89 protein-coding genes and 3 tRNA genes are annotated in these 102,841 nt (G+C 63.6%); 59 read left to right on the plus strand and 33 right to left on the minus strand.

The annotated features are described in order from the left end of the window. From PEP31012_RS21115 to PEP31012_RS21165, 11 genes are all read left to right on the plus strand, one after another. Window positions 1-491, plus strand: a 491-nt coding sequence (locus PEP31012_RS21115; RefSeq protein WP_281355534.1) for a DNA polymerase III subunit gamma/tau C-terminal domain-containing protein, incomplete at its 5' end; no start/stop codon positions are given. 159 nt (window positions 492-650) lie between these two features. Continuing rightward, window positions 651-977: a YbaB/EbfC family nucleoid-associated protein gene (locus PEP31012_RS21120; RefSeq protein ID WP_010807314.1), complete on the plus strand. Its 327-nt coding sequence runs from the start codon at window positions 651-653 to the stop codon at window positions 975-977. A gap of 35 nt (window positions 978-1,012) precedes the next feature. Further along, on the plus strand, window positions 1,013-1,609 hold the full coding sequence (recR, locus tag PEP31012_RS21125) for a recombination mediator RecR (protein WP_150591237.1): 597 nt from the start codon (window positions 1,013-1,015) through the stop codon (window positions 1,607-1,609). A gap of 250 nt (window positions 1,610-1,859) precedes the next feature. Next, window positions 1,860-3,218, plus strand: coding sequence for a sigma-54 dependent transcriptional regulator (locus PEP31012_RS21130; RefSeq protein ID WP_150591238.1), 1,359 nt, complete (start codon window positions 1,860-1,862; stop codon window positions 3,216-3,218). Between the two features lie 753 nt (window positions 3,219-3,971). Continuing rightward, complete coding sequence (locus tag PEP31012_RS21135) at window positions 3,972-4,547, plus strand: hypothetical protein (protein ID WP_150591239.1); 576 nt, start codon at window positions 3,972-3,974, stop codon at window positions 4,545-4,547. A 5-nt stretch (window positions 4,548-4,552) separates the two neighbouring features. After that, window positions 4,553-5,065, plus strand: a complete 513-nt coding sequence (locus PEP31012_RS21140; protein WP_150591240.1) for a hypothetical protein — start codon at window positions 4,553-4,555, stop codon at window positions 5,063-5,065. Further along, window positions 5,062-5,712: a hypothetical protein gene (locus PEP31012_RS21145; RefSeq protein WP_150591241.1), complete on the plus strand. Its 651-nt coding sequence runs from the start codon at window positions 5,062-5,064 to the stop codon at window positions 5,710-5,712. Before PEP31012_RS21140 ends, PEP31012_RS21145 begins: the two co-directional genes overlap by 4 nt. A gap of 30 nt (window positions 5,713-5,742) precedes the next feature. Beyond that, entirely contained in the window at window positions 5,743-7,128 is a 1,386-nt protein-coding gene (locus tag PEP31012_RS21150) for a hypothetical protein (RefSeq protein WP_150591242.1), read from the plus strand. A gap of 52 nt (window positions 7,129-7,180) precedes the next feature. Beyond that, window positions 7,181-7,891, plus strand: a complete 711-nt coding sequence (locus PEP31012_RS21155; RefSeq protein ID WP_246171416.1) for a C39 family peptidase — start codon at window positions 7,181-7,183, stop codon at window positions 7,889-7,891. Window positions 7,892-7,903: 12 nt separating this feature from the next. Beyond that, window positions 7,904-8,665: a hypothetical protein gene (locus PEP31012_RS21160; RefSeq protein ID WP_150591243.1), complete on the plus strand. Its 762-nt coding sequence runs from the start codon at window positions 7,904-7,906 to the stop codon at window positions 8,663-8,665. A 348-nt stretch (window positions 8,666-9,013) separates the two neighbouring features. Further along, window positions 9,014-10,345 carry a hypothetical protein gene (locus PEP31012_RS21165; protein WP_174978349.1) on the plus strand — a complete coding sequence of 444 codons (1,332 nt, stop codon included), beginning with the start codon at window positions 9,014-9,016 and terminating at the stop codon, window positions 10,343-10,345. A gap of 131 nt (window positions 10,346-10,476) precedes the next feature. Here PEP31012_RS21165 and PEP31012_RS21170 read toward each other — a convergent pair whose 3' ends face one another. Then, window positions 10,477-10,932: a hypothetical protein gene (locus PEP31012_RS21170; RefSeq protein WP_150591245.1), complete on the minus strand. Its 456-nt coding sequence runs from the start codon at window positions 10,930-10,932 to the stop codon at window positions 10,477-10,479. A gap of 375 nt (window positions 10,933-11,307) precedes the next feature. Between PEP31012_RS21170 and PEP31012_RS21175 the strand changes: the two genes are divergently transcribed. The 11 genes from PEP31012_RS21175 (at window position 11,308) to rlmD (ending at window position 23,382) form a co-directional block, all read left to right on the plus strand. Beyond that, window positions 11,308-12,048 carry a helix-turn-helix transcriptional regulator gene (locus PEP31012_RS21175; protein ID WP_150591246.1) on the plus strand — a complete coding sequence of 247 codons (741 nt, stop codon included), beginning with the start codon at window positions 11,308-11,310 and terminating at the stop codon, window positions 12,046-12,048. Between the two features lie 356 nt (window positions 12,049-12,404). Beyond that, a complete protein-coding gene (locus PEP31012_RS21180; RefSeq protein ID WP_150591311.1) occupies window positions 12,405-13,607 on the plus strand; it encodes a CaiB/BaiF CoA transferase family protein in 1,203 nt (400 codons plus the stop codon). Between the two features lie 104 nt (window positions 13,608-13,711). Continuing rightward, window positions 13,712-14,743 (plus strand): ABC transporter substrate-binding protein, encoded by a 1,032-nt coding sequence (locus tag PEP31012_RS21185; RefSeq protein ID WP_150591247.1) that lies wholly within the window; start codon window positions 13,712-13,714, stop codon window positions 14,741-14,743. Continuing rightward, complete coding sequence (locus tag PEP31012_RS21190; protein ID WP_150591312.1) at window positions 14,743-15,555, plus strand: ABC transporter ATP-binding protein; 813 nt, start codon at window positions 14,743-14,745, stop codon at window positions 15,553-15,555. Before PEP31012_RS21185 ends, PEP31012_RS21190 begins: the two co-directional genes overlap by 1 nt. Window positions 15,556-15,708: 153 nt before the next feature. After that, window positions 15,709-16,527, plus strand: coding sequence for an ABC transporter permease (locus PEP31012_RS21195; RefSeq protein ID WP_150591248.1), 819 nt, complete (start codon window positions 15,709-15,711; stop codon window positions 16,525-16,527). Between the two features lie 161 nt (window positions 16,528-16,688). Beyond that, complete coding sequence (surE, locus tag PEP31012_RS21200) at window positions 16,689-17,450, plus strand: 5'/3'-nucleotidase SurE (protein ID WP_150591249.1); 762 nt, start codon at window positions 16,689-16,691, stop codon at window positions 17,448-17,450. Beyond that, on the plus strand, window positions 17,447-18,628 hold the full coding sequence (locus PEP31012_RS21205; protein WP_150591250.1) for a protein-L-isoaspartate(D-aspartate) O-methyltransferase: 1,182 nt from the start codon (window positions 17,447-17,449) through the stop codon (window positions 18,626-18,628). Before surE ends, PEP31012_RS21205 begins: the two co-directional genes overlap by 4 nt. An 85-nt stretch (window positions 18,629-18,713) precedes the next feature. After that, window positions 18,714-19,478 carry a peptidoglycan DD-metalloendopeptidase family protein gene (locus tag PEP31012_RS21210; protein ID WP_246171421.1) on the plus strand — a complete coding sequence of 255 codons (765 nt, stop codon included), beginning with the start codon at window positions 18,714-18,716 and terminating at the stop codon, window positions 19,476-19,478. A gap of 15 nt (window positions 19,479-19,493) precedes the next feature. After that, window positions 19,494-20,579 carry an RNA polymerase sigma factor RpoS gene (gene rpoS / locus PEP31012_RS21215; RefSeq protein ID WP_150591252.1) on the plus strand — a complete coding sequence of 362 codons (1,086 nt, stop codon included), beginning with the start codon at window positions 19,494-19,496 and terminating at the stop codon, window positions 20,577-20,579. Window positions 20,580-20,696: 117 nt separating this feature from the next. Next, window positions 20,697-21,473 carry a 3'-5' exonuclease gene (locus tag PEP31012_RS21220; RefSeq protein WP_150591253.1) on the plus strand — a complete coding sequence of 259 codons (777 nt, stop codon included), beginning with the start codon at window positions 20,697-20,699 and terminating at the stop codon, window positions 21,471-21,473. 370 nt (window positions 21,474-21,843) lie between these two features. Further along, the gene (gene rlmD, locus PEP31012_RS21230) at window positions 21,844-23,382 is read left to right on the plus strand and encodes a 23S rRNA (uracil(1939)-C(5))-methyltransferase RlmD (protein ID WP_425494982.1); all 1,539 of its coding nucleotides are present in this window, start codon (window positions 21,844-21,846) and stop codon (window positions 23,380-23,382) included. A gap of 289 nt (window positions 23,383-23,671) precedes the next feature. Here the strand turns inward: rlmD and PEP31012_RS21235 are convergent, their stop codons facing one another. Further along, complete coding sequence (locus tag PEP31012_RS21235; protein WP_425494983.1) at window positions 23,672-24,337, minus strand: Bax inhibitor-1/YccA family protein; 666 nt, start codon at window positions 24,335-24,337, stop codon at window positions 23,672-23,674. Window positions 24,338-24,779: 442 nt separating this feature from the next. On the opposite strand from PEP31012_RS21235, the gene ndk reads away from it, so the two are divergent. The 16 genes from ndk to PEP31012_RS21315 all read left to right on the plus strand — a co-directional run bounded on the left by ndk (window position 24,780) and on the right by PEP31012_RS21315 (window position 41,317). Further along, complete coding sequence (gene ndk / locus PEP31012_RS21240; protein WP_017231638.1) at window positions 24,780-25,205, plus strand: nucleoside-diphosphate kinase; 426 nt, start codon at window positions 24,780-24,782, stop codon at window positions 25,203-25,205. A 59-nt stretch (window positions 25,206-25,264) separates the two neighbouring features. Then, complete coding sequence (rlmN, locus tag PEP31012_RS21245; RefSeq protein ID WP_150591256.1) at window positions 25,265-26,386, plus strand: dual-specificity RNA methyltransferase RlmN; 1,122 nt, start codon at window positions 25,265-25,267, stop codon at window positions 26,384-26,386. A 261-nt stretch (window positions 26,387-26,647) separates the two neighbouring features. Next, window positions 26,648-27,700, plus strand: coding sequence for a helix-turn-helix domain-containing protein (locus PEP31012_RS21250; protein WP_174978350.1), 1,053 nt, complete (start codon window positions 26,648-26,650; stop codon window positions 27,698-27,700). 18 nt (window positions 27,701-27,718) lie between these two features. Beyond that, window positions 27,719-28,999: a flavodoxin-dependent (E)-4-hydroxy-3-methylbut-2-enyl-diphosphate synthase gene (ispG, locus tag PEP31012_RS21255; RefSeq protein WP_150591258.1), complete on the plus strand. Its 1,281-nt coding sequence runs from the start codon at window positions 27,719-27,721 to the stop codon at window positions 28,997-28,999. A 21-nt stretch (window positions 29,000-29,020) separates the two neighbouring features. Further along, the gene (hisS, locus tag PEP31012_RS21260) at window positions 29,021-30,397 is read left to right on the plus strand and encodes a histidine--tRNA ligase (RefSeq protein ID WP_150591259.1); all 1,377 of its coding nucleotides are present in this window, start codon (window positions 29,021-29,023) and stop codon (window positions 30,395-30,397) included. Between the two features lie 33 nt (window positions 30,398-30,430). Further along, on the plus strand, window positions 30,431-31,060 hold the full coding sequence (locus PEP31012_RS21265; RefSeq protein WP_150591260.1) for a tetratricopeptide repeat protein: 630 nt from the start codon (window positions 30,431-30,433) through the stop codon (window positions 31,058-31,060). A 104-nt stretch (window positions 31,061-31,164) separates the two neighbouring features. After that, window positions 31,165-32,343 carry an outer membrane protein assembly factor BamB gene (bamB, locus tag PEP31012_RS21270; RefSeq protein WP_174978351.1) on the plus strand — a complete coding sequence of 393 codons (1,179 nt, stop codon included), beginning with the start codon at window positions 31,165-31,167 and terminating at the stop codon, window positions 32,341-32,343. A gap of 78 nt (window positions 32,344-32,421) precedes the next feature. After that, window positions 32,422-33,759, plus strand: coding sequence for a ribosome biogenesis GTPase Der (der, locus tag PEP31012_RS21275; protein WP_150591262.1), 1,338 nt, complete (start codon window positions 32,422-32,424; stop codon window positions 33,757-33,759). A 126-nt stretch (window positions 33,760-33,885) separates the two neighbouring features. Beyond that, a complete protein-coding gene (hfq, locus tag PEP31012_RS21280; RefSeq protein ID WP_010807283.1) occupies window positions 33,886-34,122 on the plus strand; it encodes an RNA chaperone Hfq in 237 nt (78 codons plus the stop codon). 99 nt (window positions 34,123-34,221) lie between these two features. Next, entirely contained in the window at window positions 34,222-35,391 is a 1,170-nt protein-coding gene (hflX, locus tag PEP31012_RS21285) for a GTPase HflX (protein WP_150591263.1), read from the plus strand. A 220-nt stretch (window positions 35,392-35,611) separates the two neighbouring features. Next, window positions 35,612-36,964, plus strand: a complete 1,353-nt coding sequence (gene hflK / locus PEP31012_RS21290) for an FtsH protease activity modulator HflK (RefSeq protein ID WP_150591264.1) — start codon at window positions 35,612-35,614, stop codon at window positions 36,962-36,964. Window positions 36,965-36,976: 12 nt separating this feature from the next. Then, the gene (gene hflC / locus PEP31012_RS21295) at window positions 36,977-37,876 is read left to right on the plus strand and encodes a protease modulator HflC (RefSeq protein ID WP_150591265.1); all 900 of its coding nucleotides are present in this window, start codon (window positions 36,977-36,979) and stop codon (window positions 37,874-37,876) included. A gap of 71 nt (window positions 37,877-37,947) precedes the next feature. Next, on the plus strand, window positions 37,948-38,139 hold the full coding sequence (locus tag PEP31012_RS21300; protein WP_017231568.1) for a DUF2065 domain-containing protein: 192 nt from the start codon (window positions 37,948-37,950) through the stop codon (window positions 38,137-38,139). A gap of 38 nt (window positions 38,140-38,177) precedes the next feature. After that, window positions 38,178-39,338, plus strand: coding sequence for an ATP phosphoribosyltransferase regulatory subunit (locus PEP31012_RS21305; protein ID WP_150591266.1), 1,161 nt, complete (start codon window positions 38,178-38,180; stop codon window positions 39,336-39,338). Between the two features lie 74 nt (window positions 39,339-39,412). Next, window positions 39,413-40,753: an adenylosuccinate synthase gene (locus PEP31012_RS21310; RefSeq protein WP_150591267.1), complete on the plus strand. Its 1,341-nt coding sequence runs from the start codon at window positions 39,413-39,415 to the stop codon at window positions 40,751-40,753. 27 nt (window positions 40,754-40,780) lie between these two features. Continuing rightward, complete coding sequence (locus PEP31012_RS21315; protein WP_150591268.1) at window positions 40,781-41,317, plus strand: phosphoribosyltransferase; 537 nt, start codon at window positions 40,781-40,783, stop codon at window positions 41,315-41,317. Window positions 41,318-41,585: 268 nt separating this feature from the next. On the opposite strand, the gene PEP31012_RS21320 is transcribed toward PEP31012_RS21315, so the two are convergent. From PEP31012_RS21320 to PEP31012_RS21335, 4 genes are all read right to left on the minus strand, one after another. Further along, a complete protein-coding gene (locus PEP31012_RS21320; RefSeq protein ID WP_150591269.1) occupies window positions 41,586-43,664 on the minus strand; it encodes a M3 family metallopeptidase in 2,079 nt (692 codons plus the stop codon). Between the two features lie 256 nt (window positions 43,665-43,920). After that, on the minus strand, window positions 43,921-44,775 hold the full coding sequence (gene folD, locus PEP31012_RS21325) for a bifunctional methylenetetrahydrofolate dehydrogenase/methenyltetrahydrofolate cyclohydrolase FolD (RefSeq protein ID WP_150591270.1): 855 nt from the start codon (window positions 44,773-44,775) through the stop codon (window positions 43,921-43,923). A 481-nt stretch (window positions 44,776-45,256) separates the two neighbouring features. Then, window positions 45,257-45,901, minus strand: a complete 645-nt coding sequence (locus tag PEP31012_RS21330) for a response regulator transcription factor (protein WP_150591314.1) — start codon at window positions 45,899-45,901, stop codon at window positions 45,257-45,259. Next, a complete protein-coding gene (locus PEP31012_RS21335; RefSeq protein ID WP_246171417.1) occupies window positions 45,898-48,381 on the minus strand; it encodes a PAS domain-containing sensor histidine kinase in 2,484 nt (827 codons plus the stop codon). The genes PEP31012_RS21330 and PEP31012_RS21335 overlap by 4 nt, the downstream gene beginning before the upstream one ends. A 342-nt stretch (window positions 48,382-48,723) precedes the next feature. On the opposite strand from PEP31012_RS21335, the gene aceE reads away from it, so the two are divergent. From aceE to lpdA, 4 genes are all read left to right on the plus strand, one after another. Next, the gene (aceE, locus tag PEP31012_RS21340; protein ID WP_150591271.1) at window positions 48,724-51,411 is read left to right on the plus strand and encodes a pyruvate dehydrogenase (acetyl-transferring), homodimeric type; all 2,688 of its coding nucleotides are present in this window, start codon (window positions 48,724-48,726) and stop codon (window positions 51,409-51,411) included. A gap of 98 nt (window positions 51,412-51,509) precedes the next feature. Next, window positions 51,510-53,189, plus strand: coding sequence for a dihydrolipoyllysine-residue acetyltransferase (gene aceF / locus PEP31012_RS21345; protein ID WP_150591272.1), 1,680 nt, complete (start codon window positions 51,510-51,512; stop codon window positions 53,187-53,189). Between the two features lie 79 nt (window positions 53,190-53,268). Further along, window positions 53,269-53,850, plus strand: coding sequence for an Ntn hydrolase family protein (locus PEP31012_RS21350; RefSeq protein ID WP_150591273.1), 582 nt, complete (start codon window positions 53,269-53,271; stop codon window positions 53,848-53,850). 20 nt (window positions 53,851-53,870) lie between these two features. Beyond that, on the plus strand, window positions 53,871-55,646 hold the full coding sequence (gene lpdA / locus PEP31012_RS21355; protein WP_150591274.1) for a dihydrolipoyl dehydrogenase: 1,776 nt from the start codon (window positions 53,871-53,873) through the stop codon (window positions 55,644-55,646). A 234-nt stretch (window positions 55,647-55,880) separates the two neighbouring features. Here lpdA and PEP31012_RS21360 read toward each other — a convergent pair whose 3' ends face one another. Next, a complete protein-coding gene (locus tag PEP31012_RS21360) occupies window positions 55,881-56,444 on the minus strand; it encodes a phasin family protein (protein ID WP_150591275.1) in 564 nt (187 codons plus the stop codon). 485 nt (window positions 56,445-56,929) lie between these two features. On the opposite strand from PEP31012_RS21360, the gene PEP31012_RS21365 reads away from it, so the two are divergent. From PEP31012_RS21365 to pbpG, 4 genes are all read left to right on the plus strand, one after another. Then, window positions 56,930-57,871 carry a histone deacetylase family protein gene (locus PEP31012_RS21365; protein WP_150591276.1) on the plus strand — a complete coding sequence of 314 codons (942 nt, stop codon included), beginning with the start codon at window positions 56,930-56,932 and terminating at the stop codon, window positions 57,869-57,871. A gap of 92 nt (window positions 57,872-57,963) precedes the next feature. Further along, the gene (locus PEP31012_RS21370; protein ID WP_150591316.1) at window positions 57,964-58,932 is read left to right on the plus strand and encodes a DMT family transporter; all 969 of its coding nucleotides are present in this window, start codon (window positions 57,964-57,966) and stop codon (window positions 58,930-58,932) included. A 44-nt stretch (window positions 58,933-58,976) separates the two neighbouring features. Continuing rightward, the gene (locus tag PEP31012_RS21375) at window positions 58,977-59,834 is read left to right on the plus strand and encodes a nitroreductase (protein WP_246171418.1); all 858 of its coding nucleotides are present in this window, start codon (window positions 58,977-58,979) and stop codon (window positions 59,832-59,834) included. A 188-nt stretch (window positions 59,835-60,022) separates the two neighbouring features. Beyond that, window positions 60,023-61,279 carry a D-alanyl-D-alanine endopeptidase gene (pbpG, locus tag PEP31012_RS21380; protein WP_150591277.1) on the plus strand — a complete coding sequence of 419 codons (1,257 nt, stop codon included), beginning with the start codon at window positions 60,023-60,025 and terminating at the stop codon, window positions 61,277-61,279. Window positions 61,280-61,528: 249 nt separating this feature from the next. On the opposite strand, the gene PEP31012_RS21385 is transcribed toward pbpG, so the two are convergent. Then, window positions 61,529-62,356, minus strand: coding sequence for an IclR family transcriptional regulator (locus PEP31012_RS21385; RefSeq protein WP_150591278.1), 828 nt, complete (start codon window positions 62,354-62,356; stop codon window positions 61,529-61,531). Window positions 62,357-62,911: 555 nt separating this feature from the next. On the opposite strand from PEP31012_RS21385, the gene PEP31012_RS21390 reads away from it, so the two are divergent. From PEP31012_RS21390 to PEP31012_RS21400, 3 genes are all read left to right on the plus strand, one after another. After that, window positions 62,912-64,237 (plus strand): hypothetical protein, encoded by a 1,326-nt coding sequence (locus tag PEP31012_RS21390; RefSeq protein WP_150591279.1) that lies wholly within the window; start codon window positions 62,912-62,914, stop codon window positions 64,235-64,237. A 90-nt stretch (window positions 64,238-64,327) separates the two neighbouring features. Further along, complete coding sequence (locus PEP31012_RS21395) at window positions 64,328-65,053, plus strand: (Fe-S)-binding protein (protein WP_150591280.1); 726 nt, start codon at window positions 64,328-64,330, stop codon at window positions 65,051-65,053. An 88-nt stretch (window positions 65,054-65,141) separates the two neighbouring features. Then, entirely contained in the window at window positions 65,142-66,551 is a 1,410-nt protein-coding gene (locus PEP31012_RS21400; RefSeq protein ID WP_150591281.1) for a lactate utilization protein B, read from the plus strand. Window positions 66,552-66,668: 117 nt separating this feature from the next. Here PEP31012_RS21400 and PEP31012_RS21405 read toward each other — a convergent pair whose 3' ends face one another. From PEP31012_RS21405 to PEP31012_RS21430, 6 genes are all read right to left on the minus strand, one after another. Continuing rightward, window positions 66,669-67,328, minus strand: coding sequence for an amino acid ABC transporter permease (locus tag PEP31012_RS21405; protein ID WP_150591282.1), 660 nt, complete (start codon window positions 67,326-67,328; stop codon window positions 66,669-66,671). Window positions 67,329-67,441: 113 nt separating this feature from the next. Then, a complete protein-coding gene (locus tag PEP31012_RS21410) occupies window positions 67,442-68,239 on the minus strand; it encodes a transporter substrate-binding domain-containing protein (protein WP_150591283.1) in 798 nt (265 codons plus the stop codon). 50 nt (window positions 68,240-68,289) lie between these two features. Then, entirely contained in the window at window positions 68,290-69,318 is a 1,029-nt protein-coding gene (locus tag PEP31012_RS21415) for a quinone-dependent dihydroorotate dehydrogenase (protein WP_150591284.1), read from the minus strand. Between the two features lie 207 nt (window positions 69,319-69,525). Next, on the minus strand, window positions 69,526-70,302 hold the full coding sequence (locus tag PEP31012_RS21420) for an arginyltransferase (protein WP_150591285.1): 777 nt from the start codon (window positions 70,300-70,302) through the stop codon (window positions 69,526-69,528). Beyond that, window positions 70,299-71,063 carry a leucyl/phenylalanyl-tRNA--protein transferase gene (gene aat / locus PEP31012_RS21425; RefSeq protein WP_150591286.1) on the minus strand — a complete coding sequence of 255 codons (765 nt, stop codon included), beginning with the start codon at window positions 71,061-71,063 and terminating at the stop codon, window positions 70,299-70,301. The genes PEP31012_RS21420 and aat overlap by 4 nt, the downstream gene beginning before the upstream one ends. Before the next feature lie 59 nt (window positions 71,064-71,122). Continuing rightward, window positions 71,123-71,740: an NUDIX hydrolase gene (locus PEP31012_RS21430; RefSeq protein ID WP_246171422.1), complete on the minus strand. Its 618-nt coding sequence runs from the start codon at window positions 71,738-71,740 to the stop codon at window positions 71,123-71,125. Window positions 71,741-71,940: 200 nt separating this feature from the next. On the opposite strand from PEP31012_RS21430, the gene PEP31012_RS21435 reads away from it, so the two are divergent. Beyond that, window positions 71,941-72,017 (plus strand) — tRNA-Met (locus tag PEP31012_RS21435). A gap of 237 nt (window positions 72,018-72,254) precedes the next feature. Here the strand turns inward: PEP31012_RS21435 and PEP31012_RS21440 are convergent. Beyond that, window positions 72,255-73,139, minus strand: coding sequence for an EamA family transporter (locus PEP31012_RS21440; protein ID WP_150591288.1), 885 nt, complete (start codon window positions 73,137-73,139; stop codon window positions 72,255-72,257). A 265-nt stretch (window positions 73,140-73,404) separates the two neighbouring features. Between PEP31012_RS21440 and dusA the strand changes: the two genes are divergently transcribed. Then, window positions 73,405-74,418 (plus strand): tRNA dihydrouridine(20/20a) synthase DusA, encoded by a 1,014-nt coding sequence (gene dusA / locus PEP31012_RS21445; protein ID WP_150591289.1) that lies wholly within the window; start codon window positions 73,405-73,407, stop codon window positions 74,416-74,418. 188 nt (window positions 74,419-74,606) lie between these two features. Then, window positions 74,607-74,682: transfer RNA gene (locus tag PEP31012_RS21450), tRNA-His, on the plus strand. 79 nt (window positions 74,683-74,761) lie between these two features. Here the strand turns inward: PEP31012_RS21450 and PEP31012_RS21455 are convergent. Beyond that, window positions 74,762-75,928 (minus strand): GGDEF domain-containing protein, encoded by a 1,167-nt coding sequence (locus PEP31012_RS21455; RefSeq protein WP_246171419.1) that lies wholly within the window; start codon window positions 75,926-75,928, stop codon window positions 74,762-74,764. Window positions 75,929-76,576: 648 nt separating this feature from the next. Here PEP31012_RS21455 and PEP31012_RS21460 point away from each other — a divergent pair. Next, a complete protein-coding gene (locus PEP31012_RS21460) occupies window positions 76,577-76,825 on the plus strand; it encodes a hypothetical protein (RefSeq protein WP_150591291.1) in 249 nt (82 codons plus the stop codon). 152 nt (window positions 76,826-76,977) lie between these two features. On the opposite strand, the gene PEP31012_RS21465 is transcribed toward PEP31012_RS21460, so the two are convergent. From PEP31012_RS21465 to PEP31012_RS23765, 5 genes are all read right to left on the minus strand, one after another. Next, window positions 76,978-78,681, minus strand: coding sequence for an MBL fold metallo-hydrolase (locus PEP31012_RS21465; RefSeq protein ID WP_150591292.1), 1,704 nt, complete (start codon window positions 78,679-78,681; stop codon window positions 76,978-76,980). A gap of 39 nt (window positions 78,682-78,720) precedes the next feature. Further along, window positions 78,721-79,725: an alpha/beta fold hydrolase gene (locus PEP31012_RS21470; RefSeq protein WP_150591293.1), complete on the minus strand. Its 1,005-nt coding sequence runs from the start codon at window positions 79,723-79,725 to the stop codon at window positions 78,721-78,723. 115 nt (window positions 79,726-79,840) lie between these two features. Beyond that, entirely contained in the window at window positions 79,841-81,415 is a 1,575-nt protein-coding gene (locus PEP31012_RS21475; protein ID WP_174978352.1) for a flavin-containing monooxygenase, read from the minus strand. Window positions 81,416-81,449: 34 nt separating this feature from the next. Continuing rightward, the gene (locus PEP31012_RS21480; RefSeq protein ID WP_150591295.1) at window positions 81,450-82,346 is read right to left on the minus strand and encodes an SDR family NAD(P)-dependent oxidoreductase; all 897 of its coding nucleotides are present in this window, start codon (window positions 82,344-82,346) and stop codon (window positions 81,450-81,452) included. Between the two features lie 59 nt (window positions 82,347-82,405). After that, complete coding sequence (locus PEP31012_RS23765) at window positions 82,406-82,636, minus strand: hypothetical protein (RefSeq protein ID WP_174978353.1); 231 nt, start codon at window positions 82,634-82,636, stop codon at window positions 82,406-82,408. Window positions 82,637-82,713: 77 nt separating this feature from the next. Between PEP31012_RS23765 and PEP31012_RS21490 the strand changes: the two genes are divergently transcribed. Together PEP31012_RS21490 and purT are read left to right on the plus strand one after the other, a co-directional pair. After that, a complete protein-coding gene (locus PEP31012_RS21490) occupies window positions 82,714-83,298 on the plus strand; it encodes a TetR/AcrR family transcriptional regulator (protein WP_150591296.1) in 585 nt (194 codons plus the stop codon). Window positions 83,299-83,395: 97 nt separating this feature from the next. Further along, window positions 83,396-84,598, plus strand: coding sequence for a formate-dependent phosphoribosylglycinamide formyltransferase (gene purT / locus PEP31012_RS21495; protein WP_150591297.1), 1,203 nt, complete (start codon window positions 83,396-83,398; stop codon window positions 84,596-84,598). Window positions 84,599-84,915: 317 nt separating this feature from the next. Here the strand turns inward: purT and PEP31012_RS21500 are convergent, their stop codons facing one another. Further along, window positions 84,916-85,119 (minus strand): cold-shock protein, encoded by a 204-nt coding sequence (locus PEP31012_RS21500; RefSeq protein WP_010807210.1) that lies wholly within the window; start codon window positions 85,117-85,119, stop codon window positions 84,916-84,918. Between the two features lie 1,052 nt (window positions 85,120-86,171). Here PEP31012_RS21500 and PEP31012_RS21505 point away from each other — a divergent pair. Then, a complete protein-coding gene (locus PEP31012_RS21505; protein ID WP_246171420.1) occupies window positions 86,172-87,254 on the plus strand; it encodes a GGDEF domain-containing protein in 1,083 nt (360 codons plus the stop codon). Between the two features lie 71 nt (window positions 87,255-87,325). Here PEP31012_RS21505 and PEP31012_RS21510 read toward each other — a convergent pair whose 3' ends face one another. The 5 genes from PEP31012_RS21510 to PEP31012_RS21530 all read right to left on the minus strand — a co-directional run bounded on the left by PEP31012_RS21510 (window position 87,326) and on the right by PEP31012_RS21530 (window position 90,539). Beyond that, entirely contained in the window at window positions 87,326-88,273 is a 948-nt protein-coding gene (locus PEP31012_RS21510; RefSeq protein ID WP_150591298.1) for an AEC family transporter, read from the minus strand. A 2-nt stretch (window positions 88,274-88,275) separates the two neighbouring features. After that, complete coding sequence (locus PEP31012_RS21515; RefSeq protein ID WP_150591299.1) at window positions 88,276-89,037, minus strand: GntR family transcriptional regulator; 762 nt, start codon at window positions 89,035-89,037, stop codon at window positions 88,276-88,278. Between the two features lie 229 nt (window positions 89,038-89,266). Further along, complete coding sequence (locus tag PEP31012_RS21520; protein ID WP_150591300.1) at window positions 89,267-89,560, minus strand: hypothetical protein; 294 nt, start codon at window positions 89,558-89,560, stop codon at window positions 89,267-89,269. Between the two features lie 471 nt (window positions 89,561-90,031). Then, the gene (locus PEP31012_RS21525; RefSeq protein WP_130025690.1) at window positions 90,032-90,220 is read right to left on the minus strand and encodes a hypothetical protein; all 189 of its coding nucleotides are present in this window, start codon (window positions 90,218-90,220) and stop codon (window positions 90,032-90,034) included. A 112-nt stretch (window positions 90,221-90,332) separates the two neighbouring features. Next, window positions 90,333-90,539 (minus strand): hypothetical protein, encoded by a 207-nt coding sequence (locus PEP31012_RS21530; protein WP_150591301.1) that lies wholly within the window; start codon window positions 90,537-90,539, stop codon window positions 90,333-90,335. A 972-nt stretch (window positions 90,540-91,511) separates the two neighbouring features. Here PEP31012_RS21530 and PEP31012_RS21535 point away from each other — a divergent pair. Together PEP31012_RS21535 and fghA are read left to right on the plus strand one after the other, a co-directional pair. Continuing rightward, window positions 91,512-94,475 (plus strand): autotransporter family protein, encoded by a 2,964-nt coding sequence (locus PEP31012_RS21535; protein WP_174978354.1) that lies wholly within the window; start codon window positions 91,512-91,514, stop codon window positions 94,473-94,475. Between the two features lie 202 nt (window positions 94,476-94,677). Next, entirely contained in the window at window positions 94,678-95,532 is an 855-nt protein-coding gene (fghA, locus tag PEP31012_RS21540) for an S-formylglutathione hydrolase (RefSeq protein WP_150591303.1), read from the plus strand. Window positions 95,533-95,745: 213 nt separating this feature from the next. Here the strand turns inward: fghA and fusA are convergent, their stop codons facing one another. From fusA to PEP31012_RS21560, 4 genes are all read right to left on the minus strand, one after another. Further along, window positions 95,746-97,842, minus strand: coding sequence for an elongation factor G (gene fusA / locus PEP31012_RS21545; RefSeq protein WP_150591304.1), 2,097 nt, complete (start codon window positions 97,840-97,842; stop codon window positions 95,746-95,748). Window positions 97,843-98,060: 218 nt separating this feature from the next. Continuing rightward, on the minus strand, window positions 98,061-99,707 hold the full coding sequence (locus PEP31012_RS21550) for a methyl-accepting chemotaxis protein (protein ID WP_150591305.1): 1,647 nt from the start codon (window positions 99,705-99,707) through the stop codon (window positions 98,061-98,063). A 322-nt stretch (window positions 99,708-100,029) separates the two neighbouring features. Further along, window positions 100,030-101,190 (minus strand): VPS10 domain-containing protein, encoded by a 1,161-nt coding sequence (locus PEP31012_RS21555; protein ID WP_150591306.1) that lies wholly within the window; start codon window positions 101,188-101,190, stop codon window positions 100,030-100,032. An 80-nt stretch (window positions 101,191-101,270) separates the two neighbouring features. After that, window positions 101,271-101,540, minus strand: a complete 270-nt coding sequence (locus PEP31012_RS21560) for a MoaD/ThiS family protein (protein WP_150591307.1) — start codon at window positions 101,538-101,540, stop codon at window positions 101,271-101,273. A 371-nt stretch (window positions 101,541-101,911) separates the two neighbouring features. Between PEP31012_RS21560 and PEP31012_RS21565 the strand changes: the two genes are divergently transcribed. Beyond that, a complete protein-coding gene (locus PEP31012_RS21565; RefSeq protein ID WP_150591308.1) occupies window positions 101,912-102,274 on the plus strand; it encodes a hypothetical protein in 363 nt (120 codons plus the stop codon). A gap of 27 nt (window positions 102,275-102,301) precedes the next feature. Here PEP31012_RS21565 and PEP31012_RS21570 read toward each other — a convergent pair whose 3' ends face one another. Together PEP31012_RS21570 and PEP31012_RS21575 are read right to left on the minus strand one after the other, a co-directional pair. Further along, complete coding sequence (locus PEP31012_RS21570) at window positions 102,302-102,445, minus strand: glycine zipper 2TM domain-containing protein (protein WP_425494984.1); 144 nt, start codon at window positions 102,443-102,445, stop codon at window positions 102,302-102,304. A gap of 319 nt (window positions 102,446-102,764) precedes the next feature. After that, window positions 102,765-102,840: transfer RNA gene (locus PEP31012_RS21575), tRNA-Lys, on the minus strand. Between the last annotated feature and the right edge of the window lies 1 nt (window position 102,841).

The following is a 102,841-nucleotide window of genomic DNA, read 5'->3' on the forward strand; positions in this document are numbered from 1 at the left end:
CGGACGAGGCGCCGGCCGGTGCCGATCCGGAGCCCGAGCCTGCCGGACCGGGGGCGGCGGCGCCCGCGGCCCCGCCGCGTGCCTGCGTCTACCGTGAAGCCGATGGGGTCGCACCCGTCTTTAGCGGCGAATGGCCGGTGTTGGCCGCCGAACTCCCGGCACGCGGTCTTGCCCAGCAACTAGCGTTTCAAAGCGAGTTGACCGAGGTCGCGGGTCGCGCGCTGCATTTGCGCGTGCCACTGCGTCAGTTGGCCGATGCGGCCACCACCGACAAGCTGCGTCAGACGCTGACCGAGCACTTCGGCACCGAGGTGCAATTGCACGTCGAGCTGGGGCCGGTGGGTACGACGGCGGCGTCGCTCGCGGCGCAAGCAGCGGCGGCGCGTCAACAGGCGGCCGAACAGGCGATCGCGAGCGATCCGCTCGTGCGCGAATTGATCGACGAATTCGACGCCCAGATTCTGCCTGGCAGCGTTCGGCCGTTACAATAAGGCAGTCCGTTGTCGCGAATCGGCGCCGGGTTTCGAGTGAAATCCCCAAACACGCGTTACATTGGCTGCGAGACGCCACGACATGCCACGACGCGCTGCGCGTACCGTATTCGAAGTGCTACATACGACATACCTCATTCGATTTACTCAGGAGTCAACATGCTGAAAGGAAACATCGCGGGTCTGATGAAACAGGCCCAGCAAATGCAGGAAAACATGAAGAAGGCGCAGGAGCAGTTGGCCCAGATCGAAGTCGAGGGTCAGTCAGGGGCCGGTCTGGTCAAGGTGGTGATGACGTGCAAGAACGACGTGCGTCGCGTGACCATTGATCCGAGCCTGCTGGCCGATGACAAGGACATGCTCGAAGACCTCGTGGCGGCGGCGTTCAACGATGCCGTGCGCAAGGCCGAAGCCACCGCGCAGGAAAAGATGGGCGGCCTGACCGCCGGTCTGCCGCTGCCGCCGGGTTTCAAGATGCCGTTCTGAGCGGTTCTCCGCCTGCTTCCAGAGAAAGACGACGCATGCCCCAGCTCTCGAGCCTGCAGGAACTCGCCGATGCCCTGCGCGCGTTGCCGGGTGTCGGTCCGAAGTCCGCGCAGCGCATGGCTTACCATCTGCTGCAACGCGACCGCAAAGGCGCCGTGCGGCTGGGCGAGGCGCTGGTGCAGGCCGCCGAGCAGATTCGCCACTGCGCGCGCTGCAATACGTTTACCGAAGTCGAGATTTGCGAGACGTGTCTCGATCCCGAGCGCGACACGAGCCTGCTGTGCGTGGTGGAAACGCCTGCCGACCAGAACATGCTCGAGCAGACGATGACGTTCAAGGGCCTGTATTTCGTGCTCATGGGGCATCTCTCGCCGCTCGACGGCGTGGGCCCCGGCGAGATTCATTTCGAGCAGCTGATTCGCCGCGCCACGGACGGTGTGGTCAAGGAAGTGGTGCTCGCCACCAACTTCACCAACGAAGGCGAGGCCACCGCTCACTATCTCGGACAGATGCTCAAGGCGCGCGGTTTGCGTGTAAGCCGGCTGGCCCGGGGCGTGCCCGTCGGAGGCGAGCTGGAGTATGTGGATGCCGGCACCATCGCGCGTGCCGTGCTCGACAGACATACGCTCTGAGCATGACGCGCGGGTGTCGCTGTGCAGCGATGCGCGTAGGTACTGCTCCTCTCATCCAATCGGATTAGCTGTTATTCGGTATTTCTGCGCTCATCCCGGTCTTCTAGACTGAACCTGCCGACTTGATAACCCACCAGTACGGGGAACCAACAAGAGCTTTCAAGCGGCGCGGGGCCGAATACCTGTCGCGTGGAACCGGTCGATGACCCAATAACTGCGCACGGGCACTGCTTAGGCAGGGAGTTAAGGTATGGCTAACGATACCGGGCGCACCCTGATTTATGCTTCCCGAAAGCACAACGACGCGTTGCTGTCGTTCTTCGGTGAGCACGGCTGGCAAGTTCTGCCGGCCAAGAGCGCCAGCGACGTCAGTCGCATTCTGAATCCGGGGACCACCAGCGCAGCACTCATCGACCTGGCGAGCGGTTATAGCGACCGCGACATGGGCGCATTCGAGTCCTGCATGCAACCCGCCACGGTCGGCTGGGTGGCGGCGACAAATCCGGAACAACTCACGACGAAATCGATCCGGCGGTTGATTCGCGACTACTGCTTCGATTACGTCAACGTTCCTTGTACCAATGACCAGCTCGCGCACTCGATCGGTCATGCCTGGGGGATGGCATCGCTCTCGGAGGTGCCCATCATCACACCGCAAGTCGGCGGCGATCAGGAGATGGTCGGCACGTGCGAGGCGATGCAGCAGCTCTTTCGCACCATCCGCAAAGTCGCCAACACCGACGCGCCGGTATTCATCTCGGGCGAGTCGGGCACGGGCAAGGAACTGAGCGCGGTGGCGATCCACGAGCGCTCCCCGCGCGCCAAGGGGCCGTTCGTTGCGATCAATTGCGGTGCGATTCCGCCGCACCTGATGCAATCCGAACTATTCGGCTACGAGCGCGGCGCCTTCACTGGGGCCAATGCCCGCAAGATCGGCCGGGTCGAGGCCGCCAACGGCGGCACGCTGCTGCTCGACGAAATCGGCGACCTGCCGATCGAGAGCCAGGCGAGCCTGTTGCGCTTTCTGCAGCAAGGCGCGATCGAGCGTCTCGGCGGTCACGAGGTCATTCCGGTCAATGTGCGTATCATTTCGGCGACACACGTCGATTTGGAGGAGGCCGTCAAAGAAGGGCGTTTCCGCATGGACCTGTTTCACCGTCTGTGCGTGCTGCGTGTCGACGAGCCACCGCTGCGCGCGCGTGGACAGGATATCGAGATCCTCGCCCACCACATCCTGCAGCGCTTCAAGGGCGACAATCATCGCAAGATCCGCGGCTTCACTCAGTGTGCCGTGCAGGCGATGTACGAATACCACTGGCCGGGCAATGTGCGCGAACTGATCAATCGCGTGCGCCGCGCCATTGTGATGGCCGACGGCCGCATGATCTCGGCCAAGGATCTCGACTTGCTGCCGTGGGTGCCGACCCTAGTGCGCACGCTCGAGGAAATTCGCGCGGAGGCCGAACGAACGGCCATCGAGCAGGCATTGCTGCGCCACTGTCACCGGCTGACGGACGTGGCCGCAGAGTTGGGCATTTCGCGCATTACCCTGTACCGCCTCATGTGCCGGTACGGAATGCGTGGTGACGAATCGGGCGTGCCGGCCTGATATCTTCTGGCGAAGAGAGGGCGGCCGTCCTGTGATGAGCAGGGCGGTCGTTTCTTTTTGGGATCCTGAAGATTGCCGCATCGAGCGGCCTGAATGTGTCGCCCGAGGCAGTGTTTTTCCCTGTTGACCTCGCGTTCTGCGACTTCTGCCATCGCCAATAACGACGGGCCATTTCGGCAATCCGTCTCGAACATCCCACGAACGTTTTCCATACGCATTGCGTTGTCTCGTGCGTCGAGGAAACGCGTCGCGCAGTGTCACGCGAGGGGGCCGGCGATGCCTCACCCTCTGCGTATCCTTATCGTGGCGACGCTGCGCCCGCGTGCCGATGCCGTGCGTTTCGGCGGTACCCAAAATAGGCGCGGCCGGTCGCCGCGCGAACCGATCAAAGATGAAACATCCACGGCAACGAACGGCGTCGCGGCTCGCGCGGCCATACGTGACGAGGCTGTGTCGTTATGTCGCAGCAGGGCCAAACTGTCGCCATTCTGTCACCGGGAACCCTTGCCACCCGGACCTCTATGGCAAGCGTCGTTGGCGACGCCGATATCGTTCGCAGTTCGGAATGTTTGTCGAATACGTCGGTGATGTGACATCGGCCGCCTGGCGTAGCTCACGTATCAATGCTGAAACGTTTTCGTACGCAAGCCTGGGGGCGTGCCTGGGTCGGAAAAAATAATTTCAACGTTTTCAATCACTTAAATCGGGTGGCATGGAAGTCGCTTTATTGTCCCGGGCAAGGAGGGCACAGCGATGCGAATTCTCACCACCGACATTCAGTACCGAGTACGACAAGGCGCAGGCGCGCTGGCCGCTGCCGTCGCCGTGACTTTCGGTCTGTGCGCCGCACCGGCGCAAGCCCACGAATTCTCGCGCTCGCCGCTTATGCATGTGGCGATGCTGACCGGCTCGATGGTGCCGACGTCGTTCTCGACGACGCTGCCGGCGATGCGGGTCTCCGACGCGGATGTCGCCATGGTGGCACCGATTTCGGATCTGATGCCGGTGGCCGCTCGCACGACGGAGGATGACGCGTCGGCCGCCCCCAGTACCAGCGAAGCCACGCCCGATGTCGCCAGCAACCAGGACATTGGTGTGACCGGCGTGCCCCTTGCGGCAGCCCGTATCGATGACGAACAACTTGGCAGCCAGCGTGGCCGCAATCTGCAAGGCGGCGCGATGGTTCAGTCGCCCGGAATGGTGCTCGCCAACGGCGTGACGTTGTGGGACGAACTGCCCGGCGCCGTGACGCCGATGCCGCGTCCGCAACAACTGTCGAGCGGCGTGAACAACGTCCAGGTGACGCGTGTGACCTACTCCACGCGGTGAACGACATGACCCAACGCTCCATGGCGCATGCCGGCAGTGTCCTCGCCACGATGATCGTGGCGCTGACGCCGGCGCTGCTCCCCGGCCGCGCGCACGCCGAACCGGCGACGCCCGGGGACCTGGTGATCGAACGCAACATTGGCCCGGAAGTCGCTTATCGCGGCTTGCCTCGTGAGCAGAACCCGATCGGCATCGCCGTCCCGGCGTTCCCGACGGGGCCGTTCAACACCGCCATGGGAGCCGTGAATCAGGTCATGGACAGTGAATTGACGGGGCGCGCCTCGGTCGGTCTCGTCACGGGCGCCGTGCAATCCGGCATCGATCCGGTGATGGGCGTGCTCGTGGGCAATGCCCGCGGTGGCAACGCGCTCAACACCTCGAACGGCGTCGGCGGCGGCTTCAGCGCCGGGGTTGGCGGTGGCGGGGGGATCGGCAGCATCGGCACGCTCGTGCCGTCCGTGATCAATTCGGCCCTGTCTCCGCTCACGAGCATCGGTGCTGCAGGAGCGGCGAAATGAGCGCGCATCGCATCTCGCTCGGCGCCCGTCGCGCCATCGCTTTGGCAGCAGCCACTGCGCTGAGCGCTGTCGCCGGGGTGTCATCGGCACAGGACGTCTGGATCGTGAACGGCGAACTCGCCGGCACGCACGCCACCATCGATAACGGTGTGGCCGTGGGCGCCGTCGGGGCGATCGGCGTCAATCAGGCGGCCGGCGTGAACAACGCCCAGGCCAACAGCGCAGTGATCGCCAATGGCGGCAGCGTGAGCGTCGGCGCGTCGAGCACGAATCAACAGGCGCTCGTCACCACGACGACCGGCGCGGCCAGCGCCGCAATTCAAGGCAACGCATTTTCGGGCACCTCGGGGGTGACGCAAGTCAACCAGTCGAGCGGTGCCGGCAATCTTCAACGCAACGCCACGGTCATTGTGACGGGCGATGCGGCTGGAGTGGCGAGCGTATCGGATACGGCACTATCCGCTGCGATCGCTAAGGGTGGCCCGGCTGGGCACGACAACCTCAACGATCTGTTCCGCACGGCGTCGATTTCCGGTGACGCCTTCCGCGGTGCGAACGGTGTGGTCCAAGTGAACCAGTCGGCTGGGATAGGCAATGTAACCGCAAATGTTTTTGTGCTCCGTCCCCCGGCGGGCACATCTTTTTAACTGGGTAACTCTCTCGTCAAGGAGATGGTCATGAAAACGAAAGCAATTGCAGCGGCCGCACTGCTGGTAGCAACGGGTTCCGCCATGGCGTACCCGTCTCATCACCAGCAATACAGCTTCTCGTTCATCGGCAACGAAACCAACGTGCTGAATCTGGTCGGCATTTTCGGTCTGATCGGTATTCGCGGCTGCGTCACGGTGGATAACACCGGCAACGCTGTCGTGCAGAGCAATCAGAGTGTCGACGCGCACCATGTGTACCTCAGGGGCCCGCTGCTTGGCAGCTATGTGACGGGCGACGTGACGTATGGCGTGCATTCGCATACCACGACGGTCTCGAACCAGGGGAGTGCTTACCTGCTCGCCGGTTCGACCACCAAGTCGTTTGACAATACGACGTCGTGGGTGAATGCCGAGGCCAATGGTCACCTGAACACCAGCCATTCCTTCCAGGCCGGTGCCGGGTATATCGCAGGCCAGTCCAGCTCCGGCTCGGGTGGCTTCATCGCCGGCGGTGGGTATCAGTATTCGAACATTGCCGGTGGCGGAGGCATCATCGGTGGCGGCTTCATTCCGCTGCCGCCGTTCGGTGGCGCCGTATATGGCGGCTACCTCGCGGGCAACTTCGGCGCGGGCCAAGGCTCGGTCTGGGGTGGCTATGCGTATGGTCAGCAGTCGCAGGAAGCAGGTGGCTTCCTCGCGGCAGGCTTCCTGAACACGCAGAAGAGTTTCGACGCAGGGTTCCACGGCTTGTTCAACTATGGCCAGGCTTCGGTCCATAGCGAATCGATCGCCGCAGGGGCACTGTGGGGCTTCTCCGACACGTACATGAAGTCGACCACGTGGGTTCACGGCGCCATCACGTACCACATCAACACGGCGCAGCTCCAGACGATGGGGGCCACGCTGGGCAATGGGGCACTGGCTAACGCCAACGGCAACATCGGTGTGAACGTGGCGGCGGGTGCCGACAACGCGCAGGCCAACAACGTCGCGATCGCTTCGCTCAACGCCCAGCCGGTGTATGCCTCGGCACAGGTGTTCGCGAACCAGTCGTCGAGGGGCTCGGCCAGCATCTCGCAGTTCTATGTCAACGCCAGCGTGGGGGATAACGCCCTCGCCGGTGCGACTGGCAATGTGGGTGTGAACGTGGCCGCCGGTGTGGGCAACGTGCAGCAGAACGGCCTGGCCGCCGCAGTCTCGCAAAGCGGCTTTGGTTGGTACAAGGGTGGTGCGGCTAACTCGACGGCGCAAACCGATCAGTCGGCCTCGATGCACGCTTCGGGCGACTTCATCGCCAATGCTGCGCTGGGTAACGGCGCCCTTGCCTGGGCCAGCGGCAACATCGGTGTGAACGTGGCTTCGGGTATCGGCAACGTGCAGAACAACAGCCTTGCCGTCTCGGCAATCAAGTGAGGTACCGAACCGGTCCGGGGCGTCCCGGACCGGTTTTTTCATGAGGTGTGACATGAATGATGCGCGTCGTGCCGCAGTGAGGATCGCTACGGTTTGCGCTCTGGCGTGCGCAAGCGTGGCCGGGCACGCGCAGTATGCATCGGTGAACCTGGAATCTTCGACCGGTGTACCGGCGGTCAAGAAGATGCGCTCGTTCAAGTCGATGCACTACGTGAATCTGGTCCAGCAGGAATACGACTTCAGCTGTGGGTCCGCAGCCTTGGCAACACTGCTGCGATATGGCTACGGGATCAATATTCCCGAGCCGGAAATGATCCAGCGAATGATGGCGTTCTCCAACCCGGAAACGGTCATCAAGAACGGCTTCTCGATGCTCGACATGAAGAAATTCGTGGAGACGCTGGGGCTCGAGGGGCGAGGATTCAAAGTTGACGTGAACGCGCTGTACGACTTGAGGATTCCGGTCATCGCGCTGATCGACGTCAATGGCTATCAACACTTTGTGGTCATCAAGGCAGCGAAGGACGGGCGTGTGTTCGTGTCCGATCCGGCGCTAGGCAATCGCATTATCGAGCAGGCCGATTTTGCCAAGCAATGGAACGGCTTGGTATTGGCGGTCGTCGGCAAGCCGTTTATGGAGGATTCACCGCTGCTCAAAGGAAACGAATCCCTGGCGGTCAAGTTGCGCGACAGCGCCTTGGCAACCGGGACGTCACCGACCCCGATGGTGGACTTCGGCATCATCCGGGCGGATCTGTTTTGAGACAAGACCATCATGAACCGATATGTCCCGATGCTGGCCATTCCGCTGCTTGCGAGTGCCGTGCCGGCGTTCGCATCGAGCGTGGTGCCCGAGAGCTGGACGCCTGTGAGCGATGAAGTGCTCGCGCATGCGACCGGCAAGTACGCACAACAGAACATGATCACGGGCTTTCAGCTCGTCATGCAGTCGCAATGGCAGATGCCGACAGGTGCAAGCCTGATGGCCACCGGCGTGCTGGGTGTCAATCAAAACGGGGGCGGCTTCCAGGTCCAGACGGGCGCCGCGACCGGCATCATCCCCGGTCTGGTCAACGCGACCGGGCCCCTGACGCAGTCCGTCGCGGGCGCGGCGAGCGTGCTCATCAATGGCGTCGCCCAGATCACGCAGGTGGCCGGCGACGCGAACAACGCCCTGAATAAAGCCATCATCCAGTTCGGTCCTGGGGTTTCCATCGCCTCGCTGGTGCCGGTCGGCGGGCAGGGCGCGAACAATTCACAGACCACGGTAGGCAATCTGAGCGCCAGCGTGGCCATTACGTCGGCCGGCATGCAGATCACGCTCAACACGCCGAACGGTAATCTCGGCCAGAGCATAGGCGGCGGGGCCGGCGCGGCGATGAACCAGATCATGCAGGTCGTGCAGGTGGCCGGGAACGCCCAGCAGGTGATGAACACAATGCAATTGAATCTGCAGACGAGTCCGCTCACGACGGCCGGATTGCATCAGGCCGGCATTCAGAGCGCGTTGGCCAACATCGCCGCCATTCGCCGATGAGGGTCGACGATCGTCGATCTGTGTACTACTGTCGACGAAGGCAAGGGCAAGTGAAGTGACGGCGGCGCGCTGCAATGCATGCGCAGGGCGACGCCGGGAGCCGCGTCCGGCAGCGTCGTAACCGTTGACCGGACGCCATGATAACGAGAAGTGGGGCGTCGCCGCGAATCGCTTGCGGCGCACAAGAAGGTGATGTCGGCAGAGCCCGGGCATTGCACGTCCACCCAGATCGGACCGGGTTTCGCACGCATTACCCCGCAGTCGAGCAGCAAGGACAACCGTTGTTGGCAATACGTGTTTGTTGGATTGCGCGCGGGCGCCTGTCCGCACTTTTACCCGGGGGGGATCATGAACACTCATCGCTTTTTTCCCGTTGCCGCTATTCCGTTGGGGGTACTGCTTTTCACGCTATCGGCCCAGGCTCAGGAGCATACGAACCCATCGCCGGACGACCGTCTCCAAATGTTGATGGACATGGTCGACCGGCAGCAGCGGGAAATTTCTTCTCTGAAACAGCGCCTCACGGACATCGAGATGGCGCAACGCGGGCGCGGTCTGACCGCGTGGGACACCGCGCAAATCGCGCAGGTCTCACCCGGTGACGGGTCGGCCGCCGGTTCGGCGGGCACCCCTGGCGGCGGTGCCGCCGGCGCGAAGGGACCGTCGTCGGCCACGCCGATCGGCGAGACGCAGCAGATGCAGAAGAGTACGAGCGAATCGCAGCGCACGCCGGCCGAAGAGGCCGTCGTGCAGGCGCAGCATGCGCCGCTGTTCGACCACAAGCTGACCATCGATACCGGGATCAGTTACAGCTACTACGATCGGCGGCAACTCGTGTTGAGCGGCTTCCTCGCCCTGGACGCCATCTTTCTCGGTCAGTTGAATCTGGGGGAGACGAAAGCCAATGTATGGACCTTCGACGTCAACACACGCTACGGGATCAATGACCGGCTGAGCGTGGCGTTCGACGTGCCGTATCTCTACCGAAATTCGGACTTCATCTCGGGTGGGGTCGGTGGTGCGGCGTCGTCGATCAGCGACATCAGCAAGAATTCGGCGAACATCGGCGACGTGAATGCGTCGCTGTACTACCAGCTCGTCAAGGAAAATGCGAACTGGCCCGACATCGTGGCGTCGTTGCGCGTGACCGCGCCGACCGGTACGTCACCGTTCGGCATCAAGCTCGGCACGCCCGACCCGTCGAACAATAACCTGACGACACCATCGCGCCTGCCGACCGGCAATGGCATCTGGGCATTTACTGCCGGGCTGTCGTTTCTGCGCACCTACGATCCGATCGTGCTGTTCGCCAACCTGGCGTACACGTACAACGTTGCCCGCACGTTCGACGACATTTCGACCATCGAAGGCACGACGCAGCCCGCAAAGGTCAAGCTTGGCGACATCATCCAGGTGGGCGCGGGGATGGCGTTGGCGCTCAATGACAAGACAGCGCTGTCGATCTCCTACTCGACGGCGATCTCGCGTGCGACAAAAACGGCTACGCCGGGGGGGGCTTACACCACGGTGGCGGGTAGCTCGACGAACGCGGCATCGCTCAATTTCGGCATCAACTATGCGATCAACAAGCATTGGACGGTGAATGGTTACGTCAATGCGGGCATGTCTCCGGATGCCCCGAACTACGTGATCGGTCTGCGCTTCCCATACACGTTCTGACGCGGGACGCGCAGCGTAGCTGAGCAAGCGGGGGGCAGGAAAGTAAACTGCGCGTCGCCAGCCATGGGGACGCGCAGAGACTCAGGGCAATGAAGGACTTGGGGATAGCGAGGGGGCGGCGCGGCCGGCGGTCAGCGTGACAGGCGGGTCGGAATACGCCCAACCCCCGCGTTGACGGACAGCGTGGTCGGCTGCATTCCCGAGGCCAGCGCAGGGGGCGAAACGTGCGACATCTGCGGCATTCGCGACGTGGTGGCGGTCATGTGCGGCGCGTCCGGCAAGGCCATCGATACCTGCGTGGGCGTGGGCAGTGGCGTGGGGGGGACGACTTCGTCCCACAGGCGCACATTGTTGGCCGTTGCCAACGCCGCGTGAAGCGGCACGACAGCGCCAGCCCCGGTGCCGGGAAGATTGGCGACGATGCTTTGTCGCAGGTTCACCGCGCGAGTGCTGGCAAGCAAGGCGTCGTTCACCCCAACCGGAACGCCGCCGAGGGCGGTGGTCTCGGCTTGCGCGGTCATGGCAAAGCAGGCGACCATCAGGCAGCCTGCGGCGACACACGTCGTCTTGACGGTAAAGTTTTTCATGGCGTGCCCCCCGGCCTCCAGCGGCTGTACTCTCAGCACGCTTGTATTTTATGGCGCGTTTCGAGAAAAGGAAGGGAAAAAAGTAATAGCGGAATGTCAGAAAATTGAGTAAATAAGTTACGCAGATTGCGGTTTGTCGTCCAGAGGCTGCAAAAAGCGGTGTTCGCGAGGTTCAGACCTGTCGCCATGCGGGTTTCGTGCATGAACTGTGCTGAAAGCGAGGTGACGCCTGATGTTTGTCTGATGACGAAGGCTGGAGGGTTTCTTCGGTTTTCATCCCGACCGAGATATGTGTCGTGCATGCGACAGGCGGGGCAGGAACGTGCGCATCGGACTTGAATTGAAGCGGGGCGGCGGCCCGGGGGGCTGACCGGAATGACGGGGGAAGCCATGCGCGTGCTGGTCGTGGGTGAGGCTGCCAGTTGGCTTAGCGGCTTGCAGGTCGCGTTGCAGATCGACGCGAACGCGACGCCGTCGGTCTTGCGTCACGTCGATGATGTGACAGCGCAGGACTGGCTCTGGTTGCGCGAGCTGCCGTCGCGTCGCGCGCTCGTGCTTGCCGAATCGATCGCCCGTACCCCGGCCATCGACGGTTTGTGCGCCGTCGCCGCCGAGTGTGCACCGCCCGTGCCCGTGGTCGTCATCGGGGATGCGGGTTTTCCCGATGAAATGATTCGCTGGCTGCAGGCTGGCGCGGCGGCATGTCTGCCTTGGCCAAGCTCGGTCGCCCGTACCCGCGCCGCTTTCGATCTCGCGTTCGCGGGCGGTCGCTTCGTGCCGGAAGAAGCCCTCTCGGCGTTGCTCGTCCTTTGGCGCCAGGAGGCGTTGGGCGAAGCACTACCGCTTTCCCGGCTGCCGGTGTTCCCGTTGGGTGGCGACAAGGCGACCCAACTGGCCGAGTCGGCGCTGCTCGGCATCTCCGCACGGCAGTACGAAATTCTGGCACTCCTATCGCGCGGTTTATCCATCAAAACCATCTGCCAGCAACTGGAGATTTCCGAGGGAACCGCCAAGACCCACGTATCTGCCCTGTACCGGCGGCTCGGCGCTCGCAATCGTGGCGAGGCGATCTACATCGCGGCGCAGCGTGGTGCGCGTCATCTGTTCGAGACCTGACGGACCATCACCCGCGCACCGGTCGGTCGGATTTCAACACCATTGCACTCGGAACGTTCCGGGAATTGCTGCACGATGGTTGGCCGATCGCGGGCTGTCGAATTACTATACGAACTTCGTTTGCCACCCATTGCGACAGGCGCGGCCGATGGCGGCGCCTCGACGTCGACGGCGATGCCTGTCGACGAGGCACAGGAGTCTACGCGTTGTCCAAGTCGTCCAGTTCGTCCCACCCGTCCCAGTCGTCACCGTTGTCACCGTTATCTCAACCGGCCGAATCTGCATTGCCACAAGGCGCCACCGCGGCATCGACTGCCGCCCCGTCCACCGCTTCGCCGGGGAGTGGCGCCGCAGGCCTGCCGGCGCGAGGTGCGCTCGCCGGCGTGAAGGTGCTCGAACTCGGCACGCTCATCGCGGGCCCGTTTGCCGCGCGCCTGCTCGGGGAATTCGGCGCCGAGGTGATCAAGATCGAAGACCCGCAGCACGGCGATCCATTGCGCAAGTGGCGCAAGCTGCATCCTGACGCGGGGGGCACGTCGCTCTGGTGGGCCGTACAGGCGCGTAACAAGAAGTCAGTGACGATCAACCTCAAGTCTGCCGAGGGGCAGGCGATCGTGCGCAAGCTCGCCGCGCAGGCGGACATCGTGGTCGAGAATTTCCGCCCGGGGCTGCTCGAGCGATTCGGACTGGGATACGAGCAACTCTCGGCCGACAATCCAGGGCTCGTGATGGTGCGTCTGTCGGGATACGGGCAGACCGGGCCGTATCGCGACCGGCCGGGCTTCGGCGCGATTGCCGAATCGATGGGCGGACTGCGCCACATCACCGGGTATCCCGACCTGCCGCCGCCACGCATCGGCATTTCCATCGGCGACTCCATCGCGGCGTTGCACGGCGTGATCGGCGCGATGATGGCGCTGCATCACCGCAATGTGAACGGTGGGCGAGGGCAGGTGGTCGACGTTGCGCTGTACGAGGCGGTATTCAACCTCATGGAGAGCGTCGTGCCCGAGTACAGCGTGGCCGGGATGGTGCGCGAGCGCACGGGGGCGTCGCTGCCGGGCATCGTGCCGTCGAACACCTATGCGTGCGCCGACGGCATGATCGTGGTGGGCGGCAATAGCGATCCGATCTTCAAGCGGCTGATGCATGCCATCGGCCGGCCCGATCTGGCGGAAGATCCTGCGCTCGCACACAACGACGGCCGCGTGCCGCGCACGCAGGAAATCGACGAGGCGATCGGCCACTGGACGCGCGCGCGTTCGATCGACGACGCGTTGGCCGTGCTGCAAGGGGCCGACGTGCCGGCCAGCCGCATCTATACCGTGGCCGACATGTTCCAGGATCCGCAGTTCATGGCGCGAGAGATGATCCAGCGCCACACGTTGCCGGACGGCACGCCGATCGATTTGCCCAACATCACGCCCAAGCTTTCGCAAACGCCGGGACACACACAATGGCTCGGCCCGGCACTTGGCGAGCACACCGAAGAGGTGCTCGGGCAACTGGGTTATGATGCCGAGCACATCAAGACACTGCGCGAGAACGGTGTCATTTGAACTGATCCGATCTCGCACAGCACCGCGGGGCGTGGCACCGTCCGCGGCTCGTGAACCCGCACGTCACACCAAGAAAAAACGTTGCAACCACGGAGACAAGCACCATGCAAAGACGTCAGTTCGTTACGGCACTCGCCGCCACCGGTTTGATCGGCGCAGGTATTCGGCCCGGGTTCGCCCAGGGCAAACTCGAGAAGACCAAGGTCGCGATCGCGGTCGGTGGCAAGAACCTGTTTTACTACCTGCCGCTCACGATTGCCGAACGCCTGAATTATTTCAAGGACGAAGGTCTCGACGTCGAAATCTCGGATTTCGCTGGCGGCTCGAAGGCGCTGCAAGCGCTCGTGGGCGGTAGCGCCGATGTCGTGTCGGGCGCTTACGAACATACGATCCTGTTGCAGGCAAAACACCAGTTCATCCGTGCGTTCGTGTTGCAGGGGCGCGCGCCGCAGATCGTCTTCGGTGTGTCGAACAAAACGATGCCGAATTACAAGTCGCTGGCGGACTTGCGCGGCAAGAAGATCGGTGTGACGGCACCCGGGTCGTCCACCAACATCATGGCGAACTTTGTGCTGGCCAAGGGCGGCGTCAAGCCCAACGAGGTGGCGTTCGTGGGCGTTGGTGCGTCGTCCGGCGCGCTCGCCGCGATTCGCTCCGGCAACATCGACGCCATCGTCAACCTCGATCCGGTGATCACCATGCTCGAGCGCGACAAGGAGATCCGCGTGATCTCGGACACGCGCACGCTCAAGGAGACGGTGTCGGTGTTCGGCGGCCATATGCCGGCGGGATGTCTGTACACGAACGAATCGTTCATTCAAAAGAATCCGAACACGACGCAGGCGCTCACCAATGCCATGGTGCGGGCGTTGCGCTGGCTTCAGACGGCCGGGCCGGCGGACATCATCAAGACAGTGCCCGATGCCTATCTGCTGGGCGACCGCGCGCTGTACCTGGATGCCTGGGGCCGCGTGAAGGAAGCCATTTCCCCGGATGGCCTGATTCCCGCGGACGGCCCGGCCACGGCGCTGCGCACGTTGCAGGCGTTTGACGAAACGGTCAAGGGCAAGCCGATCGATCTGTCGAAGACGTTCACGAACGAATTCACGAAGAAGGCCGACGCCAAGTACAAATGATGACAGCGCCGGCTCTGAGTTTCGACAGCATTACGTGTACGTTCGTCGCGCGAGACGACCGTTCGACGCGTTACACGGCCGTGGCCGATACCTCGCTCGACATTGCGCCGGGCGAGTTTGTCTCGGTCGTCGGCCCGACCGGTTGCGGCAAGTCGACGTTGCTCAACGTCGCTGCCGGGTTGCTGGCGCCGTCGTCGGGCACCGTCAAGGTGTTCGGCGAGACGCTCAAGGGCATCAACTCGCGCGCCGGCTATATGTTTCAGGCCGAGGCGCTGATGCCCTGGCGCAACGCGATCGACAACGTGACCGCCGGGCTCGAGTTCCGAGGCGTCCCCGCCGAGGACGCGACGGCGCGCGGGCACGAGTGGCTCAAGCGCGTGGGACTGGGCGGGTTCGGCGATCGCTACCCGCACCAGCTCTCGGGCGGCATGCGCAAGCGCGTTGCGATGGCGCAGACCCTGATTCTCGATCCGGACATCATTCTGATGGACGAGCCGTTTTCGGCACTCGATATCCAGACGCGTCAGCTCATGGAGAACGAGTTGCTCGAGCTGTGGGCGGCCAAACGCCGGGCGGTGCTGTTCATCACGCACGACCTGGACGAGGCCATTGCGCTGTCGGACCGTGTCGTGGTGCTGGCGGCAGGGCCGGGCACGCACCCCATCGGGGAGTTCCGCATCGATCTGCCGCGTCCGCGCGACGTGGCGGAAATTCGCAATCATGCGCGCTTCACCGAGCTGCACGCCCAGATCTGGGACGTGCTGCGCGAGGAGGTGCTCAAGGGCTACGCGCAACAGTTGAAAGCAGTCTGAAACGTCATGTGGCAAATCGCAGGCTTTCTGATCGACGGGTGCGGCTGGGGGCAATGGCTGGACTGGTTGGACGGCTTCGATTTGCCGGATGGCTTTGGCTTGTTCGATTGGCTTGTCTGATCGCTCGTCTGATCTTCCCGGAATTCGTTCGTCATGCGTAATCGTTCGATCATGCGGCACTTGCGTTTGTGGCAGTGGCTGCTGCTGGTAGTGGCTTTTCTCGTCTGGTACGTTCTCACGAGCCCGACGCTGCTGCCCGCGTTCTACTTCGATAGCCCCGACAAGGCGGCCTTCTTCTTCGGTGAGCCGCAGAAGGTGTTGCTCCAGATCTGGCAGTGGTTCGCCAGCGGGGAGATCTATCTGCATCTCGGCGTCACGTTGCTCGAGACGGTGCTCGCCTTTGCCATCGGCACCGTGTTCGGGTTGGCGGTGGGGCTGTGGCTGGCGCTCTCGCCGAGCGCCGGCGCGTTGTTCGATCCGTACATCAAGGCGGCCAACTCGATGCCTCGCGTGATTCTCGCGCCGATCTTCGGCGTGTGGTTCGGGCTTGGCATCTGGTCGAAAGTCGCGCTGGGCGTGACGCTGGTGTTCTTCATCGTGTTCTTCAACGTGTATCAGGGCGTAAAGGAAGTGAGCCCGGTCGTGCTGGCGAACGCCCGCATGCTGGGGGCGAATCAGCGCCAGTTGCTGCGTCGTGTGTATCTGCCGAGCGCCACGAGCTGGGTGTTCTCCAGCCTGCACAACTCGGTCGGGCTCGCGTTCGTCGGGGCGGTGGTTGGGGAGTACCTGGGGTCGGCGCGCGGCGTCGGCTACCTGATCCTGCAAGCGGAAGGCACGTTCGACATCAACGCCGTCATTGCCGGGGTGCTGATCCTGACCGCGTTTGCCCTGGTACTCGATGGACTCGTCGGTGTGGTCGAGCGACGATTGCTCGTCTGGCAACCGCAGGCCGGCGAGACCGAGAAGATGTGACGTGCGCTCGCCGGTGGTGTTGACCCCGGCGAGCGTGACGGAACCGCGGCAGATTTGTGGCGGATCCGTGGCTGTTTTGTGGCTATCTATTCGTCGCAACCACGGGCGTGATGCTGTGATGGCGTCATATCCGGGCACCTTTCCTCGGTTACAATTGCCGCATGCGAATCCTGCTCAGCAACGACGATGGTTATCAGGCGCCCGGCCTGGCCGCGCTTTATGAAGCGCTGGCACCGCTTGGCGACATTACCGTGGTGGCGCCCGAACAGAACTGTAGCGGTGCGTCCAATTCCCTGACCTTGCAACGGCCGCTTTCGGTGTTCAAGGGCGGCAATGGCTTCACGTTCATCAACGGCACGCCGACCGACTGCGTTCACGTGGCGCTGACCGGACTGCTCGACGAACGCCCCGATATCGTTGTCTCCGGCATCAACAACGGCCAGAACATGGGCGAAGACACGTTGTATTCCGGGACCGTGGCGGCGGCCACCGAGGGGTTTCTCTTCGGCATTCCTTCGTTCGCGTTCTCGCAAGTCCATAAAGGTTGGGATCATCTCGACAGCGCGGCGCGCGTGGCGCGCGAAGTCGTCGAGCGCTATATGGAGCGCCCGCTCGGGGCGCCGTTCCTGTTGAACGTCAATATCCCCAACGTACCTTACGATCGCCTCAAGGGCGCGCTGGCGACACGACTTGGGAAGCGACACCAATCGCAGCCGGTGATCCGTCAGGAAAATCCGCGCGGCGAGACGATTTACTGGATCGGGCCGGCGGGCGACGCACGCGACAGCAGCGAAGGCACCGATTTTCACGCCGTGGCGCACGATTACGTCTCGGTCACCCCCTTGCAACTGGATCTCACGCACACCGCACGACTTGGCGTCGTGCACGACTGGCTGGCCAGCGCAGGGGTGACCCAACGATGACGACACCGCCAAAGCGTTTTCCTCTCCCCCTGGCCGATGTGATGGCCCGCCGGCAACGCAAGGCGCCGGCACTCGACAAGGCGTCGCGGGCGAGTCCCGCGGGCGCACCGCCCGCCGCGATGACGCGTGCTGCGGCGTCCACGAGTCAGGGCAACGGGAAGGCGCCGACAGGCGGTAATCCTTCGCCCAATACGAATGCACACACCGCGCTGCGGGCTGCCGCGACGCCAATGGCAGGCGCGTCGGCGCGGCCCGGTGGCGCACAAACACCGCACGCGGTCGTGCCGAAGGGGCTTGCACGGCCCGCATTCTCACCCCACGCACAGCCAGCGCCACATGCCGTAAAAAGTGCGCCGCGACCCACCGTCAAGGTGACGGGGCCGGGTCATGCCCAGCCAAGCGCGGCGGCAGGCGCAATCGGCAAGCTCGGCGCGGTCGGTGCCAAGGGTGCGACGCGCGGCGCCACGCCCACTCGGGTTTCGGCTGGCGCGACCGGGCGGGCGAGTGCCTCGGCGCTCGGGCATTCGCCGGATGGCATCGGACTGACCTCGGCACGGGTGCGCACGCGAATGGCTGAACGCGTGGCAGCGTCGGGCGTCAAACACCCGGGCGTGCTGGCGGCGCTGGCGAGCGTGCCGCGTCACGGATTCGTCGACGCCGCGCTCGCCAATCAGGCTTATGAAGACGCCGCGCTGCCGATCGGCCATGGGCAGACGATTTCCAAACCATCGGTCGTCGGGCGGATGATCGAGTTGCTGCTTGCCGGCGGGCGTCCGCTCGAGAAGGTGCTGGAAATCGGCACTGGCTGCGGCTATCAGGCGGCGGTGCTGTCGTGTGTGGCGCGCGACGTCTATTCGATCGAACGCGTTCGTCCGTTGCATGAGCGTGCCAAGGCCAACTTGCGACCGTTGCGGGTGCCGAATATCCGCCTGCACTACGGTGACGGGCGGCTGGGGCTGCCTGCGGTCGCGCCGTTCGACGGCATCGTGATCGCCGCCGCCGGGCTGGAAATTCCGGACGCGCTGATCGATCAACTCGCCGTTGGCGCACGCCTCGTCGCGCCGGTGGGCGGCGAGCAGCAGATTTTGACCCTCATCGAGCGCATCGGTGCGCGCCAGTGGCGCGAGACGCAGCTTGATAGGGTGTTATTCGTCCCCTTAAAATCGGGCATCATCTAAGCCCGACGGGCCTATTCTGCGGAGGATTTGAGTGAATTTGCGAGCGGGTTTCCAACAACGCGTCGCCAGTGTCCTGTTGCTGAGCATGCTGGCAGCGTGCGCATCGCGACAAGTCGGGGCGCCGGTCGTCGACCGTACCGTGGGCGGCGTGGCGACCGACAGTGGTGCGCCAGGCGCAGCGCCTGTCATTGACAATACGCCAGTGCCGGCGGGGTATTACCGCGTCAAGCCCGGTGATCGCCTCTATCGCATCGCGCTGGAGAACGGTCAGAACTATCGCGACATCGCGCGCTGGAACAATATCCAGAACCCGGATCAGATCGAGGTCGGTCAGGTGCTGCGGGTGAAGCCGCCAGCCGGCGACACCGGCACGCCGTTGCCGGCGCCGCTCGCCAGCAACAATCCGGCATCGGTGCCGCCGGCGGTCGTGACGCCGCCGGCCAGCGCATCGGCATCGGTCGCGCCGTCCGCCGTGTCGAGCGGCGCGTTGCAACTCTCGTGGCCGGCCAAGGGCAGTGTCGTGGGGCGCTTCGACGATTCGAAGAACAAGGGCCTGAACATTGGCGGGACCCTCGGCGAGCCTGTCTATGCGGCGGGCGCGGGCAAGGTCGTGTATTCGGGCGCCGGTCTGCGCGGTTATGGCAACCTCGTCATCATCAAACACGACGCGACCTTCTTGACGGCGTATGCGCACAACCGCACACTGTTGGTCAAGGAAGGCGACTCCGTCACGCGGGGTCAGAAAATTGCCGAAATGGGCAACTCGGATGCCGATCGTGTCATGCTGCACTTCGAGGTACGTCGCGACGGCAAGCCTGTGGATCCGATGAAGTATTTGCCGCCTCAATAAACTAGGCAGGGTCGAATGCTCAAGAGAAAGCGTCGCACTTCGCAAGAGGAAGACCTCGCTGCCCCGGAGCCCGATCAGGACGTCGACGATCGGCAATCCCGGCAGGACGAGGACGTGGACGACGCTTTCGGCGAGCGCGAGGCGGAGGACGACGACGCGTCGTCGTCCGACGCTGCCGAAGAAGGCGCAGCGAGCCGCAAGCGCAAACCTGCCGAGGCCGAAGACTTCGGCACGGTGCTGCAGGCCGAACTCACGGCCGATACCGTTCAGCACTACCTCAACCGTATCAGTGTCAAGCCGCTGCTCACGCCCGCGGAAGAGTTCGATTACTCCACGCGTGCCCAGGCAGGCGAGTTTGCGGCTCGTCAGGTCATGATCGAGCGCAATCTGCGCCTCGTCGTGAGCATCGCCAAGGGTTATCTCAATCGCGGCGTGCCACTGCTCGATCTGATCGAGGAGGGCAATCTCGGACTGATGCATGCGATCGAAAAGTTCGACCCCGGGCGCGGGTTCCGTTTCTCGACCTATGCCACGTGGTGGATTCGCCAGAGTATCGAGCGCGCCATCATGAATCAGGCGCGCACCGTGCGCTTGCCGGTGCATGTGATTCGCGAACTCAATCAGGTGCTGCGCGCGAAGCGTCATCTCGAAAAGAGTGCGGCGTATGTCGATAGTGGCGAGCAGCGCGAAGCGAGTATCGAAGACATCGCCGATTTGACCGGCAAGACGCCCGAGGAGATCACTGACATTCTCGCGCTCAACGAGCATGTGGCATCGCTCGACGCGCCGCTGGAAATCGATCCTGGCAGCAGCCTGCTGGACCTGCTCTCGGACGATCACAGCGAGGCCCCCGAACAGGAGGTGCAGCATCGGGAGCTGGAAGACCTCATGCGCCTGTGGCTCTCTCGCCTGTCGACCAAGCATCGCTACGTGATCGAGCGCCGGTTCGGACTCAACCGTGTGGAGCCGGCCACGCTCGAAGAACTGGCTGACGAGATGGGGCTCACCCGCGAGCGCGTGCGTCAGATCCAGCAAGAGGCACTCGTCAAACTCAAGCGCTATTTCGCGTCCAACGGGGTACGCAAGGACGCTGTGCTCTGATTGGCGTTCACAATGACGACCGCCGCCGGGCGCCGTTGCGCGCGTCGCTCGCGGTGGCATTCCACGGCGTCGTCGTCGCATGGCGGCGCACCCTGATTTTCACTTCAGAATTTCACCATGTCATCTCCAGTCCTCGTCTTCGACATTGAAACGATCCCCGACGTCGACGGCCTGCGCAAGCTTGAACCGGCGTATGCCGGACTGTCCGACGACGCCGTGGCCGACGCCGCCTTTGCCGCTCGCCGGGAAAAGGTGGGGCACGATTTTCTCCCGCTGCACTTGCAGCGCGTGGCAGCGATCTCGTGCGTGTTTCGCGATCGGGACGGCTTTCGCGTGAAGTCTCTGGGGACGCTAGACGACGGCGAGGGGGCACTCGTCTCCGGCTTCTATCGCACGATCGAAAAGTACGCACCGCAACTCGTGTCGTGGAATGGTGGTGGCTTCGATCTGCCCGTGCTGCATTACCGCGCGATGATTCACGGCATCGCCGCGCCGCGCTATTGGGACATGGGCGAAGACGATCGCGAGTTCAAGTGGAACAACTACATTAGCCGATATCACCATCGCCATCTGGATCTGATGGATCTGCTGGCGATGTATCAGGCCCGCGCCAATGCGCCGCTCGACGATCTGGCCAAGCTGTGTGGTTTTCCCGGCAAGCTGGGCATGGACGGCAGCAAGGTCTGGGAAGCGTTTCGCGCCGGCAAGCTGGAGGAGATTCGCAATTATTGCGAGACGGACGTGGTGAACACGTATCTCGTCTACTGCCGTTACCAATTGATGCGAGGCGGTTTGCGTCAGGCCGAGTACGAGCAGGAGATCGAATTCGTACGGCGCTCGCTGGAAGCGGAGGCGGCGCCGCACTGGAAGGAATATCTCGCCGCCTGGGCGTGATCGATCGCCCGCGTGGTTGGCAGGCGGGTCGGGGGGGCGCTGGGTGATGTGGGTGGAGCGGGTGAAGCGGATGAAGCGGGTGAAGCGGGTGAAGCGGGTGAAGCGGGTGAAGCGGATGAAGCGGGTGATGTGAGTGATGTGGCTGATGTACGCGGTGTGAGGGGGAGGGGTGGTGTGAGCGGTATGAGTCGTACGCGTGATGTGAGTGATGTGGCTGATGCAAGTGGTGTGAGGGATAGGAGTGGTACGGGTGGTATGGGTGGTATGGGTGGTATGGGTGGTTTGGGGAGGCTGTGCGGACGAGCGGTGCATCAGTGGCGAGCGAATCGATTAAAATGCTCGGTTTGCTGTCGCACATGAGAACAACGACGTGACCCGCTCCTCCCGAAATTCCTCGCGTGGCCGGCCTGCTGCCGAGCCCGGCATCATCGACATCGAATCGCTCGACATGGAGGCGCGCGGCGTTGGCCGCACCGCGCCCGAGGGCGAACCGGGCACGCCGGACTTCAAGCCCGGCAAGGTGATCTTCGTCGAAGGCGCGCTGCCGGGCGAACGTGTCACCTATCTCAGCTATCGCCGCAAACCCAAGTTCGAGCAGGCCGAAGCCGTCGACGTGCTGCGTGCGAGCCCGATGCGTGCCAAGCCGCAGTGCCCGCACTTCGGCAAATGCGGTGGGTGCTCGATGCAGCATCTCGAACCGCGGGCGCAAATCGCCATCAAGCAGCGTGTGCTCGAAGACAATTTGGCGCGTCTGGGCAAGGTCAAGGCGGAAGCCATCCTGCGGCCCATTCAGGGGCCGGACTGGGGCTATCGTTTCCGTGCTCGACTGACCGTGCGCTACGTGCCGAAAAAAGGCGGCGTGCTCATCGGATTCCATGAGCGCAGGAGCAGCTATGTGGCCGACATGGACTCGTGCGAAGTGCTGCCGCGCCACGTCTCCGATATGCTCGTGCCGCTGCGCCGTCTGGTCGAGTCGCTGTCCATTCGCGAGCGCCTGCCGCAGATCGAGCTGGCCATCGGCGCCGACGTGACGGCGCTCGTGCTCCGTATTCTTGAACCCCTCACACCGGCGGACGAAGACATCTTGCGCGCCTTCGCGGACGCGAATCGCGTGCAGTTCTGGGTTCAGCCGAAGGGGCCGGACACGGCGGTACCGTTTTATCCGCTCGATCCGGAGTTGCATTACACCCTGCCGGAATATCAGATCCGGATGCCGTTCAAGCCGACGGACTTTACGCAGGTCAACCATCAGATCAACCGCGTGCTGGTGCATCGCGCGTTGCGCTTGCTGGCGCCGGCGTCGCATGAGCGCGTGCTCGATCTGTTCTGCGGTCTGGGTAACTTCACGCTGCCACTGGCGCGTCGCGCCGGCACCGTCATGGGAATCGAGGGCAGCACAGCGCTCACAGAGCGCGCGCTCGCCAATGCGCAGCGTAACGGCGTGGCCGAACGCACGGAATTTGCATGCCGGAACCTGTTCGACATCACGCCCGAGGATATTCGGGCGTTGGGCGCGTTCGACCGCTATCTGATCGATCCGCCGCGCGAAGGGGCGCTGGCGGTATCGAAGGCGCTCGCCGAATTGGCGCAGCAGGGCTACGAGGGCCTGCCCAAGCGCATCGTCTACGTGTCCTGCAGCCCGGCGACGCTGGCGCGTGACGCGGGCGTGCTCGTGCACGAGGCGGGCTATCGCCTGACGTTGGCAGGGGTGGTGAATATGTTCCCGCACACGTCGCACGTCGAGTCGATGGCCGTGTTCGAGCATGAGAGCATCGGTCAGCCGTGGGTGCCGAGCGTGCGGATATCGGCGTCGGACGCGCCGGCCGATCCGCTCGATGGGGTGGATGCGGGCGTTGAAGCGATTGCCGGCGCCACCGGGGGTGACGGCGTGATTCACGACGAAGCTTGATTGCGTGTGACTGTCGAGCATTGGCCGCCACAGCCGTGAAACCGTGGTAGTCGATGGATTTGCGTGGGCAAAATCACGGGCCTGCGTGCCCCGTCCCGTCAGCGCATCCGCATCGGGCGAGCACGCTCGCAAGGGCGTGAAACGGGCGCGTCGCACGGGCACTGCGCGTGTGACATCGCTCGGGCGCATCGCAAAAGCGCGTCGAGCAAAGAAAAAGCCAGCCCCGAGGGACTGGCTTTTTCGCATCCGGGGCGTCGCGCGGGTATGCCCGCGCCGCCGGTCGGTCGCGTCAGTTGCGATTGCCGCCCAGCACGCCGAGGATGGCGAGCAGGTTGGTGAAGATGTTGTACAGGTCGAGGTAAATCGCGAGCGTTGCGGTGACGTAGTTCGTCTCGCCGCCGTTCACCACGCGCTGCACGTCGAACAGGATGTACGCGGAGAAGATGGCGATGGCGATCACCGAGACCGTCAACATCAGGGCCGGCAGTTGCAGCCAGATATTGGCGACGGAGGCCAGCAGGATCACGATCACGCCCATGAACAGCCACTTGCCCAGTCCGCTGAAGTCACGCTTGCTGACTGTAGCGACCGTTGCCATGACGCCAAAGATCGCGGCCGTGCCGCCGAACGCCAGCATGATGAGCGAGGCGCCGTTCGAGAATCCCAGCACGAAGCTCAGCAAACGCGTGAGCATCAGGCCCATGAAGAACGTAAAGCCCAGCAGCAACGCAACCCCGACGCCGCTGTTCTTGAAGCGCTCGATCGCAAACATGAAGCCGAACGCGATCGCGAGGAACGCGATCATGCTGACCATCGGGCTGCCCGCAAACAGGGCGAAGCCGTAGTTCAAGCCCAGCCAGGCACCTGCAATCGTCGGCAGCATCGACAGCGCGAGCAGCCAGTACGTATTGCGCAGCACCTTGTTGCGCATCTGTACGGTCGTGACGTCGCGCATCCCGCCGTAGCCGAAACGTTGGAAATCCTGGTTCATTTCTTGTGTTCTCCGTGGTCATTGTGCCCGCCGGCGGGGCCGGCAAGCGCCGCTTTGACGCTTACGACGACCGGCTTGTCGCCGGTCGATCCCCCGCAGCCGTCTGTCCGGCTCGTCGTGAAGTCACAGCATACCGAAAGATGGCGGGGAAAGCGCTCGGACGATGCTGAAAATGTCAGGGCGAATGCCTGAATTTCAATCCGCTGCACCGTTGTCAGAGCCTCCCATGTGGGGAAGGTACCCGAATCCCGCGCCGAACTCGACTTCGCGAAAAGCCGGATCGTCCCGGCCGTCCTGCGTTTGAGCGGTATGTGCGCTGTAGGTTCCATCCCCAACACAATAGCCTTCGTGCTACAATCACGGGTTCATGTTGATTGTATAACTGCTTAATTTTTTGGAGTTTTTCATGGCAGTCGAACGCACTTTGTCGATTATCAAGCCCGATGCCGTTGCCAAGAACGTGATCGGCCAGATCTATAGCCGCTTCGAGAACGCGGGCCTGAAGATCGCTGCTGCCAAGCTGGTGCACCTGTCGCGCGCCGAAGCCGAGCAGTTCTACGCCGTGCACAAGGAGCGTCCGTTCTTCAAGGATCTGGTCGACTTCATGGTCTCGGGCCCGGTCATGATCCAGGTGCTCGAAGGCGAAAACGCCGTGGCGAAGCATCGCGACCTGATGGGCGCGACCGATCCGAAGAAGGCTGAGAAGGGTACGATTCGCGCCGACTTCGCCGACAGCATCGACGCGAACGCCGTGCACGGCTCGGACGCCGCTGAAACGGCTGCCGTGGAGGTGTCGTTCTTCTTCCCGGGCATGAACGTCTACGCGCGCTGATCCGCGTCTAGCCGCTCAATGGCAGGAAGTTACCGAAGGGATGTTGACGGACCAGGGTCATGACCAACCTTACGAATCTGCTTGATTACGATCCGGACGGTCTGGCCGCCTATTGCGGCTCGCTCGGCGAGAAGCCGTTCCGTGCCCGCCAGCTCCAGCGCTGGATCCACCAGATGGGCGCCGCCGATTTCGACGGCATGACCGATCTGGCCAAGTCGCTGCGCGAGAAGTTGCACACGCGTGCGATGATCGCCGCGCCCGATGTCATCACCGACCACCTGTCGGCGGATGGCACGCGCAAGTGGCTGCTGGACGTGGGCAACGGCAATGCCGTCGAGACCGTCTACATCCCTGAGGAAACGCGTGGCACGCTTTGCGTCTCGTCGCAGGCGGGCTGCGCCGTCAACTGTCGGTTCTGTTCGACCGGCAAGCAGGGTTTCTCGCGCAATCTGTCGCTGGGCGAAATCATCGGTCAGTTGTGGATGGCCGAATTTGCCTTGCGCCGCGATCTCGGTCGCGAGGGCAAGAACGAGCGCGTCATCACCAACGTGGTGATGATGGGCATGGGCGAGCCGTTGCTCAACTTCGAGAACGTCGTAGGGGCGATGCGCCTGATGCTTGACGACAACGCTTACGGGCTGTCGCGTCGTCGTGTCACGTTGTCTACCTCGGGTGTCGTGCCGATGATGGATCGGCTGGGCCAGGAATTGCCCGTGGCGCTCGCGGTGTCGCTGCATGCGCCGAACGATGCGCTGCGCGATGTCCTCGTCCCGCTCAACAAGAAATATCCGCTACGCGAGCTGATGGGCGCGTGCGAACGTTACCTGGAAGTGGCGCCGCGCGATTTCATCACGTTCGAGTACTGCATGCTCGACGGTGTGAACGACACCGAGGCGCATGCGCGCGAGCTGGTCGCGCTGACGCGCGACGTGCCGTGCAAATTCAATCTGATCCCGTTCAATCCGTTTCCCGAGTCGGGCCTGTTGCGCTCGAAGGACCCGCAGATCAAGCGCTTTGCGCAAATTCTGCTAGACGCGGGCCTCGTGACGACCGTGCGCAAGACGCGCGGCGATGACATCGACGCCGCTTGTGGTCAACTCGCCGGCGAGGTGCAGGATCGCACGCGACTTGCACAGCGCGGCAAATTCGGGAAAATCGCGGTCGAGGTGCGTACCGTATGACGTTGCGCATGGGCGGGCGCGGACCGTGGCGAGGGCCGTCGGCCCGGCGCGTGTCATGCCGCCCGTCGGATCAGTCTCGCACGACAGCATTCCTTGCGCAGGGCGCCTTACGTGTCCTGCGCGATTCCTTCAGTTCCTTGCAGAATCCTTCGATGCGCCGCGCAGATCCTAACGCCGTGCGCACGGTGGGTGATGGGGGGGAATTGGGCTCAGCATATCCTCAGCCGCTGCGGGCGGCTGCTTACGAACGGGGGCGTATCGATGGATAACCAGAATCAGGCGGAAGCCGGCGGGCAAGCCGAGGCTCAGGGCCAAGGCGGGTCACAGGGCTCGGCCGCCGGATGGGCTGAGCTGGGTGCGCAGGTGGGTGCGCAACTGGCCGCATTGCGCGAGAAGCGCGGCATGTCGATCGAAGACGTGTCGGCACGTCTGAAAATCTCGGTGCAGAAGCTCAAGCGCCTCGAAACCGGCGAGTGGGAAGCCCTGCCGGAAATCCCGTTTATTCTGGGGGTTGTGCGTAGTTACGCACGCATGCTCGGGGCTGATCCGGAACCGATGGTCGAGCCGCTGCGCAGTTTCGGCCGCGCCGCTGCCGTGGACGTGCCGCAGGCGCCGGTGGGCCAGCCCAGCATCCCGAAGAGCCCGGTTCGTTTTCGCTCGCCGGTCGCGGCCTCGCAAGCCAAATGGCCGTGGGCCTTGGTCGCCCTGGTGGTGATCGCGGGCGCCGCATGGTACTTCGGCAACGCCCACAAGTCGGGCCGTGGAGCGGTTGAGCCGGCGGAACTGGCCAGCGCGGCGTCGGCGGCGGGTGCGGAGCCTGCCAGCCAGCCGGTCGTGGCCGACGCCAACGGCACGCCACCGGGGGCGGAGGGGGCGAACAACGCGAACAACGCGAACAACGGTAATACGGAAAGCACGGTCAATAGCGCTTCGGCCAGTGCTGCAGCGGCGGGCCCGGGCTTGATCGCTGCGGCGGACCCGACGCATGTGGTGGCCGGGCTGACCGGCGCGAGTTCGGCGACGGCAACGGTCGCATCGACGCCAGCGTCTGCTGCCAGTGTCGGTGTGCCTGGGACGGGCAAGATTGCGTTGCGTCTGAAAGCCGACAGTTGGGTCGAAGTGCGTTCGAAGGAAGGCAAGGTGCTGTTCTCCCAACTGATGCGCGCGGGGACTGCGCAGGAAATCACGGGCGATGCGCCGCTCAAGATCGTTGTGGGCAACGTGGCGGGCGTCGAATCGCTGGAATTCAACGGTCAACCGGTCGAGATCAAGTCCCGCAATGCGGGTAATGTGGCGCGCTTGACGCTGCAGTGAGACCGAAAGAGGGTAATCATGGCTTCTGTAGAATGCATGCCGATCATCGGTGGTCCGGCACCCCGTCGTCAGTCTCGTAAGGTCGCCATTCGCTGGGGCGGCCAGCTCGTGACGGTCGGTGGCGATTCGCCGATCCGCGTGCAATCGATGACCAACACCGATACCGCAGATGCGATCGGTACGGCCATTCAGGTCAAGGAACTGGCACAGGCGGGCTCCGAACTGGTGCGCATCACGGTGAACACGCCGGAAGCGGCCGCCGCGGTGCCGGCGATTCGCGAGCAACTCGACCGCATGGGCGTGGCGGTGCCGCTCGTGGGCGACTTCCATTACAACGGCCACAAGCTGCTCGCCGACTATCCGGCGTGCGCCGAGGCGCTGTCGAAATACCGTATCAATCCGGGCAACGTCGGGCAGGGCGCCAAGCGCGACACGCAGTTCTCGCAGATGATCGAAATGGCGATCCAGTACGACAAACCGGTGCGTATCGGCGTGAACTGGGGCAGCCTGGACCAGTCGTTGCTCGCGCGCATCATGGACGAGAACGCCGCGCGCGCCCAGCCCTGGGACGCCCAAAGCGTGATGTACGAAGCGCTCATCACATCGGCCCTGGAGTCGGCGGCATTGGCGCAACGCGTGGGCCTGCCGGCCGACAAGATCCTGCTGTCGTGCAAGGTAAGCGCGGTGCAGGACCTGATCGCCGTGTATCGCGAATTGGCCAAGCGGTGCGACTACGCGCTGCATTTGGGATTGACCGAAGCCGGCATGGGCTCGAAGGGTATTGTGGCGTCGACCGCGGCGCTGTCGGTGCTGCTGCAGGAAGGGATTGGCGATACGATCCGCATCTCGCTGACTCCCGAACCGGGCGGTGCACGTACCGCGGAAGTCGTCGTGGCGCAGGAAATCCTGCAGACGATGGGCCTGCGCGCGTTCGCGCCGATGGTTATCGCCTGCCCGGGTTGCGGCCGCACGACGAGCACGGTGTTCCAGGAGCTGGCCTCCCGAATTCAGACATATCTGCGTGAACAAATGCCGGTATGGAAGGCTCAATATCCCGGCGTCGAAAACATGAACGTCGCGGTGATGGGTTGCATCGTGAACGGTCCGGGGGAATCGAAGCACGCGAACATCGGCATCAGCTTGCCGGGTTCCGGAGAATCGCCGGCCGCACCGGTCTTTGTCGATGGCGAGAAGGTGCGCACGCTGCGCGGCGATCATATCGCCGAAGAGTTCCAGCAGATCGTCGACGAGTACGTGAAGACCCGCTACGCACAGGCCGAAGGAGCGGTCGCCGCCTAAGCCGGCAGGACACAAGAGAATATGACTGACGCAAAGAAGAAGCGCCCCGCCAAACTGGCCGGGGTCAAAGGCATGAACGATATCCTCCCGCAGGACGAAGCCCTGTGGGAGTTTTTCGAGGAATCGGTGCGCGCTATGCTGCGCGCCTACGGCTATCAGCAGATCCGCACGCCGATCCTCGAGCACACGCAGTTGTTCACGCGCGGTATCGGTGAAGTGACCGACATTGTCGAGAAGGAGATGTACAGCTTCACCGATTCGCTCAATGGCGAGCAGCTTACGATGCGCCCTGAGGGCACGGCCGCGGCGGTTCGCGCAACGCTCGAACACAACCTGCTTTACAGCGGTCCGAAGCGTCTGTGGTACTTCGGGCCGATGTTCCGGCACGAGAAGCCGCAGCGCGGGCGCTATCGCCAGTTCCACCAGGTGGGCGTCGAAGCGCTGGGGCTTGCTGGCCCGGATGCGGATGTCGAAATCATCCTGATGTGCCAGCGCCTGTGGGACGATCTCGGCTTGACTGGTATTCACTTGCAGCTGAACTCGCTCGGGCAGGGCGAAGAGCGTGCGCGTCATCGCGCCGATCTGATCGCCTATCTCGAGAAGCACGTCGACCTGCTCGATGAAGACGGCAAGCGCCGTCTCTACACGAACCCGTTGCGCGTGCTCGATACGAAGAACCCGGCGATGCAGGCGATGGTCGAAGGGGCACCGAAGCTCATCGATTACCTCGGCGAGGACTCGATCAAGCACTTCGAAGGCGTGCAGTCGCTGCTCAAGGCGAACAACATCCCGTTCACGATCAATCCGCGTCTGGTGCGCGGCCTGGATTACTACAACCTGACCGTATTCGAGTGGGTGACCGACAAGCTCGGCGCGCAAGGCACGGTTGCCGGTGGCGGTCGTTACGATCCGCTGGTCGAGCAACTGGGGGGCGATGCTACGCCCGCATGCGGCTGGGCGATGGGCGTTGAGCGCATTCTCGAATTGCTCCGCGAAGACGACCTCGTGCCGCAGGCTGAGGGCGCCGACGTCTATGTCGTGCACCAGGGCGAGACGGCCGTTGCGCCGGCCTTGATCGCGGCCGAGCGGATGCGCGACGCCGGGTTGAACGTCGTGTTCCATTGCAGCCCGGACGGCAAGAGCAGCAGCTTCAAGTCGCAGATGAAGCGAGCGGACGCGAGCGGCGCGAACTTCGCCGTCATCGTCGGCGAGAACGAAGTGGCGTCGGGCACCGTCGTGGTCAAGCATCTGCGTGCGGCTGATCCGGCGAACAACCAGACGAGCGTGGCGTTCGACGCCCTCGCAGAGCACCTGATCGACGCCATCGTCGCCAGCGCCGACGAAAGCGTGAACGAAAGCCTGGCCGACGACGGCACGGCGAACAAGACGCTTCATTAAACCCAAGACGCCAGACACGGAGAACCCCGGCGAATGAGCAGCTATCACGAGGAACAGGAACAGATCGAGAACGTAAAGGCCTGGTGGAAGGACTACGGCAACTACGTTATCTGGATGCTGGTCGTCATCATGCTGGCCTATGGTGGCTGGAACTTGTGGCGCTATTACGATCGCAAGCAGACGGTCGAGGCCGGGGTGCTTTACGGCGAGTTGGAGACCGCGATCGACGCCAAGGACCGCGCGAAGGTGGCACGTATCGCGTCGGACATGGAAAGCAAGTTCAGCGGCACGCCGTACGCCCAGATGACGGCGCTGCTCGCGGCCAAGTCGCTCGCCGATGCCGGCGATGCGGCGCTCGCCAAGGCACAACTGCAATGGGCCGTGTCGAATGCGAAGGACGACGAGTACAAGCAACTTGCCAAGCTGCGTCTGGCCGGTGTGCTGCTCGACGAGAAGGCGTACGACGAGGCGCTCAAGCTGCTCGACAACCCGCCGGCGCCGTATGCCGCGCTGTTCGCCGATCGCCGTGGCGACGTGCTGGTCGCGCAGAGCAAGGTGGCCGATGCACGGGCCGCGTACAAGCTGGCACTCGACAAGCTCGGCAAGCAAGATGCGGGCATGCGCCAGTTCGTGCAATTCAAGCTCGACGCGCTGGGGGCCTGACGCGCGTCGGCAATCCGTTGACAAGTATTACCCTCCCATAACGCATAACCGGGTACATGATGATCCTTAACGACTTCCGTCGATCGATGCCGCAAACGATGGCCATGTCACAGTCCGTGCCGTCCGATTCGCCGCGCCGTGGCATTTTCAAGCGCGCCGGCAGCGCCGTGCTGATGCTGGCTGTGCTGGGTACGCTGGGAGGGTGCGGACTCTTTGGCAGCAAGCCGGCGCATGAGCCGACACCGCTCACGACGTTCAAGCAGGCCTTGAATGTCAAACAGATCTGGACAGCGAGCGTCGGTAAGTCCGGGGCCTATAGCTTCGCACCGGTCTCGGTAGGTAATGCTGTCTTCGCGGCGGGCGCCAACGGCAGCATCGTGCGCGTGGATGCGGACACGGGGGCGACCACTTGGTCGGCCAAGGCGGACATGAACATCACCGCCGGTCCGGGCAGCGATGGCGAGACCACCGTCGTCGCTACGCACAAGGGAGACGTGATCGCGTTCGATCACGACGGCAAGCCGTCCTGGAAGGCCAACGCCGGTAGCGAAGTGCTCACAGCGCCGCTGGTCGGCCGGGGGCTGGTCGTCGTGCGTGCGATCAACAACCGCGTGACGGCGTTTGATGCGGGCACCGGTTCGGTGCGCTGGTCTTACTCGCAGCCGACGTCGACGCTCACGCTGCGCACCGGCAGCGGCATGACGTTCGTGGGCGACCGCGCGGTCGTGAGTGGCTTCCCCGGCGGCAAGCTGGTGGCGCTCGATGCCACCACCGGCAACCCGCTTTGGGTCACGCCGTTGTCGTACCCGAAGGGCGTGACCGAAGTGGAGCGTGTGAATGACGTCACGGGCACGCCGGTCGTCTTCGGCCGCCAGGTGTGCGGAGCGACGTTCCAGGGCCGCGTCGGATGCGCCGATGTGCAGACCGGCAATGGCCTTTGGGCCCGCGAGTTTTCGTCGCCGAATGGGGTGACGCAGGATGAGCGCGTGGTGGCAGCGGTCAATACCGACGGCGCCGTCTACGCTTTCAACGCCGCCGATGGCAGTACACTGTGGCACAACGACAAGCTCAAGTACCGCGACTTGTCGGCGCCGCTGGCGCTCGGGCGCGTGGTGGTCGTGGGCGACAAGCAGGGCTATTTGCATTTCCTGTCGCGTGACAACGGCGAACTCCTCGCCCGCGTCAAACTCAGTGGTGCGATCAGCGCGCAACCGGTGCTCGCCGGTCAGACGCTGGTCGTGCAAACGCGCGACGGCAACATCTACGGCTTCCGTCCGGAATAACCGGTTACCGGCAGCACCCGGGCATTTTCCGGGAACGGCCGGCAGCGCGCCGGCCGTCTTCGTTTTTAGGGCTTATTCATGAAACCCGTGATCGCGCTCGTAGGGCGCCCCAACGTCGGCAAATCGACGCTATTCAACCGTTTGACCCGCTCGCGCGACGCGCTCGTCGCCGACATGCCCGGGCTCACGCGCGACCGTCACTACGGCGAGGGGCGCGTTGGCGAGCATCCGTATCTGGTGATCGACACCGGTGGCTTCGAACCCGTGGCCAAGGACGGCATTTTCCACGAAATGGCCAAGCAGACGCGCCAGGCCGTGGTCGAGGCCGACGTGGTGATCTATATCGTGGACGGGCGTCAGGGCCTGACGCCGCAGGACCAGATCATTGCCGACTACCTGCGCAAGACGGGGCGCAAGATCATGCTCGTGGTCAACAAGGCCGAAGGCATGAAGTACAGCGCGGTCGCGAACGACTTCTACGAACTTGGCCTCGGCGATCCGCTGGCGATCTCGGCGGCGCACGGCGACGGCGTGAAGGAAGTCATCGACGAAGCCATCGCGCCGTTCTACGCCAATCAGGACGAGAACGAGGACAGCACGCGCGACGACGGGCGGGTGAAGATCGCGATCGTCGGACGTCCGAACGTCGGCAAGTCGACGCTGGTCAATACGCTGCTCGGCGAAGAGCGCGTGATCGCGTTCGACATGCCGGGTACCACGCGCGATTCGATCCACATCGAATTCGAGCGTCAGGGGCGCAACTATACGTTGATCGATACGGCCGGGCTGCGTCGCCGCGGCAAGGTGTTCGAAGCGGTCGAGAAGTTTTCGGTGGTGAAAACACTGCAATCGATTGCCGACGCGAACGTCGTGATCCTTATGCTCGATGCCCGTCAGGACATCTCCGACCAGGACGCACACATTGCCGGCTTCATCGTCGAGTCGGGACGTGCGGTGGTTGTGGGCGTGAACAAGTGGGACGGCCTGGACGAGTACACCCGCGAGCAGACCAAGCAGGAGCTTGAGCGAAAACTCAAATTCCTTGGCTTTGCGAACTTCCACTTCATCTCGGCGACGAAGGCCACAGGCATTGGCCCGTTGATGCGCTCGGTGGACGAGGCGTACGCGGCGGCCATGACAAAGTTGCCGACGCCGAAGCTCACACGTGCCCTCAACGAGGCAGTGGAGCACCAGCAGCCGCGGCGTTCCGGGTTCTCGCGTCCGAAGCTGCGCTACGCGCATCAAGGGGGCTCGAATCCGCCGATCATCGTCATTCACGGGAATAGTCTCGATGGTGTGACCGACAGCTATCGCCGCTATCTGGAGAACCGTTTCCGGGAAACTTTTAAGTTGAAGGGCACTCCATTACGCATAGAGTTCCGCAACAGCGCGAACCCTTACGCCAAGGGCGAGTGAAAGCCAAACCCGGGCGGGGTTTTGCTGGCGACGCTAGCAAAATCGGCTATAGTGTGGAGGTCAGGGTGGGAAGCGCGCACACGCCCTGACTTACGGTCATCTGCTAAAAATACAACGGAGTTATATATGAGCAACAAAGGGCAACTTCTACAAGACCCGTTTCTGAACGCCTTGCGTAAGGAGCATGTTCCCGTCTCGATCTATCTGGTCAACGGTATCAAGCTGCAGGGAAACATCGAGTCGTTCGACCAGTATGTTGTCCTGCTGCGCAACACGGTCACCCAAATGGTTTACAAGCATGCCATTTCGACGGTCGTGCCTGCGCGTCCGGTGAATTTCCATCCGGAAGCCGAGCAGTCCTGATTCAGGCTCGCCCGACCGGGAGTCTCTCCGGCCGGGCGAATTTCTCTTCCCCATCGCCCGCTCTTGTCCAACAGTCCCAATACCCATCCCCAGCGTAGCTTGACCGTCAACGCCGCGCTCGTCGGCATCGATTTCGGCAAACTCGATTTCGAAGCCAGCCTCCAAGAACTCGACCTTCTGACGCAATCCGCGGGCGCCACGCCTGTCGTGACCATTACCGGCCGTCGCCGCAGCCCGGATGCGAAACTGTTCATCGGCAGCGGCAAAGCCGAAGAGTTGCGTGCTGCGATCCATGAGTACGACGTCGAGCTGGTCATTTTCAATCATGCCCTGACACCCGGTCAGCAGCGTAACCTCGAACACCTGCTGCAGCGTCGCGTGGTCGATCGCACCAGCCTGATCCTCGATATCTTTGCCCAACGCGCCAAGAGTCATGAGGGCAAGCTGCAGGTCGAACTTGCGCAGTTGCAGTACCTGTCCACGCGCCTCGTGCGCGCCTGGACTCACCTGGAACGTCAGAAGGGCGGTATCGGTCTGCGTGGTCCCGGTGAGACGCAGTTGGAAACCGACCGTCGCTTGCTCGGCGAGCGCGTGAAGTCGCTCACGTTCCGGCTCGAGAAGCTCCGGCGCCAGCACGACACGCAACGACGTGCGCGTCAGCGCAGCGGCACCATGTCGATCTCGCTCGTGGGCTACACGAACGCGGGCAAATCCACGCTGTTCAACGCGATGACGAAAGCCAATGCTTACGCCGCGAATCAGCTGTTTGCCACGCTCGATACTACGTCGCGTCGCCTATATCTTGGCGAAGTCGGGAACATCGTGCTGTCCGATACTGTCGGATTCATCCGCGAGTTGCCGCACCAGTTGGTGGCGGCATTCCGGGCGACGCTTGAGGAGACGGTGCACGCCGACATGCTGTTGCATGTGGTGGACGCCTCGAGTCAGGTGCGTCAGGAGCAGATGGCCGAGGTCAACGCCGTTTTGGCGGAGATCGATGCGGCGGACATCCCGCAGATTCTGGTCTGGAACAAGATCGACGCGGTGCCGGAACTGGCCGCACAAGGTCCGAGGATCGAGCGGGATGAAGCCGGGCGTATCACGCGCGTCTTTTTGAGCGCACGCACCGGCCAAGGCCTCGACTTGCTGCGTGAGGCCATCAGCGAGGCGGTTGTGGCCGGCACGGCTGGGTTACAATCGCAGCAAGAAGCGCCCGATGTCCGGCTCATCGACCGTTGGGACGATGCGCCGCGCGCAGAAGACAGATAACACGAGACGTCGCACTGTGACGGACGGGTTGCCACGGGGATGACCGGCAACACCGGCCAACGCGGGCGACGAACTGGCAAGAGACTAGACGGAGGCCGGGCAAGGCCGCCGATCGGCACACCAGATTCGGGAACCACGCGCGAACCGGCAGCATGCGCACTCCGAAGTGGGGCGCGCCGGTCGCAACGCCAAGACCGCTTCAGTCACCACGCTTCTACCTATGCTTCCAAGAGCTTTGATGCGACGAGTTGGCTTGATTTTCTCCCTGAACGACCCGCGCTGGGGGCGGGACGGCGGCGGCGATACGCCGTCCGGTAATCAGGAGCCGAACCGCCCCGATCGTGCGAACACGCCGAATTCGCAGGATCAGAAGGAGCCGCCTCGCGGACCACAAGGTCCGCAGCAGGATGACCCGCCCGATCTCGACGAGCTGTGGCGCGATTTCAATCGGCGTCTTAACAGTATCTTCGGCCGCAAGGGCGGCGGGAGCGGTAACGGCGGCTCGAATAATCTTTCCGGCGGCTCGCGTGGCTCTGGCATCGGCGTTGGCGTCGTCGTCGCGCTGGCGTTCCTGATCTGGCTGGCCACTGGCGTCTTCATCGTCCAGGAAGGGCAGGTCGGCGTCGTCACGCAATTCGGCAAGTACAAGTACACGACAACCTCGGGTATCCAGTGGCGTCTGCCGTACCCGTTCCAGTCGGTCGAGGTCGTCAATATGTCGCAGATTCGTTCGGTCGAAATCGGCCGTTCGAACACGATCCGCGATACCGACCTGAAGGACTCGTCGATGCTCACGGGCGATGAAAACATCATCGACGTGCGCTTTGCCGTGCAATACCGCATCAAGGATGCGACTGAGTTCCTCTTCAATAACGTGGACGCCGAATCGTCGGTGAACCTGGCCGCGCAAACGGCGGTGCGCGAGATTGTCGGCAAGAGCAACATGGACTTCGTGCTCTACGCCGGGCGTGAAGAGATCGCCAACGAACTCGTCACGTCGATCCAACGCATTCTCGACAGCTACAAGACCGGCATCCTGGTCACGAGCGTGACGATGCAGAGCGTGCAGCCGCCCGAACAGGTGCAGGCCGCCTTCGACGACGCCGTGAAGGCAGGGCAGGATCTGGAGCGCGCGAAGAACGAAGCGCAGGCCTATGCCAATGACGTGATTCCGCGCGCCAAGGGAACCGCGTCGCGCTTGACGGAAGAGGCGGCCGGGTACAAGGCGCGCGTCGTGTCGCAGGCACAGGGCGATGCCGATCGCTTCAAGTCGGTGCAGGAAGCCTATGCCAAGGCGCCGGCCGTCATTCGCGAGCGCATGTATCTCGACACGATGCAGCAAATCTACTCGCGTACCACGAAGGTCATGGTGGATTCGAAGAACAACAGCCTGTTGTATCTGCCGTTGGACAAGATCATGGAGCGTTCGCGTGGCGACGTGTCGGCCCCCGCACCGGCCTCTGGCGCGGGCACGGGCAAGGCTGGGGGTGCACCCGGCGCCGACGACAACAGCGATGTTGACCATGATCGATCGCGCGCGGCACTGCGCAACCGCGACCGCGATTCACGCTAAGGGGATAAGCGCATGAACCGTATTGGAACCGTTATTGTCGCGCTGATCGTGTTGTTGATCGTGCTTGCCTCGACCATGTTCGTGGTGGATCAGCGCCGTTATGCCGTGGTGTTTTCGCTGGGCGAGATCAAGGACGTCTACAGCGAGCCCGGCCTGAAATTCAAGTTGCCGCCGCCGCTCCAGACCGTGCTGTATCTGGACAAGCGCATCATGACCATCGACAACCCCGAGCCGGAGCGTTTCATCACGGCCGAGAAAAAGAACCTGATCGTCGATTCGTACGTGAAATGGCGCATTATCGATCCGCGCAAGTTCTACGTGAGCTTCAAGGGGGATAGCCGCCTCGCGCAGGATCGCCTGACGCAGCAGATTCGCTCGGCGTTGCAGGAAGCGTTCACCAAACGCACCGTGACAGAAGTTGTGTCGTCGCAGCGCGATCAGGTGATGCAGTGGGTCAAGCAGAAGGTCGGCGAAGACGCCGCGCAAGTCGGCATCGAGATCGTCGACGTGCGCATGCGCCGCGTCGACCTGGCCGCGGGCATCAGCGATTCGGTCTATAGCCGGATGGCGGCCGAGCGCAAGCGCGTGGCGAACGAGTTGCGTTCGACCGGTGCGGCCGAGGCCGAGCAGATTCGCGCCGATGCCGACCGCCAGCGCGACGTGGTGGTGGCCGAAGCCTATGCCAAGGCACAGCAGGTCAAGGGGGAGGGCGATGCCACGGCTGCCGGTATCTACGCGCAGGCGTTTGGCCGTGATCCGCAGTTTGCCCAGTTCTATCAGAGCCTTGAAGCGTACAAGGCGACCTTCCGCGACAAGCGCGACGTGATCATCGCCGATCCGAACAGCGATTTCTTCCGATTCATGCGCAGTGCCGGCGGTGCTGGCGCGCCGGCCGGAAAAGCGGGAAAATAGCGCTCTTGACATCCGAGTAGCAGCCACCGCCCGCGTCAATCGCGGGCGGTGGCATTTTGGCCGAGTCCCCTGTGAGCACCAGCACAATCCTTCTCGCTTTGGCCCTCATGCTGATCGTCGAGGGAATGTTTCCGTTTGTCGCGCCAGACCGGTGGCGGCAAAGTTTTCGTAAAATAACGGAAATGCCGTCCGGCCAGATTCGTTTCTTCGGTTTGGCCGCCGTCTCGCTGGGGCTGATTCTGATGCTGCTGGCCGACCACTAAAAGGCGCTTTCACGCGCCGCCTGAATACCGAAATACCCATGCCGAACTGGCTACTCCCTGAAAATATCGCCGACGTGCTGCCGTCCGAGGCGCGCAAGATTGAAGATCTGCGCCGGCTCATGCTCGATCGTTTCCGTACCTACGGCTACGAACTCGTGATGCCGCCGATGCTCGAGTACGTCGAGTCGCTGCTGACCGGCACCGGTCACGACCTCGATCTGCGTACGTTCAAGCTCGTCGACCAGCTCTCTGGACGTACCATGGGTCTGCGCGCAGACATCACGCCGCAGATCGCCCGTATCGACGCCCATTTGCTCAATCGAAAGGGGGTGACGCGTCTGTGCTACGCGGGGAGTGTGCTGTTCACGCGTCCGCGTAACCTGCTGGCGACGCGCGAGCCGTTCCAGATCGGTGCCGAAATCTTTGGGCACAGCGGGCTGGAAGCCGATCTCGAGATCCAGGAGCTGCTGCTGTATTGCCTGCAACTGGCCGGTTTGAAGAAGATTCGTATCGATTTGTGCCACGCGGGCGTGCTAGAAGCGCTGATCGACGGCGTGCCGGCCGCCGAGGCAGTCGAGAGCGAGCTGTTCGGGGCGCTGGCCACCAAGGACGTGCCGCAGCTCGACGCGTTGACGCGCGACCTTCCGGCGAACCTGCGCGACGCGCTGCTCGCGCTGACCACCCTGTATGGCGAGCCAGCCGAGACACTGGCGCGTGCCCGAAAGGCATTGCCGGACCTGCCCGGCGTCAAGGCGGCACTCGACGATCTGGCCTATCTGGCCGCGGCGCAGGGCAAGGACGGCCAAGCTGTCCTGTCGATTGACCTGGCCGATTTGCGCGGCTATCAGTACCACAGCGGCGTGATGTTCGCGGCCTATGTCGATGGCATCCCGAATGCAATTGCACGCGGTGGGCGTTACGACAAGGTAGGGCAGGCGTTCGGTCGAGACCGTCCGGCAACGGGCTTTTCGTTGGATTTGCGTGAGTTGGCGGCAATTTCGCCGATCGAAGCGCGGAGTAACGCAATTTTGGCGCCAGCCGACGACGTGCCGGGGTTGCGCGCCAAGATCGACAGCCTGCGCAACGCCGGCGAAGTCGTCATCCGTATGCTGCCGGGCCACGACCAGGACTTCGAGGAGTTCACGGGCGACCGCGTTCTCGTCGAAAAAGATGGCCAGTGGGTTGTGACACCCCGGTGACCATCGCTGAAAAAAGCGGCACTAGCCTACGCCAACACGGGTAGAATACGTTTTTAACCAAACCAACTATTGTTATGTCCGGCAATGCTTTGAATCAGGGACGCAACGTCGTCGTTATCGGAACTCAATGGGGCGACGAAGGTAAGGGTAAGGTCGTCGACTGGCTGACCGATCACGCGCAAGGCGTGGTCCGTTTTCAAGGAGGCCACAATGCCGGACATACGCTCATCATCGGTGGCAAGAAGACGATTCTGCGCCTGATCCCCTCGGGCATCATGCACAAGGACGTCACCTGCTACATCGGCAACGGCGTGGTGCTCTCGCCCGAAGCGCTGTTCAAGGAAATCGAAGAACTGGAAAGTGCCGGCCTGAATGTGTGCGGCCGTCTGCGCATCTCCGAAGCCTGTACCCTGATTCTGCCGTACCACGTTGCCATCGATCAGGCGCGCGAAGCCCGTCGCGGCGCCAGCAAGATCGGCACGACCGGTCGCGGTATCGGCCCGGCATATGAAGACAAGGTTGGCCGCCGCGCGCTGCGCGTGCAGGATCTCTTCGATCCGGAGATGTTCGCCGAACGTCTGCGTGAAAATCTCGATTATCACAACTTCGTCCTGACCCAATATCTGGGCGCGAAGGCCGTCGACTTCCAGGAAACGCTGGACACGATGCTGAGCTACGCCGCCCGTCTGCAGCCGATGATTGCCGACGTCTCGCAAATGCTCTACGCGGCCAACCGCGAAGGTCAGAAGCTGCTGTTCGAAGGCGCGCAAGGCACGCTGCTTGACATCGATCACGGCACGTATCCGTTCGTGACCAGCAGCAATTGCGTCGCAGGCGCTGCGTCGGCAGGTGCCGGCGTCGGTCCGCAGCAACTGCACTACGTGCTGGGCATCACCAAGGCGTATTGCACGCGCGTCGGCGCGGGCCCGTTCCCGAGCGAACTTTACGATGCGGACAACCCCGCCCGTCAGGAAGCCATTGGCCTGCAACTGGCCACGGTCGGCAAGGAGTTTGGCTCGGTGACGGGGCGTCCGCGCCGTACGGGCTGGATGGATGCCGCCGCACTCAAGCGTTCGATTCAGATCAACGGCGTGACGGGCCTGTGCATGACGAAGCTGGACGTGCTCGACGGCCTTGAAACCGTGCGTCTGTGTGTCGGTTACAAGATCGGCGACAAGACGCTCGACATCCTGCCCCGTGGCGCGGTGGACGTGGCGCGCTGCGAGCCGGTGTACGAAGACTTCCCCGGCTGGACGCAGAGCACCGTGGGTGTGACGTCGTGGGACCAATTGCCGGTTCAGGCCCAGAACTACCTGAAGCGCATTGAAGAGGTGAGCGGTATTCCGATCGATATGGTGTCGACCGGCCCGGATCGCGACGAAACGATCCTGTTGCGTCATCCCTTCAAGCACTGAAATACGCAAGCGTTGGCAAAGCACACCATGAATCTGCCCCAGAACGACGATAAGAACCTTTGGGTCTCGTGGGACGAGTATCACCGGCTCATCGAGCGCCTGGCGCTCAAGGTCTACGAGTCCAACTGGAAATTCGACAAGATCCTGTGTCTGGCCCGTGGTGGTTTGCGTGTGGGCGATCAACTCGCACGCATCTATGACGTGCCGCTCGCGATTCTGGCGACCAGTTCGTATCGCGAAGCCGAAGGCACCGTTCGCGGCGACCTCGATATCGCGCAATTCATCACCATCACACGCGGCGAACTGGAAGGGCGAGTGCTGCTGGTCGACGATCTGGTCGATTCGGGCGTGACACTCGAGCGCGTTGGAAAGCACCTCAAAGAGCGTTTCCCGAAGGTGACCGACGTGCGCTCGGCAGTGCTGTGGCACAAGGCGTGTTCGAAGGTGGCGCCCGATTACGCAGTCGATTTCCTACCGACAAATCCGTGGATTCACCAGCCGTTCGAAGAGTACGACACGCTGCGTCCCCACAACTTGTCTGCGTGGATCAAGCGCGGAACCTGAGCGGTTCCGCACCGGCTGGATGTGTCGCGAGGCGGCGTCCGGCAGGGGAAAGCTCCGACAATCAGGCGGTGGCATCGCAAGATGCGCCGCCTGTTTTGTTTTGGCGTGCGTCTTTGATGCGTAGGCGCCTGATGGTGGCGTGACGGCACGACGGCACCACCCCGCGGTGGTCCAACGCCTGGGGTGACGGATGGCGTGGATCCTGCGTCACGATGAACAACGGGCGCACAGAGGCGCCCGTTGTTCATCGCTGACGTCGGTCAGGACGTCAGCTTGCCGACATCCCACTGTGACGCAGTAACGCATCGACTTCCGGTGCACGACCGCGGAACGCAATGAACGACGCCATCGCTTCGCGACTGCCGCCCACCGCGAGAATTTCGTCGCGATAGCGGGCGCCCGTGGCCGTGTCCAGGATCGAGCCGCTGACTTGCGCCGCTTCCTCGAATGCCGCGTACGCGTCCGCGGACAGCACTTCGGCCCACTTGTAGCTGTAATAGCCAGCGGCGTAGCCGCCCGCGAAGATATGGCTGAATGTGTTCGGCCAACGCGAGAAGTCTGGCTGAGGTGTGACGTGCAATCGATTGTTGATGCGTTGGGAAAGCGCCAGTACCGACTCCTTGCCGTGCGGGTCGAAATCGTAATGCAGATGCATGTCGAAGTCGGAGAAGACCAACTGGCGCAGCATCATCAGACCGCTCTGGAAATTGCGGGCGGCCAACATCTTTTCGAACAGGGCGCGCGGCAGCGGGGCACCGGTCTCCACGTGTGCCGTCATGTGCTCGAGTACGTCCCATTCCCAGCAGAAGTTCTCCATGAACTGGGACGGCAACTCGACGGCATCCCACTCGACGCCATTGATGCCCGCGACGCCGGCATCTTCCACTTGCGTGAGCATGTGATGCAGGCCATGGCCGAATTCATGGAACAGCGTGATGACGTCGTCATGCGGCAGCAGCGCGGGCTTGTCGCCGACGGGGGCGGGGAAGTTGCACACAAGGTATGCCACCGGCGTTTGCAGCGTGCCGTTGTGCAGGCGCTTGCGCGTGCGGGCACTGTCCATCCAGGCGCCGCCGCGCTTGCCTTCGCGCGCAAACAAATCCATATAGAACTGCGCCACCAGTTCGCCATCGCGCTCGATGCGGAAAAAGCGCACGTCCGGATGCCAGGTTTCGGCATCTTGCGGGCGAATCGTCACGCCGAACAACGTGCCGGCCACGCGGAACAGGCCGTCAAGCACCTTGGGCAACGGGAAATATTGGCGGACTTCCGATTCCGAGAAATCGTAGCGTTGCTGGCGCAGCTTCTCCGATGCGTAAGCCGTGTCCCACGGTTGCAGCGTGTCGATACCAAGCGAGGCGGCGGCGAACGCTTGCAGTTCGGCCCAGTCTTGCTCGGCGTACGGTCGCGCACGATGCGCGAGGTCTTCGAGAAACGCGAGGACTTGCGCCGGCGATTCCGCCATCTTGGGTTCGAGCGACACCTCGGCGTAGTTCTTGAAGCCGAGCATCTGTGCTTCCTCGCGACGCAGCGCGAGTTGCTCGACAACGATCTCGGTGTTGTCCCAGTCAGGCTCGCCGTCGCCAAATTGTGGGCCGAGTTCCGACGCACGGGTGACGTTGGCGCGATACAACTGTTCGCGAAGCGCGCGGTTGTCGGCGTACTGCAGCACCGGGAAGTAGGACGGAAAGTGCAGCGTGAATTTCCAGCCGTCGAGGCCGTCGCGCTCGGCAGCGGCGCGGGCCGCGGCCTTGTCGTCGTCGGGCAGGCCGGCGAGTGTCGGCTCGTCGGTCACGACAACCGAGAACTTGTTGGTGGCGTCGAGCACATGATCCGAGAAGCGTTTGGCGAGGCTGGCCTGGGCTTCCTGGATCTCGGCGAATCGCGGTTTCTGGTCTTCGGGGAGTTCGGCGCCGCCCAGACGGAAGCCGCGCATCTCGTTATCGAGGATCTTCTTGCGCGCCGGCGAAAGATCGGCGAATTCTTGACCGGCCGCAATCGCCTTGTACTTTTCGAACAGCGCCAGGTTCTGACCGACGCTCGCGGAGAATTCGGTCACGCGCGGTAGGTTGTCGCCGTAGGCCGCACGAAGCGCGGGGGTGTCGGCGACGGCGTTCAGGTGTCCAACAATTTCCCAAGCGCGGCCCAAGCCTTCGGTGCCATCTTCCACGGCGTCGAGAATGTTGGCCCAGGTCGGCGGCGTGGTGGGATCCGCGGCCAGGTCCACAGCCGCACGCGCCTGCGCCAGGAGCACGTCGACGGCGGGCGTCACATGTTCGGGGCGGATCTCGGCAAAACGGGGGAGTCCCTCGATATCGAGCAGAGGGTTGGTTTGCGGCGTATTCATGCGTTCGTTGTCCACGGGGAGGGGCTTACGAAGAGTGTGGGGGCATCCGGTCCAATTTTCCAGTCGTTTTTTTCAACCGGCACGATTGGAACGGCGGGCGGTGCAATCGTCGCAACGCGCTTTCCGGCGTGTATTCAACAGGTTGCGCCAGTGGCTGCGGCACAGGTCCACATGTGGCGAGGGCGCGCGCGACCTGCCGGTCGGGCGCGCCCTGCGTGAAGCGCGGCGCTGTGGTGCGCTTGGGGCGGTCTGGCGATCAGGCGCCCAGGGTGCGTTCTGCAGCCTCGAGCGTATTGACGAGCAGCATGGTGATGGTCATCGGGCCTACGCCGCCCGGCACTGGCGTGATGTAGCCGGCCACGTCCTTGACGCCGTTGAAGTCGACGTCGCCGCACAGCTTGCCGTTGTCGTCACGGTTCATGCCGACGTCGATCACCGCCGCACCCGGTTTGACCATGTCCGCCGTGACGATATTGCGCTTGCCCACGGCAGCGACGATCACGTCGGCGTTGCGGGTGTGCGCGGCCAGATCGCGCGTCTTGCTGTTGCAGATGGTGACAGTAGCGCCGGCCTGGAGCAGCATCATGGCCATCGGCTTGCCGACAATGTTCGACGCACCGATTACCACAGCCACCGCCCCGCGCAGCGGAAAATCCACGGATTCGAGCATCTTCATGCAGCCATACGGCGTGCACGGACGGAACAGCGGTGCCCCCGTCATCAGGGCGCCGGCATTCGACACGTGAAAGCCGTCAACGTCTTTTTCCGGTGCAATGGCTTCGAGCACCTTGTGGCTGTCGATGTGCTTCGGCAGGGGAAGTTGGACGAGGATGCCGTTGATCTTTGGATCGCGGTTGAGTTCATCGATGCGCGCGAGCAGGGCGCTTTCCGTCAGATCGGCCGGATAGCGATCGAGCGACGAGTACAGGCCGTTGTCTTCGCATGCCTTGACCTTGTTGCGCACGTAGACCTGGCTGGCCGGATCCTCGCCAACCAGCACCACGGCGAGGCCGGGCTGGTGGCCGCGGGTGGTCAGGGCGGCAGCACGGGTGGCAACTTCGGCGCGAATACGTTTGGCGAGGGCGTTGCCGTCGATGAGGGTGGCGGTCATGATGCGTGGATATCGTAGGGAGGAAGGGGGCTGGCCCGAAGGGCCGGATACGGCAGCGACAGTCAGGCGGGTGACTGTCGCAAAGACCGTATTATAACGGCGCGCCGCACCGTGCGGGAGGTTGGGGTGGCGGGCGGCGCGGGGGCGGCCTGTGAGCCGACGGCGGGCGTGGCGGGGCGAAAAGACAGACTCCCTTGGCACGGTGCGGCCGTTGCGCCAACGTGCTACGGCGCGCCCCGCCTCAAGTGCCTCAAGTGCCTCAAGTGCCTCAAGTGACTCAAGCGCCTTTGAGGCAGCCGCTGAGCAGGGGGGCTGATGCCGCCCATAGCGTGTCGTTGGCGGGCAACGACACACCGTCGCAACGGGGCGCGACGCTACCGAACGCTACCGGTCGTTGCGCCGGCGCTCCGGGGCTCCGGTACCCCGGAATCTCCGCCCGTCGCCTGACGCGATGTCAGGCGTACGGCGCTCGGCGACTCGGTCAGGGGCGAGGCGATGCGCCGGAGCGTTTCGAGAGCGCCAGGCGGAGCAGGTCGGCAACCGTATTGACGTTGAGCTTCTCCATGATGTTGGCGCGGTGTGCTTCGACGGTCTTGATGCTGATGCCCAGATCGTCGGCAATCTGTTTGTTCAGGCGACCGGCAATAATGCGCTCGAGCACCTGATGTTCGCGACTCGTGAGCTTGGACAGCAGGTCCTCGGCGGCTTGCAGCTCGCGTTGGCTGCTGGCGTCTTGCCGCGCTTTCGCGAGCATTCGCTCGACTTGGGAGCGCAGTTCCGCTTCATCGAAAGGCTTTTCGATGAAGTCCATTGCACCTTTTTTCATCGTGTCGACCGCCATCGGCACGTCGCCATGGCCCGTCACGAAGATGATGGGGATGTTGAACCGGTTCTCGACCAGTTTCTCCTGAAGCTCCAGGCCGCTCATGCCGGGCATGCGGACATCCAGAATCAGGCAGCCAAGCTGATGTCCGTTGTAGTGCGAAAGGAATTCCTCGGCGCTGGCAAAGCCGCGCACGTGGTAGCCATTGGCCTCGAGTAGCCAGCGAAGCGAGTCGCGGACCGCTTCGTCGTCATCGACAACAAAGACGGTTTCTTGTTCGATAGTGGTATTGGGTGTCGTCATAGTCCTCCCCCGGATCCGGATGTCGTATCGCCTTCCAACGGTAACAGAATACAAAAAGTACAACCATTGCGCACGCCGTCGACGTCATTGTTTTCTACCCACAGACGGCCGTGATGCGATTCGATGATCGAACGGCAGATATTCAGGCCCATGCCCATGCCATCCGATTTTGTACTAAAGAAAGGTTCAAACAATCGTTCGATCGTGGCTTCGTCCACCCCAGGCCCGTGGTCCGAGACCTGGAATTCGATCGATTTGTCGCGCCGTTCCACGTGCAGACGGACACTCAGGTCGCGTCGCTGGCCGGGCGGCGGCGTGTAGCCATGCATGGCCTCGGCGGCATTCTTGAGCAGGTTCACGAGCACCTGTTCGATCAGCACCGGGTCGACGTTGATCTGCGGTAGCCCCGCGGGCAGATCGGTCAGGATGCGAATACGGCGCTTGCGTGCTTCAATCTCGGCAAGACCCACAGCATCCGCCACGATTTCATAAATCGATGACGGTTGACGTTTCGGTTCGCTGCGCTTTACGAACGCACGAATCCGTTTGATGATCATGCCCGCTCGCACCGCCTGCTGCGACGTTTTTTCCAGCGCCGGCAGCAAGGTTTCCGGCGACGTGCGTCCGGCGCGCACCAGCGCCGCGGTGCCCATGCAGTAGTTGTTGATGGCGGCGAGCGGCTGGTTCAGTTCGTGGGCCAGCGACGAGGCCATTTCGCCCATCGTCGTCAGGCGCCCCGTGAACTGCAGGCGTTCTTCTTCCTGGCGGGCCAGCTCTTCGGCATGGCGGCGGGCCGTAATATCGGTCGCCACCTGCAGCTGTGCCAGGTGGCCGTCCACCCATTGAATGTATTGGCGCCGGACTTCGAACCATTTCTGGTGCGTCGGTAGATAGATTTCCTGCGTCTCGGCGGCCGTATCGGTGAGTGATGCGGCCGGCAAGCCGGCGAACGCGTCGACCATATCGATTTGATCGAGCGACGTCGGGGAGAGGTCGCCGCCGCCAGACAACTCCAGGTGGCCTTCCGGGCGCGTGCCGAACAACTGGCGGTAGTAACGGTTCGCGAACAGCAGCTCCGCCTTGTCGACGGCGAGCACCGACACCGACGCGTCAAGGCTCTCGAGCACGGTCGTGAAACGCTCATGCGCAGCGGCGAGTTCTTCGCGCGCCCGCTTGGGTTCGCTGATGTCGGTCAGCGACGACATCCAGCCGGTCTGGCGGCCATGCGCGTCCACGAGCGGCGAGACGAACATGCGCGCGTAGAAGATCGTGCCGTCCTTGCGCTGCACGCGGATTTCAAAACCGTGCGAGGGCGCCTTGCCGCGCAGCGTCATGTCGATGCGACGCTGCATTTCGTGGATGTCGTCCTTGGGCCAGTACGGGTAGGGCGGCGCCCGATACATGAGGTCCGGCTCGTCCCAGCCTGTCATGCGGCAGAAGGCAGGGTTCACGTAAGTGATGTGGCCCTGCAGGTCGAGCACGCGCATGCCGATGACGATGGAGTTCTCCATCGCTCGCCGGAATGAGGTCTCGTTGAACAGCGCCTGCTGTGCCTCGAAGCGCTGCCGCGTATGCCGCCAAAGACTCCAGAGACTCCAGAGCACAAAGCACGACAATCCGGCAATCAGCCACACCAGCGTGTTGTTGACGAAATTGCCGACGGCGGGATACGAGTAGATTCGCACCGCCAGACTGTGCCCGGGGGGATCGAGAAGCAATTCGTAAGACACGTCGCGTGGGAGCGGCGGGCGTGTCGATGTAGTGGCCAACTCATTGTTGTGAGTGTCGATGAACGACACCTTGAACTTGTCGCCAAGCTCTTGCGGCAACTCGTGGATCAGCAAGCCCTCCACCGAATACACCGCGCTGATCGTGCCGAGGAACTCGCGCTCGCGCAGCACGGGTACCTGGACAACGATGTAGCTGGCGCCCGAGGCGTCGTAGATCAGGGTGGAATAGGCCGATCGGCGCGAATCGCGGGCGGCGCGAAACGCGACCAGCAATTCGTCCTCCATCGGATGCTGCGCCGAGCCCTGCAACCGGGACGCGAACGGCGAGTCGGTCGGGGCCGCCCACTTGGGTCGCTGCGATGCGTCCAGCCAATTCATGAAGACGATGTCCGCATGATTCTGCATCAGCTCGTTCGCGGCATTCTGGAAATGCGCGACGTCCTGCGGCTTGGCGGCGGTGTCGCGCGCGAGCGAGCTGATCTGGTCCTGGATGGCCAGCATATTGAGGCGAATCTGCTGCTGCGCCCAAGCCACGTTCCGATACAGCGTGTCCTGCTGTTGCTCCGTCTCACGGCGATTCAGGCTCCACAGGATCAGACTCATCACCACGAGAAAGATCACAATGGAGACGAGCGGCACCAGCAAGTAGTAATGCGACTCCGCGAACCCCTGCAACCAGCGGTTGGAGCGGGCAGACGTAGCGGCGGACCGGGACGGTGGAGCGGAATTGGCAAGGCGTGGCGAAAGCATGGCGAGATTGTAGCGCAGGCCGGCCGGTTTCCCGCTGCCATCAATGGCTTGCGCCTGCTTTTCGGAAGCGTCCGAGCTTTTGGGTAAGACGGCCGCGCAATTTGCATTTGAGACCGAGCGGTACGCCGACAATTCGTGGTCTGATGGCACCAGCAACCTATTGATTTTATGTGCACCGCAACAGAATTCCGCATCATGAAATTTACTATCGTAATCTGAAATTTCGCTTGCGGAGGCGGGAATAACCTTCGTACAATGCCCCGGTAAAAAAGCCGGTGGGCCCGTCCATGAAGCGGGATTCGACCGTCATGCCAACCCGCTAACGACAGACAAGGAGACACCATGTCCGCCGTACCTGAAGAAGCCCTGAAGATCGTGTCCCCTGCGGACGCCGATCCCCAAGAAACGCAAGAATGGCTGGCATCGCTCGAAGGCGTGCTGGCGGCCGAGGGCCCGGAGCGTGCCCACTACCTGCTCGAGAAGCTGATCGAGTTCGCCCGTATCAACGGCGAGCATCATCCGTTCTCGGCCAATACCCCCTACATCAACACCATCCCGCTCGACCAGCAGGCGCGTATCCCTGGCGATCAGGATGTCGAGCACAAGATCCGCTCGTACACCCGCTGGAATGCGATCGCGATGGTGTTGCGTGCCGGCAAGGACACGAACGTTGGCGGTCACATCGCGTCGTTCGCCTCGGCGGCAACGCTCTATGACGTCGGCTTCAACCACTTCTGGCATGCCCCGTCCGACAAGCATGGTGGCGACCTGGTCTTCGTGCAGGGCCACTCGTCGCCGGGCGTGTACAGCCGCGCCTTCCTGTTGGGCCGTCTGGAGATGCCCCAGCTCGAGAACTTCCGCCAGGAAGTGGACGGCGGCGGTCTGTCGTCGTATCCGCACCCGTGGCTGATGCCTGACTTCTGGCAGTTCCCGACGGTGTCGATGGGTTTGGGCCCGATCATGGCGATCTACCAGGCTCGCTTCATGAAGTACATCGAGTCGCGCAACATCGTGAAGACCGAAGGCCGCAAGGTCTGGGCCTTCCTCGGCGACGGCGAGACGGACGAGCCGGAATCGCTGGGCGCCATCGGCATGGCCGGTCGCGAGCAGCTCGACAACCTCGTGTTCGTGATCAACTGCAACCTGCAGCGCCTGGATGGCCCGGTGCGCGGTAACGGCAAGATCATCCAGGAACTCGAATCGGAATTCCGCGGCGCCGGTTGGAACGTCATCAAGGTGATCTGGGGCAGCCGCTGGGATGCGCTGCTGGCCCGCGACAAGAAGGGCCTGCTGATGAAGCGCATGATGGAGTGCGTGGACGGCGAGTATCAGACGTACAAGTCGAAGGACGGCGCCTACGTGCGCGAGAACTTCTTCAATACGCCGGAACTCAAGGCGATGGTCGCCGATTGGTCCGACGAGGACATCTGGTCGCTGAACCGCGGCGGCCACGATCCGCACAAGATTTTCGCCGCGTACCAGGCCGCCACCCAGCACAAGGGGCAACCGACGGTCATCCTGGCCAAGACCATCAAGGGCTATGGCATGGGCGAGGCCGGTCAGGCCATGAACATCACCCACCAGCAGAAGAAGATGCCGGTGGAGTCGCTCAAGAAGTTCCGCGACCAGTTCAAGCTGCCGATCTCGGACGACGACATCGCCGACGTGCCGTACCTGAAGTTCGAGGAAGGCTCGAAGGAGTTGGAATACATGCGCGCGCGCCGCATGGAGCTGGGCGGTTACCTGCCGCAGCGCCGCACCAAGGCCGCCTCGCTGCCGGTGCCCGCGCTGTCCGCCTTCGATGCGTTGCTCAAGGCGACGGCCGAAGGCCGTGAGATTTCGACGACGATGGCGTTCGTGCGTATTCTCAACGTGCTGCTCAAGGACAAGGTGCTGGGCCAGCGCATCGTGCCGATCGTGCCGGACGAGTCGCGCACTTTCGGGATGGAAGGCCTGTTCCGCCAGATCGGTATCTGGAGTCAGGTCGGCCAGCGCTACATCCCGCAGGATCAGGATCAGCTGATGTTCTACAAGGAATCGGAGAACGGTCAGATTCTGCAGGAGGGCATCAACGAAGCCGGTGGCATGTGCGACTGGATCGCGGCCGCAACGTCGTACTCGACGCACAACGAGACGATGATCCCGTTCTACATCTTCTACTCGATGTTCGGCTTCCAGCGCATCGGCGATCTGGCCTGGGCGGCCGGTGACATGCGCGCTCGCGGCTTCCTCGTGGGCGGCACGGCCGGTCGTACGACGCTGAACGGCGAAGGCCTCCAGCACGAAGACGGTCACTCGCTGCTGTGGGCGTCGTCGATTCCGAACTGCCTGCCGTACGATCCGACGTTCGCATTCGAGCTCGCCGTGATTGTCCAGGACGGCCTGCGTCGCATGGTGCAGGATCAGGAAGACGTGTATTACTACCTGACCGTGATGAACGAAAACTACGCGCATCCGGCCATGCCGGAAGGCGTGGAGCAAGACATCCTGAAGGGGATGTACGCGTTCCGTCGCGGTGCGAACGACAGCAAGGCACCGCGCGTGCAACTGCTGGGGTCGGGCACGATCTTCAACGAAGTGATCGCCGCCGCCGAAATGCTCAAGAACGATTGGGGCGTCGAATCGGATTTGTGGAGCTGCCCGAGCTTCACGGAACTGGCCCGCGAAGGCAACGACGTGGCGCGCTACAATCTTCTGCACCCGACCGAGACGGCACGTTTGTCGCATGTCGAGACGTGCCTGAACGACACCCGTGGTCCGGTCATCGCATCGACCGACTACATCCGTACGTACGCCGATCAGATTCGTCCGTTCGTTCGGGGGCGTTACGTCGTGCTCGGCACCGACGGCTACGGTCGTTCGGATACGCGTGAGAAGCTGCGTCACTTCTTCGAGGTGGATCGTCACTGGGTTACGGTCGCTGCCCTCAAGGCATTGGCCGACGAAGGCACGCTGCCGGCGAGCAAGGTCGCCGAAGCGATTGCCAAGTACAACCTGGATCCGAACAAACCCAACCCGATGACCGTCTAAAGGCCGCTTCGCGCGGCGTGTGCGACCCGCCCAGCCGCCCCCCAGCGGCGGCGGGTGCGCGCCGCGCGTCAAGCGCAGCCTCGAGGAGACTGTGGAAAATGAGTCAAGTGATCGAAGTGAAAGTCCCGGATATCGGTGACTTCAAGGACTTGCCCGTCATCGACGTGCTGGTCAAGGCGGGCGACAAGATCGATGCCGAGCAGGCCCTGATCACGCTGGAATCGGACAAGGCCACGATGGATGTGCCGAGCCCGGCCGCTGGCATCATCAAGGCGCTGAGCCTGAAAGTCGGCGATGAAGTATCCGAGGGTTCCCTCATCCTGACGCTCGAGACGGTGAACGGCTCGGGTGCTCAAGTGAACTCGGCGGCAGCCCCTGCGCCGGCCCCTGCGGCAGCCCCGCAAGCGGCGGCGCCAGCCGCAGCCCCTGCTGCTGCGGCCCCGGCGCCCGCGCCGGCTGCCAGCGGTGACACCCGCCAGATCGATGTCAAGGTGCCGGACATTGGCGGTTACGACGACGTGCCGGTGATCGATGTGCTGGTCAATGTCGGCGATACCGTGACGGCCGAGCAATCGCTCGTCACGCTGGAGTCCGACAAGGCGTCGATGGATGTGCCGAGCCCGGCCGCCGGCGTGGTCAAGGCATTGAAGGTCAAGGTGGGCGACAAGGTGTCGGAAGGCACGTTGATCGTCGTGCTCGAAGGCGCTGCCGCCGCCGCTCCGGCCAAGGCCGCCGCAGCGAGTGCCCCGGCCCCGGTGGCTACGAGTGCCGCCCCGGCAGCGCCGACGCCTGTCGCCGCTCCGGCGCCGGCCGCTGCCCCGGCACCGGCACCAGTTGCTGCGACCGGCAACCAGCCGATCAGCCATGCCAGCCCGTCGGTGCGCAAGTTCGCGCGCGAGTTGGGGGTGGATGTCGCGCAAGTGAAGGGCACCGGTCCGAAGGGGCGCGTGGTCATCGACGACGTGCGCAACTTCGTCAAGAGCGCGCTCGCGGGCAATCGCCCGGCCGCGGCGGGCGCCGCGCCTGCCGGTGGCGGTGAGCTGAACCTGTTGCCGTGGCCGAAGATCGACTTCTCGAAGTTCGGTCCGATCGAGCCGAAGGCGCTCTCGCGCATCAAGAAGATTTCGGGCGCGAACCTGCACCGCAACTGGGTCATGATCCCGCACGTCACGAACAATGACGAAGCGGATATCGGCGAACTCGAAGCGTTCCGGGTGCAGTTGAACAAGGAAAACGAGAAGGCCGGCGTCAAGGTCACGATGCTCGCTTTCGTCATCAAGGCCTGTGTGATGGCCCTGAAGAAGTTCCCGACGTTCAACGCGAGTCTCGACGGCGACAACCTCGTCTTCAAGCAATACTTCCACATCGGTTTTGCGGCTGACACGCCGAACGGTCTGGTCGTGCCTGTGGTTCGCGACGCGGACAAGAAGGGGGTGTTCGAGATCGCCCGCGAGACCTCGGAACTGGCGAAGCTCGCCCGCGACGGCAAGCTCAAGCCGGACCAGATGCAAGGGGGGTGTTTCTCGATCTCGTCGCTCGGCGGTATCGGTGGCACGACCTTCACGCCGATCATCAACGCACCGGAAGTGGCCATTCTGGGGCTGTCGCGTTCGTATCAGAAGCCGGTGTGGGACGAGCGCAAGCAACAGTTCCTGCCGCAACTGACGCTGCCGCTGTCGCTGTCCTACGATCACCGCGTGATCGACGGCGCCGAGGCCGCACGCTTCAACGCCTACCTGGGTCAACTGTTGCAGGACTTCCGTCGCGCAATGCTGTAATGGCAGGCGTCGCCGGCCGCGCGCAAGCGCAAGCCGGCGGCGTGCGCGAACGCTTCAGCATCTGGACGGGGAGGGCATCATGACCACCGTAGTAGTCGTCAAGAAGGCAGGTGAGATTGCCATTGCCGCCGATTCGCTTGTGACGTTCGGCGATACCCGGCTCTCGCAATCGTACGAGGAGAATCGCAAGGTTTTTCTCGTGGGCGATTCCTATGTCGGCCTGGCAGGCACGACCGCGCACTTTCCGGTCATGCGCGCCATTCTCTCCGGTATGGCGGACGAATGCCGTCTGCACTCGCGCGACGAGGTGTTCCGCACGTTCTGCCGCGTCCATCAGAAGCTCAAGGAAGAATATTTCCTCAACACGAAGGAAGAGGAAGACGATCCGTACGAGTCGTCGCAGATCACTTGTGTGGTCGCGAATCCGACAGGCATCTACGGAATTTATTCCTACCGGGAAGTGTTTGTTTTCGATCGGTTCTGGGGGATCGGCTCGGGGCGCAATTTCGCGCTCGGCGCCATGTTCGCCCTCTACGACCAGGATCTGAGCGCCAGCGCCATCGCCGAAGCGGGCGTAAAGGCGGGGGCGGAGTTCGACAAGAGTTCCGCCGCCCCGTTTCAGGTGCACACGTTCCCGATCGATACCACCATCAAGTCATAAATGCGACAGGGAGACCCCGCATGAGTCTCATCGAAGTCAAAGTACCGGACATCGGCGCAGAGGGCGTGGATGTCATCGAAGTGATGATCAAGCCCGGCGACAAGATCGCCAAGGATGCGTCACTCATTACGCTGGAATCCGACAAGGCTTCCATGGAAGTGCCGTCGGAAGTGTCGGGCACCGTCAAGGAAGTGAAGATCAAGGTGGGCGACAAAGCCAGCCAAGGTACGCTGATCGCGCTCGTCGAAGTGGAAGGTGCCGGCGCCGCCAAGGCCGAAGCCCCGGCGGCAGCCGCCGCCCCGGCCGCGCCGGTGGCTCCCGTCGCCCCCGCAGCGCAGCCGAGTGCCCCGGCCCCGGTCGCGGCCAAGCACAGCGGCGGGGCGGACACCGAATGCGACGTGCTCGTGCTGGGCGCCGGTCCGGGCGGATACTCGGCCGCGTTCCGCAGCGCCGACCTGGGTCGCAAGACCGTGCTCGTCGAGCGCTACGCCACCCTTGGCGGCGTATGTCTGAACGTGGGTTGCATCCCGTCGAAGGCGCTGCTCCACACGGCAGCCGTCCTTGAAGAGGCTCAGACACTCGGCCATCACGGCATTTCGTTCGCGAAGCCCGAGATCGATCTCGACAAGCTGCGCGCCTACAAGGAAAGCGTGGTCGGCAAGCTCACGGGCGGTCTGGCCGGCATGGCCAAGATGCGCAAGGTGGAAGTCGTGCGCGGTGTCGGCACGTTCCTCGACCCGAATCACGTCGAAGTCGTGGCCGAAGACGGCAGCAAGCGCACGGTGAAGTTTGCTCAGGCCATCATCGCGGCGGGTTCCCAGGCGGTAAAGCTGCCGTTCCTGCCGGAAGATCCGCGCATCGTCGATTCGACCGGCGCGCTCGAACTGCGTCAACTGCCGAAGAAGATGCTTGTGATCGGCGGCGGCATCATCGGTCTGGAAATGGCGACCGTGTATAGCGCGCTGGGCTCCGAGATCGATGTCGTGGAAATGCTGGACGGTCTGATGCAGGGCGCCGACCGCGATCTGGTCAAGGTCTGGGAGAAAATGAACACGAAGCGCTTCGGTCGCGTCATGCTCAAGACCAAGACCGTAGGTGCCGAGGCCAAGGCCGATGGCATCTACGTGAAGTTCGAGGGTGAGGCCGCCCCGGCGGAACCCCAGCGTTACGACCTCGTGCTGGTCGCCGTGGGGCGCAGCCCGAACGGCAAGAAGATCGGTGCCGAGAACGCGGGCGTGGCCGTGGGCGATCGCGGCTTCATCGACGTCGACAAGCAGATGCGCACCAACGTGCCGAACATCTTCGCGATCGGCGATATCGTCGGTCAGCCGATGCTGGCCCACAAGGCCGTGCACGAAGCCCACGTCGCGGCGGAAGCGGCGGCCGGCGAGAAGGCTTACTTCGACGCCATCCAGATTCCGTCGGTGGCCTACACCGATCCGGAAGTGGCTTGGGCCGGCAAGACGGAAGACCAGCTGAAGGCCGAAGGCGTGAAGTATGGCAAGGCCGTGTTCCCGTGGGCGGCGTCGGGCCGCGCGATCGCGAACGGCCGTGACGAAGGCTTCACCAAGGTGCTGTTCGACGAAGCGACCCATCGTATCGTTGGCGGCGCCATCGTCGGCACGCACGCGGGCGATCTGATCGGCGAACTTTGCCTGGCCGTGGAAATGGGCGCGGACGCCGTCGATATCGGCAAGACGATTCACCCGCACCCGACGCTGGCCGAATCGGTCGGCATGGCAGCGGAGATTTACGAAGGGGTTTGCACCGACGTTCCGCCGCCTCGCAAGAAGTAATCGCGTCCGTGTCGGCGTGCGCGTCGGAGGATGCCGGGCGCGCACGCCGAACGCACATGACGTGACGGATGTCCGCGGTGTCTCATATGGGGCGACGGCGGATGCCAAAACAAAAACCGCCATTTCGTTCCGAGATGGCGGTTTTTTTCTTGCGGCAGCGTCGTCGGCCGCCCCAAAAACGAAAAACCCGGCACGAGGCCGGGTTCGAACGGTAGCGTCGCGAGACGCTATCGATTACTTCTTGGCGCTGGTGGCAGCACGCGATGCTTGAGCGGCAGCCTTCGTCGCGACGTTGGTCGCGGCAGCGAAGTTCGTCTCGGCGATTTCAACGGCCTGCTTGGTGGCCTTTTGCACGCTGTCGAACGCGCTGTTGGCAGCCGACAGGGCCGACTTGGCCAGGGCAACGGCCGACTCCGAACCGGCCGGGGCGTTCTTGGCCAGACTGTCGAACAGCGCTTGGACGTTCTGCGAGCTTTCGGCCAGTTGGGCTTCGGCCACCTTGGTCACTTCGGCTTGCGTCGACGAAGCGATTTCATACAGATGACGGCCATACGCGATCGCCTTTTCAGCGGCGGGCTGGACGAGGTTCGCTTGCAGCGCGAGCAGCTCTTGCGCGTCTTTCACGGCGAAGGCCTTTTGCGCGGTCGAGGCGGACTCGGCCAGCGATGCCTTGACGGCTTGCAGGTTCAGCTCAACCAGCTTTTCCATGCCTTCGAACGCCTTGTTGGTCAGGCCAAACAGGGTTTCGAGGTTGGCTTTGTGGGCGGCAGCGAATTGCTCGGGGGTCAGAAACGACATGGCGTTCTCCTATGATGGTGTCACATACAACGTATCGACCCACTCCGTGTTCGCTGATGAGTTCTCACCTGAGTTCGGTGAAAACACGGTTCGGGCCTCTCAATGGGGGTGCGATTTCTTTTGTGCATCGCACAATTGCAAGTGTAGAGATATTTTTGTCGCTGTCAAGTCTTTTTTGTGCGTTGCAACAATTCAACAAAAGCTTACAAAATCAAACGGTTGGGATCCTGTGACGAACGTGTGACACCGCGTTGCGGCGAATCGTTCGGGCTGCCCGGAAAGGCTTTGTGGGTGCGGCTCTGCACCGTTTTGGCGCTCGGCGCACCAGGCGCGCCGATGTTACTATCGGCAGGTTCCGGTGCTGGGGGACATCTTCGCGGTCAGTGGCACGCCACCTTTGCGGGTGTATTGCGCGCGGCCCGTCCCCCTGTGCCGATGCCGTTCAACGCCCTTTTGCGTGCCGCCACTGCCGGCCACTCGTGTCGATGCAAGCGTTTTACAGCGACCATTTCGTCTTGCCGTTGCCGCCCGGGCACCGGTTCCCCATGGAAAAGTACGGGCGTCTGCGTGAGCGCGTGGCCGGCGAACTGCCTCACGTCGCGCTTGTCGAGGCAATGCCCGCGGACGACGTGATGCTCGGTCGCGTCCATTCGCTCGAATACGTGGCGCGCGTGAGCGCGGGGCAGCTGGATCCGAAAGCGCAGCGCATGATCGGATTTCCGTGGTCGCCGCAGATGGTCGAGCGCTCGCGACGTTCGGCGGGGGCGACAGTGGCCGCCTGCCGGGCGGCCCTCACCGATGGCGTGGCGGCGAATCTCGCGGGCGGCACGCACCATGCCTATGCCGACCGCGGCGAAGGATTCTGTGTGTTCAACGATGCGGCGGTCGCGGCCCGCACGATGCAGGCGGAACTTGGCCCGGGCACGCGGGTAGCGATCATCGATCTCGACGTGCATCAGGGCAACGGCACGGCGGCCATTTTCGAGCATGACCCGAGCGTCTTCACGCTGTCGCTGCATGGCGAGCACAATTACCCGTTTCACAAGGCGCGCGGCGACCTTGACGTGGCGTTGCCCGACGGCTGCGGCGACGACGACTACCTGATCGCGTTGGGCCACGCGCTGACCGATCTCTTCGCGCAATTCATCCCCACGCTGGTGATCTACCTCGCCGGCGCCGATCCGCTGGCGAATGATCGGCTTGGCCGGCTGGCATTGACCCACGACGGTTTGCTCGCCCGCGACCGCCGAGTGCTGACGGCCTGCGCCGAGCGCGGACTGCCGGTGGCCATTGCGATGGCGGGCGGCTACGGTCGCGACATCGGGCAGACGGTCGCCGCGCATTTTGCGACGATCCGCCTCGCCAGTCGGTTCCAGCGGGCGGCCCATCGTGCGTACGCCGTGCCGGCGAGCGCCGCCCTCGTATGAGCGAGCATCGCACCGTGTCCCATCCTCCCGCGAATGCGGCCAATGGCCACGCGACGGCCGGTGCCGGGCGCGCAGCCATCTGGCGTGCCGCCATGCCTTGGTGGTTTGTGCTGATCTGGAGCACGGGCTTCATCGTCGCCAAATACGGCATGCCGAATGCCGAGCCGCTGACGTTTCTCGCGCTGCGCTTCGGCGGCACACTCCTGGTCATGCTGCCCATCGCCTTGCTCACGGGCACGCCGTGGCCGCGGCGGCGCGCAATGGTTGGACAGGTTGCCCCGGGCGGACGAACTGAGCTCACTGCGCGAACTGCGCTGACTGAGCGGGCGGGATCGGCTGATGCCGTCGGGCCCATCGACTGGACGCTCATCGCGCATCTTGCCGTGTCCGGCACGCTGATCCAGGCCGTGTATCTCGGCGGCGTCTGGGCAGCGATCAAGCATGGCGCGCCTGCCGGGCTGGCGGCACTGGTCGTCGGCATCCAGCCGTTGTTGACAGCGCTTTTTGCGCGCGTGGTCGGTGAGCCGGTGTCACGTCGTCAATGGCTGGGGCTGCTGTGCGGATTCGCCGGCGTTGGGCTGGTGGTGGCCAACAAGGTCGGCGTGCGCGGTATCGGCGTGGGCCCGGTCGCCTTGTGCGTGTTGAGCCTGCTCGCGATCACGGCGGGCACGCTCTACCAAAAGCGGTTTTGCGCGCATTTCGATTTGCGGGTCGGTACGCTCGTGCAGTTCGGGGCCGCCTTTGCGGTGACGTTGCCCGCCGCGTGGGTGCTCGAGACGATGCAGGTGCGCTGGAACGCCCAGATGATCGGTGCGCTCGTCTGGTCGGTGCTGGCGCTGTCGATCGGCGCCATTTCCTTGCTGTTCCTGTTGATCCGGCAGGGGGCGGCGACCAAGGTGTCCAGCCTCATGTATCTGACGCCGCCGACGACGGCGGTCATGGCCTGGCTGTTGTTCGGCGAGACGCTTTCCCCGCTGAGTGCCGCCGGGATGGTCGTGGCGGCCCTGGGCGTCGCGCTTGTCATCGAGCGGCGGACTATGCCGGCCGCGTCGTCGCCATGAGCCGGGCGGCACATTTCTCTCATCGTTTGCCGTGAGCCAGACTAATGAAACACCTGCACCAACATCCGCATAAGGACGCCGCGCGGCCCTCTCGGCAGAACGTCGTCGGGGCCGCCGAGACAGCCGAGATCGCTGAGGCCACCGAGGTCGCCGACCTGCCCGCGCAGCCCGGGGCCGAGGAAGGGGCGCGGCGCCCGACGCTCGGCGATGACGCCGAGCAGCGCGTGGCCTATGTCGACGAGGCCATTCGCAGCCGACGATCGATTCGGGCATACCTGCCTACGCCGGTGCCGCAGGCGACGGTGGCGGACATTCTCAGCGTGGCATCGCGTGCGCCCTCGGGCAGCAACATTCAGCCTTGGCAGACCTACGTGTTGACGGGCGAGGCACTTAAGTCGCTGACGTCGCGCCTGCTGGAGGCGTTCAACGATCCGGCGCAGCGCTTGATGCACCAGGAGGAATACGCATACTACCCGCGCGAGTGGACGGAGCCCTACCAGGCGCGGCGCCGCAAGGTCGGGTGGGATTTGTATGGACTGCTGGGCATCGGGCGCGCCGACAAAGACCGCATGCAGGGGCAGCACGCGCGTAACTTCTGCTTCTTCGATGCGCCGGTCGGCTTGATCTTTACGATCGACCGGCATCTGGAGCAGGGGAGTTGGCTGGACTACGGCATGTTTCTGCAGAGCGTGATGGTCGCGGCGCGTGCGCGTGGGCTCGACACCTGTCCCCAGGCCGCGTTTGCGACGTTCCACCAGGTGATCGCGGAGGCACTTCGCCTGCCGGAGACCCGAATGGTGGTGTGCGGCATGGCACTGGGCTATGCGGATCCGAAGGCCATCGAAAACCAGCTTGTCACCGAACGCGCACCGCTGGACGAGTGGGCGCATTTCTTAAGCTGATTCGGCACTGGAAGTTGGCGTTATTGGGCGATTTGTGGCGAATGTGCATTTGTGCGCGTTGCGATGCACAAAACTACCAGATGCCGGTTTAAGTATTTCAGCTAAGTCATTCATATTGCTTATTTTTTGGGAAGTTACTAAACTTCTTCCAAACTCGTTGCCTGCCAACCTTACGCTACCCCCAATCTATGTACGCGATCACCACCCTTGCGCGTCTGTGCCGCTCCCGCCTCTGGGGGGCTGCCGTCGTGGCGATCTCGCTCGCCGCCGGTGCCCCGGCAATCGTTCAGGCTGCCGGTAAGACGAGCGTTTGCTCGTCCAAGGCGGCCAAGACGGCTGCCCAGAAGCGCGCGTGTGCCAATCATGCCAAGGCGACGAAATCCGTCGCCGAGTCCTCATCCGGTGCCAAGCGTGCCGTTGCCAAGACCGCTTCGCGCGCGAAGGCCGGCGCCAAGGCGCACAAGCTGGCTGCCGTCGAAGCGGATGCGGCCACCAAGCGTGTCGCCATCAAACATGTCGTCTACAAGCACGGCAAGCGCCGTGTCGTGACGTCGTATCGCACCGTCAACTTCACACCGCAGGCTCAGGGGCGTTTGTCCGCTGGACGCGCGTTCGGTCTGCACGAATCGCCTGACGCGCTGGCGCTGCGTTCCTCGGTCGCCTACGTCGTTGACGAGCGCACCGGCGAATCGCTGTTCGACAAGAACTCGCAAGCCGTGCTGCCGATCGCGTCGATCTCGAAGCTGATGACCGCGATGGTGTCGCTCGACGCGGGCATTCCGATGACCGACGTCATGGAAGTGACGGACGAAGATCGCGACTACGAGAAGGGCACGGGCTCGCGTCTGTCGGTGGGCTCGCGCCTGTCGCGTGAAGATATGCTGCACATTGCGCTGATGTCGTCGGAGAATCGTGCGGCCGCTGCGTTGTCGCGTTATTTCCCGGGCGGGCGTCCGGCGTTCCTCGCGGCGATGAACCGCAAGGCGAAACAGCTCGGCATGAACGACACGCACTTCAACGATCCGACGGGTCTGTCGAGCCAAAACGTGTCGAGTGCTCGCGACCTGGTGAAGATGGTCAAGGCCGCCTATCAGTACCCGATGATTCGCCGCTTCTCGACGGACAGCAATTACGACGTCAATACCGGTCGTCGTGAATTGCACTACGTCAGCACGAATCACCTGATCGGCCATCCGGGCTGGGAAATCGGTCTGCAGAAGACGGGCTATATCAACGAAGCGGGGCAGTGCCTCGTGATGCAAGCCAACGTCGATGGTCGTCCGGTGATCATGATTCTGCTCGATTCGACCGGCAAGTACTCGCGCTTTGCCGACGCTACGCGCGTTCGCAAGTGGCTGCTCGAAGGGGGCGGCGCCACGCCGCAACGCACGGCAGGCACGGCACCGACGGCGCAAGTCGCGACCAACAGCGAACACGCGCTATAAGCCGTGTCACGTTGCGTTGTGCGGCGCTAGTCGTCGCGCAAGCAAGCTGCCAAACAAAAGGCGCTCCCAAGGGAGCGCCTTTTTGTATTGCGTCACCAGCTTCGTCACCAGCTTCGTCACCAGCTTCGTCAGCGGGGCGTTACCGGCATCGTGTCGAGCGCTCACGCCAACGCACCGCCTGGGCGTCACGCCTGCATCAAACTCCTTTCGCGCGTGCCGCCGGCATCGGAAGCTTGATGCTGACTCGGGTTATTCGGCCGTCGCCACTTGCGACACCTTGGCGCTCACTTCCGGATTCGGCGCGTGAAAGCCCAGCGAAGCGGAAATCTGCAGCGCCGTCTCGTTCAGATTCGCAAGCCACGCGTCCTGCAGCCGGTCGGCGGGCGCCGACAGCGAAAGTCCGGCCACGAGCTTGCCGCTGTCGTCATAGATCCCGGCCGCAATGCAGCGAACCCCCAACTCCAGTTCCTCGTTGTCGCGAGCGTAGCCGGACTTGCGCACATGGCTCAGCTCGCGCTCGAGTTTCTGCAGGTCGGTGATGCTGTTGCGTGTATGCCCCGACAAGCCCGTGCGGGTGGCGTAGGCGCGCACGCGCGAGGCTTCGTCTGCCGCGAGGAAGAGCTTGCCGACCGACGTCAGATGCAAGGGGGCGTGACCACCGATGGCGCGCACCACCTGCATGCCCGAGCGCTCGCTGTAGGCCCGTTCGATATAGACGATTTCATCGCCCTGGCGCACCGACAGGTTGACCGTCTGCCCGGTCATGCGGTGCAGGCCGCGCATGGGCGTGAGCGCCGCATCGCGCACCGACAATCGTGCCTTGACCAGGTTGCCGAGTTCGAGCAGACGCATGCCGAGGCGATACGTGCCCGGGTCGCAGCGATCGACAAAGCGGCAGGCCACCATGTCGTTCAGGATACGGTGTGCCGTCGACGGATGAAGTTCAGTGGCCTGCGCCAATTCCTTGAGGCTGACCGGATCGGCATGAGCGGCAAGGGCATCGAGCAAACGCATCATGCGCTCGATGACCTGTATGGACGTGCGCGACTCAGTGCTTTGACTACCTTCGTCTTTCATGGGGGAGGGCCGAGTTTCGTATAGGGTCGATTCTATATCATATTGTGAAAAATTCGCACCTTTCCTGTAGAGGACTTCTGCGAAAAGTGGGCGTGACACAGGAGAGCGTCGTTGCCGCAGTAACAGGTGACTGAAACCAAAAGTGGCCCCGTGCCCGGATGACTACCATGGCCTTGTCATTTCATTCGGTGTCCGGCTCGATCGTAAGGCGAGATCGGCACCCTCAAGGAGGTTCGGGGAATGTACAGGTATGGGTTTTCGCCGACGGCGGCGAGTTGGCCGCGGCCGAGGTGCGTGCGCGGCGGGGAGGCCGTCACTCTCGGAAAGTCGATTGCCGACAGGCACGCGGAGATTGTCAGTCAGTTTCAACAGATCGCCAACGCGAAGGCGCAGTTGGGATTGGACTGCGATGGGCTTCACCGCTTGGAGAGCGCGTTCTTTTCGAGTTACCGGAAGGCGACTTCGGGGTACTGGGGAGGAGGGCTCTGGGACGGAGTATATCGATATGTCGGCAACGCGAGCCGTCCGGGCCCGTACTGCCAGGTTGGCGAGCAGTTGAACGATCGCGATGTCGACAGCCTCACGCCGTCCGCCAGGCGCTTCTCGGCGATTCTGGCACATCTGGCGCAAGCGCTGCGCAAGGAGCAGGACATCCTGACGAAATGCCTGGCAGTGACGCAGCGCTCGGCGGCGTTCGGCGAGGCGACCTTTGGCGACCCCGATGTCCAAAGGACGGCGAGCCAGCGATTGTCGGTCGAGCGTGCCGATGGCGTCGCCGAGATCGAGCGATGCCTGGCGGGTGTGCGCGAGGCGATCGCGCTGGCCTCCAAGGAGGTGTGGCCGGAACAGAAGCACTACGGCAAGCGCCTGGTCATGTCGACTTCGCTTTACTCTGTGGCGGCGGCCGTGGCGGTGGCGGGACTGTTTGTGTCGGGCGGCATTCTCGGTGTCGTGGCGACCGTCATGACGCTTGTGATCCGCGCGGTCAGCCTGGGGAGTATTCGTGGGTTCGATCGTGAGCGGGGATGGAAGTCTGTCGAAAGTCTGCTGGCAAGCACCAAACAATTCATTGAAACGGAGGGGACGATGATGAGAACGTATTTGGACGTGGCGGATCGGCGGGCCGCGCTCGAACGAGAAGACATGGTTTGGAACCTGTTGAAGGACATTAAGCATGGCCTTGGTGCGGTGGGGAGTCGGGTGGACTCGCTCGATAGCCGGGTAGGTTCCCTCGATAGCCGGGTCGGCGCCCTTTCGAATCAAATGGAAGCTGTGGCCAATCGACTGGATGGCCGAGTGGACGAGCTCACCGATCGCTTCGACGGCTTCGCTGATCGGCTCGACGGTTTCGCTGGTCGGCTCGATGGGTTCAACGATCGGCTGGACGGTTTCACGGGGCGGCTAGACGGTTTCACCGATCAATTCAGTAGCCTCACCGGTCGGGTTGACACCCTCACTGATCGAGTGGACACCCTCACTGATCGATTTGATACCCTGACGACGGAAGTCAATGCTGGGTTCTCGAGCGTAGACGCCAAATTCGAGAACGTCGATGCCAGATTCAACAGTGTCGACGCCAAATTCGAGAACGTCGATGCTAGATTCAACAGTGTCGACGCCAAATTTGAGAACGTCGATGGCAGATTCAACAGTGTCGACGCCGAATTTGAGAACGTCGATGGCAGGTTCAACAGTGTCGACGCCAAACTCGACGGCTTCAGAAGCGATTTGCAGCGGTTGTCGCGAGCGCAGGAGATGATGGCGGCGCGCCTGCCGATCGCGCCGTATCCTCTGGCGGCAGCGCCAGGCGTCGAGCGTCGCGGGCTGGTGCGCACGAACTCGTTGAACGCGTTGCGCCACGCCGCGCCCCGGATGGCATAAGCGACTGCGCGATATGCGGGAATCCACGCTGGGCCGGACTGGCCCGGCGACTTATAATGGCCCATTATTCCCGGAAAGAGGATTCCCCCAATGCGCGTCGGACTCTTTGTCACGTGTCTGATCGACCTGATGCGTCCGGAGATCGGCTTCTCGACGCTCAAGCTGCTGGAGACGGCAGGCTGCGAGGTCGTGATTCCCGATGTCCAGACCTGCTGTGGCCAGCCCGGCTACAACTCGGGCGAACGGGCCATCGCCCGCGATCTCGCCCAGAAATTCCTGGAGGAGTTCGAATCGTTCGACTACGTCGTCGTGCCGTCGGGATCGTGCGGTGGCATGGTCAAGGCGCACTACGGCGACCTCTTCGCCGACGACCCCGAACTCATGGGCCGCTTCGAGCGCCTGCGTCCGCGCGTGTTCGAGTTGACCGATTTCCTCGTCAACGTGCTGCATGTCGATACCGTCCCCGGCGATTACAACGGCGAAGTGACCTATCACGATGCTTGCTCAGGGCTGCGTGAGCTGGGCGTCAAGACGCAGCCACGCGTGCTGCTGGCGAAAATGCCGGGCGTCAAGATGACGGAAATGAAGGACTGCCAGGCGTGTTGCGGCTTCGGGGGCACCTTCGCGCTCAAGTACGGCAATATCTCGACGGCCATCGTCGACGAGAAGTGCGCCAACATCGCCGCAAGCGGAGCGCCGGCCGTCGTGTTGGGCGACCTCGGGTGCATGCTCAACATCGAAGGGCGTCTGCGCCGTACCGGCGACACGAAGACGCGCGTGCTGCACATCGCCCAGGTGCTCGCCGGCGATGTGTGAGTTCGTCACCGTCCTCCCGATCCTCCCGACCCTCAGGCTCGTGTGCGCGATGACGCGTGCCGGCGGCCATCTTCTCCAGTGAGTCGCGATGCAAGTTCAATCGATGCAATTCAAGGCGCGCGCCGGGCAAAAGCTCGCGGACCAGCGTCTGCAGGCCAACCTCCGGAAACTCTCGACCAAGTTCGTGACGGCGCGTGCCGCCGCGATCGAGGAGATCGACTTCGAGGCAACGCGCGAGGCGCTCAAGGCGCGTCGTAACCGCGGGCTGGAGACGCTAGACGTGTGGCTGGAGATCTTCGAGCGCGAGGCCACGCGGCGCGGCGCCACGGTGCTGTTCGCGGAATCGACGCAGGACGCCGCGCGCCTGATTGCCGAGATCGCCCGCAAGCACGATGTCAAGAAGGTGATCAAGTCGAAGTCGATGGTCACGGAGGAGTTGCAGCTCAACAAGGTGCTCGCCGACATGGGGGTGCAGTCGGTCGAGACCGACCTGGGCGAATACATCCTGCAGATCAACGACAACGAGCCGCCGTCGCACATCATTGCGCCGGTCGTGCACAAGGACAAGGACGAAGTCGCCGACCTGTTCGCACGGGTTCACCATAAGCCGCGTCTGACCGAAATTCCGGCGATGACGCGCGAAGCGCGCGAGATGCTGCGTCCGCAGTTTCTGTCGGCGGACATGGGCGTGACCGGCGGGAATTTTCTCGTCGCTGAAACCGGTTCCGTGGCCGTGGTGACCAACGAAGGCAACGAAGGCATGTGCACGATCATGCCGCGCGTGCACGTGGCCGTGACGGGTATCGAGAAGGTGCTGCCCACGCTCGAGGATCTGGCGACCGCCATGCGGTTGTTGCCACGCTCGGCGACCGGGCAGGGCACGTCGAACTACTTCTCGCTGCTGACCGGCACGCGTGCCGAGGGCGAACTCGATGGCCCCGACCATATGTACTTCGTGCTCGTCGATGGCGGCCGCTCGGGACTGATCGGCGGTGCGTTCCAGGACATGCTGCGTTGCATCCGTTGCGGCGCGTGCATGAATCATTGCCCGGTGTATCAGAAGATTGGCGGCCACGCCTACGGTTGGGTGTATCCGGGACCGATGGGCTCGGTGCTCACGCCGAGCTATGTTGGCCTTGAGAAGACGCTCGATCTGCCGCAGGCGGCCACGTTGTGCGGGGAGTGCAATCGCGTCTGCCCGGTGGGCATTCCGATCTCCGATCTGCTTCGCAAGCTGCGCGAGCGTCAGGTGGATCGCGGTCTGCGACCGTGGCAGGAGCGCACGGCGCTCGCCGCATGGGCGTTTGCGGCGCGTCGTCCGCGCCTTTACGCCACGCTGGCCCGCCTTGGCGCGCGCGTACTGCATTGGATGGGACGGGAGCGAGGCAGCCTCTCGAAACTGCCGTTCGCTGCAGGGTGGAGCGACACGCGGGAAATGCCGGCGCCGAGCGGCAAGACGTTCCGCGCGATGTATCGCGAGCGTCGCGCGCCGCGCTAAGCGATTCAGCGACGAGGAGTGGCCGGTGACGATGATGTACCGGCGTTCAACGCAGCAGCCGGGCCCCGAATGTCAGACATTGGCATCCGGGGCCCGGCTTTTTTGTTGGCGTGCACGTCAGGTTCTGGCGGGCAATGCCAGGCGTTTTTCGATGCGTCGCTGCAGCGCCGACAATCCGGTCGACAGCACCCAGTAGATCGCGGCACAGGCGAGATAGAGCGGCAGTGGCTGATAGGTCGACGCAATGACTTCCTGCGCGGAACGCAGCAGCTCGGTCACGGTAATGACCGAGACCAGCGACGTGTCCTTGATCAGGCTGATGAGGCTGTTGCCGAGACTCGGTACGGCGATGCGCAGGGCTTGCGGCGCGATGACATAGCGCAGCGTCTGCCAGTAGGACAGGCCAAGACTATACGCCGCGAGCCATTGCCCGCGTGGCATGCCTTCGAGCGCGCCGCGCATGCTCTCCGACAGATAGGCGCCGACGTTCAGGCTGAGCGTGAGCACGCCGGCGGGTGTCGGATCCAGCGCGATGCCGACGCCCGGCAGGCCGTAATAGATCACGAAGATCTGCACCAGCAGCGGGGTGCCGCGCATGATGCTGACATAGGTGCGGGCGATGCCGCGCAGCACGCGGATCTTGCCGATGCCCATGATCGCCACGATGACGCCGATTGCCAGACCGAACACCATCGACATCAAGGCGAATTTGATCGTGAGCACGGTGCCCTGCAACAGCACGGGCATGGATTGGGCGGCGAGTTCGAATGGATTCATGAGGGGATGGGGGGTGAGGAACCGTGGGCCGAAATGACGACGGCCGACACCCGCGTGGTTTGCGTGGTGCCGGCCGTGGTGCGACCGAAGTGTGTCGCCGCGCGGCTTGCGTGCTACTTCGCCGGCTTGGACGTGTCCTCGCCGAACCACTTCATTGCAAGCTTGCCAAGCGAGCCGTCCTGCTTCATGGCCGTGAGGGCGTCGTCGATGGCCTTCGCGAACTTGGGATTGCCCTTGCGGAACGGAATGCCCACCGACTCGCTGGCACCTTGCAGCACGGCGCCCGCACGCAGCGGCAGGTTCGACGTCTTGATCAGATACGCGAGCATCAGGCGATCGTTGAGCGCCGCGTCAATGCGACCGGCGGCGAGATCGCGCAGATATTCGGGCGCGCCCGGATAGGTGCGAACGTCGATGCCTGGCACGGCCTTCGCGAGCTTGTCGTAGTTGCTGCCGAGGCTGACGCCGAGCTTGTGGCCCTTGAGGGCGTCGAGCGAATTGAATTCGCGCTTGTCGTCCTTGCGCTGAATCAGCTGTGCGGCCGAGAAGGTGTACGGCTGGCTGAAGTCGAGCGAGCGCTTGCGCTCGTCGGTGATGGCGACTTGATTGACGATGACGTCGAACTTGCCGGCCACGAGGCCGCCGATGATGCCGCTCCATTCCGTCGTCACGAACTCCGGCTTCACGCCAAGACGTTGCGCAACGGCCTTGGCGACATCGACATCAAAGCCCTCGAGCTGGCCGTCGGCCGCGCGGTAGTTGAACGGCGGGTAAGTTCCTTCGATGCCGATTTTCAACACGCCCGCCGATTTCACGGTATCGAGCAAATCGGCGGCACGGGCGGGCGCGGTGCCCAGCAGCGCAACGGCAGTCAGCGGTACGAGGCACAGCGACTTGAGCCAGGTTTTCATGATGATGAGGTCTCCCTGTGACAAATGAAGGGGGCGCGACGGGCGACCGGTCAGGCCGTACGCAGCGCTTGCACGCATTCTCGCACCAGCTCGGGGCCGCGGTAAATCAGCCCGCTGTAGATTTGCACCAGGCTCGCGCCGGCGTCGAGCTTGGCCTGCGCGTCGGCGCCCGACAGGATGCCGCCCACGCCGATGATCGGCAGCGCGCCGCCCAGCTCGGCGGCGAGTGCGCGGATCACGCGATTCGATGCTTCGAACACCGGTCGTCCCGACAATCCGCCCGTTTCGTTGGCGAATGGCAGGCCCGCCACCGCTTCGCGCGAGAGCGTCGTGTTGGTGGCGATCACGCCATCGAAGCCATGACGCGTGAGCGTGCCGGCGATGACCTTGATCTGTTCATCGTCGAGATCCGGGGCAATCTTGAGCGCGATGGGCACGTACTTGCCGTGGCGATCGGACAGCGCGCGTTGCTTGTCCTTGAGCTTGCCGAGCAGGGCGTCGAGTTCGTCACCGCCTTGCAACTGGCGCAGGTTCTTCGTATTGGGCGACGAGATGTTGACCGTCACATAGGTGGCGTACAGATACACCTTTTCGAGGCAGATGAGATAGTCGTCGACCGCGCGCTCGATCGGCGTGTCGGCGTTCTTGCCGATGTTCAGGCCCAGCGGCCCCTTGTAGCGTGCCGACTGCACGTTCTGAAGGAATTGCTCGACCCCGCCATTGTTGAAGCCCATGCGGTTGATGATCGCTTCGGCTTGAGGCAGGCGGAAAATGCGCGGCTTGGGGTTGCCCGGCTGCGGGCGCGGCGTGACCGTGCCGACTTCCACGAAGCCGAAGCCCAGCGCCGCGAGGCCGTCGATGCAGCTACCGTCCTTGTCGAGCCCGGCGGCGAGGCCCACGGGATTCGGGAATCGGATGCCCATGACCGTGCGCGGATCTTCGGGCAGCGTCTGACCGATGAGACCTGCCAGGCCGAGCGAGGCCGCACCGCGCAGCGTGGCCAGCGTCAAGTGGTGAGCCTGTTCGGCATCAAGACAGAACAGGGCGCGACGGGCCAGAGGATAGAGGGGCGCAAGCACGATGTCGGGTTCGGCAGAATCGGAAAGTCGCCATTTTACCGGTATCCCGGTCGCCGAGCGCGCCTTTTTCTACGCTCTGCGTACTCCTGAACGACCGCAGGCTGGCGCGGGGATGAGCGCGATGCGCGCGCGTGGCCGCACCGCGAATGGCATCCTCGACGGCGCCGCCGAGTCCCCCTGGCGATACTGTCGACCGTGGTGCCGGGGCTACTCGCCCGAGGCGTCGAGCATGGCTTCCGGCATGTCCTGCCACTGGCCGTCGAGCAGGCCTTGCAGCGGCCGAAAGTTCGCCTTGTAGACCATCTTGCGGCTCGCCTGAATCCAGTAGCCGAGATAGACGTGCGGCAGTCCGAGGGCGCGTGCCTGCTCGATCTGCCAAAGGATGTTGTACGTGCCGTACGACGCGCCTTCGACATCGGGATCGAAGAACGTGTAGACCGACGACAGGCCGTCGCTCAGGATGTCGACCATGCTGATCATGCGCAGCGTGCCCGCGCCCTGATGGCCGGGCGGCTCGCGAAATTCCACCAGACGCGAGTTCACACGGCTTTGCAGCAGGAATTGCTCGTACTGCTCGCGGCTGTCGTGATCCATGCCGCCGCCCGCGTGTCGCTGCGATTGATAGCGCATGTAGAGCTGGTAATGCTCTTCCGTGTAGTGCAATCCCGAGACATTGACGGCGAGACCGGCGTGGCGTCGCCAGATGCGGCGTTGCGTTCGGTTCGCGGTGAAGCGCGCGATCGGTACACGCACCGGCACACAGGCCCGGCAGCCGTCGCAATACGGGCGGTACGTGAATACGCCGCTGCGGCGAAACCCGGCGCGAACGAGTTCGCTGTAGACGTCCGAGTTGATCAGGTGGCTGGGTGTAGCGACCTGCGAGCGTGCCGTGTGATTGTCGAGGTAGCTGCAGGGGTAGGGCGCCGTTGCGTAGAACTGAAGGGCAGACAGCGGGGAGAGCGGCAGTTCGTTCGGATGGGTCACCGGGAAACCTCGTGAGCCTTGTCTGCTGCGTTACCGTAGGCCAGTGCGCCAAGGATCTGCTTGTCCAGGCGCCAGACCGGTGCGGGCGCGATGACTGCTTTCTGTACATGCATCAGAAATGCCTGGCGGGGAATTTCGCCGCCGCCGAGCGACGCCAGATGGGCGGTGCTTTGCTGGCAGTCTATCACCTCTATGGCGTGCGCGCGTGCAAACGCAACAAGCGCGGCGAGCGCGATTTTCGAGGCATCGGTGCGACGGGCGAACATCGATTCGCCGAAGAACATGCGCCCGAGCGACACACCATAAAGACCGCCGACGCGCTCGCCTTCATAGAAGGTTTCCACGCTATGGGCAAGGCCGGCGTCGTGCAGTGCGCGGTAGGCGGCGATGATCGCGGGCGTGATCCAGGTGCCGTCCTGACCGCGTCGCGGTGCTTGCGCGCAGGCTTGCATGACCGCGGCGAAGTCGGCGTCCAGGCGGATCTCCCATGCGTCGTCGCGCAACACGCGGCGCAGCAACTTGCGGAAGTTGTGGCTGACGACGAAATTCTCCGGGCGCAACACCATGCGCGGATCCGGGCTCCACCAGAGCACGGGCTGGCCTTGCGAGTACCAGGGGAAGATGCCTTGCCGATAGGCGGCAAGCAGACGATGTGCGGACAGGTCGAGTCCGGCTGCCAGCAAGCCCGGCGCCTCGCTCGACGCGCCGAGCGCTTCGTCGACCGGGGGAAAGGGATCGTTTGCTTCGAGCCAGACGACCATGACGACGTCAGCGTTGCGGCGTGTCGGGCGACGTCGTGCGATGCGTCATGGCGTCGCGCTCAGACACGCAGCATCGGCGTGAGGATGTCCTCGGTGTGCGCGGTGTTGACCGGCAGCGAAGGCACCGGCATGCCGGGGATGGTCGCCCCGTTTGGCGAGGCCTCGAGGTGCACGCCGAAGGTGCCCGCGCGCCGGTCTTCGAAGAAGAAGCGCAGCGTCTTCGCCACCGTCGGGAAGGCGATGTCATCCCAGGGGATTTCATGTTCCGAGAACAGGGCGACTTCCAGGCTCTCTTCGCCGGCCGCAAATTGCGGCTCGCGCATTTGCGCCAGGTAGAAGATGTGGACCTGATTCACGTGCGGCACATTGAGCAGCGAGAACAGGGCACCGACATCGACGCTTGCGCCGGCTTCTTCCAGCGTTTCGCGTGCGGCGGCCTGCGCCGTTGTCTCTCCGATTTCCATGAAACCGGCGGGCAGCGTCCAGTAGCCAAGGCGCGGTTCGATTGCACGCTTGCAAAGCAGCACCTGATCGCCCCACACGGGCACCGTGCCGAGCACGTTGCGCGGGTTCTCGTAGTGAATGGTGCCGCAGTGGGTGCACACGTGCCGCTCGCGGTTATCGCCGGGCGGAATGCGCACCTCGACCGAGTGGCCGCAGGCGGAACAGAATTGGATGGGAGGACGTCGGTTCATGGTTGCTGCGAGTGTATCATCGGCAACGCACGCTGTGCGTCGGCGCGCACGGTGGGCCGGGATATCCCGAGTCGTCGGCGCGCGGGGAGCGTTTGCGTTGGCGATTGCGCAAGGCGCAGAAAAATAATCGGCGAGTTATGTTGCACTGCGGTGCCAATTGTCATATACTTCAATTCTTCAGACGCGGGGTGGAGCAGTCTGGCAGCTCGTCGGGCTCATAACCCGAAGGTCACAGGTTCAAATCCTGTCCCCGCAACCAAATTCGAAAGCCTGATTTCTTCAAGAAATCAGGCTTTTTGCGTTCTGGCCGGGATGGATTGCGTCCACCCGCGATGAGCGCGGTTGGGCGCGCATCAGGCGTCGGGGGCGGTGAGTGCGGGCGTACCCGCTCCGACGAGCGGAACGGGTTTATGCGACGTTGGCTAATGCGATGTTGGTTGATGCGACGTCGGTCAACGCGACGTCGGTAACCGCGATGTTGGTTAAACGATGTTGGTTATGGCGAAGTCGGCAGCAGACGCTGCTTGAGCTTTGCGCCGAACACATTCACCACGAGGCCCGCCATGACCAGTGCCGCGCCTGCGATTTGCGGCGCACTGAGTTGCTCGTCGAGCAGCAGTGCCGCCGAGGCAAGCCCGATGATCGGCACGAGCAGCGAGAAGGGGGCGACCTGACTGGCCGGGTAGCGTGTCATGAGGCGGCCCCACAGAGAGTAGCCGACGAGCGTCGCGATGAACGACAAATACGCGACGGCGAAGATCGACGTCGTCGAGAGATGCGCGAGCGAGTTCGCGATTTGCTGCGGACCTTCAAACCAATACGACAGCAGCGCGAACGGAATCGGCGGAATCAGGCTCGCCCAGACCACGAGGCCGACGAGATCGGCGTTGCCGATCTTTTTGGTGACGATGTTGCCCGTCGCCCAGGCAAGCGAGGCACACAGGGTCAGGGCGAAGCCGAGCAGTGTCATGGCGCCGCCGCCTTGCATGCCGATGACGGCGAGGCCTGCCGCCGCGATCAGCAGGCCGGCCACGTTCTGTGCGCGAAAGCGTTCGCCGAGACACAACACGGCGAGTCCCAATGTGAAGAACGCCTGCGCCTGAAGCACGAGTGATGCAAGGCCGGCGGGCATGCCGACGTACATTGCGGTAAACAAGAGCGCGAATTGCCCGAACGAGATCGTCGCGCCGTAGGCGATCAGCCAGCGCCACGGCACTTGCGGACGTTTGACAAAGAAGATCGCGGGGAACGCGGCGAGCAGGAATCGAAGTGCGCCCAGCAGCATGGGCGGCACGCCGTGGAGGCCGATCTTGATGACGACGAAGTTCACGCCCCAGGCGAGTACGACGATCAGTGCCCGTAACAGGTCCTTCGGTGCCATGCTGGCGTCTCCTTGTGCGGCGGTGATATGAAGCTCGGAAAGGCGAAAGTGTACTCCCGGGGCGTCGACGTGTGGGCTGGGCGGTTCAGCGGAGTGTCGGCGGGATGGAGGTGGTGCTCAGTTGGCGCTGAGTTGGCGCGGGGTGCAAGTGGGGGGCGGTCCCGCCGGCGTCTGATGGGGGCATGACGTATACTTCGTGTTTTGCGTATCAAGAGACGTCGCCTTGCCGGAGTGAGGCGTCGTTGGTCGTATCTGAGGAATTTGCATGAACCTGCCTGCCCGCCGCGTCAGCGTGGCGCCGATGATGGATTGGACGGATTCGCATTGCCGGGTCTTTCATCGTCAATTGTCGCGTCACACGTGGCTCTATACCGAGATGGTCACGACCGGAGCGTTGTTGCATGGCGACGTTGCGCGCCATCTCGATTTCGATGCGATCGAGCATCCCGTCGCGTTGCAACTGGGGGGCAGCGAGCCGCAGGATCTCGCGCGGGCCGCGAAGCTCGGCGAGCAGTGGGGGTATGACGAGATCAACCTGAACTGCGGCTGCCCGTCGGAGCGTGTGCAGCGTGGGGCGTTCGGTGCGTGTCTGATGGCGGAGCCGACGCTGGTGGCCGATTGTGTCAAGGCGATGCGCGATGTGGTGCAGGTGCCGGTGACGGTCAAGCATCGCATTGGGATCGACGACGTCGAATCGTTCTCGTTCGTCGAGAACTTTGTGGGCAGCATTGCGCAAGCGGGTTGCACAACGTTCATCGTTCATGCGCGCAATGCGATCCTCAAGGGGTTGAGCCCGAAAGAGAACCGCGAGATTCCGCCGCTCAAGTACGACTATGCGTATCGTCTGAAGCAAAGCTTCCCGCAGCTCGAGATCCTGATCAACGGCGGCGTGAGAACGCTCGATGAGGTCGAACTGCATTTGCAGCACGTTGATGGCGTGATGCTGGGCCGTGAGGCGTATCACAATCCTTATGTGCTGGCGGAGGTCGACGCGCGGTTCTATGGCGACACGTCGCCGGTGAAGTCACGCGAGGCGGTAGAAGACGCGTTGATCGAATACGCGGCGGCGCAGGTGGAGAAGGGGCAGTATCTCGGCGCGATGACGCGTCATGCGCTGGGTCTGTATCGCGGTGTGCCGGGGGCGCGGGGATGGCGTCGGGTGCTGTCGGATCCGAAGCGTCTCAAGGCGGGGATCGGCGCATTCGAAGCGGCGCGTGAGCAACTGCGTGCCGGGGCGATTTCGGCGCGTGACGACGCGGCGTCGCTCGCGATCGTGTGACGTCCGGCATCAAAATGCGGCGAGGCGTTACGGACGCTCGCCGCGTGAGATGACGATCTCGCGCATCGATCGTGCATGCCAGCGAAGAAATATTTCGATCCAGTGAAAATAGTGCTTGGCAGCGCGATAAAAACGTCGCTATAATCTTGTTTCTGTTCAGCAAGCAAGTCGTGTTGCTGATCACGGCGGTGGCCGTAGCTCAGTTGGTAGAGTCCTGGATTGTGATTCCAGTCGTCGTGGGTTCGAGTCCCATCGGTCACCCCAAAATTCCCTTGTAGTTCAAAGCGTTTCGCGCGTCGTCATTCTCCCGGTTCGGGGTATTTTTTCAGCGAGTAGGCTAGTGTCACCCGTTCGCGGTCTTGCCGCCGAAGCGGGCGCCATTTTCTTGTGCCAACGGCCCTGGCGGTAGCGACTCCATTGCGGGCGCGACCACGACACAATTCCTGCCCTTCGCCTTTGCCGCATAAAGCGCCGCGTCGGCTCTCGCCATCACGGTGGCCAAGGTGTCGCCATCGCGGAACGCATCGACGCCCGCGCTCAACGTCGACGCCACATCCCGGCCGGAAACGCACGACCCCGAGGTCGCCACGACGTCGCGCAACCGGTCGATGAGGCGTCCCGCGTTCTCCTTGGTTTCCCCCGGCAGCAGCAACGCAAACTCTTCGCCGCCAATGCGCCCGACGATATCGGTCGTGCGCACCGCCCGAGCGATCAACGACGCCACGTGGGCAAGTGCAAGATCTCCCGCCGCGTGCCCATAACGGTCATTGATACTTTTGAAGTTATCGATGTCCAGAATCGCGATCGAAAACGTCGACTTCCTCTCGGCGCACTCCCTGGCGATGGCCTCCGCGCGCGTGATGAACGCCCGCCGTGCAAGCAGGCCTGTCAGGTCGTCAAACGTCGCCAGGCGCTCCATGCGGTCGGCCAGCCGGTCGTGCGCCAACAGCACCATGCCGACCGACAGACATGGCAACGTCAACGTCGCCATGCCGAGAAAAACGACGTTCAACGGTGTGGGCTGCAGAAAGGTCGCCTCGTGTGCCAAACCCAGTCCATATGCCACGGAACGAACGGCGTGCACGACGGCGCCGAGCATTGCCGCAATCGCGACAAAGTAATAAGCGTACTTGGGGCGCTCCTGCGGCCGGTACTTCAGCACCGCTGCGCCGATACTGAATCGGACGTAGGCGATGCTGCCCGAGATCATGGCGCTGCGCGCGTCGACATGGGGCGAGAGAAAGGTCCAGTAGATCAACATGACCAGGATCACGCCGAGCACGACATATTCCCAGGCATACGACGATCGGGCATTGAGGAATTGCCGGAAGCCATGCAAGCCGATGAGCGAGGCGACGACCAGCAAACTGCTTGACACCGCGACGATGACATCCGACGTCCCGGTCAGGAGCAGGGCAGCCACGACGGCCAGCATCGCACTCGCCACACACCACGGGCGCACTCCCGGGACTCGTGTGCCGAACAGCGACCCGAGAACGGCTACGCTCATGACGCAAGACAAGACTGCAATGCTGATAAAAACTGCCGAAATGGGCATGGCCGCGTGACTGAATAAGATGTTTCGCCTACTGCCGCACTTGCCAGACAATACGACCCCGTTCCCTCGGTCGACATCCCCACGTCGTGTCGTTTTGCCAGCGTCTCGGCTTGTTTTGACGTCAGCATAGCCGAATTCGACGAAGGAACCACAATCTCATTGATCGATGGCCGATGCCTGATGCGCTTGGCGTTGCACACCGAGACCGAATGACGCGGACAGCGGACATCGCGCGATTGCCGACGCCTGCCGTGCGCATCGCGCGCATTTTGCCTGCGAAAACGGTAAGCGTTCGCGAGACGGCGCTCGCATCATCGGAAAGTTTGATCTATGTCTAATTCCAGGCGCGACACAGGCGCCCCGCGCGAAGACGTCCGACGATAATGGACCCGTCATGTTCGCATGACCCTGTCTTCCCGGGCGTGTCATGGTGCCCCATGCGTCCCGGTTTTAAAACCCACCTCGCTCAGGTGGGTTTTTTTTCGCCGGTTCCCGGCATCCCTCTCGCGTTTGGAACGTCGCCTCTATGTCACCGATTGAATCCGAAGGTGCTAGGCTTTTTATCAGGGGAGGGCGTTTTCAAGACAACCGGAGTCCGTCATGAGCTACGTATCGCATGAGCAGGTCTACGAATATCGCGCGGGCTATCAGATTCGCGTGCGCGCCTTTCAAAACGAGTATGCCGGACCGTGGGACTATCAGGTCCAGGTCATCCGGCACGGCACGCCGGAGGGACCGGAGGTCCGATCCCCCGACGGCCATCGCGACAATCGCCTCGACGCCGAGATGGCCGGGCTCAAAGCCGGTGAGCGCATCGTCGACCAGTTGCTTGGCGACGCTTACGACTGACGTCTACGCGCGATGTCCGGGACCGATATCCACGACTGACGTCTACGAGTGATGTCCGCGACCGACGTCAATGACCGGCGTCTACGACGGGCGCTTACGACCGATGTCTACGACCCACGTCAAGGGTCGACGCCCACTCGCATCAGCCCTCGTCACGACGCCGCATCCGTGCCGGCACGCCGCCAGCGCGCGTCCGACGACACCGCGGCCAGGCCATCCTCGGCCAGCTTTTCCAGATGCGCCAGCAGCGAGCGTCGCGCCACGGCGTGGCGTGCCGCGGGCACGTCGGCATAAACCACCGGAACGAGCGTCTCGAGCGTTGCGGGCCCGATCTGCGCAAGCGCCTCGAGCGTGCGCGATTCACGCGCCAGCCGATGGGCAATGAGGCGCGCAATTCGTTGCGCCGGCCGATCCATCACAAAGCCGTGCCCCGGGGCGAGCCACTCGGGCGCGAGCGCCGCGAGCTTCTCCAGCGAGGCCAGATAAGTCGCCATATGCCCGTCCGGCGGGGTGATGACGACGGTCGAGCCCTGCATCACGTGGTCACCGGTGAAGACCACCCCCACGTCGTCGAGTCCGAAGCACAGGTGATTGGCCGCATGCCCCGGCGTATGAATGGCGCGCAAGCGTCGGCCGTCCGGCAACGTCACCGCATCGCCGTCCGTGAGCGATACGTCGGGTATAAACGTTGCGTCCTGCCCCTCCTCATGACGCGCGCGCATGCCGTAGGTCGTCGCCCCCGTTGACGCCTTCAGCCGTCGCGCCCCAGGCGAGTGATCGCGGTGCGTGTGCGTGACGAAGATTTGCCGGATGGGGCCGGGCGCCGCGCGCAGAATCGCCTCGACGTGCGCTGGGTCGTCCGGGCCGGGATCGATGACGGCCCAGGCATTGTCGGGCCCGCCACCGACGAGATAGGTGTTCGTGCCGGGGCCGGTCATCATGCCGGGATTCGGCGCAGTAAGACGCAACACGCCGGGCATCAGCGTCACGCAACGCCCAGGCTCGATGTCATAGCTGCCGGTGCCGCGTTCATGCGGATCGGTCAGCGTCAGTTCGGCCCATGCCGGCTCGTCAGGCGTGACGGGCCACCGCCCGCGTTTGCCGTGAGCCAGCCGAGGCTGAATGCGCGGTACCGACGTCAGCGCCCGGGCGGCCGCGAGGGCGGCATCGGTCGTCCCGCAATCGTCCAGCCATTGCAGCAGCTTGCGTGTGGGGGGCAACAGCCGCAGTTGATCGGCATGCTTGAGCGCATAGTCGGGGCGCATCCAGCGGTGTGCCGCCGTCTCGATCTGATCGACTTCCACCTGCTGGCCGTCGGGCAATATCGCCAGGAAGAACCGCGTATCGAAGCGCTTCGGCAGCCCGAGCGGCGTGACCCAATGGCTGAGGTAGTGCAAGCGATGCAATGTGAGTCTGGCGCCGAACGATCGGCACAACGACACGAGATCGATGTGTCCCTCATGGAGTGCATCGCGCTGCGCGCGCATGGCGACGAGGCGAGGCGCGTCGATCGGCATGCCCGAGAGATCCTCGGCAAACAACACGCCGGTCTCCTCGAAGCACTCGCGTATCGCAGCCACGTAGTAGTCGAGGCCGCGTTGCGGGAGGCACAGGCGCTGGCTGGCGGTTGCGTCGTCCAGTCCGTGGCAGGCGGCGTGGCCCAATGCGTCGGCGGCATCGGCAGCGTCGACGACACCGCCGGGGAAGACGTAGGCATCGGAGCTAGGGTCGTGGGCCCGCACGGCGCGTCGCAGCAACAAGACTTCCATGCCGCTGGCCCGCTCGCGCAGCGTGACGAGACTGGCGGCCATGCGCAGGCTGGACGGCGCACGGGGCACTTCAGGACGATCGGACATGAGACGTGCGCGCACCCGCTGCGCGAAGTCGGAAAGTCCTTAGTGTGCCATCGGATGGACGGCGCCGTATTGCGAGGCGAGCGGCGCCTGTGGGGCGGGCATGCGGGCGACGACGTCCTGCAGCCATTGCAGGGTCGCGTCCGGTTGCGTGACGGGTAGCATGTGTCCGCCGTCGACGAGCGTCAGGCGCACGCGTTCGCTGAGCGCCGGCATCGTCTCGCCATGCACCCGGCAATCGAGGATGCGGTCGTGGCGTCCGTAAAGCATGTCGACGGGCACGGTCAACGCCCCGTAACGGGCGGCGAGGCCCGGCATGTCGCGTTCGGCGGCGAGCACGTCGGCGCAGCCCGCTTCAAAGTTGCCGGGGCGATAGCCCAGCACGCCGCCGCCGCGAATGAGGAAGTCCTTTGGGGCGTCGTCCGGGCCGAACACATAGGCGAGCGTCGTGCGGCCCGTCATCATGCCGATGGGTACGGCGAGCGTGCGCGCGATCCAGCGCCGCCACCCCGCATGGCGAATCGCGAGCGACCGAAAGGGCGCCGGCACGTCGGACACGGGCTGCGTCAGCGGAGCGATCAGCGCGAGCGCCCCTACGCGCTGCGGATGGTCGAGCGCCAGCGCGAGCGATACCGCACCGCCCAGCGAGTGTCCCACCACCAGCGGTCGATCGAGCGCGAGCGTGTCGATCAGGCGGGCGACCACGTTCGCCTGCGACGCGAGCCCGCCGTCGCGCTGCGCGTCGCGCGTCGAGTAGCCGGACCCTGGGCGGTCAATCAGTACGATGCGGTGCGTGCGGGCCAACGTCGCCAACGGCAGATAGGCGAAGTTGCGCAACTGGCCGCAAAGCCCATGGATGAAGACGATGGCCGGGCCGCGACCGATATCGACGTAATGCAGACGCTCGCCATCGATGTCGAGATATTGACCCTCCGGGGGCACGGCCGCCTCGGCGCGGCGCGTGATTTGGCGTGTGAAGCGTCTCAGGACGAACACCACGGCGGCAATCGCGATGACGAGGCAACCCAGCAAGTAGGCGATGAGCATGGTGTCGAGTCAATCCACAGGCAAGTTCGGTCAGGCCGCATCGTACCAACGTACGGCACGCTTCGGCGATTGGGCGGCGCGCCACATGTCTCGCAACGTCGCCGGATGACGCGGATTATGGGGCCGCGGTGGCCACGGCACTCGACGCGTCGGCGTCGAGCGTTGCGGCGCCCGGCACGACCGGTCGCGTGGCGCGACGCTCGAAACGCATGGCGCCGTCGTCGACGCTGCCCCAGCGCATCAGACGCAGATCGCGCAGGTAATTCTGGTAGAACACCCACGGCTTGCGCCGTCCTTGCTTCGGCAACATGCCCGTGGCACGTTGAAGGTAGCCCGATGTGAGGCCGATGGCCGGCAACTCGCCGTGTTCGCCGTCGCGCAGGCGCGGCACGCATGTGTCGACCTCGTGGGCGTTCATATGGTTGATGAGACGGCAGACGTATTGCGCAATCAGCTCTGCCTTGAGTGTCCACGACGCGTTGGTGTAACCGAAGATCGACGCGAGATTGGGCACGTCGCTGTACATCATGCCTTTGTAGGCGACGGTGTCGCCAAGGTCCACGCATTTGCCGTCGACCCGCAGGCTCGCGCCGCCCATCAGTTGTACGCGCAGGCCGGTGGCGCTCACCACGATATCGGCGTCCAGTGTCTTGCCGCTCTTGAGTGCCAGGCCGCCCGGCGTGAACGACGCGATTTCGTCGGTCACGATGGCCGCGCGTCCGCCACGCAGCGCCTTGAAGATGTCGCCGTTCGGCGCGAGACACAGCCGTTGATCCCAAGGGGAATAGCGTGGCGTGAGATCACGCGCGACATCGACGTGGCCTTGCGCCTGTTGCGCCGCACGTCGGATCAGCACGCGACGAACGGCCTGCGGCCAGCGCCGCGCCGCCTGGTAGAAGCCGAGCGCAATCAGCACGTTCTTCAGGCGAATGACGCGATGCGCCGCACTCGCCGGCAGCCATGCGCGAAGCCGTTCGGCAACGCCATCGCGTTGCGGCATCGACAGGAGGTAGCTCGGCGAGCGCTGCAGCATCGTGACGTGCGCGGCCGTTGCCGCCAGACTCGGCAGCAAAGTCACCGCCGTGGCGCCGCTACCGATGACGACGACGCGCTTGTCGCGATAGTCGAGATCGGCTGGCCAATGCTGCGGGTGGACGACCGTGCCGGTGAAAGCGTCCATGCCCGGCCACGTCGGCGTGTGTCCGGCGTCGTAGGCGTAGTACCCGCTGCACATGAAGAGGAAGCGGCACGTGAGTGATTGCGTATCCCGATGCCCGTCGGCGTGCGTACGTTCAATGTCCAGTGTCCAGCGCGCAAGGCTCGACTCCCAGCGGGCGTCTCGCACCTTGTGGCCATAGCGGATCAACGTGTCCAGACCCTCCTCGCGGGCGGTGTCCTTGAGGTAGTCGAGGATCTCGCCGCCCTCGGCGATGGCCTTCTCGCTTGCCCAAGGGCGAAAGCTGAAGCCGAGCGTGAACATGTCCGAGTCGGAGCGCACGCCCGGATAGCGGAAGAGGTCCCATGTGCCGCCCAGCGTCTGACGCGCCTCGAGCATGACAAAGCGCGTACCCGGGCAGCGCTTGCGCAGATAATGCGCGGCGGCAATGCCGGAGAGCCCCGCGCCGACGACAATGACGTCGAGATCGGTGGCGGCGCTGGCGAGATCTGAGGTTGGCTCGGTGGCTGTCATGTTGGTCTGCATGGCTAGGATCTCTGGCCGTCGGTCATTGGGGCGTCGTGGAGCGCGCCGCCGCATGACGTTCGTTCGACGACGGTTTGCGCGACATGGCGGTGCGCCGGTAGAACCAGATGACCATCCCCTGGTAGCGCGCACCGAGCAGGCGGGCCAGCGTGTCGACGCGGCGCGCGTCGGGGCCCACCAGCACGCGTCGCGCATTGCGCTCGACGCCCGCAAGGATCTGCTGCGCGGCGGCGTCCGCACTCGTCACGTCGATGAGCCGGTTGGCGCGCTGCCGGTGCGTCTGCGCGTCCACGCCGGTGAGCTCGGCAATGCTGTCATCGATGCGCGAGGCCTGCACGATTTGGGTTGCTACGCCGCCCGGATGCACGCACGTGCATGACACTGGCGAGCCCGACAGATCGAGTTCCATCCGCAGCGCTTCGGTAAAACCGCGCACGGCAAACTTGCTGGCGTTGTAGGCGGATTGCGTTGGCATGGCAATGAGGCCGAACAGGCTCGACGTATTGACGACATGACCGTCGCCGGACGCGGTGAGGTAGGGCAGGAAGGCCTGTGTGCCATGCACGACGCCCCAGAAGTTGATGTCCATCAGCCAGGTAAAGTCTTCATGGCGCGCGGTCGCGACCGGCACCGAGAGCGAGACCCCGGCATTGTTGAAGACGAGATTGACCTTGCCGTGTGCGGCGGCCGTCTCGCGCGCCCAGTCGAAGACGGCGTCGCGCTCAGCCACGTCGAGCCGGTGCGACGTGACGCGCACGCCAAACGCACGGCAGGCGTTGGCGGTATGCGTCACGCTGGCTTCGTCGACATCGGACAACGCGAGATGCGCCCCCCGACGCGCCAGTTCGAGCGCCAGCGAACGTCCCATGCCGGAACCTGCGCCGGTAATGGCCGCCACCTTGTCCGTGAACGTCTTCATGGTGCTGTCTCCCATTGGGGCCGCGTCGATACGCCGGTTGGCTACGGCGATCGCGTTGCCTATAATTTGGTGATACGTGTCACCACTTTAATTTTCCGTCCCAGTGATGTCAAATAGCGAAATGGAACAAGGACTCGAATCGAGGGACGCCGCATCGCTGGCATCGGCCTCTGCATTGACAGCGACACCGACAGCGACACCGACACCGACAGCGACACCGACAGCGACAGCGACAGCGACAGCGACAGCGACAGCGACAGCGACAGCGACAGCGACAGCGACAGCGACATCGACGTCGACGTCGGCAGCGGCAGCGGCAGCGGACGAGGCCCGGCCCGGCGCCGCGCCCGGGCGGCGCTATGGCGGCGTGGGGCAGGCCCAGCGAGAGCAGGCGCGCCGCGCCGCCCTCATCAACGCGGCCACGGAAGTCTTCGGCACGGTGGGTTTTCGCCGAGCCACGGTGCGTTCGGTCTGTCGACTGGCCAGGCTCAACGACCGGTACTTCTATGCGGCGTTCGAGAACCTGGAGCGTCTATTACGTGCGACGTATGCGCACCATGCGCAAGCGCTGCTCGAGCAACTGCAAACGGCCATTGCCGAGAGCACGCCAACCCTCGACGCCCGACTCGATGCCGGGCTGCACACCTTCTTTGCATTCCTGCGCCATCCGTGCGCGGCGCGTGTCCTGTTGCTAGAAGTGATGGGCGTGAGTCCCGAGACCGACCTGACTTATCAGCGCTACATCTTCGAGTTCTCGAAAGTGATCCTTGGCATGGCCGACGTGCCGCCGCTCCACAGTGAGGAGGCGCACGCGCAGGCGCGAATCGTCGGCCTGGCGCTTGTCGGCGCGATGACCAACGCCGGTACTGCCTGGGTACTGACGGGCTATCAGGACACCGAGGCATGCATGGTTGCGAGCTGTCGTCGCGTGCTGCGTGGCGCGCTGGTCTGATGTCGCGTTGCCGACCATGCTCGTTACAATACGGTTTTCGCGTACGGCGCCAAAGGGCGTCGACGCGCCCTGATTTCTCACTCTCCAAAGGTCACCCATGACCACTATCGGAACACCGCTGTCGCCGAGCGCGACGAAGGTCATGCTGTTGGGCGCCGGCGAACTCGGCCGTGAAGTGCTGATCGCATTGCAACGTCTTGGCGTCGAGACGATTGCCGTCGATCGCTATGAGAACGCGCCAGGCCAGCAGGTCGCGCATCACGCGCGCACCATCGCCATGACCGATCCTGAGCAGCTCAAGGCGTTGATCGAAGCCGAAAAGCCGGATCTCGTCGTGCCGGAAATCGAAGCCATCGCCACGCCGATGCTCGAAGCGCTGGAAGCCGATGGTGTGGTCCGCGTGATTCCCACGGCCCGTGCCGCGCGCCTGACAATGGATCGCGAAGGCATTCGTCGTCTCGCCGCCGAGACGCTCGGTTTGCCGACGAGCCCGTATCAATTCTGCGATTCGCTGGCGCAGCTGCAAGCCGCCATCGATGGCGGAATTGGCTACCCTTGCATCGTCAAGCCGGTCATGAGCAGTTCGGGCAAGGGGCAGAGCAAGATCGACGGCCCCGACGACGTGAAAGCCGCGTGGGACTACGCCATGGCCGGCGGCCGCGTGAGTCACGGCCGCATCATCGTCGAAGGCTTCATCGATTTCGATTACGAAATCACGCTGTTGACCGTGCGCGCGCGTGGTGCCGATGGTCAGATCGAAACGCACTTCTGCGCACCGATCGGCCACAAGCAGGTGAGCGGCGATTATGTCGAGAGCTGGCAACCGCATCCGATGTCGCCGGTGGCGCTCGAGCGTGCGCGTCTGGTGGCGCGCGAGGTGACGAACAACCTCGGCGGGCAGGGCATCTTCGGCGTCGAGCTGTTCGTGAAAGGCGACGACGTGTGGTTCAGCGAAGTCAGTCCGCGTCCGCACGATACCGGCATGGTCACGATGATTACTCAATGGCAGAACGAGTTCGAGCTGCATGCCCGGGCGATTCTCGGCCTGCCGGTGAATACCACGCTCAAGACACCGGGGGCGAGCGCGGTCATCTACGGCGGCGTAGATGCGAAGGGTATCGTGTTCGATGGCGTCGACCAGGCGCTTCAGGTGCCGCAAACGGATATCCGCCTGTTCGGCAAGCCGGAGAGTTTCGAGAAGCGTCGCATGGGGGTCGCGTTGGCGTACGACAACGATCTTGACGTGGCCCGTCGCCATGCGCTCGAAGCGGCAAGCCGCGTGAAGCCTCGCGCGGTCTGATTGCCCGGCACTGACGCGCAATGCGCGTCAGGCTGGCGACTGAAGCCGGCAATCGAAGTCGGCAACCGAAGTCGGCAACCGAAGTCGGCAATCGAAGCCGGCAATCGAAGTCGGCAATCGAAGTCGGCAATCGAAGTCGGCAATCGAAGTCGGCAACCGAAGCACGCAACCGAAGCACGCAACCGAAGCACGCAACCGAAGCCTGTGCCCCAAACGAAAAAACCCCGCGAGCGCGGGGTTTTCAGTTCGGGCGGGCTTGGTAGCCCGGCCCGAGGCGCGTCGATCGCGTGAGCGATCAGCAGCGAGACATCTGTCGCTTACAGCGGCTGGATGTTGCTGGCTTGACGGCCCTTCGGTCCCATCTTCACTTCGAAGCTGACCTTCTGGTTTTCTTGCAACGACTTGAAGCCCTTCGACTGGATTTCCGAGAAGTGAGCGAAGAGATCTTCACCACCTTCGTCCGGCGTAATAAAACCAAAACCCTTGGCGTCGTTGAACCACTTGACGGTACCAGTTGCCATTTCTTAAATCCTTAAAGTTTTCAAATGAGCGAGCCAGAAGCTCAGCGAGCGCATGACATTAAAGCTGATCAGGTACAACCGAGGTGACGCTAGGGCGACATTAGATGAACACAAGACTCGCCATACAACGTTCATGCACCCGTTTTTTTACGGGAAAGGTGGGAAGGTGTCAAGCAGGGAAACATTGGGTTTGTTGATCTACGCCAGTTTTCGATGATCTTTCGCTGCGTTGCGACATTCATGCGCCTCTACCGGACGACCGGTCTCGCGATATTGCAACGTCATTCCCAGAAAGTGTGGCGGCCGAATCGCGCTCCCGCACGCTCGCGATTCGGTGTCGAAAAAACAGCGTCGAGCGCAGCATCCGAGCGAGTGTCGTGTGGCGTGGGCGCAACGCGAACGCCGACGTGCTCGTGTGTCATTGTCGCGTCACTGATGGGCGGCTGCACGCGGGTTGGGCCGTGGTGCGTTCTGCCGCTATGGACTCGTCGCCGTGTGTGGGGCGCGGCGGTTGGCGCGATGCTCCCCGAGCGAGCTTCGCGCAGGCAGGATGCGTTTTTCGCGCGTGGACGCTTGCCGCGCGAGGACGCCGTCACGGGCGTGGTCGGCGATTTTTCACTGTTGCAGTGCGGTGAAGTGTCATCGCAGTCGACGCGCAATCATGACTTGTCGAGACGGCCGGCCGAACGCCCGGCCGACGTTCTGTACCGCAGCGCATATTTTGGTGCGCTGCCGCATACGTTGGGTGTGAACTTGGTATTTTCCCTAGTGCGTTGGAAGATCGCGTTGCGATTCGATTCACGGCTGGCAAAATTCAGTTCTGCTACCCTTCAATTCGATGGAGATGTGCCGTTAACGGCTCATGATGGTCTTGTAGCAGGCGACATCACGACTTCACCACGGGCTATCGGCGAACGCGTTCGACGCGGACGTTCCGGCCCGAGACTTTTCCCTCGGCGCGCAGTGCGGGCGCGATGCCGGGGCGCCACGGCACGATGCCGGGCAATCACGCTAGGCGGCCGCGAAGTGCCGCGTGTCTTTCGAGACCTTACGTGGCAACCAACCAGGCACCGACGCTTGACTCCCTGCAATCGCTGCTGGCGACGGTCCAGCGCAATGAGCGCTCGCTCAAGCGTTTTCAGGACATCGAGTTGGCGCTCATGGGTGCCCCGGACTTCGGCCAGTTTCTGGAAGTGGTGCTCAACCGCTTGCGTCACGATTTCGACCTGTCGGGCGTGCGCCTGATGCTCTCCGAGGTCGACGATACCCTGCGCGATCTCATCGACACGGCCGAAGGCATCCGCGCGCTCGACGCCGGCCTGTGCATTGCACAGGATGCCGGCACGTTCTCGGCGGTTTGCGGCGACGGCCAGCTTTGGATCGGCGCGCCGCGAGAGCGCCACGCGCCACTCTTCGGGGCGCGCCCGCCGGCCAGCGCCGTGGTGATGCCGCTCGCGCGCAATGGGCGTTATCTCGGCGTGATTTCGCTGGGCAGTCGCGACGCGCGCCGCTTCGCCCCGGAGATGGCCACCGATTTCATCGAACGTTTCGGCGCGGTCGTCGCGGTGTGTCTCGAGAACATGTGGAATCGCGAGCGTCTGAAGCGCATTGGCCTGACCGATCCGCTCACGGGCTTGTCGAACCGCCGCTATTTCGATCAGCGCCTGCGTGAAGAGGTGATTCGGGGCGCGCGATACGGGGCGCCGCTCGCGTGCCTGCTCATCGACATCGATCATTTCAAGCGTGTCAACGACAGTCATGGCCACGCCACCGGTGACCGGGCCTTGCGGGCAGCCAGCGCGTGCATGCGCGCACAACTGCGGGTGACGGACACCCTTGCGCGTTATGGCGGGGAAGAGTTTGCCGCGTTGCTCGTGCAGACGGAGCAGAACTGGGCGGGCACGGTCGCCGAGCGTGTGCGCCGCGCCGTGGCGCGGCTGGAAGTGCCCGATGACGATGGCGCGCACGTGCCGCTCACGATTTCCATCGGGCTGGCAAGTGTGGATCCACGCGACGTCGATGACCGCGACACCCTGCCGATGCGTCTGCTCGGCGCCGCCGATGCCGCGCTTTACGAGGCGAAGCGCGGCGGACGCGATCGCGTGGTCGTGGCGTCGGCGGCGAGCCTGCGCTGACGCGCTGGGCGTGAGGGCGTCCGCCGACGGCGGCGAGCGCGTCTCAGGGCGCCTCCCAATCCCTGATATGCCTAATGCCCGCTGAACCAGCCGATCAGCAGCGACACCGTCACTACCGACAGCACCGTCGACATCAGAATCGCGCGCGATGCGACGGCGGCTTCGCGTCCATACAATTGCGCGAGCATGAACGGACCGGTGCCGATGGGCAGGGCCGAGAGCAGTAGGGCGCTGTGTGCCCAGATCGCCGGAAGGTCGAAGACGCGAAACGCCAGGAACGCTGTGATCGCCGGTTGAAACACCAGCTTGAGTCCGACGAGACGTCCCACCGCGCGCGCCATGCGCGGCTCGCCTGCCGCGCCCGAGCGCTGCGCGAGAAACATGCCGATCGCCACGAGTGCACATGGGCTCGCGGCGCCGCCGAGCAGCGTCGTGAAGTGCAGCACGGGCGAGGGGAGTGCGATACCGGCGGCCGCGAACGCCATGCCGACGAACGGTGAGACGACAAGCGGATTGCGCACGAGCGCCTGGGCCACGAAGCGCGCCGTGCGACGCCAGCTCGGCGTGGCTTGCAGATCCGTCTCGATGATAGCGATGGAGATGGCGAAGAGCACGGTGGCGGTGAGCAGCATTGCCACGACGACCGCCGGAACGCTGGCCGGACCGAACGCCACGAGGCACAGCGGCAGCCCCATGAAGCCGGCGTTCGGATAAGCGGCACCCATGCCTTCGATGCTCGCGTCGGCCAGCCGTCCGCGCACAGTGCGATCGAGCAGGAACGACAGCGCGAAGGTCGCCGCCATGCCGCCGCCGAACGCCCCCAGAAAGCCCGGATTGACCAACTGCGCCCACGTAATCTGGGCCATCGACTGGAACAGCACGGCGGGCAGGGCGAGGTAGACGACGAAGCGATTGAGGGCGTCGAGAGCGGCGTCACCGAGCCACGCCCGACGGGCGCAGAGATAGCCCACGAAGATCAGCCCGAAGACGGGCAAGGCGGCGGAGATGACGGCTTGCATCGTCAGTTGGCCCCCGTCAGTCGGGCGAGCCACTCGCGCCGCGACTGGCCGCCGTCGACTTCGGTGTGTTCGCGGGCGGCGGCTTCGGCGCCGCTGGCGTCGCCCGCCGCGATGCGCGCGACGATCTCCGCGTGCTCATGCCAGACGACTTCCTGCCTCGGCATCGCGCCGAGCGTTGCCGCCATTGCCCGCATGATGTGTGGCCATTGCGGTGCCACTGTCTGCGCGATCAGCGGATTGCCTGAGGCGTCGTGCAGCGCCGAGTGGAACGCGACCTCCACGCGGACTTGACGCGCCACCGGCGTGCCTCGCGTCATCGCCATCCCGGCGGCGACGGCGTCTTGCAGGCGGCGCAATTCCGCGTCGGTCAACGTGCCCTGCGCCATGCGCGTGGCCGCCAACCGGGCGGCGAGGCCATCCAGCGCGGTGCGTACCTGGTAGAGCTGGCGCAGGTGGTCGGCGTCGATGGGTGTGACCTCCAGCCCTTGGCGCCCGCTGTCGCAGACCAGGCCGTCGCGCTTGAGCAACTGCAACGCATGGCTGACGGGCTGACGCGACACGCCCAGCGAATCGGCCAGCTCGGCCTGCCGGATACGTTCACCCGGCGCCAGCGTGAGATCGGCGATGGCGTCGCGCAGACGCGAATACACCAGATCGATCAGTACCGGCGTGCTGGTCAGTGGCCCAAGGGGTGCAAGCGCCGCGTGGGGGGCGGACGACGGATCGGACGCCGGGAAGTCGGCGCTGGCAGCGGGGTTGGACATGGAATTCCGGCGCTCGCCGGTATCGGTGATATCTGGAATTCCGAATTCTACGCTTGAGGGCGAACGTCCGGGGACGTTTTTCCGATCACCGGTTAACGCGTGCTGGGGCGAGGAATAAGCGGAAGAGGACGGGCATGCGGCGGTCGCGGGGCGGGAAGGGGCGAGCGAGGATCCGGTGAAACCGTTAAGCGGCGACGCCGAGAGGGAGCGGCGAAAGACGTGAGGGGTGTCAGTCGCTCGGATCGAGTTCGGGCGGTGAGACTGAGGTAACGCGGGCGGGTGTCTGGAGCAGGGCTTGCATGGTGGTGCGGGTGCGCTGCAGACGTCGTGCGAGCGCCCAGGCGTCGGCTTCGCGTTCGAACAAGCCGACGATCAGATGCGGTTCCGCGGCGAAGCCGTCGGAGAACAGGCCGATATTTTTGGCGATCATCTCGCTCGTGCGTTCGACCGAGACGGTGTACTGACGCGGCGAGCGGTACTGATTGATGACCACGGCGAAGGCGCGGGAGAACGCGTCGGACATGCGGAAACCTCCTCTGTCGGCGGAGCGCGGCGTCCCGGGTGTCGAGCGCGAGAGACTTGGCGCAAAGTGTTGCACTTCCGGTGATTGTAGGCGATGGCGGTGTGCGCGTCGGGAGAAAACGATGCCGATGCGAACGCGGAGTTGCGGACATTGGCGTCGGCACAAAAAAAGAGCCGCCGAGCGGGTCGGCGGCGCAACAGAGAGGGTGACAGCGCAACCGAAGTTGCCACAAATCAGCATAAGTGGCCGCGATGACAGCGGCATGACCGGCCTCGCAGGGACATAGACGACGGGACACAGACGACGGGACACAGACGGGATACGGACGAGATACGAGCGAGATACGAGCGAGATACGAGCGGGGGGAGGCGGGAGGCGGCAAGGCCGACGGGCTGACGGATCGATAGGAAAAACGTCCCGCGTCGCAATCCGCCGCCGGATTGCGAATTGCCCGCTTGGGGCGTGCGGTGGTTACACCAATACGGGCAACGCTTCCATGACCAGCAGCGCGACGAGGGCGCCGACCACGGCACCGACAGCGCGCAGACTGTAGCGCGTGGCACGTGTGGTGACGGGAATGCCGCCAACGAGCAATGCACCGGCCACGGCCATCGGCAGGAACAGGGTCAGGTCGTAAAGGTTGAAGTGAAGTACGGGCATCGTTCTTGTCTCCTCACCTGAATTTCCCTTCCACTATAGGACGGTTGCGGAGGATGCCCAAGTTTGGTGCGATGCAGCATGTTGCTACGGTGACAACGACGCCCTTGCTGCGTCAGTCGTCCTGGCGCACGGCGTGCATCTTGCGGCGTGCGTTCCACATCGCCATGTCCTTGCGCGTGCGTACGCGGTCGCTGACGATGACGCTCGCGGGTTGCGCGCGGGCGGCGGAAATACCTACGTCATCGGCTTCGCTGCGCGCCTGTACCATCATGACGAGCGTAAATAGCGAGGCGGCAAGCGCCAGCAGGATCAGCTTCATAGGGGCCCCGGTAACTCTCTGATGATCTGGTCGGTGTCATTGCATCGTCGTCCTTGTCCTGACCGGTCCTTGAATGGCGACCGTGCCGGCGGTGATGGCGCGATGCTTCTTGGTGTACTGCTGATGGACTACGTTACTGCGATTGCCCGGCGGGACGGGGCTCGGTGCGCCTGACGCGGCCTGATCGCCCTTCGCGTATCACATGGCGCGAGGCATCATAATCGGCAAATGTGACAAATCTCCCGGCGGCGCGGATCTCGCGTCGAGCGCGGCGCAACAGATCACTGCATGTCACCCACGTCCTTTATCGTATAGCGACGTGCGCGGCGAAAAGTTTAGAAATCGTGACAATTTTTTTAAATGGGCGAGGAAAGCCGGATGCTACTGAATACGGGGGAACGTCGGTTCTTCTTCATTGCAACACGCTGCGTCATTCGCGGTGTTGCGCTTGAAACTGGAGGCTAAGCCCCCCCTCAGGCCCGTTAGCAGAATAATGCACACCGGTCTATTTCCTGGGCGTTTAGTAGGCCATTGAATCGCTTTCATGCAACGCTCGATGTCAGCGTTAATTAATGCGGGAAAATGGTGTTTTTCTGACGTCAAACTTCTCAAATGCAGGCATCGAGAGTCGCAACGTCGTTCAATTTCTCCCATCTTTCGGCGTCAGGCCAACTCTCGCGTAGTCCAGGCGTTCCCGTGCGACCTTCCCGACACCGCGCCCATATGACGAGCAGATCCACGAGCGTTGATATTTTGTTGCCTCGCCCCGTATGCCCGCCGAACGTTTCGACGTACGGCTAACAAAATATTTGGCATTCCAAAATCGTTGTTGCACCGTCGCCGCACCTCTCATTTTTCATCGAAACCCTTTCCAATTCTTCTGATACCTTGCGCGCCAAGGGTATTTCGGCAGCGAAGTACCGATCATGACGTGAGAGGGAACCAGTGAGAATGCAGAATCGGCGCGGTGCAATGAGTGAGTGTGAGCTGGCCACCAATGCGAACACCACATCGAGGCGCGCGCGCCGGTCTTCTGCCGAGTGCGCGACGCGCAGCGGCTACTTCAAGCTTTCCTGCATGGCACTGGCCGTCGCGGGGGCACTCCCCAGCGCAAGTCACGCGGCGACGTACGTGGTGAACAATCAGGCGGCGCTCATCCAGGCGATCAACGATGCCAATGCATCGAGCGACGCAAGCTCGACGATTCAACTGGGCAGCAGTTTCTCGGCCAGCGGCACGCTGCCCACGGTGACAAAAGCCATCACGTTGGATACGCAGGGCTTCACGCTGTCGGGATCGTTGTTGGTCTGGTCAGGCACGCCCATCACGTTTGACGGAACGTTGGTGGGTACCGGCGTCGGCGCGACTACCGCGAGAGCGGGCATCAATTTGAACGGTGCCTCCTCGACGACATCATTCGTCAATAACGGCAGCATCACGGGGGCCGGCATCGCGGGCGGTGTTGTCACCGGGGTGGGCTCAGTCGTGAACGCGGCGTCACTCGTGAACAACGGTACGATCACCGGGGGCAGCGCGACGACGACGGCCGTCGGCGGCGCCGGTGCTCAGGTCGGGAACGGCGCAGTCCTAACCAACAATGGGTTGATCCAGGGCGGCAACAGCACGGGGGGCGCCGGGGGCACTGGCGTCAACTGGTCCACCGGCGGCGCAACGCTCGTCAACAACGGCACGATTAAAGGCGGTTCGGACCTGACCGGCGTCAACACAACCGGCAGTATCGGTGTCGCTGTCCGAGCGGCAGGCAGCCCCAATAGCATTGTCAATACGGGCACGATCGTGGGGGGCAATGGCGGCGTCGCCATTGCCAACACCGTTGGTGTCAGCATCGTCAATAGCGGCGCGATTCAGGCCGGTGCAGGCCAGAGCGTCGCCATTCGAAGTACCACTGTGGCAGCATTTTCGCTCGAGCTTCAGGCCGGTTCCACCATCGTGGGCAACGTGGTGGCGTCGTCCGCGGGGACGAACAACGCCTTCATTCTGGGCGGCAGCACCAACGCGGTGTTCGACGTCTCGACGATCGGCAGCACGGCGCAATACCAGAATTTCAATACCTACACGAAAACCGGCACCGGCACATGGTCGCTGACCGGCACGGGCATCACGTCCACGCCGTGGACGATCTCGCAAGGCACGCTGCAAATCGGCAACGGCGGCACCAGCGGTAGCGTCTTCGGTAACATCACCGATAACGCCACGCTCGCCTTCAACCGCAGCGATACATTCACGTTCGATAACCTTGTCGCCGGTACCGGATCGGTGAATCAGGTGGGTTCCGGCACCACGGTGCTCACCGCCGCGAACACGTACACCGGCGACACGAATGTGCTCGCCGGCACGTTGGCCGTGGGCGACGCCGCGCATGCGACGGCCTCGATCGCGTCCGCGCAGACGACCGTCGCCGCCGGTGCCACGTTGGGTGGCTACGGCACCGTGTCAGGCGCGGTGACGAATAGCGGCACAGTGGCCGTCGCGAACGCGTTGAGCGCGTTTTCGACCGGCAGCAACGGCACGTTCACCATCGGCGGCGACCTGACCAACGCGGGCACGGTCAACCTCGCTGCGGCATCGGGCGTGATCGGCAACACGTTGAACGTGACGGGCAACTACATCGGCGCGAACGGCATCGTCACGCTGAATACCGTGCTCAACGAGGGCGGTGCCGCGACGCAAACGGACCCGTTCATCGTTGCCGGCAACACGGGCGGCACCACGGCGCTGAAGATCAATGGCACGGGCACGGGGGTCCTGACCGTGGGCGACGGGATCCGCGTGGTGCAAGTCGGCGGCGCGTCAGCCGCGAACAGCTTCCGCCTCGCCTCGGCGTTGCAGGCTGGTGCGTATGAGTATCTGCTGTATCGGGGAAGTGCGACCAGCGCAAATGACTGGTATCTCCGCTCGTATCTGCTCTCGCCCGCGTCGACGGCGTCTGCCTCGACAACCGACGCGCCGATCGCCTATCGTCCGGGCATCGCCGGCTACGCGGTGGCGCCGCAACTTAACACGGACTATGGCTTCAGCATCATCGGTCGTCTGAACGAACGCGTGCGCGACATCGCGAATCCGGACCCCGCGCCTGAGCACGCCAATGGCGTCTGGGGGCGCATTGGCGGGCAGAATCTCGATGCCGAGGCGAGCGATCGTTACGCGACGAACGCGCGTACGGTCTTCGCGCAGATCGGCCGCGACTGGACGCTGGCGCGCGCCGACGATGGCGCCAGCACGCATGCCGGTGCCACGATGACGTTCGGTTCGTCGTCGGCCTCGTTCACCGACAGCGCACGAAGCGTCATCGGCTCGACCGAGACGGGCAGCGCGCAGACCCAGGCGCAGTCGATCGGCGGTTACTGGACCCGCTACGGCGCGAACGGCAGCTATTTCGACGGCGTGGGCCAATTGACGCATTACCAGAACCGCTACACCGACATTTATGGCGTCGGCGCGAGCCAGAACGGTTTCGGTGCCGGCGTGTCGGGCGAGGTCGGTCAGCGGATCGCCCTTGGTTCGGCTGGCTTGGCGATCGAACCGCAAGCGCAGTTGTTGTACCAGTATGTGCACCTGAACGGCTTTGGCGATGGTATCTCGTCGATTGGCGCGAACACGACGAATGCGCTGCGCGGGCGTATCGGCTTCCGTCTGCTCAAGTCGGGGATGCGCAACGCGCTCAATACGTCGACCGTGACGCCATACTTCACGGCCAACGTGCTGCATGACTTCTTTTCGCCGGGCCAGACGACCGTCAGCGGCATCGCCTTCCCGACGCAGCTCGGCAAGACGTGGTACGACGTCGGCGTCGGCCTGACGGGTAGCTTCGGCAAGCGTTCCCAAGTCTATGCGAGCGTGAAGTATGAACACAGTTTTGGTGGGGCGTCCCGACGGAACGTGTTCGGTCAGGTGGGGTATCAATTCGCCTGGTGATGCTGGGGAATGCGGGCGAAGTCGCAAGCGAGACATAGCGGTCGTCGTTCAGCGCAGGCCCGCGCACGCGGCGCACCCCACGCACCTCGCCGATGTCGCCTGTCGCCTCGCGAGGCAAGATAGCGGCCATCATCGCAATGGTTGCCACGCTCCCTGCGGCGCGGCGCCGTGGCCGACCTCCCGAACCCTCCCGGATTTTGTCATGCTCGAACTCATTTCCGAACACCGTTGTTTCGGTGGTGCGCAACGCTTCTATCGCCATACGTCGAGCGTCATCGGCCTGCCGATGCGTTTCTCGGTGTTCCTGCCGCCGCAGGCGCGCGACGGGCGTGCAGTGCCAGCGTTGTTCTATCTCGCGGGGCTCACCTGCACGGAGGAGACGTTCATGATCAAGGGCGGCGCGCAGTGGCTCGCCGCGGAACACGGCGTGGCGCTGATCGCGCCCGATACCAGCCCGCGAGGGGCAGGGCTGCCGGGCGAGACCGATGCCTGGGATTTCGGCGTCGGCGCCGGCTTCTATCTCGATGCGACACAGGCGCCCTGGTCGTCGCACTATCGCATGTACAGCTACATCGTCGACGAACTCTACGGCGTGGTGACGCAATCGTTGCCGATCGACGCGGGACGCATCGGCATCTTCGGCCACTCGATGGGCGGGCATGGCGCCCTGACGCTCGCCCTGCGCAATCCTGACAAATTCCGCTCGGTGTCGGCATTCGCGCCGATCTCGGCGCCAACGCGTTGCCCATGGGGCGAGAAGGCGTTCGCGGGATATCTGGGCGCGGATCGCGAGACGTGGCGTCAGTATGACGCCAGTGAACTGATAGCGAAGGCCGGGCAGGTGGTGTTTCCCGGCGGCATCCTGATCGATCAGGGCTTGAACGATCAATTCCTCGAATCACAACTGCATCCGCACCTCTTTGAGCGCGCCTGCCAGGATGCCGGTCAGCCGCTGCACCTGCGCCGCCACCACGGCTACGACCACGGCTACTACTTCATCCAGACGTTCATGGCGGATCATCTGTCGCATCACGCCGAGCATCTGCGCGCTTACTGATCGATTACTCGACCGATTACTGGCCAAGCCCGGGCGTGCGACGCCCAACCCCCGGCACGTTCAGACCGACGGCTCCCGCGTCATCACGTGATCACGTCATCAAGTCGCGGTCGCCAGCGCGTTAGCGATCAATACCGCCGGACAATCGCATCGGGCGCGGCGGTCCATCCTGCTCCGCCGCGTCCGACACCGCGTCCGACATTCGATGGCGCGTTACTTCTTGGCCGAAATGATCGCGTCGGCCACGTTCCTGGGCGCTTCGGCGTAGTGCTTGAATTCCATCGTGTACGTGGCGCGCCCTTGCGTGAGCGAGCGCAACGAGGTCGAGTAGCCGAACATTTCCGACAGCGGCACTTCGGCGCGCACGATCTTGCCGCCGCCCACGATGTCGTCCATGCCCTGCAACATGCCGCGACGCCCTGACAGATCACCCATCACGTTGCCCATGAACTCTTCGGGCGTCTCGACCTCGACCGCCATCATCGGCTCGAGCAGCACCGGGTCGGCACGGCGCATCGCCTCCTTGAACGCCATCGAGCCCGCCATGCGGAACGCGTTTTCGTTCGAGTCCACGTCGTGGTACGACCCGAACGTGAGCGTGACCTTCACGTTGACGACCGGATAACCGGCCACCACGCCGTTGTTGAGCGTCTCGCGAATGCCCTTGTCCACGGCCGGGATGAATTCGCGTGGCACCACGCCGCCCTTGATCGCGTCGACGAATTCGTACGGCTTGTCCTTGTCCGGCTCCAGCGTGATGACCACGTCGCCATATTGGCCGCGTCCGCCCGACTGCTTGACGAACTTGCCCTGCACGTCTTCGATTTTCTTGCGCACCGTTTCGCGATAAGCGACCTGCGGCTTGCCGACGGTGGCTTCCACGCCGAACTCGCGGCGCATGCGATCGACCAGAATTTCAAGGTGCAACTCGCCCATGCCCGAGATAATCGTCTGGCCGGACTCTTCGTCGGTTTTCACGCGGAACGACGGGTCTTCCTGCGCCAGCCGATTGAGCGCGAGGCCCATCTTCTCCTGGTCCGCCTTGGTCTTGGGCTCGACCGCCTGCGAAATCACGGGCTCGGGGAATTCCATCTTCTCGAGAATGATCACGGCGTTCGGATCGCACAGCGTGTCGCCCGTCGTCGCTTCCTTCAGGCCGACCGCTGCCGCGATGTCGCCGGCCCGCACTTCCTTGATCTCGATGCGCTGATTGGCGTGCATCTGCAAGATGCGACCCAAGCGCTCCTTCTTGTCCTTGGTCGGATTGAAGACCGTGGCGCCCGAGTCGATCACGCCCGAATACACGCGGAAGAAGATCAGTTGACCGACGAACGGGTCCGTCATGATCTTGAAGGCGAGCGCGGAGAAAGGTTCGTCATCCGACGGGTGGCGCTCGATCTCCTTGTCGTCCTCGTCGTGACCGGCGATAGCGGGCACGTCGACGGGCGAGGGCAGGTAATCGATCACGGCGTCGAGCATGGCCTGCACGCCCTTGTTCTTGAAGGCGGTGCCGCACAGCATCGGCACAATCTCACCCGCGACGGTGCGCTTGCGCAGTCCCTCGCGGATCTCGGCCTCGGTCAGCGTATCGCCGCCGAGATACTTCTCGAGCAGCGCTTCATCGGCCTCGGCGGCGGCTTCGATCATCTTGTCGTGCCATTCCTGTGCCGTGTCCTTGAGGTTGGCAGGAATGTCGACGTATTCGAACTTCACGCCCTTCGATTCCTCATCCCAGACGATGCCTTTCATCTTCACGAGATCGACCACGCCCTGGAAGTTGTCCTCGGCGCCGATCGGAATCTGGATGGGTACGGCATTGCCGCGCAGACGTTCGTGAATCTGCTTGTGTACGCGGAAGAAGTCGGCCCCCACGCGGTCCATCTTGTTGACGAACGCGATGCGCGGCACCTTGTACTTGTTGGCTTGCCGCCAGACGGTCTCGGACTGCGGCTGCACGCCGCCGACCGAGTCGTAGACCATGCAGGCGCCATCGAGCACGCGCATCGAGCGCTCGACTTCGATCGTGAAGTCGACGTGCCCCGGCGTGTCGATGATGTTGATGCGATGTTCGGGATAGTTGCCGGCCATGCCGCGCCAGAAGCAGGTCGTCGCGGCGGACGTGATCGTGATGCCGCGCTCCTGTTCCTGCTCCATCCAGTCCATCGTGGCGGCGCCTTCGTGGACTTCACCCAGCTTGTGGTTGACGCCTGTGTAGAACAGGATGCGCTCGGTCGTCGTCGTCTTGCCTGCGTCGATGTGAGCACTGATGCCGATGTTTCGGTAGCGCTCGATGGGGGTCTTTCGGGCCACGGTACACCTCTTTTCCGGACGGTGGGAAAAAGCACAGCAGCGACCATCATACTCCAATGTCGTCATGTCGCGCTGACCGTGACATCGGCCCGAAGTCCAGCAGGCATGGGGGTTTGCGCCGGGCGGCGACACCCGCTGCCGGGCGCGGCGCCCCGCCGGATTGCCCCGGCGGCACGACCGGGGCGGCGGGGTGTGGCCGGGGTGCGGCGAGGCGACGATTACGCCGTGTGACGCTCCCGGGCGAACGCCAACACGGCGCTGCGCGGCGCGTTGGCGGCCGCCTGGTCAGGGTCGTGCGGGACGGACGTGACGACCTCGCCATCGTTGAGCCGGAACACGGCAACGGCGTCACGCAGATAACGCGCCTGATCCTCCAGCGACCCGGCGGCCGCTGTGGCCTGCTCGACGAGTGCGGCATTCTGCTGCGTCACCTGATCCATCTGCATGACGGCGGTGTTGACTTGCTCGATGCCGCCCGATTGCTCGCTCGATGCCGCAGAGATCTCACCCATGATGTCGGTCACGCGCTGCACGGCCTGCACGATTTCCGCCATCGTGCGACCGGCGTCGCGCACTTGCGCCGAGCCGTCCTCGACCTTGCCGACGGATGTCTCGATAAGCGTCTTGATTTCCTTGGCGGCGGCGGCACTGCGTTGCGCGAGTGTGCGGACTTCGCCGGCCACGACGGCGAAACCGCGACCCTGCTCACCGGCACGGGCCGCTTCGACGGCGGCGTTCAGGGCGAGGATGTTGGTCTGGAAGGCGATGCCGTCGATCACGCCGATGATGTCGCTGATCTTCGCCGAGCTGGCGGCAATCCCCTGCATCGAGGTGACGGCGCGCTCGACCACGCGGCCGCCTTCGCCTGCGATGTCCGACGCGTTCGCCGCCAGTTGGCTGGCCTGACGTGCGTTATCGGCATTCTGGCGCACGGTGGCCGTCAGTTCTTCCATCGACGAGGCCGTCTCTTCGAGGGAAGCCGCCTGCTCTTCGGTGCGCGACGACAGATCGGTGTTGCCGGCGAGCAATTGTCCCGACGCCGAGGCGATGGCGGTTGTGCCGTTACGCACCCGTCGCACGATGAGTTCGAGACTTTCATTCATGTGTTTGAGGGCGCCCATCAATTGCCCCGTCTCGTCACGGCTAGTGACGTCGATGCGGCTCGTCAGGTCGCCCTGCGCCACACGTTCGGCCACGGCCACGGCGCGGGCGAGCGGGCGCGTGATGCTGCGCGTGACCGACCAGGCGGCACCGACGCCCAGGACGGTTGCCGCGGCGCCGATGGCGATGAGCAGCCATTTCGCGAAGGTGATGCTGGCCCGCGTTGCGGCGCCGGTGTCGTCGACGATCCGCTTTTGGAGCGTGACCAGTTCTGCGGCCTGCGCCTGCATGGCGTCGAGGGCGGGCAGGGCGTCGCGGTGGGCGATGCCGAGCGCAGTGTCGCGCTCGCCCGCGTTCAACGCGGCGATTGTCGCATTGCGTGCCGTCACAAACGCATCGTTGTGTCGCCGGACGGCGGCGATCAATTGTTTGCCTTGCGTCGACGTCACGTACTTGTCGAGCACGGTCTGCGCCTCGGCGATGCGCGTGAGATTGGCGTCGATACGCTGGTTGGTCGTGGTGCGTTGCGCCGCCTCGGTGATCGTGAAAAGCTCCAGCATGCGGCGGCCGTTACCGCGCACCATGGCATCGATACTGTGGGCGGCATCGGCCTTGGCCCACGCACTGGTAAGCAGATCTTCGTTGGCGCGTTCAATCGCGACGAAGCGCGTCAGGGCGATGATCAGCATGGTCAACAACAGGGCTAGCAACATGCCGAAGCCGATGGCCAGTCGGGTTCGGATCTTCAGGTCGGCGATTCGCATTCAGATGACTCCGTTTAGGGATGGGATGCCCGGGGGACTACAAGGGTGACGTTGTGGCCCACTTGCGTTGCGAGGCGTAGTTGCCGGTCTGTGCGGAGTGCGCACCTTACTCAAGAGGCGGTACGACGCGACAGTGGCGCACGCACCGCTTGCGGCACGAGCGCCACGTCAAGCAGCGCGCGACGGGGGGATCAATGAAGCCAGTTCGCCTATCGTTATCTACGACGCGAAATGCGCTAACTGAAGGTTTTGATCGGAAAAACGAGCGCGAGTGTCTGTGCCGGCGAGGAGATACTCGGCATGCCGAACGATGCGCGATTCGCTAGACGAAGCGCACCGCGTGGATCGGCGGCAAGTGCGTGGACAGGCATCGCCATTGCTCGCCTGCGTTGTCGCTGACCCACAGCGCGCCGGTTGTCGAGCCCATGGCGAGCGAGCGGCCGGTGGTGTCGATGTCCAGGCCGTGGCGATAGATCAGGTCGTAGGACGGCATCTCCGGGAGTCCTTGGGAGAGCGAGGTGAATGACTCGCCACCGTCGCGCGTGCGAATGACGACGAGGCGGGCGTCAACCGGGATGCGGCACGCATCGCGCTGGGCGGGCACGAACCACGCGACGTCGGGGTCGTGTGGATCGACGGCGACGGCAAAGCCAAAACTCGACGGCGAGGCGTGAATCCGCCGCCACGATGCGCCGTAGTCGAGGCTGCGGAAGATGCCGTTGTGATGCTGCGCCCACAGGGCATTGGGGGCGTCGCGGCATTGCACGAGGCGGTGAACGTCCTGCGCGTTCGGATCGAGGCGTCGCTCCGGCGGCATGTAATCGGCTTCCATGCCGCTCGCTGCCAGCGCCCAGGTGTGTCCGTCGTCGCGCGTGCGCCAGACACCGCCGGTCGATACGGCAACCATCACCTGACGACTATCGCGCGGATCGATGCAGATCGAATGAATCCCCGGATGATCGTAGCCGCCGCCCATCCACTCGGCGCGCTCGGGGCGATCCCATAAGGTCTGCACCAGCGCCCAGGTGTGGCCCCGGTCGTGGGAGCGGAAGAGGCCGCCTGGGATCGTGCCCGCCCAGAGAACGCCGGGGGCATCGGGGCCGGCGGCTTCGAGCGACCAGAGCAGGGAGACTGACGGGGGCGAGGCTGCCGTTGACGTCGTTGATGCCGTTGATGCCGATCGTGCCTGGGCATCGTCCGAAGGTGCTTCGGACTGCCCCGCTTCCTGGGCGAAGGCGGGGGGCGAGAGTTCGGTCCACTCGCTCGCATCGCGAGCGCGGCACCAGAGCTTTACGCCGAAATGCCCGAGATTGAGCGCGGCGTAATCGGTGCCATCGCGCGGGTCACGCAACACCATGCTTACCGGCTCGCCGGGAAAGTCGGGCGTGCTGGACATCAGACGCCAGACGGCGTTCTCCCGCTGCCACGTGAACAATCCCTTGCGGGTGGCAACCAGCAGCGTTGCGCCGTTGATGTGTTCCACGATCTGCCTCCTTGGCTCGCGCGAGTCTTGTCTGGTGCTCGCGGATGCATTTGCCATCTGCCGCTTTCGCCTCGCTCACCTCATCCGCCCGAGAGGGCCTGGGCAACATACACGCGGCTGGCGTCGTTGAGTGCGTCGCCCAGCGCGTGTCGATCGCGGATCAGGCGGCCATCGACAAAGACCGCGACGTGTGGGCGCAACCGTCCCTGATCGTTGAACAGATAGCCGCGCAACTCGGGCTTTCGGGCCACGCATTGCGCGAGCACGGCATGAACCGTCGGTCCATCGGCGTGTTGTTCGTCCACGCAGACGTGACGCTGAATGGCGGGTGCGAAAGTGACAGTTGCCATGCCCTGGGTTGTGCGGCTGCCGTTGCGGCCAACGGACCTGCCTTGCGATGAGAACGAGACTTTCAGTGTAGACAATGCGCATCGCCAGCACGGTGTGCAGTGCAGCACTGTTGCGTGTTCGCCGCGCTATGTTTGCCGGGAGATAGCGCACGCGGGTCGCCTGGCGCGTACCCCGTAGCCGCTTGTGAAGCCGCGGCGCTCGGTTTGGTTGCTTTTGCATGACGAGCAGCGAGTGTCGATGCCCGTGAAGCGTCGTCGTAGGGTGAGGCATCGCATATCGGACACTCCCCATCCCACTTCACCGCGTTATTGTTCACCATTATTGGAGTGCCCGCGAGCGCAGTGCCGCAGGCAAATTCCAGGAGGGAGCAATGGCGAAGAACCGAGGAAAAGACATTGGCATGGGACGCTGGTCGGATGCGGCGATCAAGCGTCAGTGGCGCTTGCACAAGGCGGGAGAGGCTTCGCAGAAGGAGGACTCGACGCTCAGGCGTCCGCCGGAGATGGCGAGGTGCGAAGGTTACTTCGTCTGGAGCGGGCGTCAGGCGGCGTTTATCGGCCGGCACGACGGCACGTTGAAACATGGTGCACGCCATTACGCGACGTGCACGGCGCAAGCCAAGCGCTTTGCGAACGTGGCGCAGGCCAGGGCGGCGGGCGATGCGTTGGTCGGCGCCGTACTGATCATGTACGGCTACGCCGCCAACACCCCGCTCTATGCCGTGGGGCGATGACGGCGCACGCCGAGCCGGGGGCTGGTGTTACTTGCCCAACTCGTGCCCGATGACGCCGCCGACGACGGCGCCGCCGATGGTGCCGGCGGTGCTGCCGCCGGTGGCTTCGTGACCGATGACACCGCCCGCGGCGGCACCGCCAAGCGTGCAGCCGGCGAGGGACGCGCCCATCGCGAGTGCCGTGATGACAACGAGGATCGACTTCGCCGTATTCATGATGCGTCTCCTGTAGCAAGGGCTGGCCGTGCGTTGCGCAGCGACATGAATGAAGCTTAGTGGGCACGCGTTTCGCGGACTATCGGTCGCAACTGAATCGGCTGTAGGAATCGGACGACAGCGGGTGACATTGGGTGACATCGCGGCAGCGGACGACAGCCGATGGCAGCGGGCGACAGGTTGGCCGGGTGACGGCGGACGGCAGGCCGGGGGCGAGGGATGGGCGGTGCAGAAACGACGAAGGCCGCACAGGGTGCGGCCTTCGTGATGCATCTGGTGGGGCGTGAGTGACTCGAACACTCGACCTACGGATTAAGAGTCCGCTGCTCTACCAACTGAGCTAACGCCCCG

It is taken from the genome of Pandoraea eparura (genome assembly GCF_902459725.1).
In the GTDB taxonomy this organism is placed as follows: domain Bacteria; phylum Pseudomonadota; class Gammaproteobacteria; order Burkholderiales; family Burkholderiaceae; genus Pandoraea; species Pandoraea eparura.

What these genes read in the sequence shown, in the direction of transcription:
- PEP31012_RS21120 (WP_010807314.1), top strand. Translation starts at nt 651, where the DNA reads ATGCTGAAAGGAAACATCGCGGGTCTGATGAAACAGGCCCAGCAAATG.
- recR (WP_150591237.1), top strand. Translation starts at nt 1,013, where the DNA reads ATGCCCCAGCTCTCGAGCCTGCAGGAACTCGCCGATGCCCTGCGCGCG.
- PEP31012_RS21130 (WP_150591238.1), top strand. Translation starts at nt 1,860, where the DNA reads ATGGCTAACGATACCGGGCGCACCCTGATTTATGCTTCCCGAAAGCAC.
- PEP31012_RS21135 (WP_150591239.1), top strand. Translation starts at nt 3,972, where the DNA reads ATGCGAATTCTCACCACCGACATTCAGTACCGAGTACGACAAGGCGCA.
- PEP31012_RS21140 (WP_150591240.1), top strand. Translation starts at nt 4,553, where the DNA reads ATGACCCAACGCTCCATGGCGCATGCCGGCAGTGTCCTCGCCACGATG.
- PEP31012_RS21145 (WP_150591241.1), top strand. Translation starts at nt 5,062, where the DNA reads ATGAGCGCGCATCGCATCTCGCTCGGCGCCCGTCGCGCCATCGCTTTG.
- PEP31012_RS21150 (WP_150591242.1), top strand. Translation starts at nt 5,743, where the DNA reads ATGAAAACGAAAGCAATTGCAGCGGCCGCACTGCTGGTAGCAACGGGT.
- PEP31012_RS21155 (WP_246171416.1), top strand. Translation starts at nt 7,181, where the DNA reads ATGAATGATGCGCGTCGTGCCGCAGTGAGGATCGCTACGGTTTGCGCT.
- PEP31012_RS21160 (WP_150591243.1), top strand. Translation starts at nt 7,904, where the DNA reads ATGAACCGATATGTCCCGATGCTGGCCATTCCGCTGCTTGCGAGTGCC.
- PEP31012_RS21165 (WP_174978349.1), top strand. Translation starts at nt 9,014, where the DNA reads ATGAACACTCATCGCTTTTTTCCCGTTGCCGCTATTCCGTTGGGGGTA.
- PEP31012_RS21170 (WP_150591245.1), bottom strand. Translation starts at nt 10,932, where the DNA reads ATGAAAAACTTTACCGTCAAGACGACGTGTGTCGCCGCAGGCTGCCTG.
- PEP31012_RS21175 (WP_150591246.1), top strand. Translation starts at nt 11,308, where the DNA reads ATGACGGGGGAAGCCATGCGCGTGCTGGTCGTGGGTGAGGCTGCCAGT.
- PEP31012_RS21185 (WP_150591247.1), top strand. Translation starts at nt 13,712, where the DNA reads ATGCAAAGACGTCAGTTCGTTACGGCACTCGCCGCCACCGGTTTGATC.
- PEP31012_RS21190 (WP_150591312.1), top strand. Translation starts at nt 14,743, where the DNA reads ATGACAGCGCCGGCTCTGAGTTTCGACAGCATTACGTGTACGTTCGTC.
- PEP31012_RS21195 (WP_150591248.1), top strand. Translation starts at nt 15,709, where the DNA reads ATGCGTAATCGTTCGATCATGCGGCACTTGCGTTTGTGGCAGTGGCTG.
- surE (WP_150591249.1), top strand. Translation starts at nt 16,689, where the DNA reads ATGCGAATCCTGCTCAGCAACGACGATGGTTATCAGGCGCCCGGCCTG.
- PEP31012_RS21205 (WP_150591250.1), top strand. Translation starts at nt 17,447, where the DNA reads ATGACGACACCGCCAAAGCGTTTTCCTCTCCCCCTGGCCGATGTGATG.
- PEP31012_RS21210 (WP_246171421.1), top strand. Translation starts at nt 18,714, where the DNA reads ATGCTGGCAGCGTGCGCATCGCGACAAGTCGGGGCGCCGGTCGTCGAC.
- rpoS (WP_150591252.1), top strand. Translation starts at nt 19,494, where the DNA reads ATGCTCAAGAGAAAGCGTCGCACTTCGCAAGAGGAAGACCTCGCTGCC.
- PEP31012_RS21220 (WP_150591253.1), top strand. Translation starts at nt 20,697, where the DNA reads ATGTCATCTCCAGTCCTCGTCTTCGACATTGAAACGATCCCCGACGTC.
- PEP31012_RS21235 (WP_425494983.1), bottom strand. Translation starts at nt 24,337, where the DNA reads ATGCGCGACGTCACGACCGTACAGATGCGCAACAAGGTGCTGCGCAAT.
- ndk (WP_017231638.1), top strand. Translation starts at nt 24,780, where the DNA reads ATGGCAGTCGAACGCACTTTGTCGATTATCAAGCCCGATGCCGTTGCC.
- rlmN (WP_150591256.1), top strand. Translation starts at nt 25,265, where the DNA reads ATGACCAACCTTACGAATCTGCTTGATTACGATCCGGACGGTCTGGCC.
- PEP31012_RS21250 (WP_174978350.1), top strand. Translation starts at nt 26,648, where the DNA reads ATGGATAACCAGAATCAGGCGGAAGCCGGCGGGCAAGCCGAGGCTCAG.
- ispG (WP_150591258.1), top strand. Translation starts at nt 27,719, where the DNA reads ATGGCTTCTGTAGAATGCATGCCGATCATCGGTGGTCCGGCACCCCGT.
- hisS (WP_150591259.1), top strand. Translation starts at nt 29,021, where the DNA reads ATGACTGACGCAAAGAAGAAGCGCCCCGCCAAACTGGCCGGGGTCAAA.
- PEP31012_RS21265 (WP_150591260.1), top strand. Translation starts at nt 30,431, where the DNA reads ATGAGCAGCTATCACGAGGAACAGGAACAGATCGAGAACGTAAAGGCC.
- bamB (WP_174978351.1), top strand. Translation starts at nt 31,165, where the DNA reads ATGTCACAGTCCGTGCCGTCCGATTCGCCGCGCCGTGGCATTTTCAAG.
- der (WP_150591262.1), top strand. Translation starts at nt 32,422, where the DNA reads ATGAAACCCGTGATCGCGCTCGTAGGGCGCCCCAACGTCGGCAAATCG.
- hfq (WP_010807283.1), top strand. Translation starts at nt 33,886, where the DNA reads ATGAGCAACAAAGGGCAACTTCTACAAGACCCGTTTCTGAACGCCTTG.
- hflK (WP_150591264.1), top strand. Translation starts at nt 35,612, where the DNA reads ATGCTTCCAAGAGCTTTGATGCGACGAGTTGGCTTGATTTTCTCCCTG.
- hflC (WP_150591265.1), top strand. Translation starts at nt 36,977, where the DNA reads ATGAACCGTATTGGAACCGTTATTGTCGCGCTGATCGTGTTGTTGATC.
- PEP31012_RS21305 (WP_150591266.1), top strand. Translation starts at nt 38,178, where the DNA reads ATGCCGAACTGGCTACTCCCTGAAAATATCGCCGACGTGCTGCCGTCC.
- PEP31012_RS21310 (WP_150591267.1), top strand. Translation starts at nt 39,413, where the DNA reads ATGTCCGGCAATGCTTTGAATCAGGGACGCAACGTCGTCGTTATCGGA.
- PEP31012_RS21315 (WP_150591268.1), top strand. Translation starts at nt 40,781, where the DNA reads ATGAATCTGCCCCAGAACGACGATAAGAACCTTTGGGTCTCGTGGGAC.
- PEP31012_RS21320 (WP_150591269.1), bottom strand. Translation starts at nt 43,664, where the DNA reads ATGAATACGCCGCAAACCAACCCTCTGCTCGATATCGAGGGACTCCCC.
- folD (WP_150591270.1), bottom strand. Translation starts at nt 44,775, where the DNA reads ATGACCGCCACCCTCATCGACGGCAACGCCCTCGCCAAACGTATTCGC.
- PEP31012_RS21330 (WP_150591314.1), bottom strand. Translation starts at nt 45,901, where the DNA reads ATGACGACACCCAATACCACTATCGAACAAGAAACCGTCTTTGTTGTC.
- PEP31012_RS21335 (WP_246171417.1), bottom strand. Translation starts at nt 48,381, where the DNA reads ATGCTTTCGCCACGCCTTGCCAATTCCGCTCCACCGTCCCGGTCCGCC.
- aceE (WP_150591271.1), top strand. Translation starts at nt 48,724, where the DNA reads ATGTCCGCCGTACCTGAAGAAGCCCTGAAGATCGTGTCCCCTGCGGAC.
- aceF (WP_150591272.1), top strand. Translation starts at nt 51,510, where the DNA reads ATGAGTCAAGTGATCGAAGTGAAAGTCCCGGATATCGGTGACTTCAAG.
- PEP31012_RS21350 (WP_150591273.1), top strand. Translation starts at nt 53,269, where the DNA reads ATGACCACCGTAGTAGTCGTCAAGAAGGCAGGTGAGATTGCCATTGCC.
- lpdA (WP_150591274.1), top strand. Translation starts at nt 53,871, where the DNA reads ATGAGTCTCATCGAAGTCAAAGTACCGGACATCGGCGCAGAGGGCGTG.
- PEP31012_RS21360 (WP_150591275.1), bottom strand. Translation starts at nt 56,444, where the DNA reads ATGTCGTTTCTGACCCCCGAGCAATTCGCTGCCGCCCACAAAGCCAAC.
- PEP31012_RS21365 (WP_150591276.1), top strand. Translation starts at nt 56,930, where the DNA reads ATGCAAGCGTTTTACAGCGACCATTTCGTCTTGCCGTTGCCGCCCGGG.
- PEP31012_RS21370 (WP_150591316.1), top strand. Translation starts at nt 57,964, where the DNA reads ATGCCTTGGTGGTTTGTGCTGATCTGGAGCACGGGCTTCATCGTCGCC.
- PEP31012_RS21375 (WP_246171418.1), top strand. Translation starts at nt 58,977, where the DNA reads ATGAAACACCTGCACCAACATCCGCATAAGGACGCCGCGCGGCCCTCT.
- pbpG (WP_150591277.1), top strand. Translation starts at nt 60,023, where the DNA reads ATGTACGCGATCACCACCCTTGCGCGTCTGTGCCGCTCCCGCCTCTGG.
- PEP31012_RS21385 (WP_150591278.1), bottom strand. Translation starts at nt 62,356, where the DNA reads ATGAAAGACGAAGGTAGTCAAAGCACTGAGTCGCGCACGTCCATACAG.
- PEP31012_RS21395 (WP_150591280.1), top strand. Translation starts at nt 64,328, where the DNA reads ATGCGCGTCGGACTCTTTGTCACGTGTCTGATCGACCTGATGCGTCCG.
- PEP31012_RS21400 (WP_150591281.1), top strand. Translation starts at nt 65,142, where the DNA reads ATGCAAGTTCAATCGATGCAATTCAAGGCGCGCGCCGGGCAAAAGCTC.
- PEP31012_RS21405 (WP_150591282.1), bottom strand. Translation starts at nt 67,328, where the DNA reads ATGAATCCATTCGAACTCGCCGCCCAATCCATGCCCGTGCTGTTGCAG.
- PEP31012_RS21410 (WP_150591283.1), bottom strand. Translation starts at nt 68,239, where the DNA reads ATGAAAACCTGGCTCAAGTCGCTGTGCCTCGTACCGCTGACTGCCGTT.
- aat (WP_150591286.1), bottom strand. Translation starts at nt 71,063, where the DNA reads ATGGTCGTCTGGCTCGAAGCAAACGATCCCTTTCCCCCGGTCGACGAA.
- PEP31012_RS21440 (WP_150591288.1), bottom strand. Translation starts at nt 73,139, where the DNA reads ATGGCACCGAAGGACCTGTTACGGGCACTGATCGTCGTACTCGCCTGG.
- dusA (WP_150591289.1), top strand. Translation starts at nt 73,405, where the DNA reads ATGAACCTGCCTGCCCGCCGCGTCAGCGTGGCGCCGATGATGGATTGG.
- PEP31012_RS21455 (WP_246171419.1), bottom strand. Translation starts at nt 75,928, where the DNA reads ATGAGCGTAGCCGTTCTCGGGTCGCTGTTCGGCACACGAGTCCCGGGA.
- PEP31012_RS21460 (WP_150591291.1), top strand. Translation starts at nt 76,577, where the DNA reads ATGAGCTACGTATCGCATGAGCAGGTCTACGAATATCGCGCGGGCTAT.
- PEP31012_RS21465 (WP_150591292.1), bottom strand. Translation starts at nt 78,681, where the DNA reads ATGTCCGATCGTCCTGAAGTGCCCCGTGCGCCGTCCAGCCTGCGCATG.
- PEP31012_RS21470 (WP_150591293.1), bottom strand. Translation starts at nt 79,725, where the DNA reads ATGCTCATCGCCTACTTGCTGGGTTGCCTCGTCATCGCGATTGCCGCC.
- PEP31012_RS21475 (WP_174978352.1), bottom strand. Translation starts at nt 81,415, where the DNA reads ATGACAGCCACCGAGCCAACCTCAGATCTCGCCAGCGCCGCCACCGAT.
- PEP31012_RS21480 (WP_150591295.1), bottom strand. Translation starts at nt 82,346, where the DNA reads ATGAAGACGTTCACGGACAAGGTGGCGGCCATTACCGGCGCAGGTTCC.
- PEP31012_RS23765 (WP_174978353.1), bottom strand. Translation starts at nt 82,636, where the DNA reads ATGTCGCTGTCGCTGTCGCTGTCGCTGTCGCTGTCGCTGTCGCTGTCG.
- purT (WP_150591297.1), top strand. Translation starts at nt 83,396, where the DNA reads ATGACCACTATCGGAACACCGCTGTCGCCGAGCGCGACGAAGGTCATG.
- PEP31012_RS21500 (WP_010807210.1), bottom strand. Translation starts at nt 85,119, where the DNA reads ATGGCAACTGGTACCGTCAAGTGGTTCAACGACGCCAAGGGTTTTGGT.
- PEP31012_RS21510 (WP_150591298.1), bottom strand. Translation starts at nt 88,273, where the DNA reads ATGCAAGCCGTCATCTCCGCCGCCTTGCCCGTCTTCGGGCTGATCTTC.
- PEP31012_RS21515 (WP_150591299.1), bottom strand. Translation starts at nt 89,037, where the DNA reads ATGTCCAACCCCGCTGCCAGCGCCGACTTCCCGGCGTCCGATCCGTCG.
- PEP31012_RS21520 (WP_150591300.1), bottom strand. Translation starts at nt 89,560, where the DNA reads ATGTCCGACGCGTTCTCCCGCGCCTTCGCCGTGGTCATCAATCAGTAC.
- PEP31012_RS21525 (WP_130025690.1), bottom strand. Translation starts at nt 90,220, where the DNA reads ATGCCCGTACTTCACTTCAACCTTTACGACCTGACCCTGTTCCTGCCG.
- PEP31012_RS21530 (WP_150591301.1), bottom strand. Translation starts at nt 90,539, where the DNA reads ATGAAGCTGATCCTGCTGGCGCTTGCCGCCTCGCTATTTACGCTCGTC.
- PEP31012_RS21535 (WP_174978354.1), top strand. Translation starts at nt 91,512, where the DNA reads ATGAGTGAGTGTGAGCTGGCCACCAATGCGAACACCACATCGAGGCGC.
- fghA (WP_150591303.1), top strand. Translation starts at nt 94,678, where the DNA reads ATGCTCGAACTCATTTCCGAACACCGTTGTTTCGGTGGTGCGCAACGC.
- PEP31012_RS21550 (WP_150591305.1), bottom strand. Translation starts at nt 99,707, where the DNA reads ATGCGAATCGCCGACCTGAAGATCCGAACCCGACTGGCCATCGGCTTC.
- PEP31012_RS21560 (WP_150591307.1), bottom strand. Translation starts at nt 101,540, where the DNA reads ATGGCAACTGTCACTTTCGCACCCGCCATTCAGCGTCACGTCTGCGTG.
- PEP31012_RS21565 (WP_150591308.1), top strand. Translation starts at nt 101,912, where the DNA reads ATGGCGAAGAACCGAGGAAAAGACATTGGCATGGGACGCTGGTCGGAT.
- PEP31012_RS21570 (WP_425494984.1), bottom strand. Translation starts at nt 102,445, where the DNA reads ATGGGCGCGTCCCTCGCCGGCTGCACGCTTGGCGGTGCCGCCGCGGGC.